Source organism: Sphaerisporangium sp. NPDC051017 (assembly GCF_040683095.1).
GTDB lineage: Bacteria > Actinomycetota > Actinomycetes > Streptosporangiales > Streptosporangiaceae > Sphaerisporangium.
Genome location: NZ_JBFBCI010000023.1, coordinates 1 through 115,343, shown reverse-complemented (window position 1 = coordinate 115,343; position 115,343 = coordinate 1). Strand labels below are relative to the sequence as shown.

The following is a 115,343-nucleotide window of genomic DNA, read 5'->3' as shown; positions in this document are numbered from 1 at the left end:
GGTGGAACTACTATCCCCAGCAGCTTTACGCGACATAGAACCTCATGTGGAGGGTATGGCCGCACTCCACTCGCCGACCACCTCGATCATCGACTATGCCGCGGTCACAGAGGCCCTCGCGCGCGAGGTGGTCCTCGCCGGCGGGACCATCGAACTTGGCACACGGGTCACGCGCCTCGCATTTCAAGGAGGGTTGGTGCGGGTCACCTCGTGCCCGACAAGCGACCCGGCAAGCGCCGAGTCCGCGACGTACGACCTTGTGGTCACATGTGCGGGGCTGCATTCTGACCGTCTGGCCCCGAGGACCGGCGACCAACCTCGAATCATCCCCTTCTTTGGGACCTACCTGGAGGTGAGCGAGCCGCGGGCACATCTCGTGCGCGGACTTGTCTATCCGGTTCCAGATCCCCGCTACCCGTTCCTCGGCGTTCACCTCACGCCGACTGTGGACGGCCGGCTGCTGCTCGGACCTAATGCCTTCTTGGCACTGGACCGCGAGGGCTATGCTGCTCGGGCTTTCAATCCCCGCGATGTGGTCGACATCCTCGGCTTCCGGGGATTCTGGAGATTTGCGGCATCCAACACTCGCGCGGCGGCTCGGGAGCTGGCCGGGGTGCTCACGCCACGGTTCCTGGTCCGCGACGCCCAGACGATGTTTCCGGACCTCCGGCCTGCCGATGTGGCGCCGGCCGGTCGGGGCGTGCGTGCCCAAGCGGTGACGCCGGCCGGGCGGTTGCTCGATGATTTCGCGATTCGCTCGAGTGGCCCACTCGTAGAAGTGCTCAACACGCCCTCCCCGGGTGCCACGGCTTCGCTCGCCATCGCGGAGCACATCGTCAATGAGGCGTTGACAGTGTCCGCGTAGGTCATTCGGCTGGATCCCCGGTACGGAGATCAGGCCGGGACGGGGCGCGTCGCGCGGCGTGGGAAGCGGTACGCCGCCACGGCGGACGTGAACGCCGTCAGGAAGCCCTCCATGTCCGATTCGGAGGTCACGATCACCCCGCGCGTGGGATCGGGCGCGACCCGGGCGAGGTCGAGCAGGTCGGCGCCCTCGCCGATCGACCCGACCGGCTTGCCGTGCTTGTACGCCTCGGCCACGAAGTGCACCGCGTCGCCGTCCTCGGCCAGGGCGCGCACGCTCTGCGCGCCGCCGGGCACGACGACCGCGTCGTACAGAACCGACGCCGTGGTCGGCATGGGCCTGGTGACCATGAGCTCTTCGCCCGCAGTGCCCCGTACGGATCCGCCGCGCGCGGCGAGGACCTCGCAGATGGCGCCGCGCATGGTCAGCTCGGTCATGAGGCATCGCACGTGCGAGGCGTCGACGCCGTCCGCGACCAGGAACGCGATCTTCCTGGTGGCGATGGTGTCGGCGCGCTCGTGGTCCATGCTGAGCGCCGGGGAGCTGCGGCCGTGGTTGGGACGCAGCGGCGTGCCCGGCGGGTCCACGCCGATGCCCTCGGCGACGGTCACGGCGAGGTCGTGGTCGACCTCGTTGAGGTTGCGCACGACGCCTTCCTGCACGTGGCGGGCCGTGACCTTGCCCAGTTCGAACTGGAAGGCGGCGACGATGTGCGCGCGCTCCCAGTCGGACATGCTGTTCCAGAACAGCGTGGCCTGGCTGTAGTGGTCGGAGAAGCTCTCGCTCCGCTTGCGGATCTTGTACCCTTCGACCCGCTCCTGGTAGTGGTGGTACGCGCGCCCGTCGGCGGGCACCGGCCAGCCGCCGTCCAGCGAGTTCGGGTGGTAGGCCGCCTTGCCCTTGTCGATCCGCATCTGGTGGTAGCCCTCGCGATGATGGTTGTGGACGTCCACGACCGGGCAGTTGACCGGGATCTGCGGGAAGTTCGGCCCGCCGAGCCTGATGAGCTGGGTGTCGAGGTACGAGAACAGGCGGCCCTGCAGCAGCGGGTCGTTGGTGAAGTCGATCCCCGGGACGACGTTGCCGAGGTGGAAGGCGACCTGCTCGGTCTCGGCGAAGAAGTTGTCCGGGTTACGGTCGAGCACCAGCCTCCCCACCGGTCGCACCGGTACCAGTTCCTCGGGAATGATCTTCGTCGCGTCGAGGAGGTCGAAGTCGAACGCGTGCTCGTCCTCCTCGGCGACGAGCTGGACCCCCAGCTCGTACTCGGGGAAGGCGCCCTGCTCGATCGACTCCCACAGGTCGCGGCGGTTGAAGTCGGGATCCTTGCCCGCGATCTTCTGCGTCTCGTCCCAGACCAGGGACCGCTTGCCGAGCTTGGGCGTCCAGTGGAACTTCACGAAAGTCCCCAGGCCGTCCGCGTTGACGAGGCGGAAGGTGTGCACGCCGAAGCCCTGCATCATGCGGAAGCTGCGCGGCAGCGCCCGGTCGGACATCAGCCACATGATCATGTGGGTGGTCTCCGGCTGGAGCTGGACGAAGTCCCACAGCGTGTCGTGCGCCGACGACGCCTGCGGGATCTCGTTGTCCGGCTCCGGCTTCACCGCGTGGACGAAGTCGGGGAACTTCACGGCGTCCTGGATGAAGAACACCGGGAAGTTGTTGCCGACCAGGTCGAAGTTGCCCTGCCGCGTGTAGAACTTGGTGGCGAACCCCCGTACGTCCCGCACCGTGTCGGCGGAGCCGCGCGACCCGGCGACGGTCGAGAAGCGAACGAACACCGGCGTCCGCAGGCCGGGCGTGGTGAGGAACTCCGCGCGGGTGAACACGGACAGGGAGTCGTCGTAGGGCTCGAAGTAGCCGTACGCCCCCGAGCCGCGGGCGTGCACGACGCGTTCGGGGATCCGCTCGTGGTCGAAGTGGGTGATCTTCTCCCGGAAGTGGAAGTCCTCCATCAGCGTGGGACCGCGCTCGCTCGCCTTCAGCGAGTTGTCGGTGTCGTCGATGGGGATGCCCTGGTCGGTCGTGAGAACCGTGTCCCGCTTCTCGACCCGGGAGGGATCGAGCCGCCTGTCCTTCTCCGTGCGGTGGTGGTCGCCGCGGTGTTCGTCGCTGGTCATCGTCGTAACCCCCGATCAAACGTCGATCGATGGACCTCGGGCCCGTTCATCGTGGCCCGCAGGCCACGGGCTTCGCGCGGGGGCGGCACTGCAGGCCTCCTCGCGACGCCTTTCCGGGGGCGTAACCGGGGGAGTACGCCCGTCCGGGCGGTATGTTCTCGTGGCGCGAGCCCGTTCGCGGCGGCGCAGGCGATTGTGCGTGAGCACGAGCGACGCGCCGTAGACGACGTGCGCCGCGATCATGGTCACCTGCCGCCCGGGGCGGTCGCGGTGGGCGGGCGACAAGGTTACAGTGCCCCCGGCCGAGGAGCGCAAACCCGCGTCATCGCAGGTCAGAGGGCTCGTGTAGGTATAGCGGAGGTCAGGGGAAGGACGCGTCGGCGTCATGGCCGGCGACGGCGAGCACCCCGTCGATCTCGCTGAGCGTCGCGATGAGCTGGGGGATCGAGCCCGCGCCGTGCAGGCTGACCCACACGGTGATCGCCCGGGGGTCCCGCGAGGTGCTCTGCTGGTCGATCGACAGCTCGCTCAGGCTGAACCCCCGCCTCGTGCACTCCTCCATCACCTGCCGGAGCACGCCCCGGCCCTCGGTGTACCGCAGGTGGAGCCGCGAGGGCGTCAACTTGGAGACCGGCAGCAGGCGGGCCAGCGGCGCGAGGAGGTACATCGTCGCGAAATGCCCCGCCGTGACGACGAGGGCCAGCAGCCACAGACCGGCCCCGGCCGCCATCCCTACACCCGCCGTCAGCCAGATCGTCGCGGCGGTGGTCAGCCCGCGCACCGCGTCCCGCCGGATGAAGATCAGGCCCGCGCCGATGAAGCCGATGCCCGAGACGATCTGCGCGGCCACCCGGGACGGGTCCAGGGCGACGTGGGTGCCGAGCACGTCGAAGAAGCCGTACTTCGACACGATCATGATCAGGGCCGCCGCGAACCCGACGGACGTGTGGGTGCGCAGCCCGGCGCTCTTCTGCCGGACCTCCCGCTCGGCGCCGATCGCGGCGGAGAGCACGAACGCGAGGACGAGCTCTCCGATCTGCCGCCAGCCCTGCCCGGAGAGCTCCAGGTATGGCAGCCCCATCGACCCAGATTAGTGCAGGTCAGGGCGCTGGAGCGGCAAGGCGCAGCGCCTCGGCGAGTACGCCCGGCGCCTCGGCCAGCGACGGCCCGTACCAGGTGAGGTGGCGGCCGCTCACGAGCGCCGCAGGGACGCCGGGGAAGAACCCCGGGCCGTCGTCGGCGGTGAACCGGTACGGCTCGTCCGGCAGTACGACCAGGTCGGGGGCGGTCGCGAGCAACTCGGGCAGCGGGATCTTCGGGTACCGCTCCGGATGGCCGGCGTAGATGTTCTCGACGCCCAGGCGCAGGAGCACGTCGCCGAGGAAGGTGTCCCGCCCGGCGACCATCCACGGCTTGCGCCACACCGGGATCACGGCCCGCCGCGTGCGCGTGAGGTCTCCGGCCTCCTGCTGGGTGCGGGTGACGTCCCCGCGCGTGGCGTCCCAGCCCTCCTGCGGCGTGCGCGCGACGTCGCCGGCCTCCTGCCAGGCGCGTTCGGCGGCGGTCAGCCATGGCGGCTCCGGCAGACCCAGCGCACCGGTCAGCATGCGCCGCAGCGAGGACAGCGCGTCGTCGAGCGTCCGCACGTCGGTGACCCAGACCGGCACGCCCGCCGCGCGCAGCGCGTCGAGGTCGGGGACCCGGTTCTCCTCCTCGTTGGCCACGACCAGGTCGGGGGCGAGCGCGATCACGGCCGCGACGTCGGGGTTCTTGGTGCCGCGCACGCGGGCGACGTCGAGGTCCTCCGGGTGCGAGCACCAGTCGGTGGCGCCGACGAGCAGGCCGGGCGCCGTGGCCGCGATCGACTCGGTCAGCGAGGGCACCAGGGAGACGACCCGGCGCACCCGCGCGGGCAGGGGGACGGGCAGACCGAGATCGTCCTCGGCGAGCCGTGCATGCGCGTTCACGACGGACCTCCTGGCCCTAGGCGGTGGTCGGCACGGGGACGTTCCGAAGGGCGGCGGTGGTTCACGTGGAGACGTTCCGCGCGCCGGTGGTGGTTCAGGCGGGGACGTTCCCCGGGCCGGTGGCGGTGTGGGCGGGGAGTTATCGCCCGCAAGTGGCGGGTCACAGGGGGCCTCCTGTCAGGCGTGCCCACTGGGCCGCCCGGTCGGCGGTGGGGATCAGGGCGCAGTCGTCGCAGTAGCCGCCGGGCTGGACGCGGTAGTACAGGCAGCAGCTCGACCGGACGAACAGGTGTGTACCGGGCGCGGGCTCCGCGAGCCGGCCGGTCCCCGCGAGGACGCCGAGCCGCAGCACGTCGCCCACCAGGCGTGCCGCGCGCGGCGCGAGGTCGGGCCGGGCTTGCGGCAGCGTGCGCAGGATGCCGGCCAGCGCGGAGCCGGCATTGCCCCACAGCAGCCCGCTCGCGATCTTGCTCACACTGCGGAAGGCTTCGGCCAGGGGTTCCAGCATTTCGGTCACGACGGTCCGGTAGACCAGCTCGGCCACCTGACCGTTTCCCGTGCCGGGTCCTCCGATGATTCCGGCCGCACCGGCGGGCGCGGCGCCGGTTCCGGGGGCCAGGGTCAGGCCGATTCCAGGGCCGAAGGCCGGACTGGCTTCAGAGGCGGGGGCCGGGCCTGTCCCGGGGGCGGGGGCCGGGCTGGTTTCGGGGGCTGCACCGGTCGCGAGGGATGGGAGGACGAGCCAGCGCATGGTGGAGGGCGGCGCCCACAGAGGCAGCGGTCCGGTCGGGACCGGGCGCCACAGCAGGTGTTCGGACACGGTGGCCGGGAGCAGGCCGTACGCGCTGACCGTGCCGACCACTGGGGACCACATGCGGGCCGCGAGCCCCTGGAACAGGATGGACGCCGCGACCCGGTCCTCCCGGACGCCCAGCCGCCGCCTGTAGTCGGTGATCCGGGCGCGCAGGGCCTCGGTGTCGCGGGACAGCTCGCGCAGAGGCCGCCAGAGCGGCTCGTCCTCACGCCCGGCGTCGGACGAGATCTCGAAATACGGCCCGATGGCGGACACTTCGGCCAGGGCTTTCGTGACCAGAGCGGGTTCGGCGGTCACCATGCCGGAGGGGAAGCCCTCCGGGAGGTCACCCGGAGACGGAGTCGGAGACGGCGATGTCGTCACACCTCGCATTCTTCGTCACCCGCCCCGCCCGGCCGTGCCCGGCCCCGGGTGTCACTCGTCCCGCGTCCCCGGCCGGCCCCTCGACCTCGTCCCCGTCCCTGGCTGGCCCTCGGCCTCGCCCCCCGTCCTCGGTCGGCCCCTCGGCCTCGTCGTCGGCCGCGGCCCGGCTTCGTCGCGTCCCCGGAGCTTGTCCCCGGGCCTTGTCCTCGGGCCTCGTCCCCGGGGCCCGAGCGCTGTCTCGGGTCAGACGGCTTCCATGATTTCGTGCATGAGGTCGCTGTTCGCCATCTCCGACGCGACCGGGGTGGGGACGGCGGCCATGCCGTCGATCTGGACGGTCAGCTCAGGGGTGCTGAGGCCGGCGAGCACGGCGATCGAGTTGGCGGGGTAGCCGCCGTCGGGGTACCACCGGTCGAACGTTCGCTGCCGGTGACCGCGCTGACGTTCGAGTCGATCCTCTTCGCGGGACGCCCGGCCGTTTTGGGTCTTGCTCAAGGGTTGGCCCGGAGTTATGTTGCACGCAACTCTTAGGAAACTTTCCTAAAGGAAAGAGCTCCCACATGCGCCGATTCTCCGTTGTACTGCTGCTCGCGCTCGTGGCGACCGCCCTTGCGATCCCCGCGAACGCGGCGGCGGCCCGCCTCACCGCGGCGTTCACCCTGACCGGCACCCAGGGCAAGTTCGTCGTGAGCAACCCGGGCACCACCGCCGTGACCGGCTGGTCGATCCAGTTCGACCTTCCCGCCGGAGTGACCGTCTCCAACCCGCAGAACGCCACCGCCACCCAGAGCGGGACCCGCGTGACGCTCAACCCGGCGTACTACATCGCCACAGTCCAGCCGGGCGGGAACACCGAGCCGTACAGCCCGGCGTTCACGTTGAGCGCGGCGGCCCAGCCGGCGAACTGCACGATCGGTGGCGCCAACTGTGACGGCAGCGGAGAAGACCCGCCGCCCCCGGCGCCGCTGACCGCGATCTACTCCGCCTCGGGGACGACCGGCACGTACGTCGTCAACAACAACACCGCCACCGCGCTGAACGGCTGGACGATCACGTTCGACCTGCCCTCGGGCGTCACCGCGAGCGGCGCGCAGAACGCGACGATCAGCCAGAGCGGCACCCACGTCACGCTCACCCCCGTCTACTACAACACGACGGTCGCCGCGAACCGGAGCACCGAGCCGTACAGCCCGTCGTTCACGCTGAGCAGCGCGTCGGCCTCGCCCTCGAACTGCCGGGTCAACGACGTGCGCTGCGACGGCGCCGCCGACACCCCGCCCGGCGCGCCCGGAAACCTGCGCTCGCCGGTCAAGACGACCAGGACCGTCTCGCTGGCGTGGGACGCCTCCACCGGCGGCAGCCTGCCGGTCACGGGCTACCAGGTCTTCCGGGGCACCGCCCTCGCCGCCGAGGTGACCGGCACCAGCACCACCGTGACCGGCCTCACCCCGAACACCGCGTACTCGTTCACGGTGAAGGCCAAGGACCGCAAGGGCAACCTGTCCCCGGCGAGCGCCGCCCTGTCGGTGACGACGAGCAACCCGGCCGACGACACCCAGGCGCCGACCGTCCCCACCGGCCTGCGCAGCACGTCCACCGGCCCCGCCGAGATCGCGCTCGCGTGGACCGCCTCCACCGACAACAAGGGCGTGGCCGGGTACGACGTCTACAACGGGTCGGCCCTGGCCGCCAGCGTCATCGGCACCTCGGCGACGGTCACCGGCCTGTCGCCGTCCACCGAGTACACCTTCACCGTGCGGGCGCGTGACCTGTACGACAACCTGTCCGCGCCGAGCGCCGCGCTCAAGGTCAGCACGACCGACATCATCGGCAGCGGCTACGCGCGGGTCGGCTACTTCGTGCAGTGGGGCATCTACGGCCGCCAGTACTTCGTCAAGAACCTGGACACGACGGGCGCCGCCGCCAAGCTGACCCATCTGAACTACGCGTTCGCCAACATCGACCCGCAGAACCTGACCTGCCTGCAGGGCGTGACCCGGGGCACCACGACCAACCCGCAGGACCCGAACCAGGGCGACGGCGCGGGCGACGCCGACGCCGACTACGGGCGGCCGATGAGCGCCGCGCAGTCGGTGGACGGCCAGGGCGACACCGGCTGGGAGAGCCTGCGCGGCAACTACAACCAGCTCAAGAAGCTCAAGGCCAAGTACCCCAACATCAAGATCCTCATCTCGATCGGCGGCTGGACGTACTCGAAGTACTTCTCGGACGTGGCGGCCACCGACGCCGCGCGCAAGAAGTTCGTGGCCTCCTGCATCGACACCTACATCAAGGGCAACCTGCCCGTCTACAACGGCGCAGGCGGCCCCGGCAGCGCCGCGGGCATCTTCGACGGCATCGACCTCGACTGGGAGTGGCCGGGCGCCGAGGGCCACCCGGGCAACCACGTCAGCCCGAACGACAAGGCCGGCAACACGCTGCTGATCGCCGAGTTCCGCCGTCAGCTCGACGCGCTGACGCTGGAGACCGGCAAGCGGTACCAGCTCACCGCGTTCACCCCGGCCGACCCGGCGAAGATCGCCGCCGGCTGGGACCTGCCGGAGGTCGCCAAGTCCCTGGACATCTTCAACGTGCAGGGCTACGACTTCCACGGCTCGGGCAGCGACAACTCCTGGGAGCCGAACCGGACCGGTCACCAGGGCAACCTGTACGCCGACGCCGACGACCCGTACAGCTTCCACTTCAGCGTGGAGAACGCGATCAACGTGTACCTCCAGGCCGGGGTGAACCCCCGCAAGCTGACCATCGGCCTCGCCTACTACGGGCGCGGCTGGCAGGGCGTGGCGGACGGCGGCAAGTTCGGCGAGTGGCAGTCGGCGACCGGCGCGGCGCCTGGCCAGTTCCAGGAGGAGGCGGGCACGCGCGGCTACGCCAACCTCGTGGCGAGCGTGCCGGGCTGCACCGTGCGGCACGACGAGGTCGCGGTGGCCACGTACTGCTACACCGGCAACGGCGGGCAGTGGTGGAGCTTCGACGACACGTGGTCGATCCAGAAGAAGGCCGCGTGGCTGCGGTCGAAGAACCTGCTCGGGGCGATGATCTGGGAGATGTCCGGTGACCCGGGCACGCTCACCGGCGCCCTGGACGCCGCGCTGAGGTAAGGGGCGAGGAGTCAGGAGCCGCTCGGCCGGTCGTCCTCACGGGCGGCCGGTCGTTCGGTTTCCGGGATGCTCCCGTGCTGGTCGCGGGTGTTTCGCCCGGTCTTCGGGGTCTCGGCACGGGCGCCCGTGCCGAGACCCGACCTATGTTACCTACGAGTCAGTAATTTGTAATGTGAGCTTGTAAATCAGGCAAAGCGGGCTGACATTCTGATCAACCGTTGCCACGGGGGACCAGCCCCAGGAGGCCCGCTTGCCCACCCCACCCCCCACCCTCAGCCTTCGCGTCCTCGCCGTCCTCACCACACTCGTCAGCCTGCTGGCCGTCGTCGCCGTGGTCGCCGCTCCCGCGCCCGCCGTCGCCGCCGCGCCGCCCGTCCCCACGTCCATCGCCTCGATGGGCGACTCGATCACCCGCGGCTTCAACGCGTGCGGGTTCTACGTCGACTGCCCGTCACGGTCGTGGTCCACCGGGTCCACCACGTCCGTCAACAGCCACTACCTGCGCGTCCGCAACGTCTCCCCGTCCCTCGTCGCCTACAACGACGGCAAGACGGGCGCCGTGGTCGCCGACATGACCGCCCAGGCCCAGCAGGCCGTCTCCCAGCGCGTCGGTTATGTCACGATCCTCATCGGCGCCAACGACGCGTGCACCTCCTCGGAGTCCACGATGACCTCGGTCGCCGACTTCGAGGCCCGGTTCCGCTCGGCGATGAGCACGCTCACCACCGGCCTTCCCGGCGCGTCGATCTTCGTCGCCAGCGTCCCCGACGTGAAGCGGCTGTGGGAGGTCGGCAAGGACAACACCGCCGCCCGCACGGCCTGGGCGGCGTTCGGCATCTGCCAGTCGCTGCTCGCCAACCCCCGCTCCACCAGCGCCGCCGACGTCGAGCGGCGCGACCGCGTGCACCAGCGCGTCGCCGACTACAACGCCGTGCTCGCCCGCGTGTGCGGCGAGGTGGCGACCTGCAAGTACGACGGCGGCGCGGTGTTCAGCTACCCGTTCGCCCTCTCCCAGATCAGCACCTGGGACTACTTCCACCCCAACACCACCGGCCAGCAGGTGCTCGCCTCGGTGACCTACGCCGCCGGCTTCGGCTGGTAGCGGACCTCAGGAGCCACTGGGAGCCGCCGGGATTCGTCGGGATTCGCCGGGAATCACGGCACGACGTACGTCGCGTCCCGGGCATCGGTGATCGCCATGTGCCCGGGCGCGTGCCCGATCGCGAAGGGCGGCCGTGACGCGGTCACGGCCGCCTGCGGCGTCACCCCGCAGGCCCAGAACCGTTCCGGCCGGAAACGCCCTTCTAGTCCGCGCTCAGCCGGAACCGGACCCGCTGCCCCGGGCGGACCTGCGCCGCGCGGTCCACGTCCCGCGTGCGCACCACCGCGATCACCGGATAGCCGCCGGTCACCGGGTGGTCGGCCAGGAAGAGCGTCGGCTGCCCTGACGGCGGCACCTGGAGGGCCCCCGGCACCATGCCCTCCGGGGGGAGCTCCCCGTCCCGCACGCGTTCGAGGACCGGCCCGCGCAGCCGCATGCCGACCCGGTTGCTGTCCGCCGTCACCTCGTACGGCTCCGCGCACAGCGCCCGCAGCGCGCCCGAGGCGAACCAGTCGTCCCGCGGCCCCGGCAGGACGGCGAGGACGGGCACGTCGTCGCGCGGCTCGGCGACCGCCGCCAGGTCCACGCCGGGGAAGCGGCCCGGCGGCGGGCCCACCGGCAGCAGCGCGCCGGCCCGGAGCAGGTCCGGGCCGAGCCCCGCCATGACGTCCGTGGCCCGAGACCCGAGCACCTCGGGCACGTCCAGCCCACCCCGGACCGCGACGTACGTGCGCAGGCCGTACCTCGGCACCCCGAGCCGCAGCGTCGCCCCGTCCGGCAGGCGCTCGACGGCGTGATGGCCGATGCCGCGCGCCCGCCCGGACGCCTCGATCACGGTCCCCGGGCACGGCGCGCCGCTCAGCGCGACCAGCAGGTCGCCATGCGCGCGTACGGCCAGGCCGCCCAGCGTCACCTCCAGCGCCGCCGCGCCCTCGGGGTTGGCCAGCAGCCGGTTGGCCAGCCGCAGCGAGCCCCGGTCGGCCGCGCCGGAGCGTCCCACCCCGAGATCGCCCCGCCCGGGACGCCCGAGATCCTGCACGCTCGCCAGCGGCCCGGTCGCGACCACCTCCAGCAGGCGGAACGTCTCACCCACGGCCGGCCTCCACGAACCGGACGCGCGCGCCGGGTCGCAGCAGCGCGGGCGGGTCGGCGGCGACGTCCCAGACCGTCAGCTCCGTGCGGCCGATGAGCCGCCAGCCGCCGGGGGACTCGCGCGGGTACACCGCGCTGAACCCCGCCGCCAGCGCCACCGCCCCGGCCGGCACCCGCACGCGCGACTCGGTCCTGCGGGGGACGCGCAGCCGGGGGTTGCCGCCGACCAGGTAGGCGAACCCGGGGGCGAAGCCGGAGAACGCCACCGTCCACAGCGTGCCGGTGTGCGCCTCGACCACCTCGCGCTCGGACATGCCGGTCAGCCCGGCGACGTCGGTGAGGTCGGCGCCGTCGTACACGACGGGGACCGTCACCTCGCCCGCCGCCGCGCGCCGTCCCGGGGCCGGGCGGGCGTTCAGGACCGCCGACTCGACCGACCCCCGGTCGGCGGGGGGCTCGAACCGGACGAGCAGGGTGCGCGCGGCGGGCAGGATGTCGGTGACCCCGGGCGGGGGGTCGGCGGCGAGCGTGTCGTACAGGGCGAGCACCTCCGCCGCGCCGCCCACCTCCACCAGGACGGCGCCGTCGCCGCAGCGCCGGAACCGCGGGCTCACCGGGGCCTCGCCTCGCCGGCGAAGGACACGATCTCGAACCCGGACGCGGCGAGTGCCTCACGGACCTTGCGGGCCATGGGCACCGGGTCCGGGCTGTCGCCGTGGACGCAGATCGACGCCGCCCGCAGCGACAACGGCGTGCCGTCCACGGCCTCCACTGGATCGCCCTGGGCCACGCGCAGGCAGCGCCGCGCCACCTCCTCCGCATCGTGCAGCACCGCGCCGGGACGGCCGCGCGGGACGAGCGTCCCCTCCGGCGTGTAGGCGCGGTCGGCGAAGAACTCGCCGATCGGGGTCAGCCCGGCGGCCTCGGCCATGCGCAGCCACGCGGAGCCGGGCAGGCCGAGGACCGGCAGGCTCGGATCGTAGGCGCGGACCGCCGCCACGACGGCGGCGGCCTGCACCTCGTGGTGGACGATCGCGTTGTACAGCGCGCCGTGCGGCTTCACGTAGGAGACCCGGCCGCCCGCCAGGCGCGCGAAGGCGTCCAGGGCGCCGATCTGGTAGACGATCTCGTCCGCCAGGTCGCCGGGCGGCACCTCGATGAAGCGGCGCCCGAAGCCCGCCAGGTCCCGGTACCCGACCTGCGCGCCGATGGCGACGCCGCGCGCGACCGCCGTCTCGCACGTGCGCCGCATGATCGTCGGGTCTCCCGCGTGGAAGCCGCACGCGACGTTGGCGCTGGTCACGATGGCCAGCAGCGCCTCGTCGTCGCCGAGCTCCCAACGGCCGAACCCCTCGCCGAGGTCGGAGTTGAGGTCGATCGTTCTGATCAGGCGGGACATGTGGTGCTCCGGGGTCGCTGTTCCTGGTTCCAGTGTGGTCCGTCGCTCGCGCGGCGGTCGGGCCGGGCTCAGATGAGCCGGCGGGCCCGTGTCTCCGGCAGCCCGAGCGGCGCCACGACCGCGAGGCCGTACGCCAGGGTGGTGATGGATTCAACATAAGGATCGTCCTACGATTTGACAATAGCCTAGTGCTAAGATTCTTTCCGTCCACGTCACGGAGAGGGTTGAACGGTCGTGATCGATAGTGCGGAGGCCGCGGCCGCGCGGCTGGCCATGGACCGCGACCTGCTCGGGCGCACCAGCACCGCCGAGCGCGTGGCGGCCATCCTGCGCGAGCGCATCACCGAGGGCGTCTTCGAGCCCGGCGTCCGGCTGCCGGAGGAGACGATCGGCACGGCCCTCGGCGTCTCCCGCAACACGCTGAGAGAGGCGTTCCGCCTGCTCTCGCACGAGCGGCTGCTCGTCCACCAGCTCAACCGCGGGGTGTTCGTCCGCCACCTCACCGCCGAGGACGTCGTCGACCTGTACCGCGTCCGCAGGCTCGTCGAGTGCGCCGCGATCCGGGACGCCGCCCCGCCCTCGCCCGAGGCGCTGGCCGCCCTGCGCGAGGCGCTCGTCGCGGCCGAGGGCGCGGCGGCCGAGGAGCGCTGGCAGGACGTCGGCACCGGCAACATGCGCTTCCACCAGGCCGTCGTCGCGCTCGCGGGCAGCGGCCGGCTCGACGAGATGATGCGCCAGGTGCTCGCCGAGTTGCGGCTGACCTTCCTCGCGATGAAGAACCCGCGCGCCTTCCACGAGCCCTACATCGCGCGCAACCACGAGATCCTCAAGCTGATCGAGGCGGGCGACGCCCCGGGAGCCGAGCGCCTGCTGGACGACTACCTCGCCGACGCCGAGGCGCAGCTCCTCCGCGCCCACTCCTGAGCGGGCCGCGGCCGTGCTGGTAGGGGCCGATTGGGATCGTCATGAGAGTGGTGGCGCCGCCGGGCCGCCCGGCTTCGGTCACCGGTTCGCCGCCGATCCGCCGGGAAGGGACGCGGGAGGACGGTGAGGCGTGACGCGCCGCCCGTGGCGGCCGTGGCCGTCCGCGCGCGTAAATTCGGGGGCGTGAATTCTCGCGCATTCCTATCGTTTGACGCGACGATCACGGCGGTGGGTTGATCGCGCGTTACGGGCGGGCGTTCAGGGCGGGGATTTTCGGCGAAGGCCCGGTGTGCCCGCCGGACGGCCAATAGGGGGCCCAAAAAACAAAAACGGCCGGAGCCTCCGCTCCAGCCGCCATGTTCCCGGGCCCGATGAAGTGATCATCCCCAGGGGGTGTTGCCGTTCTGGGTCGGCGTCGGAGTCGGGGTCGCGGTGGTGCCGTCGGCGAGGTTGGCCACCGCGGTGGGCTGCGCTGTCGCCACGAAGGCCGTCGTCGCGAGGGCGGCGGTGCCGCCGGTGGCGATGACCGCGAGAACGATGATCCGGGTGGCGGTGGTCTTGATGTGGTTGCTCATCGGGCTGACCCCTCGTCTGTGGCCGGTGGCTCACGTCCGTGCCGTTTTCCTGCTCGCAATGACGAAGTTATTAGGGGTCGCTATCCAGGCTCTATCGGCACGCTTCTGCGCCGCCACCCCCCATAGGGGGTTCTTCGATAGCGGTATTTCGCGTGTGCTGGTGGGGGTGCTGGGAATCGGCCGGACGCTTGTGACGCCAGAGGCGCCCCGCCCGCGGGGACCCGGCGCCGCCTCCCCCGGGCGGTGGCGGGAGCGCGTGTGCGGCGGGGGAGGGGCGACGATAGTGATCAAGGGGTGGGTGCGGCCCCGCCGGGGTCAGAGCGCGGTGCCTCCGCCGGACCTGAAGGGGCCGAGCCATGCCAGGACGACACTTCCGAAATTCACGAAAATGACGCGCGGCGGACTGTTCGCCGTCTCGCTGACCAGGAGCCTGACGACGGTCCCGTCCTGCATCCAGGCGGCGAGGTCGTCCTCGCTGGGCTGGTCACCGTGCAGGCGGAGCATCTGGTCGTGAGCCTGCCCGGTCATGCGGATGTGTAGCTCGCACGTTGGGTCGGTGTGCGCCATGGAGGGCCGTCCGGGGTGTTATTGACCGCGCCGAAATCGCCGCCGCTCGCATCCAGCGTACTCCCCGGGGAATCGGTACCCACATGACACCCCTATCGATGAGTGGCGAAAAAGCTCTAAATCACCCGATCTAGCGTGCGGACCCCTATAGGGGGATATTTCCTTGACCGTGCCCTCCGCCGATCGCAAAGTCGCAGTGGAACTGATCGCCCGCCGGTATTCAGCCTCCCCGACTCCCATGACCTTCGACGTCTGTGAGGGTGTGCCATGACGTTGACCGAAGCCGCCGACAGCCACCGTTCCTCCGACTCCACCGTCGCCGCCCGGAACCGGGCCCGTCTCGTCCTCCTCAGCGTCCTCGCGGGCGCGGTCGCCGCCTCCCTGTGGTCCTTCCACTTCGTCGACAGCGTCATCGGGGACAACGTCGCCAACACGCTGCTCGGCTACGACGCCAAGGGCACCGCCATCACCGGCGTCGTCGCCGGGGCGATCTTCGCGTTCGTGTCCGGGCTCGCCGGCACCTTCACCGCCTGCAACGTGGCCGCGTTCGGCGCGGTGCTCCCCTTGGTCCGCCAGGGCGCGTCCTGGCGGGACCGCCTGCGCGAGACGCTGCGCCCGCTCAGCCGCCTGGCGCTCGGCATGATCGTCGTCAGTGGTGTGTACGGCGCCGTCGGGGCGCTCCTCGGCGAGCGTCTGCCGCAGCTCTCGAAGGCGACGATCGGCGACGGGCTGCCCGTGCGGCTGCTCCAGGCGTCCGTGGTGTTCGGGCTGGTCGGGCTGGCCTTCCTCTGGCTCGGCCTGGCCTCGCTGAAGATCCTCCCCGACCCGCTGGCGCGCCTGGAGCGCCGCTACCCGAACGTGCGCATGGTCGTGCTGGGCGCGCTGGTCGGCGGCTTCCTGATCGGCCGCCCCTTCCCGCTGTTCCACAAGCTGTTCGAGTACGCCGCCGAGATCCACAACCCGCTGTACGGGGCCGCGGTGTTCATCCTGCAGTCTCTCGGCAACATCGTGGTGATGGCGGTGCTGTTCGCCGTCCTCATGCTCGCCGCGCGCGGGCGCTTCCCCCGGTGGCTGGCGGCCAAGCCCGGACGCCTGGCCACGGTGGCGGCGGTCGCCTTCCTCGTCGCGGGCTCGTTCACCCTGATCTACTGGGACATCCGCCTGCCGTCGATGTTCGGCTACGGCTGGTATCCCGTCGTCCCCTGGTAGGTCCGCGCCGGATCGAAGTGCAGGCGCACGCTGGTGCCCGACGGGCGGTGGTGGACCCGCACCAGGTCGGCCAGCTCGTTGACGATGACCAGGCCGCGGCCCCGCCTGGTGTGGTCCGGCGGGGGGATCCGCCCCGCGAGGGGGTCGGTGATCTGCCCCGAGTCGTCGAGCTGGCACACCAGCGTGCCGTCTTCGAGCCAGACCGTCACCGTTCCGGGTCCGCAGGTGTACTCGGCGGTGTTGGTCGCCAGCTCGTTCATCGCGATGAGGACGTCGCCGACGCGCCGCTCGTCCAGCCCCGCCGACGCGCCGCAGTCGGCGAGGAAGGCGCGCACGCCCGGGAGCCCGCCCGTGCCGTTGAACGTGTGGGACGCGGCGTGCGGCGGGGGCGCGGGCAGCGGCTCGTCGAACAGGGCGGCGGCCTGCGCCGGGCCGGTGTAGGCAGGGCTCGGCCGCGAGCCCGCCGCGTCCTGGAGCAGGGGGTGCGTGCGCTCGGCGTCGGCGAGCGCGCGCGCCTCCAGCCCCGTGGTGTCGTAGGGGCAGAGGATGGTGGCCTCCCGGCCGGCGAACGCGGCGTTGATCAGGGCCTCGTGCGTGGCGCAGGCCGGGTACTCCAGCTCGGTGCGGCCCTTCCAGATCGGCTCCCCGATGATCCACACGCGGCGCCCGGGGTGCGCGTGGGCGAAGGCCAGCAGCACCGAGGGGATGATGCGGCCGGGGTTGCGGCCCGCGACCGCCATGTCCGCGAACTTCACCCGGCCGGCGTCGTCGCCGAGCCCCGCGCGGATCGCCTCGCCGCCGCCGGGCACGGCCACCATGGCCGGGTCGCCGAGCGCCAGCGCCTCCCGCAGGAACGCCGTGCACCGCGACGTGTACTCGATCTCGTCGCGGTAGAACAGGCCGACGTGCCGGAACGGTTCGACGGCCTGGGCAGGTGTTGCCGGTGATGTCTGCTTCATAGCTGGTTGCCCGAAGTGGAGGGGGCGCGGGCCGTCCGCGCCTCGGTATTTCGCCGGCGCTCCTCGCCGGGAAACGCCTTGTTCGTCCAGCTCATATCGCCTACCGCCCTGTAGTCCCGCATATGCACTTCCCCGTGCCGCGGCGATCTCACGCGGCGGCCTCTCGATCACGCGGGCGGGTCGGCGATGTGTGGTTGACCTGCCTTTCCTTCAAATTGAACCTCATTTGCCCCAGTCCAGGCAAAACGTGGTGCAACGGCCCTTGTGACCACATGCTCCGACGCCAATGGCGCCGACCAGCCCCATGGCCGGGTGCGGCGCCGGTCGCGGTGGAGGTGCAGGCGGCGGCAGACCGCCGGGGCCACCCCTAGGACCCGGATCGCACACCCCGTGACCTGGCAGACGCGCATCGTGATTGCCGAGGGGCCGGATCTCCACTTATGCTGCGCCCCATGGGAATCCCTACCGAACCGATCGGCAGCATCCCCCGACCCCCCGCCCTGCTCGCCGCCCTGTCCGACCACGCCGAGGGGAAGAGCAGCCTCCCTCACCGCCCACCGCGGACGAGGGAGGCTTTCGGCGTTCCCGGCGGGCAACCTTCCGCGCGGCCGGGGCGTACTTGAGGGCATGAGACGGGACCAGCGCCCACGGGGGCCGGGCTGGGGTCAGCGCAGGGCCGAGCGCAGCTCCCACAGTTCGGGGTAGAAGCGGTCGCCGAGGCGGGCGGTGAGGTGGGCGGCGCCGGTGGTCCCGGCGGTGCCCGCCCGGCGGCCGATCTGGCGTTCGACCATGAGCACGTGCCGGAAACGGAAGGCCGACCACGCCTGGTCGTGCTCGACGAGGGCCTCGGCGAGCTCCCAGAGCGCCGCGTGGTCGGCCCGGTTCGCGGCGATCTCCAGGTAGGTGGCGAACCTGTCCCCTTTGGTGCCCACGCGGAAGCCCGCCTTGACCAGGACGGCGAGGAAACCGTCCCACAGCGTCGGCGTGGACGCGCCGGGACGCGGCTCGCCGGACAGCAGTTCGATCGCGCGGAACTGCGCCGACTGCGCGCCGCTCGCCGAGCCGAGCGCGTCACGGAACCGCAGGAAGTCCGGCGGCGACATCGTGTCGAGGATGTCGAACTGGTCCACCAGCATGCGCGCGATGACGTGGCACCGCCGCAGCCGCAGCCGCGGAAGGTAGCCGTCGCCCGCCATCATGTGGTCGCGGGCGTCGGACAGCTCAGTCAGCATCTGCCGGAACCACAGCTCGCATACCTGGTGCACCGTGATGAACAGCAGTTCGTCGTGCTCGACCGGGACGGACCTCGGGCGCCGCAGGTCGAGCAGGGCGGGCAGGCGCAGGTACTCCTCGTAGGTCAGTGACGTGAGTGACGTTGGTGACGAGACCGACGTGGGTGACGTGGGTGACATGGTGCCGACCCTTCATGGCCGCGGTGACGATGGGTGGCGCGTCGTTGGGTGCTGTGCCGGAGGGTCCTGCGGAGAGGGAAGACGTCCAGATGTGTCCTGCGGAGACGGAGGATGTCCCGATGCGTCCTGCGGAGACGGGGGGCGTCCCGGCGGGTCCTGCGGGGACGGCAGGAGGCGGTGCGCGGCGAACGCCTCGGCGGCGCCGGGGACGTCCAGCACGCCCGCCGACTGGAAGGTCCGCACGGTGGCCTGGCAGGTGTCGGCGAGCTGCCCGGCCGCGGCCTCGCCGAGATAGCAGTCCGCGACGACCTGGTCCGCGGTGGCGGCGTCCAGGCCCGCCAGCAGGAGCGAGGCGCGAACCGGCTCGACGTCCCAGGTCAGGCACGCGTGGACGAGCGCGGGCAGCGTCCGGGCCACCGGCGCGCGCAGGCCGGGGTCGATGCCGGTCCACAGCTCGGCGAAGAAGCCCGAGAAGAAGCGGTGGTGGCGGCCCTCGTCCTTGGCGTGGTCGCGGGTCAGGTCGCGGACGACGCCGACCACGGACGGGTCGTTCGGGATCTCGTTGAGCACGGCGGTGATGAGCGTCTCGAACACGACGGTCTGCAGCAGCGGCACCAGCGCGGGCGCGTCCGGCAGCAACGCGCGTCCGGTCAGCTCCAGCCGGTCCACGAAGCCGCCGTAGTCCCACGGCGGGATCGCGATGCCGGTCGCGTCCGCGATCTGGCCGGCGAGGTCGAGGCTGTACAGCGCGTGGTAGCCCTCGTCGCAGTAGACCTTGAAGGCGTCCAGCCGCGCGGACACCGGCAGGTCGAGCCCGGCGCGGTTGTTGGCGATCAGTTCGGCGGTGGTGTTGACGACCCGCGTCTCCAGGTGCGTGGTGGAGAGCAGGAACTGGTAGAGGTGCCGGACGGTGAGCTCGCGCCGCCGCTCGGGCGGCAGGCCCGCCAGCGCCTCGTGGTCCAGATAGGGAACAAGGCGCTCGGGGTAGAAGACCTTGCCGGCCTCGGTCTCCTGCGCGAACATGCGGCGAGCCCCGGTCCGGACGCCCGCCGTCTCGTACCACTGGCCGAAGGGACTCCTCACGGCGTATCTCCCATGCGTGCGAGCCGGGCGACGCCGGCGGCGACCGTGCCGGCGTCCGTGGAGTGGCAGAGCCGGAACCAGCCCGGCCGGGGGCAGCCGAACACCGTGCCGGGCAGGATGTTCACCCGCGCGGAGTGGAAGATCCGCCGCCACAGCTCGTGCTCGCCCTCGGCCGTCTTGTCGGGCAGGCGCTCGCTCAGGTCGATCCAGATCGAGAAGCCGCCGTCGGCCTCGACGTGCGGGATGCCGCCGTCCGCCAGCAGGGCCGCGGCGGACGAGTACGAGCGGCCGAGCCGGCGCCGCGACTCGTCGAGGAAGTCCCGCACCCACGGCGTGTCGTCGAGCAGCCGCGTCAGCGTGGCCTGGGTCTGGGTGGAGACGGGCGCGAAGTACGCCAGAGCGCGGGCGGCGGCGCGCACGTCCGGGTCGCGGGTGTGCAGCACGCCCACCTTGAGGCCCGGCAGGCCGAAGTCCTTGGCGAACCCCCAGATGCCGTGCACCCGGTGGGCATGGTCGCCCGAGAGGGCGGGGTCGAGCATGCTGACGAACGGCTCCGCGCCGAACACCGAGTGGGCGTAGATCTCGTCGGCGATCACGTCCACGTCGTGCGCCCGCGCCACCCGCAGCACCTCCCGCAGCACGGGCTCGGGGTGGACGTGCCCGACCGGGTTGGACGGCGAGGTGATCGCCACGGCGCGCACCGTCACGCCGTCGCGGTGCGCCGTCTCCAGCACACGGTCGACGACCTCCGGATCCAGGGCGTACCCGGTGGCCTCGTCCATCGGGGCGGGGATCAGCCGGGCGCCGGAGCGGCCCGCCAGGTCGGTGTCGAACGCCGCGTAGTACGGCGCGGGCACCACGATGGCCTCGCCCGGGTCGCACAGCGCGGTGGCGAGCACGTCCAGCGCGGCGGTCGCGCCGCTGACCACCACCACGTCGTCCGGGTCGATCATGGTATTCCAGCGGGGCCCGAGCAGCGCGGCGACCGCGGCCCGCAGCTCCGGGGTGCCGTGCAGCGGCCCGTACTGGCAGTCGGGCGCGCGCGGCGGGCCCGCCTCCGCCAGGCGGGGGGCGAGCAGGTCCCACACGAGGCGGTTGTCGGCGGTGCCCAGGTTGACATGGCCACCCGGGTTGTCGGTGGCGTGGTACGGGTCGGCCTCGGCCTCGAAGTGGGCCGCCGCGATCGCCGGGACGTCGGCGACGAGCCGCCGGGCGGTCCGCGACAGCATCAGTGCACGCCTTCCGGTTGCGATTCCACGGGCGCGGCGGCCGGCATGCCGGTCAGCAGGCCCGGGTGCACGCCGAGGCCCATGGACGCGTCGATCACCGCTCCGTGCAGCGGCACGGCGTGGTCGCCGGTCAGCCACCACACGACCTCGGCGATCTCCTCGGGCTGCAGCAGCCGTCCCCGGGGCAGGCGCGACTCCAGCGCCGCCCGCTCGCCGGTCGTCAGCCCGGACAGCGTGCTCGCCTCCAGCATGGCCGTCTCCACCGCGCCCGGGCTGACCGCGAAGACCTCGACCGGCCGGTGCGCCAGCTCCGCGGCCAGTTGCCGGGTGAGGTAGGCGAGCGCGGCCTTGCTCATGCCGTCGGCGATGTGGAAGCCGGGGAACACGGAGATGCCGCCGCCGACGCTCGCGACGTTCACCACCTTGCCGTAGCCGCGTTCGAGCATGCCCGGCAGCAGCCGCTGGATCAGCCACAGGGGGCCGACGCTGTTGACGCGCAGGAAGGCGGCCACGCGCTCGTGGTCGGGGCCGGGGACGTAGTCCTCCACCGTCTTGGAGCCGACGGCCGCGTTGTTGACCAGCACGTCCACGGGGCCGGGCAGCGCGTCCAGAAGCTGTTCGTGACTGGCCCAGTCGCCCTGGTCGAACTCGAACGCCCCCGACTGCGCGTCCGCGTCGGCCAGTTCGGCCACGAGTTCCTCGGCCCTGGACCTGCCGGAGCGGTAGGTGAACCACACCCGGTCACCTCCGGCGGCGAACCGCCGTACGCACGCCCGTCCGATTCCGGCCGAACCGCCGGTCACCAGCACCGTCCGCGATCTCGCCGGCATCGCACGCCTCCTGTCCGCCGGTCGGCCCGGGCCGACCGCTCGTGCCTCTCATATGCCAGGTCGTGCGATGTGCGGGCTCATACGCCGAGCAGGGCCAGCACCGCCCGGCCCAGCGGGTCGGCGGGGTCGGCGAGCCCCATCGGCAGGTCGAAGTGGTGACGGCCGGGCACCACCATGTCGGTGACGTCCAGGCCGTTCGCGCGCGCCGCGGCCACCAGGTGGTCCTGCTGGTCGGCGAATCCGATCGGCTCGTCGGCGCCCCGCACGGCCAGCAGCGGCGGCATGCCCGGGCGCAGCGCCCGTACCGGGCTGTTGCGCTCCGCCTCGTCCGCCGTGAGCCGGATCGCGGGGCCGATCGAGGCGTGCAGCAGGGGTTCCAGCTCGTAGAGGCCGCTGAGCAGCACGGCGGCGCTCACCGGCTCGGCGTCCAGGCACATCGCGACGAGCTGGGCGCCGGCCGAGTGCCCGGCGAGGACGATGCGCCGTTCGTCCACGCCGAGCGCCGTGGCGTTGCGGCGCAGCCACCGGACTCCGCGCCGCGCCATCTCCACGATCTCGTCCAGCCGGTATCGCGGCGCGAGGCCGTACCCGAGGGCGGCGTACGCGGCCCCGCGCGCGACGAGAGCGGGGGCGGGGAACGTGGAATCGGCCTCGCTCAGCTCCTGCCAATATCCGCCGTGCACGAAGACCAGCAGGGGTGCTCCGGACGATTTCGCGGGGAAGAATTGCAGCCGCTCCGCCTCGCCGGGCCCGTACGCCAGGTCGCGCCACAGGGACATGTGGCGGGCCTCCTCGGAAAGGTGGGCGTATTCCTTGAGGAACGGGTCCGGGGAAACGCTCAGGCCCGGCAGATATGCCTCGTCCCAGCGGTGCCGGTCGGTGCCCCAGCCGCGGTCCGGCAGGGGCCGGGTGTCCGCTCTCGCGATCATTGGGGTACTCCGGTAATCGTTGTCACGGCAAATATGCCTTTGGGCCTGGATGAACGCACTTGTCCAAGATCCCATCGGGACCAGGCGCGCAGGCACCTTTCCCGGGAAGACCACCGGCGCACCGTTAAGTCAGCTTCTCGGTCTTGAAGGGACTGAGCTTGCAGCTCCTCACCGTGCATGGGGTACACGGTTCAGGCCGCACGGCGCCGGAAGGTGCACGGATCCCTTCACAAGTCCCCCAGGGTTCACGGATCCCTTCACAAGTCCCCCAGGGTTCACGGATCCCTTCACAGGTCCCTCAAGACGGTCAGTGGCGGGCGGCGGGCCGCGCGCAGGGCGAGTGCTCCGGCGGCGGGTAGGACGATCAGTCCCACGGCCGCCATGGCGGCCACCTGGCCCCAGGGGACGGCGAGCTGATCGGGCGCCGGATCGAACACGCCGGTGAGGACGACCACGAGCATCTGCGCCAGCGCCCACCCCGCCGCCGCGCCGAGCACGGTCGCGCCGAGCGCGACCAGGCCGACCTCCGTCCAGATGAAGGCGCCGAGCTGGCGCGGCCGGGCGCCCAGCACCCGGGCCAGGGCGAACGTGCGGCGCCGCTCGGTGAAGCCGAGGATCAGCAGCAGCCCGGTCGCCGCGGCGGCGAGCGCCAGGCCGTACCCCAGCTCGATGGCGCTGAGCCCGGACAGATCGACGGCCGTGAGGCTGGAGCCGACGACCTTGCGCGTGGTGTCCAGGTCGGTGATCCCGGCGTCCGGGCCGAGCCGGTCCCGCACCCGGTCGGCGACCAAATGCGGCGCGGTCCCGTCGGTGGAGATCAGGAAGGTCGTCGAGCCGCACCCGCCGGGGCACGCGGAGGCCAGGTAGGAGGCGTTGGCGACCAGGAAGCTGTCGCGGGGGGCGGTGGGGAACTCGGTGACGATGCCGGCGTAGTGGAACGGGACGATCCGCCCGTCCTGCGTCCGCAGCCTGAGGAGGTCTCCGGGGCGCAGTTGGAAGTCGTTGACCGTCTCCTGGCTGACCAGCAGGGCGTCGGGGCGAGCGGCCAGCTTCTTGACGGCCCCGGCGGCGGTGTCCCCGGGGAAGTACGTGTCCTGTAGGTGGGTGGCGGCCAGGACGGTCCCGGGCCGGACGCCGTAAAGGTCCTGCAGGTCCGATCCGACGTAGGCGAAGCCGTGCTGGAGCGGTTCGACGCCCGACACGCCGGGGACGGCGGAGAGCTGGGCCTCGGTGGCGGTGGACCGGGTCACGGTGACGTCCGCGCCGTTGGTCAGCACGGCGTCCACGAGCGCCTGCCGGCGGTAGGTGGCGTTGAACGTGGCCGTGGACAGGACGAAGGCGACGGCCAGGGCGGCCATGGTCACGCCGCGGCTCAGCGGCCCGGCCTGCCGGGCCAGGGACACCGCGACGGTCCCGGCGAGCCGGCCGGCCAGGGGTGAGGACAGCCGGGCGACGATGGCCCGCCCGGGGCCGAGGAGCAGGCGTGTGAGCCGCCACATGAGCAGGCCCGCGCCCGCCCACAGCAACGCCGGCCCGGCGAAGGCCCAGTAGTCGACGGAGATCTGGGTCAGCCCCTCGGGCACGAGGACGAGCTGGTGGCCGGTGCCGCTGGTCAGCTTGAAGACGACCAGGGAGGCGGCGATGAGGACGAGGTCGAGCCCGTAGCGCAGCGGGACCGGCATCCGTCCGCCGATGGTGATCGGCGCGCGCCCGGCGACCACGCCCGCGGGACGCAGCGCCGCGGGCAATACGGTGCCGCAGGCGACCAGCAGCCCGACCACGGCGCTGGCGATCGTCCATCCGGCCGCGCCGCCGAGGCCCGCCGTGCTGTGCGACAGCCACCCGGTGAGGGCGGCCAGGCCGAGGCCCACGACGGCGCCGGCGACGCCCACGGCCAGCGTCTCGGCCAGCGCGAGCCGCAGGAAGGTCGCGGGCGAGGCGCCCCGCGTGCGCAGCAGGGCCTGGTCGGCGGCCCGCCGTACGGCGCCGACGCGGGTGATCGACGCCGTGAGCAGGATCGCGAGCACCACCCCCGGGACGCCGAGGAAGACGAACAGGAGCTGGGAGTAGAGGGCGTCCTCGCGGGCCGCGCCGAGGGCGGCACCGAGGTTGTCGCCGGCCAGGCCGGTGCCCGCCATGCGCACCTCCAGGTTGCGGGCGGCGCCGGTGACCTTGATGTAGGCGTCGGCGGGGTCGGGCGGCAGGCGGTGGTCCAGCCGCACGTGGAACTGCGTGCGCACCCGGTCGCGGGGGATCGCGTCGAACAGCGCGTGCCATTCGCTCGACGGCAGGATCAGTACGTTGTCCGGCGGGGCCGTGGGCTGGGCGCCGGGCGGGGCGCCGACCCGCTGGAAGAGGGAGTCGGCCTCGGGCAGTTCGACCACGCCGGCGATCTTCACCTGGGCGTCCGGGAGTCCGGGCCGGTGGACGATGATCGTCGAGCCGGGGACGGCGCGCAGGTTGGCGGCGGTCTGCTGGGCGAGGAGGGCGCCGGAGGCGGTGCCCGTGAGCAGCCTCATCTGGCCGGGGAAGACGGTCGCGTAGTCGCCGGGCAGGCCGAGGGCCCGTCCCGGCCCCGTGGGGACGGTCCGCCCGGACTGCCGGTTCTCCAGGCCGTCGAACTGGGCGAAGTCCACCTGCCGCGAGGTGCCGGGCATCGGTACGGAGATCTTGGCGCCCGGCTGGGCCTCGACCTGCCAGTCGACGGCCACACGCGCGACCGAGCGGGTGGTCATGGTGGCCTTGGCGGACGCGAGGAACACGCCGAGCGCGGCCGGGAGGGCCACGGCGAGCGCGATCCCGGCGGCGGCGCCGGCGAGCCGTCCGCCGCGGCGGGTCAGCAGGCCGCGCAGCCAGAGGATGGTCAGCATTCCAGCGCCCCGTCTCGCATTCGCCAGTGGATGGGCAGGAGGCCGGCGATCATCTGGTCGTGCGTGGCGATGACCAGCGCGGCCGTCAGCCGCCGGGCGACGGTGATGAGCAACTCCACCACGCGGGCCGCGAGCGCGGAGTCCAGCTGCGCGGTCGGCTCGTCGGCGATGATCAGCCGCGGGGACCCCGCCAGGACGCGAGCGACGGCGACCCGCTGCGCCTGCCCGCCGGACAGCTCCTGCGGCAGCTTGCCCGCCAGGTCGCCGATGCCCACCGAGTCCAGCGCGCGCAGCGCCATGGCCCGGGCGTCGACGTCGGGGAGCCCGGCGATGAGCAGGGGCAGGGCGACGTTCTCGGCGGCGTCCAGCGGAGGGAGCAGGCTGGGCCCCTGGAAGACGACGCCGACGCGGCCCCGGGGCCGGTCGTCCAGCTCGGGCCACGCGACGGTCCCGGTCGTCGGCCGGTCCAGGCCCGCGAGCAGATGGAGCAGCGTGGTCTTGCCCGACCCGGACGGGCCCATCAGAGCGACCTGGTCGCCGGGGGCCAGGGTGCAGCTCACGCCGTGGACGGCGACCACGGCCTTGCTTCCCCTGCCGTAGGTGCGGGCGACGTCCTGGCAGGTCACGACGGCCCTGCCCATCACGCCCGTCACGCCCGTCACGCCCATCACGCCACCCGCCCGTCGGCGATGCGGACGACGCGGTCGGCGACACGGTGGACGGCCGCGCTGTGCGAGGCGATCACGACGGCGACCCCGTAGCACGCCTGGTCCTTGATCAGGCTCAGGACGGACGCCTCGTTGCCCGCGTCCAGTTCCCCCGTGGGCTCGTCGGCCACCAGCAGGACGGGCTTGCAGGCCATCGCGACGGCCAGCGCCGCGCGGGCCGCCTCGCCTCCCGAGAGGCGGCTGGGCCAGGCGTCCGCCAGCGTGGCGATGCCCAGCCGGTCGAGCGTCTCGGCCATATGGGCGGGGTCGGGCCGTGCGGCCAGGCTCTGCGCGAGCCGCGCGTTCTGCGCGACCGTGAGGTGCTCGATGAGGTTGCCGCTCTGGAACACCACGCCCACCAGCCGCGCCCGCAGCCGCGCCTTGTCGGCCTCGCTCCGGTGGCTCACCCGCTCGCCGGAGATCCGCACCGTGCCGCCGTCCGGGTCGTCCAGGCCCGCGACGCAGTTCAGCAGCGTCGACTTGCCAGAGCCGGACGGGCCGCTGATCGCGACGACCTCCCCCTCGTCGACGTTCAGCGAGACCCCGCGCAGCGCGCGCGTCTCCTCGTCGCCGGAGCGGTAGAAGCGGTAGAGCTCGTCCGCCTGGAGGATCATGATGTCCACCGGAACGAGTCGGAGACCGTCCGCCAGGGGTCGACGTTGTCGGCGCCGACCGGCCCGGTCAGCGTGAGCACCGCCCGGCGCCCGCCCTTGGTGAAGACGTACCGCTCGACCTCGTCCCTGATGACCTTGTTCGTCACCGGGTCCGGCGCGCTGTCGACGCGGTAACGGGTCAGCTCGGCCTCGCCGCCCTTGCGGCTGACCTTCTTCTGGTCCACCCGCTCGATCCCGGGCGGGTCGGACGGCGGGCCGATCTCGATCCGGACGCTGTTCAGCTTGTCGGAGAAGCTCGCGCCGGTGGGCAGGTCGGTGCGCTCCCACCCCTCCGGGATCTTCACCTCGTACCCCTGGCCCTGTGGCCGGAACGGGAGGAAGACGGTGTCGTCCGGGATGTCGCCCGGGGGACTGGACTCGGTCGGGTGCGCGGCGGGCTGAGTGGCGGCCTGAGTAGCGGGCTGAGTGGCCTGATCGGTGGCCTGGGTGGCGGTCGGGCCCACTGGCGCCGTGGCCGCCGTCGGGGCCGGGTCGGCGGCGTTCCCGCCGCACGCCGTGGCTGCCATGGCCACGACCAGCGCAAGGACGGTGTGTCGCGCGTTCATGGCGCCAACGTAGGATCGGGCGGGTCAGCGTCGGCTGAGCGGTAGGTTAACGCGACGTTCACGTTCGATTCGCGTTCGCGACGCGGGCGTCCGTGCGCGACCTGCGTCCGTCCGCGGCCGGCGTCCGTGCGCGACCTGCTACGGTCCGCGGCCTGCGACGCCGGGCCGGGCGCACGGGCCATGCCGCCCACGGTCAGGCCGACGGCCGTGCCGGAGAAAGTTATCCGAATGCTTACCTGCGAACCGCCACGATGCGCGCATGAGCGCTGAAGGCACGCCGCTGCGGAGGCGGGCGCTGGCGGCGATCGTCGCCGTCACCGCCCTGGCCGTGCTGCTGTTCGCCGCGCCGCTGGCGGTCTCGGTGGGCCGGCTCTACCACGACGAGACCGCCGCCGCGCTCCAGCGCGACGCCGCCTGGATCGCCGCAGCCGTGCCGGACGACGTGGGCAAGGACCCTCGCCTGCCGGCGGCGTTGCCCCGCGACATCGCCGCCGACCTCACCGTCGGCGTCTACACGGTCAACGGGGCCCGCCGCCTGTTCGGCGCGGGACCGGAGACCTCCGCCCTCGCCGCGAGCAGCCACGACGGGCGCACGCACCAGCGCATCGAGGACGGCTACCTCGCCGTGACGGCCCCGATCCCCTCGGACGAAGGGATCAGGCTGGTCGTCCGGGTCGCCGTCCACCACGACCTGATCGAGGACCGGATCCACCGGGCGTGGCTGTTGATGGCCGCGCTCGGGCTGGTCGCGCTCGGCCTTGCCGCCGGCATGGCCATCTACCTGTCCCGCCGGCTCGCCACGCCGCTGGAACGCCTGACCGGCGCGGCCCTGGCGCTCGGCGACGGCGACTTCACCGTACGGGCCCCGCGATCGGGGCTGCGCGAGGCCGACCAGGCGGGGGAGGCGCTGGAGGCCACGGCCCGGCGGCTGGGCGACGTGCTGGCCCGCGAGCAGGCGTTCAGCGCCGACGTCTCCCACCAGTTACGCACCGGCCTGACCGGCCTGCTGCTGGGCCTGGAGTCGGCGCTCGCCCGCCCGGCCGCCGACCAGGCCGACGCCATCAGGAACGCCCTGGCCCGGGGCGAACGGCTGCGGACGGTGATCGAGGACCTGGTCACCCTGGCCCGCCACACCCACGCCGGGGGCCGCCCGCTCGACCTGCGGGCCCTGGCGGAGGAGGTGCGCCGGCACTGGCACGGCCTCCTGGCGGAGCGCGGCCGGCGCCTGACCATCCGGATCGAGCCCGACCTGCCCCCGGTGACCGCCGCCCCGGCGGCCGTGCGGCAGATCCTCCTCGTGCTGCTCGACAACGCCCTGACGCACGGGGCCGGCGAGGTCGTGATCACGGTCGCGGACGTCGGCCCGGGCGTGGCGGTGAACGTCGGCGACCAGGGGGAGGGCGTCCCGGAGGGGAAGGACGTGTTCGCCCGGCCGGCCTCGGCCCACGACGGCCACGGGATCGGGCTGCCGCTCGCCAGGTCTCTCGCGGAGGCCGAGGGCGGCCGCCTGGTGCTGCACCGTAACGCCCCGCCGGTCTTCAGCCTGCTGCTGCCCGCCTCCCCGGCGTGATCAGGCCACCCGGTACGGCCGCGCGATGCCCGCGAGGCGGCGCGCGCGCCGATCAGTGCTCGTAGCGGTACCCGCGGCCCCGGACGGTGGTGATCCGCGGGACGCCCTTGTCCGACCGCGCGCCGGACTCCTCCAGCTTGCGGCGCAGCGCGAACACGTGCACGTCCAGGGTCTTGGTCGAGCCGAACCAGTTCTCGTCCCACACCCGGTCCATCAGCTCCTCGCGGGTGACGACCTCTCCCGCCTTGCTGACCAGCACCGCGAGCAGGTCGAACTCCTTGGGACGCAAGGTCAGCTCGGCTCCGTCCAGGAAGGCGCGCCGGGCCGGAAGGTCCAGCCGCAGGGGGCCCGCCGCCAGCGTGCGCTCCTGCGGGAGGACGGCCTGCCGCCGCAGGTGCGCGCGCAGGCGGGCCATCAGCTCGGCCAGGCGGAATGGCTTGGTCAGGTAGTCGTCGGCCCCGGCGTCGAGCGCGACGACCACGTCCAGCTCCTCGGTGCGGGCGGTGAGCACGACGATCACGGCGTCGGGGACGGCCAGGCGGAGCTTGCGGCAGACGGCCACCCCGTCCATGTCGGGCAGCCCCAGATCGAGCAGGACGAGGGCGGGCGGGTCCGCCTGGGCGATGTCCAGCGCCGCCCGCCCGTCGGCGGCCAGTGTGGAGGCGTACCCGTTGACCTCCAGCGCCTCGGTCAACTCGGCGCCGATCACCAGGTCGTCCTCGACCACGAGAACGCTCGCACCCGCCATGACTCGATCGTAGACGCCGCTCCGTCCGGCCCGGCCGCGTCACCGCCGCCGGGCCGCCGCGACGTATCAAGGGGGCGGCGCGGTCAGAGGATGCGCCAGTCGTGGTCGGCGGTGCCGTTGTCGGCGAACTGCACGACCTGCGCGGAGTCCGCGGTGGACATGCCGGAGACGCCGAGGACCTTGCCGCTGTTGCGGTTCCGCAGCCGCAGATACCCGTTGCCGCCGTCGACGAGCTGCCACTGGTGGTCCAGGGTGCCGGTGTCGGAGTACTGCTGGACGCGGGCGGAGTCGGCCGTGGACATGTTCTCCACCGCCAGCACCTTGCCGGACAGGACGTTGCGCAGCTTCACGTAGCCGCCGCCCGCGTCCTCGATCCGCCACAGGTGGTCGGCGGTGCCGTTGTCGGCGAACTGCACGACGTTGGCCGAGTCGGCCGTGGACATGCCGTCCACGCCGAGGACCTTGCCGGAGTTGCGGTTCTGGAGGCGGAAGGCGGCGCCGGGCGGCAGCCAGGGGCGGGTGCCGCCGGTCTGCGGGAAGGACGTGATGCGCAGCCGTGCCGCGCCCATCGGGATCAGCGTGACCTGCTCGACGGGTGTGGACGCGGCGACCGGGCCGTCCTGCAGCGGGGTGACCACGTGCTGCGCGTCGGCCTGCCAGGCGTCGATGCGCTGGGCGCCGGTGCGCAGCCGGACCGGCGCGCCGGCGGAGGTGAACGGGTCGTCGGCGTTCCCGCCGGCGACGACGGTGAACGTGCCGCCCTGGACGAGGCCGTAGTTCCACGGGGTGGTGGCGTGCACGTCGTATTCGGGGAACTGGGCGGATCCACCGGTTTGCACCCAGTTCTCGCCGATCTGCAGGGAGAAGGTCAGCGGGCCGTAGTTCACGGAGGCGGCGTTGTGCTGGGCCGGCCAGATCTTCACGGCCGGCTGCATGGGCAGCCGGAGGGTGACGGTGTCGCCGTTGGACCAGGTGCGGGCGACGGTCGCGTATCGGGGGCCGGGGCCCGCCGTCACCGGGGCGCCGTTCACGCGCAGGTCGGGCGCGGAGCACCAGCCCGGGATCCGCAGGACGAGCGGGAAAGCCACCGGCGCGCCGAGGGCGAGCGTGAAGGTGACGGTGCCGGAGAAGGGGTAGTCGGTGCTCTCGGTGACGGTCACGCTCGCCCCGCCGGCGACCTTGGCGGTGACGGTGCACGGGCCGTAGAGGGCGGCGCAGAGCCCGCCGTCGCCCGTGGCCAGCCACATCTCTTCGAGGTAGTACGGCCAGCCCATGCCGTAGTTGTGCGGGCAGCACCGGTACTGGTCGACGCCGGGCCGGTAGGACTGCATGGCGAACCCGTTCTCGAACTGGCCCATGGTCTTGGGGCTGTTGTCCAGGTCGACGCAGTTGGCGCTGGTGATGTAGTGGACGGCCCTGCCCTGCGGGTCGAGCGCGGCGGGCAGCGAGTTGAAGGCCAGTTCCTCGGTGCGGTCGGCCCAGACCGGGTCGCCGGTGACGCGGGTGAGGATCTCGTGGCTGAGCATGTACTCGACGATCCCGCAGGTCTCGAACCCCTGCCGGGGGTCGCCGAAGCCGGGGCGGGCGTTCTCGTCCCCGGCGAAGCCGCCGCCGGGGAACTGGCCGTAGGCGTTCTGGACGGCGGCGTAGTCGTTGTACGTGGCCGTGCGGTGGCTCGGGTCGCCGGACAGGACCCAGTACTGGGCGGGCTCGCGGAAGCCCTGGGTGATGTTGACGTTGTGCGGGCTCGGGAGGTTGTTCACCCAGTTCGCGGAGTTGGCGTGGATCTTCCGGACGAGGTCGAGCAGGAAGCCTTCGCCGGTCCGGTTGTAGAGCCAGTAGACGACGTCGATGGTGTCGGCCCACCGGTAGGTGCCCCAGCCGTCCCGGAAGACGCCCGCGGGCTGGGCGTTCATGTACGCGAAGAAGCGGCCGAGGAAGGGGTTCACGCGCGCGTCGCCGGTGTACTCGGCGTGCGAGCGCAGGGCGTGCAGCATCGGCATGTGCGGCCAGAGGTCGGCGTGGCCGTTCAGCGAGGTGCGCAGCGGCTGCGGGCCGAAGAACCCGTCCGCGCTCTGGGTGCCGAGCACCCCGTTGATCCAGCGGTCGGCGGTGGCCAGCGCGGCGGCGTCGCCGGTGACGTACGCCAGGTCCACGTATCCGCGCAGCCAGTACGGCACCTCTTCCCAGCCGCCGAGGTTCCCGCGTGTCCATCCGGTGTTGTCGTACTGCAGGAAGTGGGAAATTTCGGGATAGCGACCGCAGAGCCCGGTGAGCTGGCGGTTCAGCTGGGTGGCCAGCCAGCCGCGGGCGCGGGTGGCGCCGGGCGGCAGACGCAGGAAGGCGGCGGGCTGGAGCGGGGCCCGGTTGCCGGGGTAGGCGGGCGCGGCGGCCGACGCCGGGGCGGCGGGCAGGCCGGCCGCGGCGATGCCCACCGCGGCGACGCCGCCCGCCAGGAAGGTGCGACGTGCGAGGGTCATGGTTCGGGTCCGTTCGGCCAGGGCGTCCCGCCCGGAGGGCGGTCCGGGCGGGACGAGTGTGGCGGGCCCTGGGTCAGGGAGCCCAGGGGGCGGCGAGGTGCCAGGTCACGTCGGCGTCGTAGGAGGTCGGCGAGTCGTAGGGGTGCGAGCCGCCGTTGGAGGCGATCCACACCTCGGCCGCGTAGTGCCGGATGTTGTTGTCGCCGAAGTTGAAGGAGTTGAGGGTGACGTCGCCCGAGCCGTAGCGGCCGGGCTGCGCGCAGAACGTGGCGTCCCGGTCGAACAGGACCGTGCCGTCACGAGCGTCGTTGCGGATGCGGAAGGCAGAGTGGCGCAGGTAGTTCCCGGGGAAGTTGCGCGACTCGAAGGAGTAGCAGCTCGGCTCGGCCAGGCCCGGCCTGACGATGAAGGTGGCGTCGGCCTTGAGCGTGGCGTCGCTCGCGCCGGTGACCACCTCGGTGGTGCCGAGGCCGTTGATGTGGCGCAGGTAGCGGTCGGTGAACCCGGGCGTCACGACCTGCAGGGACCGCGCCTGCCCGGTGGGCAGGTCCGCGCCGCTGACCCACCAGGGCGAGGTGACCGCCCAGGTCGCGTCCTCCGCGAAGCTCGCCGGATTGTCCCACGGGTTGGCGCCGCTCTTGTCGGAGAGGTACACCTCGGCGTTGATGTGGCGCAGGTACCGGCCAGGGAGGTTGTAGGACTCCAGCGAGCTGCCGCCGCCGGCGAGCCCCGCGCGGACGCAGAACGTCGCGTCGGCCTTGAACAGCGCCGAGCCGTCGTTCGCGTCGCGGCGCACCCGGTGGTTGTAGTGCCGCAGGAACTGCCCGGGGGCGCTACGCGACTCGAACGACACGCAGCCGGCGTCGGCCAGGCCCGGCCGCGTCCAGAAGGTGCTGTCGCGCTTGAGCGCGTCGGAGGACGCGGCGTCCACGACCGAGGTCACGCCGAGCCCGCCGGAGAGGCTGAGCGACCTGTCGGTGTACCCGCTGGTGGTGACCTTGAGCGACACGAGCCGGTTCACGGGGACGTAGGTGCCCTGCGCGGCGTTCACGACCGAGGTGTTCACGGCCCGCACCTGGGCGAAGTCCATCTTCTCGATCCGCCGGTCGTAGGTGTAGAAGCCGTTGACCTCGTTCTCGACGTCGGTCGGCTCGGTGTACACCGACGCGGACAGGCCGTGCGTGAAGATCAGGTCGCGCAACCGGCCGGTGATGTCGACGTACCGCTGGGTGAGCGCGGCGGAGGTGGGCAGCAACTCGTAGCCGAACCCGTTGCCGGGCGACCACTCGTGGCCGGACACCCGCAGGCCGAGGCCGCCGTACTCGCCGAGCACCGCGACGCGGGTCGCGGTGGGCAGCTGCGGGCTGCCCGGCCCCACATAGATGTGGTCGTCGATCGTGTCGCCGTTGCCGCCGTCGAACCCGCAGCAGTTGGAGCCGGAGTTGTTGGTGACCAGCCGGGTGGGGTCCCAGCTCTTCACCAGGTCGGCGATCCGCGCCGGGTCGTACTCGCCCCAGCCCTCGTTGAACGGCACCCACAGCACGATCGAGGTGATGCCTTTGAGCTGGTCGACCATACGGCGCAGCTCGGACTCGAAGTTCGCGCGGTCGGCGGTGGACGGGTCGACGCCGGTCCGCATCGACGGCATGTCCTGCCACACCATCAGCCCGAGCCGGTCGGCCCAGTAGAACCAGCGGGCGGGCTCGACCTTGATGTGCTTGCGCACCATGTTGAAGCCCAGGGACTTCTGCTTCTCCAGGTCGAAGCGCAGGGCCTCGTCGGTGGGCGCGGTGTAGATGCCGTCCGGCCAGAAGCCCTGGTCGAGGGTGCCGAGCTGGAACACGAACTTGCCGTTCAGGACCGGCCGCAGCACGCCGCCCACCATGGCCTTGCCGATGGAGCGCATGCCGAAGTAGCCGCCGACCACGTCGCCGCCCCCGTCGCCCGTAAGGGTGACGCGCAGGTCGTACAGGAACGGGTCGTCCGGGGTCCACAGGCGCGGGTTGGGGATCGGCACGCGCAGAAGCCGCCCGGGAGTCCCGGTGGCCGAGGCCACCACGGCGCCGTTCTTGAGCACCTCGGCCCGCACGCCCTGCGCGGTGCCGCTGACCTGCGGGACGAGGTCCAGGGCGCCGGCGGCGAGGTTGGGGGTGGTGTCGAGGCGGGTGACGCGGGCGGCCTTGGTCGGCTCGATCCACACGGTCTGCCAGATGCCGCTGGAGGCGGTGTAGAAGATGCCGCTCGGGTTCAGCCGCTGCTTGCCCAGCGGGTACCCGGCGGCGTCGACCGGCGCGTACACGCCGACGACGATCTCGTTGGTGCCGTACCCGCGGTTGAGCGCGCCGGTGATGTCGAAGGTGAAGGCGTCGTAGCCGCCGCTGTGCGTGCCGACCTGGACGCCGTTCACCCATACCGACGCCCGGTACATCACGGCGCCGAAGTTGAGCTGGACGCGCTGCCCGTTCCACCCGGGCGGGACGGTGAACGTGCGGCGGTACCACATGTTGTTCTCGTGCCGCTTGATGCCCGACAGCGCCGACTCGATCGGGTACGGGACCAGGACGGTCTCGGCGAGGTTCCGGCCGATCGGCGGGCTGTTGAGGTCGGCGGCGCCGGCGAACTGCCACTGGCCGTTGAGGCTCTGCCAGTCCGGGCGGGTGAGCTGCGGGCGGGGGTACTCGGGCAGCGGGTTGGTGAGCGACACCTGGCTCGTCCACGGCGTGGTCAGCGGCGGCGTCTTGGGGATGTAGTCGGCGTGCGCGGGCGCGGCGGTGACCAGCGTCCCGGCGAGCAGCGCCACGACGGCGGTGAGAACCTTGATCAGTCTCATCGGCTGGGCTCCTGCGGTCGGCGGGATCCGGTGCTCGGCTTCGGGGGTGGCTTCGACATGTCTCGTCCTCGGATCGGGGGGATGGATGGAGTACGAGTGAGCGGGTGGGGTGCGGGCCGTCGGCCTGGGAGCGTGCCGGGACTCGCGCGGACATGTGTTTTGCGGGGTCAGCGGCGGCCGTGGGACAGGGCCCGCTGGACGACCACGACGACCAGCAGGAACGCGCCGCTGACCACCGACTGGAAGTTGCCGTCCAGCGTGCCGATCTGGTTGATGATGTTCTGGATGACGTTGCGCAGAAGTACGCCGAACAGGGTGCCGATCAGGGTTCCCGCGCCGCCGGTCAGCAGGGTGCCGCCGATCACCACGGCGGCGATCGCGTCCAGTTCGGTGCCGACGCCGATGACGGTTACCCCGGACTGCAGGTAGGCGGCGGTCATCGCGCCGGAGAACCCGGCCAGCAGGCCGCTGAGCACGTACACGATGATCTTGGTGCGGGCGACGGGGAGCCCCATCAGCACGGCCGAGCTCTCCGAGCCGCCGGTCGCGAACAGGGCGTGCCCGAACCCGGTCCGCCGCAGCAGGAGGCCTCCGGCGACGAACAGGGCCAGCGTTATGTAGACGGGGTAGCCGATGCCGAACAGGACGCCCCGGCCGATCTCCAGGAACACCTGGTCACTGTCGATCTTGTAGGTGGTGGCGCCCTCGCCGGTGATGGCCAGCAGCAGTCCCCGGGCGAACAGCAGGGTGGCGAGGGTGGCGATGAACGGCGCCATCGCGGCGCGGGCGACGAGCAGCCCATTGATCAGGCCGATCAGCCCGCACACCGCCAGCGGCAGCAACAGCGCGCCGAAGAAGCCCCAGCGTGAGCCGTAGGCCGCCAGCACCCCGCCGAGCGCGTAGACCGAGCCGACGGACAGGTCGATACCGCCGGAGATGATCACCAGGGTCATGCCGAGCGCGATCACGGCGAGGAACGAGCTCTGCAGCGCGAGCGTCCGCAGGTTGCCCGCCGTGCCGAAGCCGGGGAAGGTGATCCACGCCACGGCCATCACCGCGGCGAAGACCAGTGCGGCGCCCTGCCGCTGGAGCAGACCGGCGACGAGCTCACGGCGGGCCGCCCCCCGCGTGGCGCGGCCGGGCGCCGGGGCGCTCTCGTGGAATCCGGTGGGGGTGGTCGAGGTGCTCATCGGCCGCTCCGTTCGCGCGCCACGTACACCGCGACGACGATGATCGCCGCCTGGACCATCTGCGCGCTGGAGTCCGGCAGGTTGTGTTTGATCATGGTCGCGTACAGCAGTTGCATGAGCAGCGCCCCGGCGACCGTGCCGGCGACCCGCACCCGGCCGCCGGACAGGGGAGTGCCGCCGACCACGACGGCGGTGATGGCCGACAGCTCCATCAGCATGCCGGTGTCGGCGGGGTCGCCCGCGCCGAGACGGGCGGTGGCCAGCACGCCCGCGAGCGCGGCGAGCAGCCCGCAGATCGCGTACACCGTGACCAGCACCCGCCGCACCGGCAGCCCGGCGAGGGCGCTGGCCGAGCGGTTGCCGCCGATCGCGACGATCCGCCGGCCGAGGGCGGTACGGCGGATCAGCAGCCCGGTCAGCACCGCGAGGACGGCCGCGACGACGACGCTGATCGGGATGCCGAGCAGGTCTCCGGAGCCGAGGTTCAGGAAGGCGGGGTTGTGGATGTCCACGAGCCGCCCCTGGGCCATGACCAGGGCCAGGCCCCGGCCGCCGACCAGCAGCGCGAGCGTCGCGATGATGGGCTGGATCCCGACATAGGCGACCAGGACGCCGTTCAACACGCCCGCGACCAGGCCCGCGATCAGGGCCATGGCCAGCGCGGGCACCAGGCCGTAGCCCAGGTAGAGCGGGATCAGCGCGGCGGCCAGCGCCATGACCGCGCCGACCGACAGGTCGATGCCCTCCGTGCCGATCACGAGGGCCATGCCGAGGGCCACGATGACGATCGGGGCCACCTGCACGAGCTGGGTCCGGAAGTTGCCGAGCGACAGGAAGTTGGAGGTGAAGGCCACGTTGAACAGCAGCACGGCCGCGACGGCGACGTACACCCCGTACTCCTGCAGCCGGTTCGCGTGGGCGCGCCGGGCGCGCGGTCGTGAGGACAGGGCCGCGTCACTCATCGGGGTCCCCTTCGGTTTCGGAGGGGTGCGCGAGCGCCGCCAGGACGCCGCCCTCGGTGACCTGGTCGCCCCGGAGGTCGCCGACGACGGCGCCGTCGCGCAGGACCACCAGCCGGTCGGCGCCGTCGATCAGCTCCTCCATGTCGGAGGAGATCAGCAGGACGCCCATGCCCTCGGCGGCGAGTTCGTCGATCAGCTTCTGCACCTCGGCCTTGGCGCCGACGTCGATGCCTCGGGTGGGTTCGTCCAGCAGCATCACCGCGGGCTGTGTGCACAGCCAGCGGGCGAGCAGCACCTTCTGCTGGTTGCCGCCGGACAGCTCGGAGACCTTCTGCTCGGGGCTGGAGATCTTGATGCGGAGTCGCTTGACGAAGATGTCCACGATCTTGTCCTGCTTGGCCCGGCTGACCAGGCCGTACCTGGATAATCGGGGCAGCGCGGCCAGGACGATGTTCTCGCGGACGGACAGGTTGGGGATGATCCCGTCGGCCTTGCGGTCCTCGGGCAGCATCGCCATGCCCGCGGAGATCGCCGCGGACGTGCTCCCGGGCCTGACCGCCTTCCCGGCGAGCACCACCGAGCCGGCGTCCAGGGGCAGCGCGCCGAAGAGCGCCCGGGCCGTCTCGCTGCGTCCCGAGCCGAGCAGCCCGGCCAGGCCGACGATCTCCCCGGCCCGGATGGTCACCGAGACGCCCGCGAGCCGGTGACGGCTGGAAAGGCCCTCGGCGCGCAGCAGCGTCTCGGCCGCCGCGTGACGGTCCTCGCCGAAGCTCGTCACGCCATGGGCCCGCACCTCGCCGATCTCGCGGTCGAGCATCATCGAGACCAGGGAGAGCCGGTCGACCTCGGCCAGCGGGCCGGTGTGCACGAGCTTGCCGTCCCGCAGCACGGTCACCTGGTCGCAGATCCGGTACAGCTCGTCCATGCGATGGCTGACGTAGAGGATCGCGATGCCCTGCCGGTGCAACCGGCCGATCACCTCGAACAGCGTCTCCACCTCGCGGGGCTCCAGCGACGAGGTCGGCTCGTCCATGATGACCACCCGCGCGTCCACCGACACGGCCCTGGCCAGCGCGACCATCTGCTGGGCGCCGACGCCCAGACTGCCGAGCGGCCGCCGCACGTCCTCGGTGATGCCGTACCCGGCGAGCAGGTCGGCGGCCATCGCGTGCATCCGGGACCGGGAGATCAGCCCCAGGGAGTCCCGGGGTTCGCGGCCGAGGAAGACGTTCTGCGCGATGCTCATCAGCGGGACCAGGTTGACCTCCTGGTAGATCGTCGAGATCCCCGCCCGCTGCGCCTGGATCGGCGTGCCGAACACCACCGGCCGCCCATCGCGCAACAGTTGCCCGCCGTCCGGCTGGTAGACGCCGGTGAGCACCTTGATCAGGGTGGACTTGCCGGCTCCGTTCTCCCCGACCAGGGCATGGACCTCACCGGAGCGCAGCCGGAACGACACCCGGTCGAGCGCCCGCACTCCGGGGAACTCCTTGCTCACCTCGACGACCTCAAGCACTGGTACGTCCATTTCGTCCACACGACCCTCCGTTCTCAGGACGAGCCGGACGCACCCCCTACCGGGATCCGGCCGGCGGACAAGGTCAGTAGGAGTTCGCCAGCTTGGACGCCGCGTTGGTCTCGTCGTACTCGTCGTCGGCGATGATCACGTTCGGCGGGATCGGCGTGCCGTCCACGAACTGCTGGAGGGTCTGGAAGGCGAGCTGCCCGAACCGCGGGTTCGACTCCACGACGGCGTTGTAGGAGCCCTCGGTGATGAGCTTGACCGCGTTGCGCGTGCCGTCGATCGAGACGATCTTGATGTCCTTGCCCGGCTGCTTCCCCGCCGCCTTGATGGCGTTGACCGCGCCGACGCCCATCTCGTCGTTCTCGGCGTACACGGCGGTGAGGTCGGGGTGGCTCTGGAGCAGCTGCTCCGTCACCGCCTGCCCCTTCGAGCGGTCGAACTCGCCGGTCTGCTCGGCGACGATCGAGATGCCGGGGGTGCCGGCCACCTTGTCCTTGAAGCCCTTGGTCCGGTCGGTGGTCACGTTGTTCCCGGACGAGCCGAGCAGGATCGCCACCTTGGCCGTGCCGCCGGTGACGCGGATCATCTGGTCGGCCGCCCGCTCGCCCTGCTTGACGAAGTCGGAGCCGATGAAGGTCAGGTAGTCGGTGCAGGGCTGCGAGGTGACCTTGCGGTCGATCGTGATGACCGGGACCTTCTTGGCCTTGGCCGCGTCCAGCGCGGGCTGCAGGCCGTCGGAGTTGAGCGGGGCGACGATCAACGCCTGGGCGCCCTGGTCGAGCATGGACTTGATGTCGCTGACCTGCTTGTTCAGGTCGCTCTGGGCGTTGGTGACCAGCAGGTTGCCCGTGGGGACGCCCAGCTTGGCGGCCTCGTCCTTGATCGACTGGGTCTCGGCGATCCGGAACGGGTTGGCCTCCTTCTCGGACTGCGAGAAGCCGATCTTCGCGGTCTTCAGGTCGATCTTGGGGTAGCCGGTCCCCGCGAGCGTGCAGCCGGTCCCGGTCGGCTGCGCAGAGGCGGCCGTGGCGGCGGGCCCGGTGTTCGCGGCGGCGGACGTGCCCTCCTCGCTCTTCGCGCAGGCGGTGAGCGTGAGAGCGATCACCGCGGTGACGGCGACGCCGGCCGGGATCCGTTGTCTGATGGCTGTCATATGAGCTCCTCTGGTCGTTCCCCTCGGGGCTGTTCGAGACGCGGGCGTAGTACGCCGTCCCGGCCGGTCGTGACGCGTCACCAAATTTTTACGACGTTGTAGCAACGTTGTAAATAGGGAAAAAACGTCTAGGCTTGCGTTGACATAACAGATCCGTGAAGGGATCCGCGTGAGGGCCGCCACACTCAAAGACGTCGCGGAGCTGGCCGGCGTCTCGGTGAAGACCGTGTCGAACGTGGTCAACGGCTATGCGTTCGTCAAGCCGGAGAACCGCCGCAAAGTGGAAGCGGCGCTGATCGCCACCGGCTATCGGCCCAACATCGGCGCCCGCAACCTGCGCCGCGGCAAGACCGGCTTCATCGCCCTCGTCCTCCCCGAGCTGAGCATCCCGTACTTCGGGGAACTCGCCGGGCTCATCATCACCGCCGCCCAGGCCCACGGGTGGAACGTGCTCATCGAGCAGACCCAGGGCACCCGGGACCGCGAGCGCACCGCCCTCACCTCGATGGGCCCGCACATGATCGACGGCGCGATCCTCAGCCCCGAGGCCCTCTCGGCGGAGGACTTCGCCGACCTCGACTCCAGGGTGCCGCTGGTCATGGTCGGCGAGCACGCCGTGGACGTGCCGATCGACCACGTCGCCATCGACAACGTCCTCGCCGCGCGGACGGCGGTCGGCCACCTGGCCACGATCGGCAGGCGCCGGATCGCGGCGATCGGCCGCAATCCGACCCGCGGCACCGCGGCCCTGCGCCTGGAGGGGTACCGTGCGGCCCTCGGCGAGGCCGGGCTCCCGCAGGACGACGAACTCGACGTCCCCGTGCGCGAATACCACCGCGGGGAGGGCGCGCGGGCCATGAGCCACCTGCTCGACCTCCCCGAACGACCCGATGCGGTCTTCTGCTTCAACGACCTGCTCGCCATCGGGGCCCTGCGGGCGGCGGCCGACCGCGGCGTCCGCGTCCCGGAGGACCTGGCGATCGTCGGCTTCGACAACACCGAGGAGAGCGCCTACAGTGTTCCGTCGCTGACCACGATCGCCCCCGACAAGAGGGCGATCGCCGAGGCCGCCGTCTCGCTCATCCACGCCAGGAGCGCCGAGGCCGCCGAGAACGCCACACCCTTCGACGTCGAGGACGTCCAGACCCCGTTCGCCCTGGAGATCCGCGAGAGCACCATCGGCCGGACGTGAGCCGCCGCCTCCTTCCGGAGTGACCTTCACGTGACCGGCGCCGGGGCGACGCCGGCCACGTGACGGCGGGTCACTGCACGGCGAAGCGCTGTGCGGCGGTGCCGTTGCAGTCGTAGATCTGCAGGCGGGTGCCGTTTCCGGTCGCGCCGTTGGGGGAGTCGATACACCGGCCGGACTGCGGGTTCTGCATCGACCCGTTGGACAGTTGCACCCAGTTCTGCGCGCCGGTGTTGTTGCAGTCGTAGAGCTGCAGCAACGTGCCGTTCGCGGTGCCGCCGCCCTGCACGTCCAGGCAGCGGCCGAGGGTGCGCAGCGTCTGCCCGCTCCAGGTCCAGAACTGGTCCTTCGCGTTGGAGTTGCAGTCCCAGAGCTGGACGACGGCGTTGTTGCCGCCGGTGTCGTCGCCCGAGACGTCCACGCACTTGCCGCCGGGGCCGGCGATGTTCGCCCCGCCCGCGAAGGACCAGCGTTGCGCGGCGGTGCCGTTGCAGTCGTAGATCTGCAGCCGTGTGCCGTTGCCGGTCGCGCCGTTGGGGGAGTCGAGGCACCGGCCGGACCCGGCGTTCCTGATGGACCCGTCGGATTGCAGCAGCCACTGCTGGTTGCCGGCGCCGGAGCAGTCCCAGATCTGGACCTTCGACCCGTTCGCGGTGGCGTTGTCCACGACGTCGAGGCACTTGCCGCCGTTGAACGTGCGCAGGGTGTTGCCGACCATCGTGTAGTGCTGGTCCACGGCGTAGGACTGGCAGTCCCAGAGCTGCACCGGCGCGCCGTTGCCGCCGTTGTCGTCGCCCGAGACGTCCACGCACTTGCCGCCCGGACCCGTGATCGGCTCCCCGGCGACCGTGCCGCCGCCTCCGCCGCCCGTGCCGAAGCTTCCGATCGTCATACCGGCCGACGCCGGGTTCGGCTGGTCGATCACCGGGGCGAACCCGCCCACGTCGTCGTAGGAGAAGCCGTACGCCAGGCGGTTCAACGAGAAGTCGTGGATCGTCTTGCTGAAGAGGTTCGACGCGGACTGCCCGTAGAACCTCGCCGGGTCCGTCGTCGGCTGCGTGTCGAACATGACCCGGCCCGCCGTCGACAGCGTCGCCCGGTTCAGCGCCGCGCACACGCGTGCGCCGACCGCGAGGATCGCCGCCTGGTCCGGCTGGTTCGGCGGCTGCATGCCCCCGGCGCACGCGAAGACGTCACTCGTCGCGGGCCTGGTGAGCGTGCCGATGACGTTGCCGGACGTGCCCCTGAACGTCCAGTTCGCTCCGCTGGTCGTGCCGGTGAAGTCGCCCAGCGACGTCTGCACGTTCAACGTGTGCGTGGCGTAGTACGACCACACGGCGTTGACGTAGGAGTCGAGGTACCCCGAGGGGAACGACCCCCTGGGGATGGCGTGCACGGGCGAGAGCACGCGCAGCGGGAGGCCGTCGGAGGTGCGCGTCGTGGTCAGGCTCGACCACGGCGACCCGAGCGCGCCGAACGCGTTCAGGATGCCGGTGCGGTTCCCGGTGATGCCCTGCGTCTGCGTCCTGTTGGCGGTGTCGGTGACGCTGACGGTCAGCGGGATGCTGAACATGTCGACGGTCGTGGAGTTGATGAAGATGCCCGTGCCGCCGCTGCTCGCCCGCGCGAACTCCGTCCAGTCGTACAGGATGTTGGCGTTCGGGTCGCTCGGGACCCAGGGCGCGGGCTCGACCAGGCCGTTCGTCGTCAGGAGGAACTGCAGCTTGTTCCCCATCGACAGGTAGACGCGGCCGCCGGACAGGCTCGGCGGCAGCATGACCGTCCTGCTGGCGCCGTTGCCCGGCCCGGGGATGGAGATGTCGGGGGCCGGCACGGGCCCGTTGGGCGTGGACGGGGGGAAGCTGTACGCGCGCCAGGTTCCCGACCCGTCCACGTATCCCTGCTGGCCGGCGGAGTTGCGGGCGATGACGTAGATGTACGTCGCGTCGCCGCGGCCGGAGTTGTTGGTGACGGTGAAGGGCAACTGCGTGACGGCGGCGTCGGCCGCCCGCTGGCCCGAGGCGATGAGAACCGCCTGGGCCAGCATCATGACGGCGGCCAGAAGGCGCCACCGCCGGGACGATACGTGCATACCTCGGCTCCTCTGGGACCTGCGCACCCGGCCGCCGTCCTCGCCGCGCGAGGCGGCGGGACAACGGCGGGGGCATCGGGGTGGGGGGTGAAGGGAGCGGGTGCGGCACGGCCGGCCGACTTCACCGGCCGTGCCGTCGAGCTGTCAGCCTCGGCGCCACTTCTGGTTGGCGCCGCCGTGGCACTCCCACTGGATCAGGGGGGCGCGGTCGTTCGGGTTCCAGCCGCCGATGTCGACGCACTTGTTGGACTGAGGATTGACCAGGTCACCAGCGCCCGACAGGACGAACTGCTGCGCGCCCGTGCCGTTGCACGTCGCGATCTGGATCGCGGCGCCGTTGTCGCGGGATCCCCAGGCCACATCCATGCACAGGTTGTTCTGCGAGCGGAGCGTGCCGCCGGTGAACGTCCACTTCTGCGCGATGGTGCCGTTGCAGGTGTACATCTGCAACTGCTTGCCGTCGCTGAAGTTCGCGTCGGGCACGTCGATGCACTTGTTGTTGAGGCTGCTGATCAGCGAACTGGTGCTCCCGCCGGTGGTCGTCAGGGTGAGGCCGTACGCGCCGAGGATCTCGTTGACCGGCTGGTAGACGGTGATGCCGCCGCTGGAGCAGTTGCCGGCGACGCCGGAGGTGACGCCCTGGGCCTGGTCCCCGGATATGAACGCGCCGCCCGAGTCGCCGGGTTCGGCGCAGGCCGAGGTCTGGGTGAGCTCGTAGACGAGCTGCCCGGAGTAGTTGACGGTCACGTTCTTGGACTGGACCACGCCGCAGCGCCAGCCCGTGGTGCGCCCGGACCGGCAGATCGACGCCCCGACCGGCGCCTCCTGCGAGCCGGCCACCGAGACGACGCCGCCGCCGTAGTTGTTGACCCAGGGGCGCGGCGTCCAGTTGCTGTTGGTCCGCACCCAGGCGTAGTCGTTGCCGGGGAAGGAAGAACCGGCGAAGGTGCCCTGGCTGACATTGTTGTTGCCCAGGGTGGGGCTCCCGGTCTGGCCGCAGTGGCCGGCGGTGACGAAGCCGCCGTTGTCCACCGAGAACCCGACCGAGCACAGGGTGTTGCCGTTGATGACGTACTGGTCGCCGCCGCGGAGGTCGTACACGGGACGGGGCGCCTCCCCGATGGAGATCCGCACCGCGCTGCGGTCGAGGTTCCCGGCCTTGACCAGGCGCTCGGCGGCGGCGGTGTCGGCCGCCGACACCACGATGGCGTTGGCCGCCGGGTCGGCGTACCAGCCGTAGACGTCCGTGCCGGCCGCGCCGTCCGCGCCGGCGGCCCGGTCGAGCGCGGCCTTCGCCTCCGTCAGTTGCTTCTCGGTGCGTTGCACCGTCACGGGCAGCGCGCCGGCCGCGCTGACGAGGGCGGCGTCGCGAGTGTCGAGCACGCCCACCTTGAGTCGCTGCTGGGCCGCGTCGTACCAGGCGCCGGCGAACCGGTCGGCCAGGCGCGTGCGCAGCCCCTTCTCGACGATGGCCGCGGCCGCCTCGTGGGCCTGGCGGACGTCCGCCTGCACGGGGGTGAGGTTGAGGTCGCGTTGGAGGGCCTGCTGCTGGGTCACCGCCGAGGCGGCCGGGTCGGGGGAGGGGGCGGCGTAGGCGGTTACGGAGGGGAGGAGCGCGACGGCGAACACCGCCGCGCCGGTCAGCACGGTGAGTCTCACGACGATCCTTACGGGGGGTGGGATTGGCGTGAGAGCGCTCTCAATAAAGAAACTTTACAGTTCTACGAACGTCCGTCAACCCCTGAAAATCATCGAGATGCCGCCATGACCTGCCGGTTCGCCCGGCCGTCCAAGAATCACCAGGTAGGAGACGGCGAGACTCTTACCGAAAACCGCGGCCCGCCCACGCGCAAATCGATTGCACCCCCGACAGCGCCTCCCGATCCGGGCGCGCGGCGCGCGTCCGCCCCCGGCGGATGAGCCCGAGAGAGCCGCGTGGCCGAGCTCGGGGCCCGGTTGGGCGTCGTCCCCGGGCGCCTGTACAAGCTCCTGGACTGCCTGGAGAGCCTCGGCATGGTCCGCGGCGAGGCCACCGGTGACGACTTCGCCCTGACCCGCTACCGGGCCGTGCCGGGCCTGCGTGAGGCGGCGGGCGTCACCGGCCCGGGTTCGCTGGAACTCGACCGCGACCGCTACCCGTGGCGGCTGTTGCACGGCAGGCTCACGGACGTGCTCCGCGGGGAGACCTCGATTCCCGAGGAGGACTTCGCCTGGCGGCCCGCTGCCGCACGAGGGTCGACGCCGCGGCGGCTCCGGCGCGTCACACCGTCACGGCCGGCCTTCAGCGGGGCCTTGGCCAGTGGGCCCGTCACCCGGCCGGACGACCGGGTGACGGGCCCACCGTCTCACTATGTCAGGCCGGTCAGTTCGCCATGTCCGGGAGGATATCTCCGCTGTTGGCGGCGATCCCCTCGGCGGACGCCTCGCCGCCGAGGCGGACGATCAGCGCGTCCGCGTCCCGGACCAGCACCGCCCGGGCCGCCGGGTCGGCCACGCCGGTCGCCCTGCTCCGGAACTTGCCCAGGTGGTGGAGCGCCTGGTCGGTGTGGCCCTTCTCGGCGCTCTTACGTGCCGACTCCAGGAAGTTGCGGAGCTGGCTCCCGAGCGGGCCCTGGACGTCGAACCTGTCGAACAGGGTCGTGAGATCGCCGAACGACGTGGTCACCGTCAGGCTCCGGGTCTGCTCGGTCGTGTTGCCCGCCTTGTCCTTGGCGGTCACCTTGAGGGTGTGCGTGCCGAGCGCGACGGACGTGAGGTCGAGCGCCGTGCCGAGCCGCAGTTGCCCGCCGTCGAGCGTGGCGGTCACGGTGTCGATCCCCGAGCCCGTGTCCTTGCCGTCGGCGTTGACGGTGATCTGGGCGCTGTCGCCGTACTTCCCGTCGGCGTTCAGCCCGCCGATGGTCAGCACGGGCTTGGTGGCGTCCAGCTTCAGCGTGACGTTCTTGGCGTCCTCCTGGTTGCCCGCCTTGTCCTTGGACCGGAAGGACACCGTTTGGGTGCCGTCGCCGCCGACCGTGAACGGCCGGGTGTAGGCGGTCCACTGGCCGGCGTCGACCTTGTACTCCGTCGAGTCGACCCCGGACTCCTCGTCGGTGGCCGAGAGGGTGACCGTCACCGGCGCCGTGTACCAGCCGGTGGGCCGCTCCGCCGGGTCCAGGGCGGCCTTGGTCACCGGCGCCTTGGTGTCCTTCGGGACGCGGACGAGCGTGAAGTCGTCCACGTCGAAGTCCGACCCGGTGAACACCAGGTAGAGCTTGGCGCTCCCGGAGGGCACGTTGGTCAGCGGCGTGTAGACGTCGGCGTAGGTCTCCCATCCGCCGGTGTTCGGAACGGTGATGGTGCCGAGCACGGGCCCGGACGGGGAGCCGGTGCGGATCTCGAAGCCGCCGGACGGGGTGGGTGAGGCCACCCGCGCCGTGAAGCCGATGACGCCGGTGAGGTCCACGTCGTCGTAGGCCGCCCAGTCGCCGGGGTTGACGAAGCCGAGAACCGTGCCGCCGTGCGCCGGGGTGTGCCAGTAAGGCTGCACCCCGTTGGCGTCGGTCCAGGCCTCGGCCTGGACGGTGACGTCACCGGTCGTGGCGCCGAGTTCCTTGATCCGGATGTTCCGGAACGCCACCTCGTCGCCGTCGCCGTGGTTCTGGATGCCGATGTACCCCTGCTGCAGGGACCGGACGGGGTCGGTGTTGGTGAAGTCGTTGATCTTCACGCCGTTGAGGATGACCTGCAGGCGCTCGCCCTCCACCCGGATCTCGTAGGTGTTCCACTGCCCCGGCGGGTTGAGCGCGGCGTCGCGGGCCGCGAGATCCGCGGACTTGAAGCCGTAGACCGCGCCCGTGGTCTTCTCGGGCGCGTCCGTGGCGTCGATCTGGATCTCGTAGCCGTTGTTCACCGCCGACCACGGGTCGTCGGAGGCGGGGAAGCCGACGAAGACACCGGAGTTGTCGTCGCCGCGCATCTTCCAGTCCATCTTCAGCGAGTAGGAGTTGTACTCCTTCGCCTTGTACCACAGCATGCCGAGGCCGCCCTGCGAGGTGAGGGTGCCGTCGGCGTTGGTGAAGCCGCCGGGCCCGGCCTGCGACCAGCCCGTGGTGGAGCCGTTGTAGATCGTGGTGTAGCCGGTCTCGGGACGGCAGTCCGCCTTGACGTCGCCCACCGCGTAGCTGATGCCGCCGAGCAGGTGCCTGCGGAACTCCGGTTCGGCGAAGGAGGCCGCGGTGTGCCCGCCGCCGGTGTAGAACGACCGCCCGCCCTGGTAGGTCTTGCACCAGGCGATGGGGTGGTCCTTACCCATGCCGCCGCCGGAGTAGGACGACTCGTCGAGAGTGGCGAGCACGTGGGCGGTGGTGCGGGCGTTGGTGCGGAAGTCGTACCACTCGTCGGAGCGGTTCCAGGTGGGCCCGAGGTGGGCGGTGGCCGCGTGGGCCCGGTCCTCGACCTTGACGGTGGCCGGCTGGATCGCCGGGTGGGAGGCGAACCACGCCCCGACCAGGCCGCCGTAGAACGGCCAGTCGTACTCGGTGTCCGCCGCGGCGTGCACGCCGGCGTAGCCGCCGCCGGCCTTGATGTAGGACTCGAACGCGGCCTGCTGGGCGTCGTTGAGCACGTCGCCGGTGGTGCTGAGGAAGACCACCGCCTTGTACTTGGCGAGGTTGGCGGCGGTGAAGGCGCCCGGGTCCTCGGTCGCGGTGACCTTGAAGCCGAGGTCCTTGATCGCCTGGATGCCGGCCGGGATCGAGTCGTGCCGGAAACCGGCCGTACGCGAGAAGACCAGGACCTCGGCGCCGCCGGTGCCGCTGGACGGCATCGTCCACTTCTGCGCGGCGCTGCCGTCACAGGTCTTGATGACCATCTGCCCGGCGTTCGAGCCGTCGAGGCACTTGCCCGACTGCGGGTTCTTCAGCGTGCCGTCCTCGCCGATGGTCCACACCTGCGCGCCGACGCCGGCGACGCAGTCCCAGATCTGCACCCGGGTGTTGTCGGCGGTGCGGCCGCCGTCGACGTCCAGGCACTTGTTGAGCGACCGGATCGTGGATCCGTTGACGCTCCAGACCTGGGCTCCGGTGTCGTTGCAGGTGTAGAGCTGCACGTTGGTGCCGTTGGCCGGGTTGGCGTTCGAGATGTCGAGGCACTGCCCGCCGGTGCTGGTGATGGGGCCGATGACGGGGCCCCCGCTCGGCGGCGCGGCCGTCAGCGTGAAGTCGTCCACGTCGAAGAGCGCGCCGTCGTTGCCCTTGAAGTACAGGTAGAGCTGCGTCATCCCGGCCGGAGCGATCGACAGCGGCGCGGAGACGTCGACGAACGTCTCCCAGCTGGCGGTCACCGGCACGCTCAGCTTGCCCAGCACGGGGCCGGTCGCGGAGTCCGCGCGTACCAGGATGGTGCCGCCCTTCCCGCCGGAGGAGACGCGGGCGGTGATCCCCCTGGCGCCGGTCAGGTCGTACGGCTTGAACGCGATCCAGTCGCCGTTGTTGATGTCCCCGACGGTCCTGCCGCCGTGCGCGGCCGCCTTGCCGATGGGGTTGACCCCGAACGAGGTCGAGTAGTGCTCGGCCTGCCGGTGCCGCGGCTGGAGGATGTGCTGGGCGTGCGTGGTCAGGCCGCCCTTGTCGGTGTACTCGGCGTCGAACACCGCGAAGATGTTCGCGGCCTCGTCGTGCTCGCCGTCGAGCGGGATGGTCAGCGCGCCCGAGCAGCCGTTCTTGGAGGTGATCTGGTGGCCGTGGCTGTCGTGGCCGAGCACGTAGGTCAACGTGACCTTCGCGCAGTCGATGGCGCCGTCCTCCGCGTCGGTCACCTTGATCGTGAAGGGGACGGTGTCACCCCACTGGAACAACTCACCGTTGCCGGGCGTCTCCAGGGCCACGGTGGGCGCCGTGTTGCCCGCGTTGATCACTACGCTCGCGGTGCCGGTGTTGCCGGCGGGGTCGCTCACGGTGAGCTTCGCGCTGTACCGGCCCTGGGTCGTGTACGTCTTGACCGGGTTCGGCTCGGTGGAGGTGGTGCCGTCCCCGAAGTCCCAGGCGTAGGTCAGCGCGGCCCCCTCCGGGTCGGCGGAGCCGGCCGAGGAGAACGTCACGGTCAGCGGGATCTTGCCCGAGGTCTTGTCGGCCTTGGCGGCGGCGATCGGTGAACGGTCGCGGCCCTTGATGTACTCGTAGCGGTACAACGCGGAGTTCGCGTCGCCACCGAAGTAGCCCGAGCCGTAGTCGAGGACGTACAGCGCGCCGTCGGGGCCGAACGCCAGGTCCATGATCTGGGTGCCGGTCCACGGGAAGTTGCCGATGGCGCCGGGTGTCCCGTCGGAGTTGACGGCGATCGGCTTGATCCACTTCCGGCCGAACTCAGCGGCGAAGAACTGGCCGTCCAGGTCCTGGGGGAACTTGACCGCGGACTTCAGGGCGGCGTCGTAGTGGTAGACCGGCCCGGCCATCGGGGACTCCGAGCCGCCGCCGAACTCCGGCGGCGAGCCGGCGTCACCGCCGTACCTGATCCAGGCGGGCTGGGCGGGCGGCAACCGGCGCAGGCCGGTGTTGCGGAACGAGTCGTTGGTCGGCCCGCCGGCGCAGTCGTACTTCGGCCCCGAGGGGCCGGAGGGGAAGGTGAAGCGGTTGTAGGTCTCGGCGGGCGTGTTCGTCCCCGTGCAGTACGGCCAGCCGTAGTTGCCGGGGCCGGTGACCCGGTTGAACTCGACCTGGCCGCTCGGCCCGCGGTTCGGGTCGCTGCTGTTCGAGTCGGGGCCGTAGTCGCCCACGTAGACGATGCCGGTCGGCTTGTCGACGGTCAGCCGGAACGGGTTGCGGAAGCCCATGGCGTAGATCTCGGGCCTGGTGTTCGCGGTGCCCGGCGGGAACAGGTTGCCCTGCGGAATGTCGTAGGTCCCGTCCGGCTTGACCTTGATCCGCAGGAGCTTGCCGCGCAGGTCGTTGGTGTTCGCCGAGGAGCGCTGGGCGTCGTAGGAGGGGTTGCGGTCGGTCCGCTCGTCGAGCGGCGAGTAACCCGCCGAGTCGAACGGGTTGCTGTCGTCGCCGGTGCTCAGGTAGAGGTTGCCCGCGGCGTCGAAGTCCATGTCGCCGCCCACGTGACAGCAGATGCCCCGGTCGGCCGCCACGTCGAGCACCTTGACCTCGCTGCTCATGTCGAGCGTCCAGTCGGGCTTGACCGTGAACCTGGAGAGCCGGTTCACCCCCTTCCACGCGGAGAAGTCCGTGGCGGTGAGCGGGGCGTCGCCGCTGGGGGTGTTGAGGCGAGGCGCGTAGTAGAGGTAGATGAACCGGTTGGTGGCGAAGCCGGGGTCGGCGGCGACTCCCTGGAGCCCCTCCTCGTCGTGGGAGTAGACGTTCAGGACGCCCACCATGGTGGTGTCGCCGCGCGCGTCGGTGCGCCGCAGCGTCCCGTCGCGTGAGGTGTGCAGCACCGACAGGTCGGGCAGCACGGACAAGGACATCGGCTCGCCCATGTCGGCGGCCCCCTTGGCCATCTCCACGCGCTGGTAGTCGGCGGGGTCGACGGCCGCCGCCTGGGCGGGGGCGGCCAGCACGGTCAGGCCTGAGAGGGGAATGAGTAAGGCGCAGATCTGCGCGATCCATCTGCTGGTGCGAGCGGTCAGCCGCCTGGGGGGCATGGCGGACCTTCCTTTCCTGTGGTGCCTTACGGCCCGGCGTTGGATCGGCCGGGCCGAGTGCGACGAGCCTCGGGTCCGCACGGGGCGGCCCAGGCGGGTCACGGCCGGGCGGCGGTATCGTGCCGCCCGCGCGGAGGCCGGTCTGATCCGGCCTCCGCCCGCCGTCCGTGACGTGGGTCGTCTCCGCTCATCCGGAAGTCGCTGGTGGGATGGGCTTTCGCTTCACAGCTCCTCCATAGAGGCGGTGATTGCCCAGAACATAAGGCACTTTTGGTGAGATGTGAAGATGTTCAGCCGCATTTCACCCGAACTTGTGTCGCTAACGACGAAAGTCCTGTCATCGTGTCGGCCGCTGTCACGGGATGACGGGTGAGGGGGCGCCTGAAGGTGGGCTCGCGGAGGCATGGGGGGCGCCCCCATGTGGGGGTGCGCGAAGGTCACCATACTTAACGCCAGTGACCCCAACGAGCCCCTCCGCCGTCGCGCCACCCCGAGCCCGGGACGCGACGCGTCCCTCCGCCCGCGCGGCCGTGCACGGGGGCGTCCACAGCCGCTTGAGCGCCCACCGTGAATGGACGTCGACTGTGAGCGTCTACGAGGTGAACATATCGGTGCGGGCGGCGTCCGGTTCGCCGGCGGCCACCAGGCATGGTCACCGAGACCAACCGCTGGTGAAATACCGGCGAATTACCCGGCCACCCCTTTCGCCTGTTTGCCTGATTCTTTAATGTCCTGGCCAGATGCGCCCGGCGTTAATGGCATATGGGGGATTTAGGCATTCCTGCCGGAGAAAGGCCTGGCTTCGTCATGTTTCCTGCCGTTGTTACCAATCAACGTGTGCAATGTTCCGGCCGGTTGGACCGTTCCTGGCCGGTGCGGCTGGAGGATCACCACGTGACAACCGGTCAGCGCGGCGCTCCGCCGGGACGGCGTCCACCTGTGCCATCCGCCGACTAAGCCCGTCAACTCCTTCAGGAGATCTTGTGAAGTTACGAAAGAGGGCGCTGGCGCTTGCCGCCACGCTGACGACCGTTACAGCCATCCACGCGCTGCCGGCCTCGGCCGACGACGAAGCGCCGGACATCGACACCGTCCGCAGCCTGCCCCTTCCGATCGCGACGCTCTACCAGATCCCCGACACGCCGGTCGACGTGCCGTCGGACGACACCCCGCCGGAGTCCCCGTCCCCCACCGAACCCCCCGCCGAACCCCCCGCCGCATCCCCTGACAAGGCCACGGCCGCGGTGACCGGCAGCGCCACCACCGGCGCCACCGGCTCTGCCACGATCAGCGCGGCGATCAGCGCCGACATCAGCGCCGACGACCACGTGGTCGGCTACACCCTGACCTACCAGGTCGGCGGTCTCACCGGGTACGCGTCGTACGCGGTCAACCGGAAGACCGGCAAGACCCGGTTCGTGCCGGGAATCCTGGTCGGCCTCAACGAGACCGGCACGCAGGCCGTGTACCGCACCCCCTGCAAAGACGGTCGTGGCTGCAACGTCACCGCGCTGAACCTCACCACCGGGGCCCGCACCCGGCTGGACGTGAGCGGCACGGGCCGGCCACCCGGCGCCAACGACCACAACCAGATCGACGGTGCCACCTTCGACGGGGGGCGGACCGTGGTATTCCACTCGACCGCCCCGAATCTGGTTCCCGGCGTGACCACGACGGGGAACCGCCTCTACTACCACGACCTCGGCAACGGGGTCACCCGGCTGCTCAAGGATCCCCAGGCCCCGGATGACGCGTACGTCAGCCCCCGGGCGGCGGTGAGCCCGGGCGGCCGGTACATCGCCTATCGCTGGAAGGACACCGACGGGTCGACCCGGCTGTCGGTTCTCGACCAGGTGAACGGGCAGTACACCCGGCTCGCCGGCAGCGCTCCGGACAGCTCGCCGATCTGGACGCCGCCGACCATCAGCAACCGCGACACCATGGTGTTCACGACGAAGGACCAGTTGGTGCCGCAGGACACCAACAACCTGCCGGACGTCTACCTGCGCAACCTGCAGACCGGCACCACCACCCTGGTCAGCGCCGACAGCACGGGAGCCGCCACCGGCACGATCGCCGGCGAGACGCCGCGCATCACCGCCGACGGCCATTACGCCCTCTACGCGGGTCCGGCGTCCCAGATGATGTGGCGGGACGTCACCACCGGCACCCAGCGGGCGCTGACGGGTGCGGACAACCTCCCGCAGAAGTTCTCCGGCGCCGTCCTGTCCCGCAGCGGCCGCTTCCTCGCCGCCGGAGGCAGCACCGAGAACGGGTTGCCGGGCGTGCTCCTGCGCGACCAGGCGCAGGACTGCGCGGGCGAGTTCGCCACGACCACAGGCTCCGGCACCGTGCTCGGCACTCCCGGTGACGACGTCATCTACGGTTCGAACGGCAACGACACCATCTACGGCTACGGGGGCGACGACGTCATCTGCGGCCTCGGCGGCGACGACTTCATCGACGCCGGCGCGGGTGACGACGCCGTCTACGGCGGCGACGGCGATGACCGGATCGAAGGCAACCTGGGCAACGACGTGATCGACGGTGGCCTCGGCTCGGACTCCATGAACGGCGGCCTTGGCACCGACGCCCTGCTGTACCGCTCCGCCACCGCCGGAGTCGACGTCAACCTCAACCGCTCGTCCGGCAACGGGATGCCCGGCGAGAACGACGAGGTCCTGAACGACTTCGAGATCCTTTTCGGTTCGGCCTACAACGACACGCTGACCGGCCGGGAACATTCCGAGACGATGTTCGGCATGGGCGGCGATGACCTGCTCCTTGGCAACGACGGCAACGACCTGCTCTTTGGCGGTGACGGCAAGGACGTCCTCATCGGCATGAAGGGCAACGACCTCCTCGACGGCGGCGCCGGCGCCAACTCGTGTGTGGGCGGCCCCGGCATCAACATTCTCCTCAACTGCGCGTACATCGGTTAATCCAGAACCTGCACGCGAGGGCCTCTCCCCAGGCGGTCACCGGGGAGAGGCCCTTCGCGCACGTCCCGGACCTTCTTCCCGACGCGGTCATCGATGCCGTCCCCGCACGTCTGTTCATCGGGCCGAATCGGCGTTACGGTCAAAGCGGCATAGTGACGCTCGCCGACGCATGGGTTCTCGAGGAACCGATGAGTTCATATGACGACCAGGACAGGGCCTGGTTCCACAGCCAATTCATGTCTCTGTCGATCAGAAAAACCGGCTTCGAATGGCAGGCGTTCGTCAATGACCTCATGCATGCGGTTCATCCCGGCGAGTTCATGGCCGTCGATCCGGCCGGGCGAGGTGACAAGGGCTGCGACGGGTGGGTAGGCGGCCTCATGCTGGCTTGCTATGGTGCGAGCAACCCGAATCAGCGGTACGTGACGAAGAAGGTCGAAAGCGATTTCACCACGGCCTTGAAGTACTGGGGCGACAGCATGGACCGATGGGCGTTCGTGCACAACAACGCGAACGGGCTGCCCGAGATGGCGGCACGCGCCGTCATCGAGTTGCGGCGGCAGCATCGCGGCTCCGTGCGGATCGAGGTGTGGCCTCCCCAGGTCCTGTGGAACCACTGCGGGTTCCTGTCGCGTGGACACCTGGCGACGATCATCGGCTCGCCGCCGTCCGATCACCCGGCAGGGATGACGTACATCGCGCGCTGCGTGGAGTCACTCGCCCGGACGCGCCTTCGCCCTGGTCTGGATCCGGTCGAGGAGGTCGCCTACGGCAAGATCGAGCACAACGCCTTCGGCGCCACGGTGACCGACCTGATCAAGCGATTTCAGATTCACACCGGACACGTGCGCTATTACTTCAGATTCGCCTCCCCAGGCGAGCAGGCCCAGGTGTCGGAGAACCTGCGGGCCCGTTTCGCGGGCCATCGCGCCCGCCTCGACTCTTCCGACGCGGTCTTCCACGCCCTCTGTGACGACCTGGTCGCGGAGGCGTTCGGCATGAACGGCTTCCCGGACAAGACCCAGCAGCGCAGCGCGGCGCTCATGGTCGTCACCCACTTCTTCGAGCAGTGCGAGATCTTCGAGGCGCCTCAGGAGCACCGCCGTGCTGCTTCCTGACAAGGCCATACCGACCGACCAGGCTCTGCTGGCGATCGGCGCCCAGATACTGATCCAGCTCGAACGGCCCGGCAGCGTCAGCGCGGTCTGGGATCGGTTGCTGGAGTGGCGGTCGATGCGCGGCATGAGATCCGCGCTGCCGTTCTGGTGGTTCTCGCTGGCCCTCGATGTCCTCTACGCGATCGGCGTCGTCGATGAGCACAACGGAGAGCTGGTGAGGAAAAGCCGTGCTGTATGAGCTCAAAAGTAACCTGCCCGGGTTCAAAACCGCGCGTTTCCGAGACGGCCTGAACATCGCGATCGCCCGAAGGAGCCCGACGCCCACCGCGGAGGACGGCGGCGACCGGCTCGGCAAGACGAGCTTCGTGCGACTCCTGGACTTCCTGCTGGGGTCCGATGTCCGGCTCGGCCATCCGCTTCGCCGTACGGAGTTCGCGCACGCGGAGTTCGGCCTCACCCTCGATCTCTTCGGCCAGCCGAGAACGATCGGCCGAAGCGTGGAGAATCTCGCGTATGCCCAGGTGAACGGGGCGGGAATGCGGATCTCGAAGTTTCGCGCCTACCTCGGCAAAGGGTTGTTCGGGCTCACCGAAGGCGGCAACGAACCGTCGTTCCGGTCCTTGATGGCCTACTACCTCAGAGACGTCACGGCGGGTGGATTCGTTTCTCCGACGGAGACCTACCGGAAACAGCGGGCAGCCGACGCGCAACCCGCCCTCGCGTATCTGTTCGCCCTGGACGTGGATCTGGTGGCGAAGGTGCGTGAGGTGGGCGAGACCGACAAGAACCTGCGCGAGCTGAGGAGGGCCGCCAAGGATTCGATCGTGGGCATGACGCTGGGCAGGGCCAATGACCTCGACGCCCAGATCCGGACCCTGCAGATCCAGCGTGACGATCTCGCCCGGGAGATCACGGAGTTCCACGTGGCGGACCGCTACGCCCGGCACCGTGCGCAGGTCGACGAGCTCAGCAGGCGAATCCGCGACATCAACGATCGGCTCGTGCTCCTCGAGGGCGGCGCCAAGGACATCGAGAAGGCGCTTTCGCAGGACGAGGAGAGCCTGCCCGACCGGGATTACCTTCGCGATGTCTTCGAACAAGTGGGCATCGTGCTCCCAGACCTGGTGACCCGCCGTTTCGACGAGGTCGAGGCGTTCCACCACTCGATCGTCGCCAACCGGCGTCGCTACCTGGAGGCGGAGCATGCCCGGCGGCTGCGGGAGATCTCGCAGGAACGCGAGGACCTGGGCGGGCTCGACCGGGAACGGGCCGAGCTGATGCGCCTGCTGGAGGCCGGCGGGGCGTTCGAAACCTACAGCGAACTGCAGCGCCAGATCTCCGTCGTCGACGGCCGGCTCAGCGAACTCATGGAGCGCCGGGCCATCGTCGACCGCTGGGGGAACGCCAACCGCCACGTCCAACTTCGTTCGGCGGAACTCGCCCTGCAGATCAGCTCGGATCTGCACGACCGGCGCGACCACATCGCGGACATCTCACGCCTGTACGCGTCGTTCGCGTACCGGCTCTACGGCGACAGGCGGCCCGCGGCGCTGACCATCGAGGCCAAACGGTCCGGCTACAAATTCGTCCCCACCATCGGCGGCGGCGCCACAAAGGACGTACAGGGCATGGCCTTGTTCTGTTTCGACCTGTGCATGGCGGTGACGGCGAAGCGAGCCGGACATGGCCCGGACTTCCTCGTGCACGACAGTCATCTCTTCGAGCACGTGGACGCCCGCCAGGTCGCCGGCGCCCTCGACCTCGTCGCCGACACGTGCCGGAAGGAAGGCCTCCAGTACATCACGACGATCGACTCGGACCGGCTCGCGGACGCGCTGCGGGAGCGTCCCGATCTCGACTACCAACTCTGCGCCGAGATGACCGAGGAGCGGGAGGACGGGAGCCTCTTCGGGATTCGTTACTGACCGCTCAGCCGGGTCGTCACGATCGGGGGCCCGGCTGTGGCACGCGTCTCGCCGTCACCTGCTCCCGGACGTCGATGCCGTAGGTCTGGATCTTGCGGTAGATCGTCGCTCGCGAGATGCCCAGGAGGGTCGCCGCCCTGGCTTTGTCGCCGGCTGCTTCGATCAGCGCGCGGGCGATGGCGTCACGCTCGACCGCTTCCAATGAAGTCAGGATCCGGCGCGTGATCGCGTGGCACCGCTCGGGCAGGTCACCGACCTGGATTAGCCCTGCACGGCGTCTGAGCAGGGCGGCCCCGAGCACGCGGTCGAGTTCGGCGACGTTCCCCGGCCATGCCATGCGCAGCAGCACTTGCATCGCCTCTCCTGAGCAGGTCACACGCCGTTCGCGTTGCCGTCGCTGGAGTAGTGCGGGAACGAGCTCGCGAAGGTCGTCGATGTGGTGACGCAGGGGCGGCACGGCGACGGTGACCGGGAAGAAGTCCTGAAGCTCCAGCACCGCGGCACTGGTCTCGTCCGTCGCGGTCGCGGTCACCCATGCCCCGGATCCCGCGACCCCGGCCTCCTCTTCCAGCGTCAGGGTGAGCAGCCGTGTGCTGGCGTGATCCAAGCGATCGACATGGCGCAGGATGACGGTCGCACAAGGCTCGCGCAGGTGGGAGCGGAGCAGGTCCAGCCAAGCGGGAACGTCCGGCTCGCAGTCGGCGGCGTCCAGCACCGCTACGTGAGACGAGGGGAAGCAGCGGCGGTGGGCGGCTTCCGCGATCGCCAGCTTTCCCACTCCGGGCTCACCGAGAAGCAGCGTCCAGGTACGCGCGCGGCATCGGGTCTCGACCTGCTGGCAGACGTTGAGCCAGGAGGGATGCCGGCCGGCCAGGCCGCCCCAGGGAGCCTCAGGCCGTGGCGGAACACGGATGCTCTGGCCCGGTTCGTCGTTGAGATTGATCTCGATCACCGCCCCCGCGGCGACCGTGCCCACCTCGATCGGCCGGTAGCGTACCCGCGCCACCTGCCCGCTGGACAGGACGATGCTGTCCACCGTATCTCGTCGCGAATCCAGGAGCTCGAGCGCGCGGTCGCGGAGCGTTACCTGGTCATTCGGCTGAAGAAGGCGTGCGGCGGCTGGGTTGGTGATGACGAGCTGGTCGCTTACGGTCACGACGGGTCTGCCGGCCCTTCTCGTCGCTGAGAGGAACTCGGCCAGCAGCGCCCGCTCCCGCTCGGTGCTGTCCTCCAGTAAGCGGTGTGCGATATCGGCCGCGGCCTCCTGGACGAGTGCGGTCATCAGCGGGCTGGCGTGAGCGGAGCGGCAGGTGAGGTCGATGACCCCTTCGACGCGGCCGCTGAGCGGATGCCGGATGGGCGCCGCCGCGCACGACATCCCCTGCAGACGGGCGGAGTAGTGCTCGGCGCCGAAAACGTGGGAGGCCCGCTTGTCCTCCAGTGCCGTGCCGATGCCGTTGGTCCCCACATATTCCTCGGCGTAACTGAATCCGACGGCCAGACGGATGCGGTCGAGGAGCTTGTTGAGCGACTCTTCTCCCGCTCTGCGCGCGATCACGCGTCCACGCGCGTCGGTGAGGATCACGGTCATCGGTGTTCCGGTCAGTGCCGACTCGAGCCGGTCCAGGGCAGGCCGCGCCGCCAGGCTGAGGGCTGTGCCGGGATCCACGTCCGGCCGGTACGGGGGATCCAGCTTGTCCACATCCACGCCGAAGAACTGGGAACGGCGCCAAGAGACCTCGATTGGTTCGCGTATGCGCCCACCAGTGAAGTCGCCTGCTTCGATGAAGCGTTCTCGTGCTTGGGCGATCAGCCTCGAGGCACCCATTACCGACATCGCCTCCCTGGAGCGCCGGACCAAGGATTCAAAATGTGACACCGAAGTTACGCCGAGGCTACGCCCTGGTTGACCCCAACGGTAGAGGGAGTGCCGTCACCCTGCCCGTCTCAAGATGAGACGCCGCGTCGTCTCCGTCTCCGCTGTCATGGCCGTGTCGTGATTCCGACCGGAAAGCAGGGAGACGACGTGAGCCGACAGAGTCTCACCAAGGCGCACCAGAAGATCACCGAGCTCTCCTGGGAGCCGACCTTCGCGACGCCAGCCACGCGTTTCGCCACCGACTACAGGTTCGACAAGTCCCCCAAGAAGGACCCGCTCAAGCAGGTCCTGCGGTCCTACTTCCCGATGGAGGAGGAGAAGGACAACCGCGTGTTCGGGGCGATGGACGGGGCCATACGCGGCAACATGTTCCGCCAGGTCCAGCAGCGGTGGATGGAGTGGCAGAAGCTGTTCCTGTCCATCATCCCGTTCCCGGAGATCTCGGCGGCGCGGGCCATGCCCATGGCCATCGGGGCGGTGCCGAACCCCGAGATCCACAACGGCCTGGCCGTACAGATGATCGACGAGGTCCGGCACTCGACGATCCAGATGAACCTCAAGCGGCTGTACATGAACCACTACATCGACCCGGCCGGCTTCGATATCAGCGAGAAGGCCTTCGCCAACTGCTACGCGGGCACCATCGGGCGGCAGTTCGGTGAGGGGTTCATCACCGGAGACGCGATCACCGCGGCCAATGTCTATCTGACCCTGGTCGCCGAGACCGCGTTCACCAACACGCTGTTCGTCGCGATGCCGTCGGAGGCGTCGGCCAACGGCGACTACCTGCTGCCCACGGTGTTCCACTCGGTCCAGTCGGACGAGTCGCGGCACATCAGCAACGGCTACTCGATCCTGCTGATGGCACTGGCCGACGAGGAGAACCGGCAGCTTCTGGAGCGCGACCTGCGCTACGCCTGGTGGAACAACCACTGCGTGGTCGACGCGGCCATCGGCACCTTCATCGAGTACGGCACGAAGGACCGCCGCAAGGACCGCGACAGCTATGCCGAGATGTGGCGGCGGTGGATCTACGACGACTACTACCGCAGCTACCTCATCCCGCTGGAGAAGTACGGCCTGAAGATCCCGCACGAACTGGTCGAGGAGGCCTGGAACCGGATCTACAACAAGGGCTACGTCCACAAGGTCGCGCAGTTCTTCGCCACGGGGTGGCCGGTGAACTTCTGGCGGATCGACGGGATGACCGACGATGACTTCGAGTGGTTCGAGCACAAGTACCCCGGTTGGTACAACCAGTACGGCCGTTGGTGGGAGGCCTACAACCGGCTGCGCCACCCGGGGCGGAACAAGCCGATCGCCTTCGAGGAGGTCGGATACCAGTACCCGCACCGCTGCTGGACCTGCATGGTGCCCTGCCTCATCCGCGAAGACATGATCGCCGACGAGGTCGACGGCCAGTGGCGCACCTACTGTTCGGAGACCTGCCACTGGACCGACAGCGTGGCCTTCCGGCCCACCTACGAGGGCCGGGACACGCCGTCCATGGGCCGGCTGACCGGCAAGCGCGAGTGGGAGACCCTCTACCACGGCTGGGACCTCGCCGACATCATCAAGGACCTCGGCTACGTCCGCGACGACGGGAAGACGCTCGTCCCGCAGCCGCATGTGGATCTCGATGACCCGAAGAAGCTCTGGACCCTCGACGACGTCCGCGGCCTGCCGTTCCCGAGCCCGAACGTCACGCTCAACGAGATGACCTCCGAGCAGCGCGCGGCGCATCTCGCCGAGTATCGCGCGAACCCCAACGTAACGCGGGTCTGACCCGGAGGCGGGGGCGCGGAACCGTCGCGGGATCTGCCGCGCCCCCGGTCAGGAAGCCCACGAGGGAGAAGACCACATGGGAGACAAGCACCGGGTCCGGTTCGAGCCGGTCGATGTGGAGATCGAGGTCGAGGAGGAGGAGACCATCCTCGACGCGGCCTTCCGCCAGGGCGTCATGCTGATGCACGGCTGCAAGGAGGGTCAGTGCTCGTCGTGCAAGTCCTTCCTGCTCGACGGCGACCTGCAGATGGACCGCTACTCCACGTTCGCGCTCGCGGACTACGAAAGCGAGGAGGGCTATGTCCTGCTGTGCAAGGCGCACGCCTACAGCGACCTCCAGATCGAGCTGATCAACTACGACGAAGAGATGATCCACGCCGGGGTGCCCCCCAGGCTGGTGGACACCGAGGTCGCTGAAATCACCCCCCTCACCCACGACATCACCGCTCTGCGGCTGGTGCCGGCGGAAGAGGTGCCGTTCACCCCGGGGCAGTACGTCGACGTCCGGATCCCCGGCGCCGACGAGTGGCGTTCGTTCTCCATGGCGAATGTCGGGAGAGACCACCTCGACTTCATCATCAAGTGCTATCCCGGCGGGAGGTTCTCCGGACTGCTGCGGGAAGGCCTTCACCCCGGTGACACGCTCCAGGTGAAGGGCCCGTACGGCACGTTCACCCTGCGGGAGAAGTCGGCCAGGGACATCGTCTTCGTCGGCGGCGGCGCCGGCATGGCGCCGATCCTCTCCCTGCTCACCCAGATGCGCGAACAGGGCATCCGGCGTGGAGCGCGGTACTACTACGGGGCCCGTACGGCGCGCGACCTGTTCCACCTGGACCTCATGGCGGGATTCGAGAGCGACCTGCCGGGCTTCAGGTTCGTGCCCGTGTTGTCGGAGGAGGGCGGCGGACTGGTCACCGAGGCGCTGGACCGGGCCGAAGACGACCTGTCCGAGGTCGACGCCTACCTGTGCGGACCTCCACCCATGATCGACGCGGCGATCCCCCTGCTGGAAAGCAAGGGCGTGCCACGCGAGCGCATCTACTTCGACAAGTTCACCACCACCGCGGGATCGCAGTGACGGCCCGCGGCCGTACCGAGCAGAACAGGAGCACAGCCGTGGCGACTCCTACCGAGCAAAAGGCGCAGAGGAGCTTCCCCAAGCCGGAGCTCACCGACGCCGAGGCCGGGGCGTTGACCTTCCCCAGTTCCACCAGCCGGGCGTTCAACTACTTCAAGCCGAAGAAGCTGCGCGCGTCGATGTACGAGGATGTCACCTTCGACGTGCAGCCCGACCCTGACAGGCACCTCACCCAGGGCTGGATCTACTCCTTCGCCAACGGCGACGCCGGCTACCCCCAGGACTGGACGGCGCTGCGGTCCGGCAACTGGCACGCCTTCCTCGACCCGAACGAGGAATGGGAGCAGACGATCTACCGCAACAACTCGAGCATCGTGCGGCAGACCCAGCTCAACCTCGACAACGCGCGCCGGGCCGGTGCCTACCGTGCGTGGACGCGGAGCTGGACCACGTTCGTCGAACGGCACGTGGGCGCCTGGATGCACGCCGAGAACGGGCTCGGCATGCACGTGTTCGTGTCGACCCAGCGGTCTGCCCCCACCAACATGATCAACACCGCGCTCGCCGTCAACGGCACGCACAAGCTGCGCTTCGCGCAGGACCTCGCCCTCTACAACCTCGAGCTGAGCGAGAACCTCCCGGACTTCGACGGGACGGCGCACCGCGACGTCTGGCACACCGACCCGATCTGGCAGGGGGTGCGGGAGAACGTCGAGCGGTTGACGGCGATCGAGGACTGGGCCGAGGCCGTCTTCGCCACCAATTTCGTCTTCGAGCCCCTCGTGGGCGAGTTGTTCCGCAGCCATCTGGTGATGCAGATCTCCGCCAGGAACGGCGACTACGCCACGCCGACCGTCATGGGGACGGGCGAGCATGACTACGACCGCGACCTGCGCGCGTCCCGCACGCTCTTCTCGCTGCTGCTGCGCGACGAGCGGTACGGCGCGGCCAACGCCGAGGTGGTCGCCGGCTGGCTGACCCGGTGGGTGCCCGTGAGCCTCGACGCGACGCGGCGGCTCCAGCCGCTCTGGTCGCAGCCGGCGGAGAAGGTGCTGCGCTTCGAAGAGTCCCTTGACCGGGCCAAGGACCGTCTCCGCGGCCTGCTGTCCGACCTTGGTCTGAACGAGCCGAAGGAGCTGAACCAGTGAGTGCGTTCGGTGCGGCGAACCCGACGTCGTCCAACAGGTGCGGCGTCACGCTGATGAACAACCAGAACGGCCACGTCGTGGCGGACGTGATGCGCGGCAAGCCCGGCGTCACGGTCAGCGAGTACCCCTCCATGATCCGGGTGGACGGCGAGGGGAAGATCGAGTTCGACTTCGACGAGATCTCCGACGCCATCGGATTCGAGTTCGGCCCCGCCGACTTCGAGGAGATCATGTCCACCCACTACGGCCGCATGGTGCACCTCGACGACCGCACCTTCCTGTTCGCCAACCCCGAGGACGCGGCGGAGTACATCGACTTCGACCTGCGCCCGGTCCAGTGAGGAGCCCGGCATGTACCACAAGGACGGCGTGAGCTACTACGTGGTGGACGGCCACGTCCACTACTGGAACGCCAGCCCGGAGAACCGCAACCGGTACGGCGAGGGCTTCATCGAGTGCTTCTACAACTACCAGACGAGCCTCAGTCCGGCCGAGTGGGTCTGGCCGTTAGAGAAGTTCTGCAAGTACACCGAGGAGGACCTGATCCACGACCTGTTCGAAACGGGCTACGTGGACATGGCCATCTTCCAGCCGACCTACCTGCGCGACTTCTACCCGGGCGAGGGCTTCAACACGACCGAGCGCAACGCCGTAGTGAAGGAGCGGCACCCGGACCGGTTCGTGCTGAACGGTTCCTTCGACCCGCGCGACGGCGACGAGGGCCTGCGGGTGCTGGAGCAGAAGGCCGAGCGCTACGGGCTCAAGGGCGTCAAGCTCTACACGGCCGAGTGGAAGGGGGACTCCAAGGGGTACAAGCTCTCCGATCCCGAGGCGTACCGCTACCTGGAGAAGTGCCGGGAGCTCGGCATCGTCAACATCCACGTGCACAAGGGCCCGACGATCTGGCCGCTGAACCGCGACGCCTTCGACGTCGCCGACATCGACGATGTGGCCACCGCCTTCCCTGACCTGAACTTCATCGTCGAGCATGTGGGGCTGCCCCGCCTGGAGGACTTCTGCTGGATCGCCAAGCAGGAGCCCAACGTGTACGGCGGGCTCGCGGTGGCCATGCCGTTCCTCCACAGCCGGCCCCGCTATTTCGCCCAGATCATCGGCGAACTGCTCTACTGGCTCGGCGAGGACAGGCTCGTGTTCGGCAGCGACTACGCGATCTGGAGCCCGCGCTGGCTGGTGGAGCAGTTCGTCGACTTCCAGATCCCGGAGGACATACAGGGCGAGTACGGCACGCTCAGCGTCGAGGCCAAGAAGCGGATCCTCGGCCTCAACGCCGCCCGCCTGTACGACCTCAAGGTTCCCGCCGAAGCCCAGCTCGACTCCGTGCCGGCGGGTGCCGCGCCCGGGGGCCGATCGTGATCAGCCGCCAGGCTGCCTGGGCGGCGCTCGGCCAGGTCCGCGACCCGGAACTGGACGAGCCCATCACCGACCTGGGGTTTGTGCGGATGCTCCGCGTGGACGGCGGCGCCGTCCACGCGGAGCTTCGGCTCCCGACGTACTTCTGCGCGCCCAACTTCGTCTTCATGATGGTCGGCGACGCGGACGCCGCGCTTCGGGCACTGCCCGGAGTCACCGAAGTGCGGGTCGATCTCGCCGACCACTTCACCGCGGGCGAGATCAGAGAGGGGGTGGGCCACGGGTTCGAGGCGACGTTCCCCGGCCTGACCGACGGGGACCTGACCGAACTGCGGAGCGTCTTCCGGCGCAAGGCCTTCGTCGCGGCGCAGGGCCGCCTCTGCCGTGATCTGCTCACCCAGGGGTGGACCACGGCCGACCTGACCGGCCTCAGGCTCGGCGACCTGCCTCCTTCCGCCCTCGTGGCCGCGTACGAGCGGGCCCGCGCCGCGATCGGCCTGCCGGCCGGTCCCGACGCGTGGATGCTCACCGATCCGGACGGGGGCAGGGTCCCCGCCGAGCGCGTCGATCAATACCTGCGCTTCGCCAACGCCCTTCGGGTGAGTGTCGAGGGCAACGCCGAACATTGCCGGGCGCTGCTGGCCGCCCGCTACTCAGATGATCTAGGAGGTGCCGCTTGAAGGCCGTAAGACTGCATGGTTACCACCGAATCCCCCAGGTGGAGGAGGTGCCGGAACCGGCGATCACCGGCCCGCTCGACGTCGTCGTACGTATCGGGGGCGCGGGCCTGTGCCGTACGGACCTGCACATCGTCGAGGGGCAGTGGCGCGAGAAGTCCGGCGTCGCCCTGCCGTACACGCTGGGGCACGAAAACGCCGGATGGGTGCACGCGGTCGGGCCCGCCGTCGACAACCTGGCGGTGGGCGACCCGGTCATCCTGCACCCCCTGATCACCTGCGGCCTCTGCCCCGCCTGCCGGGCGGGCGACGACGTGCACTGCGCGGCCTCGGCCTTCCCCGGCATCGATACGGACGGCGGGTTCGCCGAGCTGCTGAAGACCAATGCCCGGGCGGTGGTCAAACTGGCACCGTCCCTGGAACCGGCGGCGGTCGCGGCGCTGGCCGACGCCGGGCTCACGGCCTACCACGCCGCCCGCAAGGCGGCACGGTTGCTGTCGCCGGGACAGCGGGTGGTGGTCATCGGCGCCGGCGGGCTCGGGCACATCGGCGTCCAGGTTCTGAAAGCGCTCAGCCCGGCACAGATCATCGTGGTCGACCGGTCCGCCGAGGCACTCAAACTCGCCGCCGGCCTCGGCGCCGACCACGTGGTGCAGGCCGACGGAGAGCAGGTCCAGGCCGTCAGGGATCTGACCGGCGGCCTGGGCGCCGAGGTGGTCCTGGACTTCGTCGGCGAAGGCGGCGCGATCGCGGACGGCGTCGCGATGCTCCGGCGGGCGGGCAGCTACCTGGTGATCGGGTACGGGGGTGTGCTGTCCGTGCCGACGATCGACATCATCTCCACCGAGATCAACTTCGTCGGCAACCTGGTCGGCTCGTACACCGACCTGGCCGAGCTCATGGCGCTGGCGGCCGAGGGCAAGGTCGCGCTGCACACCACCACCTATCGGCTGGAGGAGTTCGGCGAGGCGCTGAACGACCTGGAGCACGGCCGCATCCGTGGCCGCGCGATCCTCGTTCCCTGATCCGGAGGAGTGAGATGGCGAAGCTACTGCGATTCGACACCGAGGCGCGACACCTGCTGGAGACAGGGGTCAACGCTCTCGCCGACGCGGTCAAGGTGACGCTCGGCCCGAAGGGCCGCAATGCCGTACTGGAGAAGCTGACCGGCCCGCCCACCATAACCAACGACGGCGTGACCATCGCCAGGGAGATCCAGCTCGGCGACCCGTTCGCGAACATGGGCGCCCAGCTCGTCAAGGAGGTGGCGAGCAAGACCAACCTCGACGTCGGCGACGGCACCACCACCGCCACCGTCCTGGCCCAGGCCATCGTGCGCGAAGGGCTGCGCAAGGTGGAGAAGGGCGGCAACCCGATGCAGCTCAAGGCCGGAATCGAGCAGGCCGTCGACAGGGCGATCGCCGTGCTCCGGCATTGGGCACGCCCGGTGACCAGACCGGAGGACCTGCTGCACGTGGCCTCCCTGTCGGCCAACAACGACGTCGTGATCGGTGAGATCATCGCCGACGCCATCGCCCGCGTCGGGCCCGCCGGCGTCGTGACCGTGGAGGACTCGCCGTCGCTCGGCATGGACGTCGAGTTCGTCGAGGGACTGGAGTTCGACAACGGCTACATCTCGCCGTACATGGTCACCGACCAGATCCGCATGGAGACGGTCTTCGAGAACCCCTACATCCTGCTGACCAACGAGAAGATCTCCAAGGTCCAGGAACTCATGCCGGTGCTCGAGCAGGTCATGCGCAGCGGCTCCCCATTGGTGATCATCGCGGAGACCGTCGACGGGCCGGCCCTCGGCATGCTCGTGGCCAACTCCGTGCACGACACCTTCAGATCGGTGGCCATCAAGGCCCCCGGCTTCGGCCACCGCCGGCTGGCCCAGCTCGACGACCTCGCCGTGCTCGTCAACGGCGAGGTCGTCACCGCCGACCGCGGAACCGGCCTCGCCACCGTACGGCTTGAGCAGCTCGGCCGGGCGGCGAAGGTGACGGTCACCGAGCGGAGCACGACGATCGTGGGCGGCGCGGGATCCGGCGAGGACGTCACTGCTCGGATCGAGCAGCTCAAGGCCGAACTGGCCCGCGCTCAGAACGAGCACGACGTGGACAAGCTCCAGGAGCGGATCGCCCGGCTCTCCGGCTGCGTGGCCGTCATCAGGGTCGGCGCCGCCACCGGCGTCGAACTGAAGGAGAAACAGCACCGGGTCGAGGATTCTCTGGCGGCCACGCGGGCCGCGGTGGAGGAAGGCGTCGTCCCCGGCGGCGGCACCGCGCTTCTGCAGGCCAGGGCGGAGCTGTTCGAACTCGACCTCGAGGGCGACGCCTCCGTCGGGCGCGACATCGTCGTCATGGCGCTGGCCGAGCCGCTGCGCTGGATCGCCATCAACGGGGGATACTCCGGGGACGACGTCGTGGGCAAGGTCGAAGAACTGGAGCCCGGGCAGGGCTTCGACGTGCTGCGCGGTGAATACGGTGACATGTTCGCCCGCGGCATCATCGATCCGCTCAAGGTCACACGCTGCGCCCTGCAGAGCGCGGCCTCGATCGCCGCGCTCATCCTCACCACCGAGACCCTCATCGTGGAGGAGGTGATGCGGAATCCGGGTGCGATCGTCGCTCCGGGATTCGGCGACCTCGCCGAAGGCCTGCCGAGACCATCGAACATCGCGTGAGTATCGCGTGAGTTCAGCCCACGGGGACGGGTCAGGCCCGTCCCCGTGCTCCCCTTGAAGGCGGTGACGTGAAGCCCTCGCTCGAAGTCTCGTCCGACACCATCCCCGTCCCTCCGCCCGGCGGCATGAAGCAGCGCATGGTCGCCCTGATGGGTCCCGCCTTCGTGGCCGCCGTCGCTTACGTCGATCCGGGGAACTTCGCCACCAACGTGGAGAGCGGCGCCCGCTTCGGCTTCCTGCTGCTCTGGGTCGTCCTGGTGGCCAACGCCGTCGCCATGCTGCTGCAGTACCTGTCGGCCAAGCTGGGCCTCGCCACCGGCCGGAGCCTGCCCGAACTCTGCCGTGACCACTATCCGCGGCCGGTCGTGCTGGGTCTGTGGCTCCAGGCGGAGGTCGTGGTCATCATGACCGACCTGGCGGAGTTCATCGGCGGCGCCGTCGCACTGAACCTGCTCTTCGGCCTGTCGATGCTGCAGGGCGGAACCATCATCGCGGTCGCCTCCTTCCTCGTCCTGGCCGCCCGTACGGCAAGGCAACGAAGGTTCGAGGCGCTGATCAGCGGCCTGCTGGCCGTGGTGGCGGGCGGATTCCTCTACCAGACGCTCCAGGTCACGGTGCCGCTGAGCGATGCGGCAGCCGGTCTCGTCCCACGTTTCGACGGTGCCGCCAGCATGCTGCTCGCGGCGGGCGTGGTCGGCGCCACCGTCATGCCCCACGCGGTCTACCTGCACTCGGCTCTCACCCGGGAGCGCTTCGATCCAAGCCATGGGCTCCCGCGCCGCACACTGATCCGCGCCCAGCGGGTGGACATCGTCCTCGCCATGGGCGTGGCCGGACTGGTCAACGTGGCGATGCTGGTGGTCGCCGCCGCCATGCTGCACGGAACGGCCGCCGAGCCGACGCTCGCCGGTGCGCACGCCCAATTCGCGCAGAGTGCCGGCTCGCTGACCGCTCTGCTGTTCGCCATCGCGCTGCTCGCCTCGGGGGTGGCCTCCTCCAGCGTGGGCGTCTACGCGGGACAGGTGGTGATGCAGGGCTTCCTCCGGCGCCGAATTCCGCTTTATGTGCGAAGGTGCTTTGCCGTGGTACCCGCCCTGGCCGTCCTCGCCTTCGGCGTGGAACCCACCCAGGCGCTCGTGTTCAGCCAGGTGGTGCTGTCCTTCGGCATCCCCTTCGCCCTGGTCCCGCTGGTCCTGCTGACCAGACGCCCGGACGTGATGGGCGACTGGGCGAACCGAAAGGTCACCACCCTCGCCGCCACCTCCGCAAGCCTAGTGATCACCCTCCTCAACGCAGCGCTGGTCATCATGACCTTGGCACCGTAAGGACGACGCCCTCGTCGGCGGTATATGAGAAGTTCGCGGAGACCTGCTCTGCTCGCGAGGTCGGCATCGCCCGATGGCTGGAGGTGTCGTACAGGTGGTGCCGGATGTCGTCCAGCCCATCAAGACGAGCTGATCGATTCGGCCTACACCGGCGGAGCGCTCTTGGTCTTATGGGGTCGATGCCCACGGAGGGTGCACCGCATCGTGGCCTGCGGCCGGCCCTTCCTGTTGCGATGTCCGGTTGATAGCGAGACGAAGCCGCCGGAACAGTGAGCCGAAGGCGCGGGGATAGCCGGCCGCGACAGCCTTGGCAGGGGGCCCGGGTGGCGCGAGCAGGCGGCGGGTCACTCGGGTGGCCAATCCCTGCGGCGGGGCGGGCCCGGCAACAGCGGTCTCAGAAGTCGGGATGAGATCGCCATGAATGCAGATGGAATTCTGGACAGGTGGCGATAGGTGGGCATTGATGTGCAGGCGTTGGACAGCGTCTACGGCCGGCCGGCCGCCAGCGTGGACGTGCGTCTGGACCGTGCCGACAATGGCCAGTGGGTGATCGATGCCCGAGCGGTGACGGATCACGAGGGACGCGTCAAAGAGTGGCGCGGGCACAAGCTCGACCGCGGCCTGTACCGCATTGTGTTCGGAAGTGATCGCTACTTCGTCGGCCTAGGTCTCAGCGCCGCTTATCCGGAGATCGTCGTCGTGTTCCGCATGATCGACGAAGCCTCTATGTACCAAATTCAGGTTCTGCTTTCGCCGCACTCCTATTCGGCCTATTTCGGGTCGTTCAACTGAGTATCGCGCGCGAGTAGTGAGGGATCCGCCATGAAGATCAATCGCTATGCCGCATTTCCGACGCTCTCGCTCGACGACCGCTCGTGGCCCTCGGCCACGATCACCGCCGCGCCGCGCTGGCTCTCGACCGACCTGCGCGACGGCAACCAGGCGCTGGCCAGGCCGATGGACCCGGAGCGCAAGCTGGCCATGTTCGAGCTCCTGGTCAGCATGGGCTACAAGGAGATCGAGGTCGGTTTCCCGTCGGCCAGCCAGGACGACTACGACTTCGTCCGCCTCCTCATCGAGGAAGACCGCATCCCCGACGGCGTGCGCATCACGGCGTTCGTGCCGGCGCGCGACGAGCTGGTCGAGCGCACCATGGAGAGCCTGCGCGGAGCGGCCACGGCGACCCTGCACCTCTACAACGCCACCTCGCCGGCGATCCGGCGGCTGGTGTTCAGGATGGACCGCGAGCAGTGCCGGGAGCTCGCCGTCCACGGGGCCCGCACGGTCATAGCGTACGCGGACAAACTCATCCCCGGCTGTGACCTGGCCTTCCAGTATTCCCCCGAGCACTTCAACGACACCGAGCCGGACTTCTCGCTGGAAGTCTGCGAGGCGGTCATGGACGTGTGGGAGCCGGGACCGGACCGGCCGATCATCCTCAACTTCCCCACGACGGTGGAGCGCTCGACGCCGAACGTCTTCGCCGACCAGATCGAGTGGATGCACCGCAACCTGTCCAGGCGCGAGCACATCTGCCTGTCGGTGCACCCGCACAACGACCGCGGCACCGGAGTGGCGTCGGCGGAGCTGGCCCTGCTGGCCGGGGCCGAGCGGATCGAGGGCTGCCTGTTCGGCAACGGGGAGCGGGCCGGCAACGTGTGCCTGGTCACGCTCGGGATGAACCTCTACACGCAGGGCGTCGACCCGGGCATCGACTTCTCCGACCTGGACCGGGTCCGCCGGATCGTCGAGAGCTGCACCGGCCTCCCGGTGCCGCCGCGCCACCCGTACGGCGGAGACGTGGTGTACACCGCGTTCTCCGGCGCCAGGGCGTGGCCGGCGCCCCAGCCTGCCCGCGTGCGCCCGCCTGCCGACGCCGAATGCCGACGTCAGCGGCAGGTTCCCGCCTGAACGCGGCGGATGATAGCCGGACGATAAGGAAGCGATGGTCTCCCGGACTAACGTTCCAAGCAAGCCGACGACGGACTGATACCCGCGGTGAGAATCATGAGGCGCAGGTGAGGAAGCCGAAGCCGCGCGTCCGCGGCGGCGGTTTCCGGTACCGGCCCGACCTTCGGACACCGTCGGGCCGGGTCCTGCCGATCTGACAGCGGCGGCAGCGCGAGAGGAGGCGGCCATGGATCTGATCGAACGACAGGAGGAGCTGGCTGCTCTGGAGTCGCTCCTCGCCAACGCGGTGCTGAGCAGGGGCAGGATCGCCCTGGTCAGCGGGGCTGTCGCGACGGGCAAGAGCACGCTGCTGCGTTTCCTGGCCGAGCAGGCCATCGAGCTGGGCGCGCTGGCCGTCTCGGCGACCGCCTCGGTCATGGAGCGGGACCTGCCGCTGGGCGTGCTGCGTCAGCTCATCCAGGACGCGCCGCTCGTGGAGGCCGACAGGGAACGGGCGATGGCGCTGCTCGAGGAGGGCACGCAGGCCGCGACCGTGGCCGGCGCGGACGCCGACCACCTCATCGACGCGCAGGTCGTCCACTCGCTGTGCACGGTCCTGCTGGACCTGTCCGAGCGGTGCCCGCTGGTGATCGTCGTCGACGATGTGCACCACGCCGACCGTACCTCGCTGCTCTGCCTGGCCTATCTGGCCCGCCGGGCCAGGAACGCCAGGATCGTGGCCGTGTTCGCCCACTCGGACCGGATGCGGGGCGCCGACGCCTACGTTGAGACGGACCTGCTGCGGCAACCTCACTGCCGTCGCCTGCTGCTGTCACCGCTGTCGCGCGAGGGCGTCGAGGAGCTGATGGCCGAGCGGCTGGGCGCGGAGGCGGCCGGGCGATTCGCCAAGGAGTGGTACGCGCTCAGCGGCGGCAACCCCTTGCTGGCCGACGCCCTGGCGGAGGACTACAGGGAGTACCTGCGCGCCGTGGGCGAGCCGCCACCAGAGCCGGTCGCCGGCGACCGGTTCGGCCAGGCCGTGCTGTCGTGCCTGCGGCGCGGCCACTCGCAGACCATGCGGGTGGCGCGCGGGCTGGCAGTGCTCGGCGAGAGCGACGGGCTCGACCGGCTGCTCGACATCTCGCCGATCGACATCAGCAGGGAGCTGCTCTCGCTCGGCGCCGCCGGACTGGTCGTCGGCCGCGAGTTCCGCCACCGGTCCGTCTGCCGCGCCGTCCTGGCGGGGACGGACCCGCAGGAGCGGATGGACCTGCACCGCAAGGCGGCCCAGGTCACCCACGACGCGGGCATGACGCCCTGCGTGGTCGCCGACCACCTTCTGCAGGCCTCCAAGCTGGAGGCCCCCTGGGTGCTGCCCACCCTGGAGGAGGCGGCCATGAACGCGTTGCGCGGCGGCCAGGTCGAGTCCGCGGTCGCCTACCTGCGGCTGGCCTGGCGCGAGTGCACCGACGAGCCCCACCGCTTGAAGATCATGACGATGCTCGTAAGGGCGGAATGGCGCATCAACCCCGCCGCGCCCGCAGAGCACCTGGCCGAGCTCGCCGAGGCGGTGAACCGGGGCAGCCTGCGCGGCGGGGACATCATCGTCCTGGCGCGCGCCCTGCTGTGGCACGGCCGGTTCGACGACGCCCGCGACGTGCTGGAGCAGCTCAGCGACGAGACCGAGGGCGTCGACCACGAGACGCTGGCCGAGATCGTCGTCGCCCAGCTCTGGCTGCGCGTCACCTACCCGCCCCTGCTGACCGGCGTGCCACGCCCGACCGGCCAGCGCGCTCTGGCGGGCATGGTGTCCGTGGCCGTCAACCGGCGGGTGGAGGCCACGCTCGCCCTGGCCGAGGTCCTCACCTGCGGCCCGTGGGAGGAGAGCCTGAACGCCGTGGAACGCATCCTGGAAGACTCCCATCTCGACGAGATGTCGATGGACACCGTGGAGAACGCCCTGCTCGCCCTCACCTACGCGGGCCGCTTCGACTGCGCGGTCCCATGGTGCGACAAGTTCAGCGCCGAGGCGATGTCCAGGCAGGCCCCCAGCAGGCAGGCCAGGCTCGCGGCGATCCGCGCCGAGATCGCGTTCCGGCAGGGCGACATGCCCGCCGCCGCCCACCACGCCCACATCGCGCTCGACACCATCCCGATGAGCAGCTGGGGCGTCGCCATCGGTGGGCCGCTGAGCAGCCTCATCATCGCGCTGACGGCGATGGGCAAGTACGACGCCGTGCGCGAATACCTGGACCGGCCGGTGCCCGAGACCATGTTCCAGACCCGGTACGGCCTGCACTACCTGTACGCCCGCGGGCGCTACAGCATGGCCAACGAGTACTTCGCGCTGGCGCTGCGCGACTTCCAGCGCTGCGGCGAGCTGATGGTCACCTGGAACCTCGACACGCCCGGCCTGATCCCGTGGCGCGCCGACGCGGGCGAGGCCTGCCTGCGCATGGGGCACGTCGAGGAGGCCAGGGAGCTCATCGAGGCCCAGCTCGGCCTCTGCGGCGCCGACGCCCGCAGGGGAAGGGGCATCGCCCTGCGGCTGCAGGCCGCCGTCTCCGAGCCCGCGCGCCGCCCGGCGCTGCTCCGGCAGTCGACCGAGTACCTGCAGATGGCCGGTGACAGGTACGAGCTGGCGAGGGCGCTGTTCGACCTGGTCGAGGCGTACGACGCGCTCGGCGAGTACCGCCGCGCCCGCACGATCGCGAGCCGCGCCCAGGCCGCGGCGCGCGAGTGCCGGGCGGAGCCGATGATCAGCGCGCTGAGCCGGGCCGACGACCCGAGCGTCGTGCCGGCTCCGCTGCCGAGCGAGCTGATCGGCGTGCTGAGCGACGCCGAGCGGCGGGTGGCCGCCCTGGCGGCGGCCGGCTACGCCAACCGGGAGATCGCGGCCCGGCTCTACATCACGATCAGCACGGTCGAGCAGCACCTCACCCGCACCTACCGGAAGCTGAACATCAGCCGGCGCGTCGACCTGCCCCTGGTCGTGGAGTTCGACAACCAGGTCGAGCACTGAGGCGGCCTGCCGGCAGGCAGGGCATCCACGGAGTTGCGTGCGCTCGCCCGCCGGATCCACGGTCGGAAGCGGGAGGTGCGCACCTGCTGGTGGCCGAGATCGCGGATCGTCGTGTACGCGATCAGCTCCCGTGGCCGTTCGCCGACGACAGCAGGTCGCGCAGGGCGAGCAGGACCGGCGGGTCGAACGGGCTCATGGGCTTGAGCCGGATGTCCGCGTGCTGCACCCCGCCGTCGGAGCCGACCACGATCGGCCCGGACCGCGCGATGCACAGCGCGTCGTCGCCGGGCGGCGGATGGTGGATGGCGTCCTCGCGGCCGGCGGCCACGGACTGCGCGATCAGGTGCCAGCGGCCCTCGGGAACGTTCTCCAGCAGGTAGGGTCCCGGGCGGCTGATCACGGTGTAGCTGACCGGCCGCCCTTCGAGGATCTGGTCGGGGAACAGGCCGGTGAAGACCGGCTGGTCCTCCAGCGGAGAGGTGACGGTGCCGCTGAGGGTCATCGTCGTGGTGGCCGGCGGCGCGTCCCGCCCGGCCTGGAGTGCCTGCGCCGTGATGCTCATGTGCTGGCGGTACTTGCTGGGCGGCAGGCCCACGCTGTGCGTGAAGCGCGAGCTGAATGTGCCGACGCTGGAGTAGCCCACCTGGTGGCTGATGTTCGTGATGCTCAGCGACGTCGTGGCGAGCAACCGCTTGGCCTCGCGTAGCCGCACCGCCGACAGGAACCGGCCCGGCGACAGCCCCGTGACCCGCTGGAAGACGCGGGAGAAGTGGAACTTGCTGAACATGGCCGTGCGGGCCATGTCGTCGATCGTGAGCTGCTCGCCGAGGTTCTCCTGCATGCTCTCGATCACCCGCATGACCGCTCGCTCGATGACGTCGTCCATTTGTCCTCCCGGGTTGAGGAGGGGGTCGGGCAATCCCGGATAAGATCGCCCCCTTTTGGCGGCCGAATTCTTCTCCTAGATTGTGACGATTCCTCGATCACCCCTGGTGCGCATTCTGGGCATTCGCAATCGAATGGATTTCGGCTGCCTACTGCTACACGCGGCGGAGGTGGTGGAATGCTGCATGGGGACGTCGATTAATTCGAAAGAAATTTTGGGTGACCATATGGTCGCTGTGGGTGAGTTCCCTGGCGGTCATTGAGCTGTTCACTGCGCGAGTTTACGTTCGCGCCGTCCGGCCAGACCGTCGTACGCAGGGGAAATAGGGGTACGGCCCCGCGCAATAGGGGTGCCGTTGTGAAGTGGCCGTCGGAATGCGAAGCCGTGCACGTCGCAGGAGCGCCGGCCGCGGCTCTCGAGGCCGGGGCGCGAGAGCCGAACTTGTCGCCGCCGACCGTGATGCCCTGCAACCACGTTCGCCGACAAGTGGACACGGTACCACCGGGACTTGCCCGATCGCCATCGCCTGATTATGGAATCTCTATTGCTCCGGGCGAGGAAAGAGGGGTCGCAGGAAGGCGAGTATGGGTTGGCTGGTGAATAAGGGCACAGGGGCCGGTAAGGGGTTGTGACGCGCGTATGCGGAGGCCGATTTTGGGGAGGCTGGCAAACATTTCGAATGCGGCAATGCCGAGGCGCCCGCGGGACGGGCCGGATCGGCGTCCTTGGAGTGTGGACAATGGCTGAAGCGCGAGAGGACGGGGATTTCGCGCGTTTCGTCCGAAGAACCAGACCGGCGCTGCGGCGCACCGCCTTCCAGCTGTCACACGACTGGTACGAGGCCGACGACCTGGTCCAGCGCACGCTGATCGCGCTCCACAGGCACTGGGGCACCCTCGAAGGGCACGACAGGATCGGCGCCTACGCGCGGCGGGTCATGCGGCGGCTGTTCATCAGCGACCGCAGAACGTTGCGCTGGTCGCGCGAGGTCCTCAGCGGAGCGGTGCCCGAGACCGCCTCCACCGCCGACCCGTACTTCCTGGTGAGCGAGCGCATGGCGCTGATAGACGCGCTCGCCGGGCTCGGCCCGCGGCAGCGGGCCACCCTCGTCCTCCGCTTCTGGGAGGACCGCAGCGTCGAGGACGTCGCCCGCGAGATGGGCAACGAGTCCTCCACGGTCCGCAGCCAGACCGCCCGCGCGCTGAACGCTCTGCGCCAGGCGCTCGACGCTCCGGAGGCGGACGCCGCGGGCGTGGACGGCGCGGCGGCGACCTCCGATCACGATTCGAGCCGCAGCTAGGCACACAGGACCGTCACTCGTTCGCGCTGGGTTTCTTCAGCGTCGTAGTGGATGGCATGTGCTGTGGCGGATGGGGTCCGCCTGTCTGAGGCGGGGCGTCCGTGTGCAGAGCCGGGCTGTCTCATGCGTGGCGTGCGCTGCGCCTGTGCGTGCCATGGGCCCGCCCGTGTGCTTGCCATGCGCCGCTGTCTCGGTGGCGCCGCGAACACTGGCAGTGGGCTGCTTCTTGGGGATTGCTGGATGGCGGGCCGAGCGTTGACGCCCCGGCCGACCTGCGACTGTACTGGGCATGGGTCAGCATCCGGAGGATCGCCCCGATGCTGGCCGGTGGGGAAGCTCGGCCCGCGGTCCGCTCAGCACCGGACCCCCTCCGTATCCGCCGGCGCGAGGCGGCCGCGGTGCCGATCACCCCCACGCCGGGCCTGCCCCGGCCGGGGACGAGCGCGGAGGAGACGCGATGGGATCCACGCCTGCGGGCTCGAGGCCGGCCACAGCGGTGCCGGGGGTGGTGGCGGAGCTGGCCGACTGCCTCGGGGGCACCGTTCACCTGGCGTACGCGCAGGCTTCCGGATTGGAAGCCGTCGTCGCCGGTTTCTCCCGTTACGAGGCGCAGACCAGGGCCAGGGCTCTCGCCCGGGCGACCGCACTCGACCCGTTGCACCGGCTGCCGTACGACTCGCCCGCCCGTCCGGACGCCCCGCGCGGCAGGGAGCTGCGGCTGGCCGACTTCGTGCCCGACCCCCCGGAGGCGGTGGGGCTCCTCGTTCCCGGCACCGGCCTGGTGAGCGGGAACCGCTACCGGCTCCCTGCGGAGGTCGTTTGGCTGGGTGAACGTGAGACCCAGGTGGAGCCCGTCATGACCGGCGTCGTGGACCTCGGGGTCGCCGAGGCCATCGCCGAGATCATCGCCCACGACGTGGTCTCGCGCTGGTGGGCGAGTCCGCGCCGGCAGCCGCTCCTGAGGGTCTCGGCCCAGCTCGACCGCCTGCTCCCCGCCGGTGTGATGGCCGCGGCCTCCGGGCTGGGGCTGCGGGTGTCGGCGTTCGCGCTCACCGGGCCCGACGTCAGGATCGCCATGGTGATGGTCGGCGGCGAGGGCGACACGCTGGGGGTCGCGGCCGGCCGGACGGTCAGGAGCGCGGTCGGTGAGGCGTTCCTGCGGGCGATGGCGGCGAAGGCGCAGCCATGGACGGCGCTCGCGCTGACCGACGCCCTGCGCCGCTTCGCGGTCTGGCACCGTGAGGGCGACTACGCCGCGCACCTGGAGCGCCTGGGCGTGGACGCCGAGCCGTCGCTCATCGGTGAGCCGGGTGACCCGCGGCCGTCGAGCTGGCCGGAGATCGCCGCCCGCCGGTTCGGTCACGAGCCCGTGGCGGTCGAGTCCGGCGGCACCGGCGTGATCGTCAAGGTCGTGTGCCCGGGAGCCGCGTGCTACCGCGCCGTCCCCGCCAGGCTGCCGTGCCCCATTCCCTAGTGGCGGCAACCGCGTTATTGCTCAGTTGGGCCGCGGACGCCACAGCGCACGACACAAGAGGTTCCGCGCCCACCGAATGCAGATAATTGCCAATATGCGGGCTGAAGTCGGACAAAAGATCTAGCTTCCGCGGGAACGACATGCCGACTGCCGGGAGGTGGGCCATGGACCTTACAGTCATCGGTATCACTCCCGAACTGGAGGAGATCTACCGCTACTTCCTCCGGCACCGGGGTGAAGGCGTCGGCTCGCTGCCCGAAAGCCTGTCCATGGACCCCGACACCGTCGAAGCAGCCGTGGAGACGCTGGGCAAGCTCTCCATGCTCGACCTCACCGACGGGCACCGCGTCGTGGCCACCGAGCCGCGAGTCGCCATCGAGCGGCTCGTGGAGAAGCGCCTCGACGAGCTCAACGCCGAGATCCGCCGGGTCTTCGCCGCACGGGACGCCATCGCCGGCTTCCTCGAGGACATGCAGGAGGGCGAGCGCACCGGTGCGGCGCTGGACATCGAGCGCGTGGAGAACGGCGCGCGGGTCCGCCAGCGCCTGGACGACCTCGCCTTCTTCTCGTACAAGGAGACGCTCTGCCTGCACCCCGGCGGCCCGTTCAACAAGGTGATGATCGAGTCGGCGCTGCCGCTCGACACCCGCTCGCTGCGCCGGGGGCTCGCGATGAAGGAGGTCTTCCACCCCTCGGCGCTCGATGACCCGCACATGCTCTCCTACCTCCGCGAGCTGATCAGCCTTGGAGCGGAGATTCGCATCACCGAGCAGCCGATGGACCGCATGCTGATGTACGACCGCAGCGTCGCCGTCGTCCCGATCGACCCCAAGCAGAACTCCAAGGGCGCCCTGCTCGTACGGGAGCCCGGCCTGGTCTCCCAGCTCTACAGCTACTTCGAGGGCCTGTGGAACTCGGCCGTGGACGTGCGCACCTACATCGACCCGCCGGACGAGCAGCCGGTGCTGACGGAGATGGAGCAGCGCGTCCTGGAAGCGATGGCCACGGCGGACAAGGACGAGATCGCCGCCCGCGAACTCGACATCTCGGTGCGCACCTACCGGCGCTACGTCGCCGACCTCATGGCCCGGCTGGGAGCCGTCAACCGCTTCCAGGCCGCGCTGCGCGCCAAGGAGGAGAACTGGATCTGATCGCTTTCTTCGCTGTCCGCGCACAGCGTGAACCCCGCGACCGGTGGTCGCGGGTTTTTGATTTCGGTCCTCGTCTCTGTTGCTCATTTCCTGGGTGGTGTTCGATTGATTGAGATGTCGGTTGCGGTCACCTCCTTTTCTGTATTCAATTTCCGCAAATCGGGGAGGCGAGCGGCGTCAGGCGCTCGCGGGCTTCGGCCAGGTGTTGCCGTCGGGGTCCACAACCGGCCAGGTGTTGCCGTCGGCCACCGGCGCGGGCCAGGTGTTGCCGTCAGCGACCGGCGCGGGCCAGGTGTTGCCATCGGCCGCAGCGGCAGGCCAGGTGTTGCCGTCGGCCACCGCCCCGTTCCCGGTCAAGTTGCCCACTGCCTGGACGGCGGCGGCGCCCGAGGTGAGCACCGCGGCGACGGCGACAATTGCGACGGCCCACTCGGCAACGTTGTTGAAAGTCGTCTGGATAATCGTCTTGTTCGCCATCACACTGCCTCTTTCTTCAGGAGCGAGTGTTTGTTTTGCGTTTTCCTTCGCACCTCCAATTTTGCTAGGCGGCAAGGGCTCGAACCAGGCTTTTCGCAGGCAGCAAGCTGCACGCCGGTTTCCGCTTCCTGCCACGGCCCCGTGTCCCCGCACAGCAGGAGGTGACAGGAAACGGCCACTGACCATTGACTGGAGGAACTGAAGAGGGATCCGAGGGAGGGAAATCATGAGCATCTCGGAACTCGACACCGCCGCGATGCCGTCCGTGGAAGCCCTTGACGAGGCGGTCCAGTCGCCGCCTCCGTCCATGAACCGGCTGCGTGAGGAGCGCGAGCGCCTGCGCGAGGCGGTCGCGCAGGGACGCCCGCAGGCCGTGGCCCGGCAGCGCTCGCTCGGCAAGCGCACCGCGCGCGAGCGGCTGGAGCTGCTGCTCGACGAGGGGTCTTTCTTCGAGCTCGACATGCTCCGCCGGCACCGGGCGCAGGGGCTCGGCATGGAACGGCAGCGTCCCCACACGGACGGCGTGATCGCCGGATCGGGCACGATCGACGGCCGCCGGGTGTTCGTCTACGCGCAGGACTTCACCGTCTTCGGTGGCTCGCTCGGCGAGGCGCACGCGTTGAAGATCCAGAAGGTGATGGATCTGGCGCTGTCCACCGGTTCCCCGTTCATCGGGCTGAACGACAGCGGCGGCGCCAGGATCCAGGAAGGGGTGATGTCGCTCAACGGGTATGGGGGCATCTTCCAGCGCCACGTGGCGGCATCCGGAGTGATCCCCCAGATCAGCGTCGTGCTCGGCCCGTGCGCCGGAGGGGCGGCCTATTCGGCGGCCCTGGCCGACTTCACGTTCATGGTGCGGGACACCGCGCAGCTCTACCTGACGGGGCCGGACGTGGTGGAGGCGGTCACCGGCGAACAGGTCTCCCATGCCCAGCTCGGCGGCGCTCAGGTGCACGGCACCCGTTCCGGGCTGGCCGCGTTCGTGCACGACGACGAGGAGAGCTGCCTGGCCGACGTCCGCTACCTCGTCTCGATGCTGCCGAGCAACAACATGAGCCGCCCGCCGGCCCTGCCGTCGCGCGGCGCCGTCGACGACCTGCGGCCCAGGCTGGCGGAGATCGTCCCCGTCGAGCCGAACAAGCCCTACGACATGCGCCAGGTGCTGGCCGAGCTCGTGGACGACGGCGACTACCTGGAGGTGCACAGCGCCTGGGCGCCGAACGTGATCTGCGCGTTCGCCAGAATCGACGGCGAGGTCGTCGGCGTCGTCGGTAACCAGCCCATGGTGCTCGCGGGCGTGCTGGACGTGGCCGCCTCGCAAAAGGCCGCGCGCTTCGTCAGGACGTGCGATGCCTTCGGCATCCTGTTGGTGACGCTCGTGGACGTGCCCGGCTTCCTGCCCGGCACCGACCAGGAGCACGCCGGGGCCATCAGGCACGGGGCCAAGTTGCTGTACGCCTACTGCGAGGCGACGGTCCCGCGCATCCAGATCATCGTCAGGAAGGCGTACGGGGGGGCGTACATCGTGATGGACTCCCGCTCCATCGGCGCGGACCTGTCATTGGCGTGGCCCACCAACGAGATCGCCGTGATGGGCGCGGAGGGCGCGGTGAACGTCATCTACCGCAGGGAACTGGCCGCCGCGAGCGATCCCGACATGCTCCGCGCGGACCTCGTGGCCCGTTACACCAGCGAACTGGTCAACCCCACGTACGCGGCCGAGCGCGGGCTGGTCGACGACGTGATCGACCCCGTGGAGACGCGCTCGGTCGTCGCCCGCGGGGTGGCCATGCTACGCGACAAGCGCAAGCACGCGACCCCGCGCAAGCACGGGAATGTGCCCTTGTAGAACACCGGCGACGCCACTCGGAGAGCCCCGCGGGCCGCACCCGCGGGGCTTTCGCATGGTGTGCATCAGGCGATGCGGGTCGCGCGGCGGGCGATTGATGACGGTCTGAGGTGGTCGTGGATGTTGATCTTGACCGGTTCTTCGACAGGGTCGACTTCGACATCTTGATGGCGCGGGTGGCGCGCAAGGTCGCCGATCGCAAGGTCCTCAAGCTTGTCCGGGCGTGGGATGACCTGGGTTTGCTGGGGTTACAGAATACCTGGCGCAGGCTCAGAACCACGGCTTGACGAACCGCCGGATGCGAGCCCGCATGTCCGGTGGTGTGAGAGGAGGGTGAGGTGACCTCACCCTCCATGCTCGATTCCGGGCGGCGTTGACAGCATGCGGCCGTCGGGGCGGCGTTGACAGCATGCGGCTGTCCACGTGCAGCTTCCTGACTCGCCGAGCTCTGGTTCGCCTGCCGCGCGGGTCGCACAGTGGGAAGTGCGACAAACGGAGACCATGGCTAGGAGGTGGGACACGAACAGCATGGTCGACAACGCGGAACCCGCGCTTCCCGGCACGTTCGCCAAGGGGAGCGCGGGGGAGCCCGCGAGGACGGAGACCCCCGAATCATGCTGATCCAGCTGACGATGCGCAAGGCCCACGGCCTCCCCATGCCCGGCTCGCCGGTCGACGGGATCCGCATCATGGCACTACTGCCGAGCCGCTGGCACAAGGACCTCACCCAGGCCACCGGAGACATCGTCATCCGGGTGCGCACGGACGAGCCCACGACGACCGCACAGGTGCGCGCCGTGGTCACGGAGATCCTCACCAACCCCGAGGTCGACAACTGGGAGCTGGTGACCTGCCGCACGCTGCTCGCGAGAAATCACGAAGAGGAAGCCGCTGAAGGAGGAAATCAATGATTGCTTCCCTGCTGGCCCCCGGAGAATGCCGTGTCTGGTGGGCCACACCCGGGGACCGGACCGTGGAGACGCTGTCCGCGGTGCTCAGCGACCCGGAGCTCGAGCGGGCCGCCAGGTTCCGGCGCGACCCCGACCGCCGCCGCTTCCTCACCGGAGCCTGGCTGCTGCGCACTGCGGCCGCCACCCAGCTAGGGGTGCGGCCGGAGGACGTGGTGGTCGATCGGAGCTGCTCGGACTGCAACCGGCATCACGGCAAGCCGTACATCAGGACGTCCGGCCGCCGGCTGCACGTCTCGGTCTCCCACTCGGGGGACCGGGTCGCGGTCGCCATGACGAGCGTGGGAGCGCTGGGCGTGGACGTCGAGGCCGTTCCCTCGACGCCCGTGGATGATCTGGCCAGGTGTGCCCTGACACCGGGTGAGTTGCGGGCCATGGACGCGCTGCCGCCGATGGAGAGAAATGAGGCGTTCGCCAGGGTTTGGACGCGCAAGGAGGCGGCGCTCAAGGCCACCGGGCACGGCTTGCGCATCTCGCCGGACAAGCTGGAGGTCAGCCGCCCGGAGGAGGCTCCCAGGCTGCTCAGCTGGCCGCTGGAGATCCCGCCGGGTAACCTCCGTTTCGTCGACCTGGACCCCGGCGAGGGGTACGTGGCCGTGGTGGCGCTGATCGCCGGCGCCCAGCGCGTCAATGTTGTGGAATCCCAGGTGACCGGCTGGCAGCCGGCCCCCTTCTTGACGCAGCCCGCGCGCTCGCGCGTGCTGCGGGCCGTCTGAACATGTGGACCTGAACCTGTGGACACCGTGGAAGAGCCTCGATCAGATGAGAGGGAAGGGAGGTGACCGTCGGTGAAGAGAGGGCTCGTCCTGATCCCGGGCCCCTGGATGGGGGCCTGGGTCTGGGAGCCGGTCGTGCGGCGGCTGCGAGCGCACGGGCACGACGCCCGCGCGGTCACCCTGCGGGGCCTGGCCGCCGGCGAGGACGACGTGTCGGACGTCGGCCTGGAGACGCATGTCAACGACGTGCTGGCGCTGCTGGAAGCGGACGACCTGCGCGACGTCGTGCTCGTCGGGCACAGCTACTCCGGTCTCGTGGCCGGGCAGGTGGCCGACCGGGCGCGCGACCGGGTCGCGCACACAGTGTTCGTCGAGGGGTTCCTGCCGCACCACGGCAGGTCGATGTTGCACGCGTTCCCCGAGCGCCAGCGGACCCAGGAGTTGCGGCTCATCGCCGACAACGAGGGCCGCTGGCCCGCCCCCGACCCGACGGTCGTGGGCGAGGGACAGGGGCTGACCCGCACGCAGGCGCGGTGGCTCGCCCAGCGCCTCATAGGGCACCCTGGACGCACCATCGCCGAGCCGGCCACGCTGACCCGGCCGCTCGAGCGGCAGCGGGCCAGCTACGTCGTCTGCACCATGGACCACTTCGCCGGGCGGCTGGCGGCCGACGTGTCCGCCATGCGGGCCGTGCCGACCTGGGACTTCCACACGCTGGAGACGGGGCACTGGCCGATGGTCTCCGCCCCGGGCCCGCTCGCCGCCCTCCTGGCCCGTATCGCGGGCCAGGACTCCTGAACCGGGGATCAGGACCTCGGGATGAGCTCCCGCCGGCCGGTAGCGCGGCGCAGCGCACCGCCGTACTGCCAGAGGAGGATCCCCAGCCCGCTCGCGAGTATGAGAGCCGTGAGCACCCACTCGTTCGACCCGCCGGGCCCGTAGACCCGGCCGGCGAGGCCGATGTCCACCGCCCGCGTACGCTCCCCGGCCCGGTACGATTGCCGGTCGCTGCCGTACATCTCGACGCCGGACCTGCCGATCGAGCCGTCGTCGGACCGGAACTCGCCGACCCAGACGCACGACTCGTGACCGGGATGCAGCACGCACGTCAGCTCCCGCGCGATGAACACTCCAGGCGCGCCGTCGGCCCGTGCCGCGCGAACGGCCGTGCCGATGTTCGGCACGGCCAGATAGAGCAGGAACGCCGCGATGAGGGTCAGTACGGCGGTGAAGGCGGGAGAACGCCGGGCCATCACTACGCGGGGGCCACGGCACAGGCGCACCGCATGGCGGCGCGCTCGCCGGGCCGTGGGTGGCGGTGCAGGAGCATCGCGACCACCATGGGGGCGAAGACGATCGCGTTGTAGAACAGGTGCAACTCCACGCGCGGCACGAGGAGCTGGATGAGGCTGGTCGGCACCGGGCGGCCGAGCAGGTTGTTCCCGGTGATCGCCTGCAGGAGCAGAAGCAGATGCTCCAGGTGGTGCCAGACCTGGATCCCCAGCGAGATGTTCCACCACACGCGGGACCGGCCGGTGAAGCCGCTCCGCAGCATGAGCAGCCCGGCCAGCATGAGCAGCGCGTAGCCGTAGTGCATCCATTCGGAGGTGACCAGCCAGGGGAAGGGCACGCCGAGCACGCCGCGCGCCTCCTTCAGCGGCCAGCCCAGCACGTAGACCTGGACGGCCTGGGCCACGTGCTCTGCCCAGTGGGCCAGGACCACGACGAGATAGGCGGTCAGAGCCGCCTTGTGATGCCGGGTGTTCAGCCGGTGCAGTGGCCCGGCGGGTACGGCTTGCGTGACCATGAGCGGGACCTCGATTCTCCAACCGTTCGGCTCGTTTCGCGGTATCGAGCTTCGATCGGGAGACCGGCGCGGTGCACCTCCGGGATTGCGGACTTCCCCACGAGTGCAATCCAGGAGATGCGGGCAGCCGCCGCACACGGTGAGTATGGGGCCGTGAAAGCACGCTGACCCACTGGTCGCCGGGGCCTCCGCGCTCGTAGCGCGATGTGATTCGCCTTGCTGGAAAGCAGGAACGCGACGGCCTTCGCGATATCGGCGGGCCTGGCGACCTTCCCGAGCAGGATGCCGGTGCGATACACGCCGGGGCTGCCCTCGATCGACGCCTGGAGCGCCCGCTCGTGGTCGCTCCACAGCGCCGAGAGCATCGGGGTGTCGGTCGACCCCGGGGTCACCCGCCCGCCGCGCCGGTGACCAGTGCCACCATCAAGCGCTCCCGGCGGAGAACCGCGCCGTGGTGATGAGCGTCATGAATTCAACTGCCTTTCTCCGCGCGCCCAGCCGTATTCCCGGTGCGCCGGATTGCCGATTCCAGTGATTTCTTCTTATTGCCAAGAGTGCGGTCGCCGATTGCTCGGAACAAGGCGGGAAGGTGGCGGCAAGTTGTCCCCGGCCCGCTGTTTCCTGCCGGCTCGAGGCAACGCAGCACGTCAAGAGATGCCGCGCGCGGCGGCCCGACCTGACGATGTCGTGGTGAGGAAGTCCGGTGTTAAGAGAGCGGCGACCTCGTGGCTGCAGGACCAGGCGTGGTTTCTGCAGAAACTGGTCCCGGATTCACCCGCGTACACAATGTTTCGCGCCTACCGAACGACCGGCGAGCTCGACGTGGCCGCGCTGCGGGCCGCGTGGCGGAGTGTCGTGCTCCGCCACGAGATCCTGCGGACCACCCTCGTGGAGGTCGGCGGGCTGCCCGTGCAGGAGATCGCCGCAGACTGCCATCCGAACGCCTTCACGGAGGCCCGCGCCACCGGCTCATCGGCCGAGCAGCTCTGCGCCGACCTCGCGCGTACCCCGCTCGATCTGGAAGAGGGGCCGCTCGCCCGCCTCACCGTGGCGCGGCTGGGCGCCGGCGACCACCTGCTCGTGCTGCGGCTGCACGAGGCCGTCGCGGACGAGTGGACCGTCGCGACCTTGCTGGACGAGCTCTCCGACCGCTACGCCGCCCAGGAGGCCGAGGAGGCGCCGCCGCCGAACGGGATCCAGTACACCTCCTACGCCCGCTGGCAGCGCGACCAGGCGCACACCCCCGAGTTCCACCGCCTGCTCGGCTATTGGACCAGGACGCTGAGCCCGCCGCCCGCGTCACCGGCGCCACCCGCCGACCGGCCCCGGCCCCAAGGGCCGTCGTTCCACGGTGGGGTCGTCCGGTTCGAGTGGGAGTCCGCGCTGGCACACGCGCTCGCCGGGCTGGCACGCGAGGAGCGGGTCACCCGCTCGGCGGTCATGCTGGCCGCGTTCCTCTGCTTGCTGCGCAGGCACAGCGGGGAGGACCGGGTCGCGGTCGGCACTCCGGTGAACGCGCGGCCCAGTGTCCGGGGCGGCGCTCTCGTCGGCCCGTACCGCAACCACCTGGTGCTCTGCGCCGACCTCTCCGGCGGGATCACCTTCAGACAGGCCGTCCGCCGGGTGGCGCGGGTGGCGAACGAGGCGTACCGGCACCGCGGCCTGCCCTTCGAGCGCCTGGTGCAGGCGCTGCGGCTGGACCGGGATCCGCGCCAGATCCCGCTGTGCGACGTGATGTTCGACTACCGCGACGAGGCCGAGCCCGTGCCCCTGCTGGGCGCGGCCGAGGTCCGGCCCGAGCGGCCGCGCTCCGTCGCGGTCAGGACCGACCTCTCCCTCGCGGTGGAGCACGTCGGGTCCACGCTGGCCGGTTCGCTCACCTACCGCCACAGCCTGTACGAGGAGGAGTCGGCCGAGTTCCTCCTCGACCAGCTCCGCACGTTCCTGACCATCGCCCTGCGCGCACCGGACCTGCCCGCCGACCAGATCCCGCTGGAGGACCACGCGCGCACGCGCAGGAGGGTGCGCGAGGCGGACCAGACGGCGGTGCTGGACCCCCTCCTGCCCTCCGCGCCCGAGCTGGTGCGCGCCTGGGTCGGGCGGGCGCCGGACGCGGTGGCGCTGGACTGGCAGGGCGGCAGCCTGACCTACCGCGAGCTGGACGGGCGCGCCGCCGCGGTCACCGCCGCCCTGCGCGCGATCGGCCGGGTCGAGGGCGCCTCCGTGGTCGTCCGGATGCCGGCGGGACCGGCCCAGGTCACCGCCGCGCTGGGCGTGCTCGGCGCCGGGGCGCGGCTGACCTGCCTCGGCACCGGCGACGTGGGCGAGCGCGGCAAGGCCGTGCTGGCCGAGCTGCGGCCCGCCTGCCTGCTGGTGGAAGGCCCCGCGGACGGGGACGGCCTGGTCAGGTGGTACGAGGAGGAGCTGGCCGGCACGGTCATCGACGTCGCCGCCCTGGACCCGCCGGGCCAGGCGGTCGCCCCCGTCTGCCCGACGACCACCGCGCCCGCCTACATCGCCTACACCTCGGGCTCGACCGGCAAGCCCAAGGGAATCATCCAGTCGCACGGCAGCCTGGCGCAGTTCGCCACCTGGCTGGCCGCCGAGTTCCGGATGCGGCCCGGCGCCAGAGTGGCCCAGTGGGCCGCGCCCGGCTACGACGCCGCGCTGTGCGAGACGTTCGCCGCGCTGGTCGGCGGCGCGACGCTGTGCCCGGTGCCCGAGCGGATCAGGGCCAACCCGGAGAAGATGGTCCGCTGGCTCGCGGACGAACGGATCACCCTGCTCCAGACCGTCCCGAGCTTCGCGCGCAAGCTCCTCGACGCGGTCAGGGCCGACGGCGCCACGGAGCGGCTCGCGCTCAACTGCCTGCTGCTCGCGGGGGAGCCGCTGTCCGGCGAGCTGGCCAACGACCTGCGCGCGTACCTGCCCGCCGTGCGGCTGGCGAACCTGTACGGCGCCACGGAGACGATCCTGGCGACCTGGTACGAGGTCTCCGGCCCGGTGCACGGCATGACCCCCATCGGCCGGTCCATCCCCGGCCGGCAGGTCGTGGTGCTGGACGACTGGGGCCGGCCCTGCCCGCCGGGCGTCACCGGGCACATCGTGGTCAGGAGCCCGTACGTCGCGCTGGGGTACACCGGCGACGGCGAGGACACGCGGGCCTTTGAACCGGTGGACCACCTCCAGGCGTCCGGGACCGGCTACGGCCGCTTCTACCGCACGGGCGACATGGGCCGCATGCGGTGGGACGGCCTGCTGGAGTTCCGCGGCCGCGGCGACTCCCAGATCAAGTTCCACGGCACCCGCGTCGAGCTGGCCGAGGTCGAGGCCGCGCTGAGCCGGCACGAGGCGGTCGCCGAGTGCGCGCTCGTCCCGGTGAACGGCCCCGACGGCTGGGTCACCCGCCTGGTGGCCTACGTCGTGCCGCGGCGCACGCAGGCGGGCGAGGCGGAGGTGCGGGCCGCCGACCTGCGGGCCGCACTGCGCGCCCGGTTCGGGAAGAGCGAGCTGCCGCTGTCGGTCAGGACGGTGAGCGCCTTGCCGCGGAACGTGGGCGGCAAGATCGACCGGCGCGGGCTGCCGGCGCTCGTGACCGACGGGCCGCGCGGCGCCGCCAGCACCCCGGTGGAGCTGGAAGTGGCCGCCATCTGGTCAGACGTTCTGGGGACCGAGCTGGACAGCGACAGCGACCCCTTCTTCGAAGCCGGCGGGCACTCGCTGATGGTGCCCCGTCTGCTCGACCGCGTCCGCGAGAGGTTCGGCGTCGAAGTGCCGCTCTGGGAGTTCTTCGCCGACCCGACTCCTGGCGGCCTGGCCGCCCAGGTCAACGCGCACGCGCTTTCCACCGATGCAGTCAACCAATCTATGGCGGGTGAGTGATATGACACTGGTTGAGACCTCAACGTCAGTCGACTTCGATGGGGAGAGCCTGGATGTCCCGACAGTGCGGCTGATCGCCGAGAACGAGATCACCTGTGGCGTCGCCCCCTCCGCCCTGGCCAAGGTGGCGGCGAACAGGCGGCTGTTCGAGGACATCATCGCGCGCGGCATCCCCGTCTACGGCGTGACCACGGGCTACGGCGAGATGATCTACATGCTCGTCGACACCTCCAACGAGGTGCGGCTCCAGACCAACCTGGTCCGCAGCCACAGCGCCGGCGTCGGCCCGATCTTCGCCGAGGACGAGGCGCGGGCGGTTCTCGCCGCCCGGCTCAACGCCCTGTCCAAGGGCTACTCGGCGGTGCGGCCGGAACTGCTCGAACGCCTGGCGCTCTACCTCAACCTGGGCATCACGCCCGCCATCCCCGAGATCGGGTCGCTGGGCGCCAGCGGCGACCTGGCGCCGCTGGCGCACGTCGCGTCGACGCTGATCGGCGAAGGGTACGTGTTGCGGGACGGCAAGCGGGTGGAGACCGGGCGGGTGCTGCGCGAGTACGGCATCGAGCCGCTGCAACTGCGGTTCAAAGAGGGGCTCGCGCTGATCAACGGCACCTCGGCGATGACCGGCCTCGGCTGCCTGCTCGTCACGCGGGCCCTGGACCAGGTGCGGCAGGCCGAGATCGTGACCGCGCTGATCTGCGAGGTGCTGCAGGGCTCGACCAGCCCGTTCGTGGCCGACGGGCACGACATCGCCCGCCCGCACCAGGGGCAGATCGACGTCGCCGCCAACATGCGGGCCCTGCTGAACGGCAGTGGCCTGGCCGTTGAACACAGCGAGCTGCGCCAGGCGCTCAGCGCCGACCCGTTGCGCCAGTCGGCACTGAAGGACAGGGAGCCGCCGCGCCGCCGGCGCAACGACGAGGACGAATCCGCGGAGCACGGCGTCCACCGGACCGAGGTCTACCTGCAGAAGGCGTACACGCTGCGCGCCATCCCGCAGGTCGTCGGCGCCGTCAGGGACACCGTCTACCACGCCGCGACCACGCTGCACATCGAGCTCAACTCCTCCAACGACAATCCCCTCGTCTTCGAGGGCAAGGAGGTCTTCCACGGCGCGAACTTCCACGGCCAGCCGGTCGCCTTCGTCATGGACTACCTCACCATCGCGCTCACCCAGCTCGGCGTCTTCTCCGAGCGGCGGACCAACCGGCTGCTGAACCGCCATCTCAGCAACGGCCTGCCCGAGTTTCTCGTCGCCGGCGATCCCGGGCTGAACAGCGGGTTCGCCGGAGCGCAATACCCCGCCACCGCCCTGGTCGCGGAGAACAGGACGATCGGGCCCGCCAGCACGCAGAGCGTCCCGTCCAACGGCGACAACCAGGACGTCGTCAGCATGGGCCTGATCGCCGCCCGCAACGCGCGCAGGGTGCTGCAGAACAACACCAGGATCCTCGCGGTGGAGTTCCTCGCCGCGGCCCAGGCCGTGGACCTGTCGGGCCGCCAGGACCGGCTCAGCCCGGCCGGGCTGGCCACGTACGAGAGGGTGCGCTCCCTCGTGCCGGCCGTGGACGAGGACCGTTTCATGTCCGACGACATCGAGCTGGTGGCCGCCGCGATCTCCCGCGGGGAGTTCCTGGCCGCCGTCGAGCAGGCCGACGTCGCCCTCCGCTGATTCTCCGGCCATACCAGAGCGCCCCCGGGAACACGACCCCGGGGGCGCTCTCGTATGAAGGGAAGGCCAGGGCACGCGCCTTCCTGCGACGGGAAAGCCGGGTGCCTTCCTGCGGCGGCAAGGCCGGGGTGGCCCGCTACGACAGAAAAGGCGCTGGGAGGGCGAGCCTCCCAGCGCCTTCCCGCGGCGGCGGGTCAGAAGTCGTGCAGCCCTGCCCTGGCCTGCCGCAGCTGCTCGAACGAGGACAGGTCGGGGACCGTCCAGCCGTCGAGGTCGTACTCGCTCAGGCACTTGTCGACGAACGCCTTGTACCCGTCCACCTGGCCGCTCGCCGTCTGCGCCGACAGCAGCTCCACGCGCGTGTTCTCGTGGTTGCCCGCGTAGTTGCGCTCGTACAGCTCGTGCCGCCCGCCGAACTCGGTGCCCACGGCGTCCCACAGCAGCTTCATCACCTTGATCCGCTCGACCGAGTCGATGCCGCCGGAGCCCCGCAGGTACTTGTCCAGGTACGGCCGCACATCGGGGTTCTTGAAGTCCTCGGCGCTGGAGTTGATGTAGATCAGGCCGCTGGCGATGTCCTGCTCGATGATCTCCTTGACCCGCGGGTAGCCGATCTGCATGAACCAGCGGTAGGCCAGGCCGTATTCGGGGTTGGGCAGCACCGCGCCGTTCGTCCACGGCACAGGGTTGCGCGCGGCCGCGTCCGACAGCCCCCAGAACAGGTTCCGCCAGGCCAGCACCTCGCCGATGCGGCTCTGCACGCCGCGGAAGTCCTTGGTGCCGGTGATCTCCACCGCCTTGGCCAGCAGGCCGGCGATGAACTCCAGCTTCACGGCCAGGCGTGTGCACCCGTGGAAGGTGAAGCGCTCGGGGAAGCCGGAGCGGCCGGTGAAGAGCTGGACCTTGCCGAGGTGGCCGTAGATGAAGACGTTCTCCCAGGGGATGAGCACCTTGTCCAGGACGAGGATGGTGTCGTTCTCGTCCAGCCGGGAGGACAGCGGGTAGTCGAACGGGCTGCCCATGACGGTCGCCGCGGCCGAGTAGGACGGGCGGCAGATCAGCTTCAGCCCGGGGGCGTGCATCGGCACGGTCGCCACCAGGGCGAACTTCCTGTCCTTGATCGGCAGGCCGTAGTGGGCGATGAAGTTGTAGTGGGTCAGCGCCGAGCCCGTCGCCACCACCTTCGCGCCGCTCACCACCAGGCCCGCGTCGGTCTCCTTCTCCACGTGCACGAAGACGTCGGCGACCTCGTCCGGCGACCGGCCGCGGTCCACGGGCGGGTGCACGATCGCGTGGTTCCAGAACAGGACCTTCTCCTGCGACTCCCGGTACCAGCGCCGCGCGTTGTCGGCGAACGGCTCGTAGAACTCGGCGTTGGCGCCGAGCGTGCCGAGGAAGGCCCCCTTGTAGTCGGGGCTGCGGCCCATCCAGCCGTAGCTCATCCGCGCCCATGCGGCGATGGCCCGCTGGTTGGCCACCAGGTCCTCGGCGCTGCGGGGCGTGGTGAAGAAGCTGTGCGTGTAGCCGTCGCTGCCGGTGTCGGTGGGCGCGACGATCGCGTCCCGCCGGTCCGGGTCGTGCAGCGAGTCGTAGAGCCTGGCGGTCATCCTGATCGGGTTGTGGAACGCCGGGTGCGCGGTCACGTCCTTGACGCGGTCGCCGTACAGGTAGATGGCCCGGTCGTCGCGCAGGCTCTCGATGTACTCCGCGCCGGTCATCGGGCGGGTCTTCGGCCGGGCGTGCTCGACGGGTGGCGCGTCCTGAAGGTCGGTCATTGGATTCCTTCCGCTATTCGAGCCCGAACCGGGCCTTGGCCAGATCGCGCTTGGCGATCTTCGCGAGGTAGGTGGACACCCCGGCGTGCGTGACGAACATCGACATGTCCCGCCACACCCGCTCGATGCGCTCGCCGCCGCGCACGGCGCTCGAACCCGCAGTGGGGAACAGGTACGACTCGACCGCCCGCCAGCACAGCGCGACCGCCTCGCTGCAGATCCCGGCCAGGCCGAGCTCGTGCTCCTTGGTGACGGCTGACGCGCCGTGGGCGCTCGCCTCGCGCCACTGCCGGGCCACGTCCATGGTCGCCGCCTCCGCCGTGGCGATCAGACCGGCGGCCTTGCCGTACGTGAGCTGGAAATCCGGGTCCTCGCTACGTGTCACGATGGGCGGGAAAGGCGTCGTCCGCGTGCGCATGAGGTCCTCGTACGCGTCGAGCGCGCCCTTGGCCATGCCGACGGCGAGCAGCGCGTCCTCCATGACCATGAAGCTGAGCTGCCCGCCCCCGTACTCGGGGCCGTGGAGCGAGCGCCCCGGGGTCCCCCCGGTGACGTCGATCTGGCTCATGTGGCCCTTGATGGTGTAGCGGTCGGGGACGCGGCCGTTCACGATGCGGATGCTGTGCGACCCGCTGCCCTTCAGCCCCAGAGCCTGCCCCCAGTCGTCCAGGCGGGTCCACTGGCTGCGCGGGGCGATGAACAGCATGGGCTCGGGCGGCCCCCCGTCCTCGGGGGAGACCATCGCGTGTCCCATGAAGTGCGAGGCGTACGGCGAGCCGGAGCAGTAGCCCCAGGTGCCGTTGATCAGCCAGTCCCCGTCGGCCGTGCGCTCGGCCGTCCCGCCGGGCACGACGGTCGCGGGGCAGATGAACTCGCCGGAGGCGAAGATCTCCTCCTGCGTGAGCTCGTCGAAGATCGTGGCGGCCGCCAGCGCGTGCGAGGCCCCCAGGCAGAACATCCACCCCGCCGACGGGCAGCCCCTGGTGAGGTTGATCGCCACGCGGACGAAGGTGTCGATCCCGAACTCGTAGCCGCCGTACCGGCGGGGCACCAGGATCCGGTAGAAGCCGGCCTCGGAGAAGCGTTCGTGGACGTCCTCGCCGTAGTACGTGCGCTGCTCGGTCTCGCCCTGGCGCTCGACCAGTTCGGGGATCATCGCCTCGGCCCTGGCGACCACGTCCTCGGGGGTGAGGCCAGGCTCCGGCGGGCCGGCGAGATGGTGCTCGAAAATAGTGGTGTCGACACCCATCGCTATGCGAGTCCTCACGGTTTCGTGGGCCAATTGGGCATGTCGTCAGCGTCACATCCACGAATTTCCGGCGCACCTTTAGGTGTGCTGTTTTCCCGAGGGGTTCGCGCTGGAAGGAAGCGGAAAACGGCCTGCAGTCCACTGCCTGTCAAAAGCCTGGTCCGCGCCCTTGCCGCGGCGCAGAGTTTTGGGTGTCAGGAAAACCGAGGCCGCCGACCCTGACAAGGGTGACACCATCCTCGCTTACGATGACCTCGATCGGCTCGTCTCGAGCACCGATGCGCGAGGTAAGACGACTTTCACGACTACGACGGGCCCGGCCGCAAGACCGGGACACGTGAAGGCTCCGTCACCGGGCGCCTGCCGACCTCGTGGACCTACGACACCGCCACCCGGGGCAAAGGCCTGCTCGCCGTCTCCACCCGGCACGGCACGAACGGTGATCACACCAATCAGATTTCCCGCCATGACATGCTCGGGTGGCCCGGGAATCGCGCGGGCAAATGGTCGCGCGCTCGCCGCTCTCAGTCAAATGTACGTCGAATTCAAGGCCCGATGAATGCTTTGTGACAACACTCGCTGAGTGCGCACGCAAAGAGAAGGGAATTACCAGCCGGATTTGATCGTGTCCGCTATATGCGCGCGATCGGCCTCGGAAAGCCACCAGCCGACGGGGATGTGGACTATGCGGTCGTGCACGGCGTCCAGGCCGGGCAGCGCCGGATCCGCGACGTCCCGCACGGCGCCGTGCGTGTCGTTGCGCCGGACCAGCATGCTCACCATGATCCCCGCGTCGTTCATCTTCCGCATGAACGAGGGCCGGTCCTCGGCCTTGACCGGGTACAGCCAGCAGGACGACTCCCGGTCCGGCTCCCGCGCGGTCAGTTCCAGTCCCGGTACGCCGGCCAGCTCCGCGTCGTAGAACGCGGCGTTCCGGCGGTGCTGTTCCACCCGCTCGTCGACGGTCTCCAGGTTCGCCAGCCCGATGGAGGCGCTGATCTGGTCCAGGTAGAAGTTGTAGCCCCACTCGGGCACGTCGTAGTTGCCGTTGACCCGGTCGGCCCGCCGGTCGATGCCGAAGAAGCGGAGCCTGCGGGCGCGCTCGTACGACCGCTCGTCGGGCAGGGTGAGCATGCCCCCGCAGCCGGTGCCGAGGTGCTTGGTCGCGTGGAAGCTGAACACGCAGATGTTCTCGCCGTCACCGCCCACCGGACGGCCGCGAAGGGTGCTCCCCCAGGCGTGCGCGCAGTCCTCGACGACCACCGGCCGGTAGCCGTGCGCGGCCTCGGCCGCGTCGAGGATCTCCCGCAGCCGGTCCAGGTCCACCGGATACCCGGCCCAGTGGACGATGACGATGGCGCGGGTGGCCGGTGAGATCTTCTTCGCGAGATCGTCGAGGTCGAGGTTGAGCGTGGCCGGGTCCACGTCGACCCAGCGCAGGCGCAGCCCGTTGGCCAGCACGGCCCAGTTGGTGGCCTCGAAGGTCAGCGGCGTGCTCAGCACCTCGTCCCGGGCGGCGTCCGGTCCGGCCTCCCGTCCGTCGCCGGTGCCGGACGCGCCCGCCAGCCGCAGCGCGAGATGCAGGCCCGAGGTGCCGTTGTTGACCGTGGCCACATACGGGTTCCCGAGACGCGCGCCCAGCGCCGCCTCGAACTCCTCGACCACCGGCCCGTGCCCGATCATGCCGGTGCGCAGCACGTCGGCGATCCGGTCCAGGGTGCCCGGTCCGATCGCGGCCTTGAGCAGCGGGATCATCGGCGCGCTCCGTCCGGTCCGTTCAGTGCCGGACGCCGACGAAGAGCCCACGGCCGTCCCCGATGTCCCCGCTGTCGATGTACTCGGCGTCGCAGCCCGCGCGCCGGAACGCGGCCGTGTAGTCGGCGGGCTCGAACAGGGTGAAGATCTGGACCTGGTCGAAGTGGCGTACGCCTGTCGCGTCCGCCACGGACCAGTGCGACTCCTGCCGGACGGTGGAGCCCGTGGTCCGCGCCATCCGCCCCACCCGCGCCACCGTACGGTCCGCGCCGCGTACGAAGTCGCCGGCGATGTGGCCGTCGATGAACCTGGCGGGGAAGTACCACGGCTCGACGATCAGCACCCCCCCGGTCGGCAGATGAGCGGCCATGCGGCCCACCGCCGCCTCCAGCTCCGCCGTGTCGGTCATGTAGCCGACCGTGCCGAAGAGGCTGCACACCGCGTCATAGGTCCGGCCGGTGTCGAACCGCCGGATGTCCCCGTCGTGGACCGCCACGCCGGGCACCTTCCCCCTGGCCGCCGCGCGCATCGTCGGGGACAGTTCGACGCCCTCGACCTCGTCGAACATGAGCCGGAACGTCCGCAGGTGCTCCCCCGTCCCGCAGGCCACGTCCAGCAGCGAGGCCGCCCCGGGGCGGCGGGCGCGCACCAGCTCGGTGACGACGGCGGACTCGTGCGCGTAGTTCTTGCCCCGCCCCAGGTAGACGAGGTCGTAGACCTCGCTCACCTCGGCGCTGTAGACGTTGGCCTTCCGGGTGCCCTCGGCGTCCCGGGTGGCCATGGCCGACATGTCCGTGGTCATCAGCCCTCCGCAGTGAATTCGATCACCCGGCAAGTCTCACATCCGCCGCGTTCGCCGGGCATCTTCCCGATTGCGCAGCGGCGCCGCCGGCGCCGCGAACTGGGCAATCTTCGAGATGTTCCCCGCGAGGGCCCGCGGCTAGCCTCGGCTCATGTCGAATGGTAGCTGTAGGATTTGCGGCGGTACGGTGAAGGAAATCGTCGACCTGGGGCGGCAGCCGTCGGGCAATGGATTTCCGTTGCCTCATGAGATCGAGCACGAGAGGTCTTTCCCGCTCAGCGCGGGGACCTGCGACTCCTGCACGATGTTCCAGCTGCTCGATGATGTTCCCTCAGAGGCGAAATACCGCGACGAATACCCGTATCACGCGTCGGGTTCTGCGGTGCACCGCGCGCATTTCGAGGGGAACGCCCGCCGTTTCCTGGAGACCGAGCTGACCGGACCGGACGCGTTCATCGTCGAGATCGGCAGCAATGACGGCGTCATGCTCGCCACCATCGCGCAGGCCGGCGTCCGGCACCTGGGCGTCGAGCCGTGCCGGGAGGTCGCCGACGTCGCGCGGGGGCGGGGGATCCGGGTGCTCGGGGAGTTCTTCGACGAGAACACCGCGGCCGCCATCCGCGCGGAGCACGGCCCCGCGGACATGGTGTTCGGGGCCAACTGCATCGCCCACATCGTCCATCTCCGGCGGCTGCTCCAGGGCATCGACACGCTCCTGACGCCCGACGGGGTGTTCGTCTTCGAGGAGCCCTACCTCGGGTCGGTCATCGCGCAGAACGCCTTCGACATGATCTACGACGAGCACGTCTTCGTCTTCTCGGTGCGGTCGATCAAGGCCATGGCGGAACTCGCCGGGTTCGAGCTCGTCAACGCCGAGCCCGTGCCGCTGCACGGCGGCACGATGCGCTACACGATCGCGCGGCCGTCCCGGCGCGCCCTGGCTCCCGCGGTGGCGGAGTTCCTGGCCCGGGAACGAGAGCAGGGGCTGGCGGAGCACGGCACGATCGAGAAGTTCGCCGCCGCGGTCCGGAAGATCCGGGAGGACCTCACCGGGCTGCTGGGCGACCTCCACGCGCAGGGCAAGCGGGTGGTCGGCTACGGCGCGCCCGCCAAGGTCACGACGGTGACGAACTACTGCGGCATCGGGACCGAACTGATCCCGTTCGTGGTCGACTCGACCCCGTCCAAGCAGGGACGGCTGGTCGCGGGCTCGCACATTCCGGTGCTGGAGCCCGGGGCGTTCTCCGCGGACCACCCCGACTACGCGGTGCTGTTCGCGTGGAACCACGCCGAGGAGATCATGGCGAAGGAGCAGGCGTTCCGCGAACGGGGCGGACGCTGGATCCTCTACGTGCCCGACGTGCACATCGTGTGAGACGTCCCGGCCCGCCGCCGGGCCGCCACGCCGTGCCACCGTGCCGCCGCATGCAAGTCGTGCGGCGGCACGTCGCGTCGCGTGGTCAACATCCCGGTGGGCTGGTGGCTGTCGGACGACGAGCGCGCGCACATCGCGCGGACCATCAGATCCGGCTGGTAGAGCCGCCTCCTGCGGGGACCGCCCCGGCCGTCACCCGCCGCGCGGGATCGGGCCGGAGCCGCGTGCGCACCAGGTCAGGCGGTGACCTTCGAGACCGTCACGGGGACCGCGTTGAAGACGGCGTTGCCCGACACCGGGTCGATGACCGTCTCGTCGGTCAGGGCGTTGGCGTTGACCCCGGCGTGCCGCACCGCCACCGGCTGCTTCCCGCCCGCGTGACCCCACCCGTGCGGCAGGCTGACCACGCCCGGCATGATCGATTCGGTGGGCTCGACGGGCACGACGACCTCCCCGGCCGCCGAGCGGACGAGCGCGGTCTCACCCAGCCCGAGCCCGGCCACGTCGTCGGGGTGCACGTGCAGCGTGCACCGGTTGGAGCCGCCGACCAGCACGGGCACGTTGTGCAGCCAGCTGTTGTTGGAGCGCAGCTGACGCCGCCCGATCAGCAGGAGCTGCGAGGCGGGCGCGGCGGGCCGCGCGCGCAGCCGGCGCACTTCCTCGACCATCGCCTCCGGCGCCAGCGCCACCCGCCCTGAGGGCGTGCACACCAGCTCGCCGAGCCGCGGCTCCAGCGGGCCTAGGTCGACGCCGTGAGGCTGGGCGATCAGCTCCTTCAGCGACAGCTCGTACGCGCCGAGCCGCAGCAGGGCGTCGAGCATCAGCTCCGGCCCGCTGTCGCCGGACAGCTCGGCCCGCAGGCCGCTCGCCTCGCCGAGCACCTGCCCGACGATCATCTCGTCGAGCGCCGCCGGGTCGGCCTGCGCGCCCTGGCCCGCGGCGATGAGCGTGAGCCTGGCCAGGATCTCCGCCTCCGACCGCTGGTCGGGGCCGAGCGGGAGGATGGCGGGCGAGAACCTGGCGTAGTTCCGCACGGTCACGGTGGACAGCAGGAAGTCGTAGTGCGGCATCTGCAACATCCGCGGCGGCGGCAGGATCACGTCGGCGTGCCTGGTCGTCTCGTTGAGGTACGGGTCCACGCACACCATGAAGTCCACGCCGGCCAGCGCCCGGTCCAGGCGCGGCCCGTTCGGCGCCGACAGCACGAGGTTGCCCGCCACCGTCACCATGGCCCTGACCTGGCCCTCGCCCGGCGTCTCCAGCTCGTCGGCGAGCGTGGCGACCGGCAGCTCGCCCATCACCTCCGGCAGGTCCCGCACCCGGCTGCGCCAGTTGCCCGTGGTGAACGGCTCGCGCGGCCGGAAGATCTCCGCGATGGCGGGCCGGGTGAACATGACGCCGCCGGGCCGGTCGAAGTTGCCGGTCAGCACGTTCACCACGTCCACGAGCCACTGCGTGAGCGTGCCGAACTCCGAGGTGCAGGTGCCGACCCTGGTGTAGACGGCCGCCGAGGGCGCCGCCGCCAGGTCGCGGGCCAGCGCGGTGATGCGGCCGGCCGGAACGCGGCAGATCCGCGCGGCGGCCTCCGGCGTGTGCGGGGCGACCGCCTCGCGCAGCTCGTCCAGCCCGTCGACCTCGATGTCGATCGAGGTCAGCTCCTCGGCCAGCAGCGTGTGCACGATGGCCAACAGCAGGTGGGGGTCGGTGCCCGGGCGGACGAACAGGTGCTCGTCGGCCAGGGCGGCGGTCCTGGTGCGCCGCGGGTCGGCCACGACGAGCCTGCCGCCGCGCCGGCGCAGCGCCTTGAGCCTGCCGGGGAAGTCGGGGGCCGCGCACAGCGAGCCGTGCGACTCGGCCGGGTTGGCCCCGATGACCAGCAGGAAGTCGGTGCGGTCGAGGTCGGGCACGGCGATCGCGAAGGGGTCGCCGAGCATCAGCCCGCACGCCACCTGCTTGGGGGCCTGGTCGATGGTGCTGGCGGAGTAGACGTTGCGGGTGCCGAGCGACTGCGTGAGCGGCATCCGGTACATGAACCCGGCCATGGTGTGGAAGGTCGGGTTGCCGAAGTAGACGGCGACCGCGTCCCGTCCGTGCTCGGAGATCACCCGTCCCAGGCCGCGCTCGACCGCCTCGAAGGCCTCCTCCCACGACGACTCGCGCAGCTCGCCGTCCACGCGGACGAGAGGGTGACGCAGGCGGAAGGGGTCCTCGTCGAGCGCGCCGAGGCTGGCGCCCTTGGGGCAGATGTAGCCCCGCGAGAACGGGTCGTCGGCGTCCCCCTTGACCGAGAGGACGTGACCCGTGTCGTCCAGTTGGAGGCGCAGGCCGCAGACGGCGTCGCAAATGGGACAGGTTCTGTGCGCGATGGTCATGGAAACTCCCCGATGTCGAAAGATCAGAGCACGTCGAAGTCGATACGCACCCGGGCGGTCAGCGGCACCGCCTGGCACGTCAGGATGTCGCCCGCGGCCCTGTCCTCCTCGCTGAGCGCCCAGGTCCGCGCCATGCGCACCTCGCCCTCGACGACGCGGGCGCGGCAGGTGCCGCACACGCCGGTCTGGCAGGAGTACGGCACGTCGGGGCGGTCGGCCATGACCGCGTCGAGCACCGTGCGCCCCGGCTCCAGGGGCACGCTCGTGACCCGGCCGTCCATGACGACGCTCACCTCGGCCGCCCCGGGGACCGTGCCCGTGGGGGACGCCGGACGGCTCTCGCCGGCGGGCACGCCCAGGTGGAACAGCTCCGTGTGGATCGCGGCGGGGTCCACCTCGTGCCCGGCCAGGGCCGCGAGCGTCTCGTCCACCATGCCGGCGGGCCCGCACACGAACCACTCGTCCACCTCGGCGGGCCGCAGCAGCCGGGCGAAGAGCGCGTCGAGCGTGGCACGGTCCAGCCGCCCACGGGGCAGGCCGACGCGCGGCTGCTCGCGGGAGAACAGGTGCACCAGGTGCAGCCGGCCGGGGTGGCGGTCCTTCAGGTCGCCGAGCTCGTCGGCGAACATCGTCGAGCCGGCCGCGCGGTTGCCGTACAGGACCGTGAAGCGGCTGCCCGGCTCGGTGTCCAGCGCCGTGGCGACGAGCGACAGCACGGGCGTGATGCCCGAGCCGGCGGCCACGGCGGCGTAGCGGCGGCGGCGGGCGGGGTCGAACCGCACGCCGAACGTCCCGACGGGCGACAGCAGTTCGAGCTGGTCGCCCGGCGCGAGCTCCCTGGCCGCGTACGTGGAGAAGGCCCCGCCGGGCACCACCCGCACGCCCAGGCGGAGCCTGCCCCGGCCGGCCAGCTCGCGCGGGGTGGAGCAGAGCGAGTAAGACCGGCGGACCTGGCGCCCGTCCACCGGCAGCCGCACCGTGACGTGCTGGCCGGCGGTGAAGGAGAAGGCGCCGGTCAGCTCGTCCGGGACCAGGCAGGTCACCTCGACCGCGCTGCCGTCCGCGGCGACCGGCGTGACCGACTCGACGCGGACGCGGTGGAAGCGCGGTCTGGCCATCAGTGCGCCTTCAGATGCTCGAAGGGCTCGCCGCAGCCCGGGCAGAGCCGCAGCGCCATGCAGGCGGCGGCGCCGGCGCTGGCCAGCTCCGTGGTGTCGGGGAACGCGCAGCGGGGGCAGCCGGGCTGCAGCAGCGGCAGCGACAGCCGTCCCGGCGGCGCGATGCCCGCGTCGGCGAGCTTGGCGCGCGCGGTCTCGCTCAGCCAGTCGGTCGTCCACGGCGGCGACATGGAGACCACCACCTCCACGTCGGCCGCGCCCGCCGCCCGCGCCGCCGCGGCGACGTCCGCCTTGATCAGCTCCAGAGCGGGGCAGCCCAGGTAGGTGGGGGTGACCGTGACGACGGCGTTGCCGTCGTCGTCCACGCTCACCTCGCGCAGCATGCCCAGCTCACCGATGGACAGCACCTGCAGCTCGGGGTCGGGCACCGCCCGCACCGCCGCCTCCACTTCGGCCTTCACCATCGTGCCCCCACATGCGCTCGGTGGACGTACTGCATCTCCGCCAGCAGCGGGCCGAACCACTCCGTGTGCCGGCCCTCCCGGCCGCCCGTCGCCGCCCAGCCGTCCCGCGGCCTGGCCAGCGTCGCCTCGCCGAGGACGCGGTCGACGACCTCCAGCCACGGCCCGCGCAACGCCGCCGGGTCGAGGCCCGCCTCGGGCGCCGCCCACGGCTCGAACAGCTCGTGCGTGTACGGCCACACCTCCTCGACCGCGTCGCGCATCCGCCGGTGCGACAGCGGCGTCCCGTCGCCCAGCCGGACCGTCCAGACGGACGCGTAGCTCACGTGGAACGCGCTCTCCTTGGCCGCCTTGGCGGCGATGCCGGCCAGCCGGGGCTCGGCCGCGCGCGACAGCCGGGTGTAGAGCAGGTTCTGGTACGTGGCCAGGAGCAACGTCTTGGCCACGGTCGTCGCGAAGTCCCCGTTGGGCAGCTCGACGAGCTGGACGTTGCGGAACTCGTGCTCGTCGCGCAGGAACGCCAGCGCGTCCTCGTCCCTGCCGGCCCCTTCGAGGTCGCCGGCGTAGGTCAGGAACGCGCGGGCCTGCCCGAGCTGGTCCAGCGCGACGTTGGCCAGCGCGACCTCCTCCTCCAGTTGCGGCGCCCGCGCGCACCACTCGGCGGTGCGCTGCGCGGCCACGAGCGCGTCGTCGCCGAGGCCGAGCAGGTAGTCGAACAGGGCGGTCACAGGCCCTCAACCCCTTCGGGCGGCGGGAAGGAGGAGGCGTGGCGGTACTGCTTGTCCGCGGCGGGGGCGAAGTAGGCGTCCTTGTGCTCGGGGTCCGAGGAGGTCATCGACCGCGACGGCACCACCCACAGGGACACGCCCTCCTCCCTGCGCGTGTAGAGGTCGCGGGCGCTGTGCAGCGCGAGGGCGGCGTCGGGGGCGCGCAGGCTGCCCGCGTGGGTGTGGCCGAAGCCGCGGCGCGGGCGCACGAACACCTCCCACAGCGGCCACTCCTCCTCGACCGCGTCGACCTCCTGAGCGATGGCCTCCTGCGCGTCGATCTCCCGCGCGGCGGCCTGCTTCGCCGCCTCCTTCGCGGCGTGGGCGGCGGCGGCCTCGCGCACCCAGGCGCCCTCCTCGTGCGCGCGCCTGCGGTGTGCCAGCCGCTGCTTGTTGCGCGGCCCGTGCCCGGCCACCACCCGCATCAGCTCGTCGTAGTCGGGCGGGGTGAAGTCGTGGTGCCCACGCTCGGGGTTCCAGCGCAGCGCCGGATCGGGCAGCCGGACGCCCAGGGCCTCGGCCTGGGGCACGCACAGGTCCACGAACCGCTGCCGCAGCTCGTCGTTGCTCGCCCGCTTGATCCGCCACGTCATGGAGGAGGCGGAGTGGGTCGAGAGCGAGTCCGGCGGCCCGAACATCGCCAGCGACGGCTGCCACCAGCGCTCCACCGCCTCCTGCAGCGACCGCCGCTGCGCGGGCGTGCCGCGCGACAGCGTGTACAGCAGGTCGAAGCCCTGCCGGTGGTGGAAGGATTCCTCCCGGCAGATGCGCACCAGCGCCCTGGCGTACGGCCCGTACGAGGTACGGCAGAGCGAGACCTGGTTGACCACCGCGGCCCCGTCGGTCAGCCACGCCAGCGCGCCGACGTCGGCCCAGGTGAGCGTCGGGTAGTTGATGAACGACAGGTACTTCTGCCGGCCCTCGTGGAGCGCGTCGAGCAGCTCCTCCCTGCGCGCGCCCAGCGTCTCGGCGACCGCGTACAAGTACAGCCCGTGCCCGGCCTCGTCCTGCACCTTGGCGATGAGGACGGCCTTGCGCGCCAGGCTCGGCGCGCGGCTGATCCAGGCGGCCTCGGGCTGCATGCCCATGATCTCCGAGTGCGCGTGCTGCGCGATCTGCCTGATCAGGCTCTCGCGGTAGCCGTCAGGCATCCAGTCCTTGTACTCGATCTTCTGATCCCCCGCGATCAGGGCATCGAACGCGCTGATGCTCACGACCCACCTCCTCCGCAGATCGTCTTCAGCGTCGTTCGCGGGCCCCGCGCCGCGCATCTTCATGCTTGCGGCGATCTGCCCTGCTTGCGGAAATCTGCCATAATTTCGGCAATCTGCGAGATGCACGCCGGGGCGGGCCCCCCGACCATGGGCGGCATGACCATACGCGCGAGGGACCTGCCGAGGACGTTCAACATCGCCACCCACTTCCTGGACGGCAATGACCCCGGCAGGATCGCGCTGCTCACCTCGGCGGGCCCGGTGACCTACGGCCGGATCCAGGCGCTGGCCGGTCAGGTGGGGCACGTGCTGCGCGGGCTGGGCGTGCGCCGCGGCGACCGGGTGCTGCTGGCGCTCGGCGACGGCGTGGAGTCGGTCGCCACCTGGTACGGCGTGCAGAAGATCGGCGCGGTCACCGCCGAGGTCTACACCTACCTGCAGCCGGACGAGTACCGCTTCTTCGCCGAGTACGCCCGCCCCGCCGTGGTCGTCGCCGACGCGTTCACCCTCGACCGGCTCCGCGCCGCCGGCATCCGGGACCTGCTGGTGGTCGGCGTGCCCGAGGAGGAGTTACGCGCGGGTGAGCACCACTTCGCCTCGCTCACCGCCGCCGCGCCCACGGAGCTGGAGGCCGCGCCCACCACGCCCGACGACGTCGCCATGTGGCGCTTCACCACGGGCAGCACGGGCAAGCCGAAGGCCTGTGTGCTGGCCGCCCGCAGCGCCGCGCTGAGCATGGAGTGGTTCGCCAGGGGAGTGCTCGACCTCGGGCCCGACGACATCGTGCTGCCCGTGCCCAAGCTCTTCTTCGGCTACGCCAACAACATCACCGCGCTGTTCCCCTTCCGCGTGGGCGCGAAGGGCATCGTCTTCCCCGAGCGCAGCACGCCCGAGCGCATCTTCGAGCTGATCGCCGAGCACCGCCCGACGATCCTGGTCAACGTGCCGACCATGATGGCCGCCATGCTCGCCCACCCCGACGCCGCCCGCCAGGACCTCAGCAGCCTGCGCGTGTGCATCTCGGCCGGCGAGGCGCTCCCGCTCGAACTGCACCGCCGGTGGCTGGCGACGTTCGGGGTCGAGGTGATGGACGGCATCGGCTCGTCCGAGATGTTTCACGGGTACGTGTGCAACCGGCTGGGCCGGGCCAGGATGGGCACGCTCGGCCAGGCCGTCCCCGGCTACGACGTGCGGGTGGTGGACGAGGACGGCGTGCCGCTGCCCGACGGCGAGGTGGGCCGGCTGGAGATCACGGGGGAGACGGCGGCGCTGGAGTACTGGCAGGACCCGGCGAAGACGGCCGCCACCTTCGTGGCCCCGGACACGGTGCGCTCGGCCGACCTGTTCTCCCGTGACGAGGACGGCTACTTCACTTTCAGCGGCAGGGCGGACGACCTGCTCAAGGTGGGCGGGAAATGGATCGCGCCCAGCGAGATCGAGAACTGCCTGATCGCTCACCCCGCCGTGGTGGCGTGCGCGGTCGTCGGGTTCGAGCGCGACGGGCTCACGCTGCTGCGCGCGTACGTGGTGACGAGCGGCGCGGCGACCGCGCAGGAGCTGCGCGACCACGTGCGCTCGCTGCTGTCGCCGCACAAGTGCCCCAAGGACGTGCGCCTGGTGGACGCGCTGCCCGAGACCGCGTCCGGCAAGATCAACCGCCGCGCCCTCACCAGCACGACCTGACGGCGGGCGCGCGGTGAGGGCCGGCACGCGCCGGCGGGCACGCGCTAACGGGTGACGGGCGGCAGGTCCGACAGCTCGACGCCGAAGCGGGAGCGGTAGGTCTCCCGCAGCTCGTCCTCGTCCTCGATCACCACGGTGCTCTTGCCGCCGTTCTCCCTGACGGTCAGCGTCGTCCCGCTGAGGGTGACCCGCCCGCCGTCCCGCGTCGGGATCGTGCAGTACAGGTGCCGCAGATGCGGGGACTCGGGCGCGTGCTGGTACCACCACCACATGGCCTCGAAGTCGGCCACCAGCCGCGGCCGGTCCTCCAGCCGGTACTGCAGCCGGCCGTCACGCAGCAGGTCCGTGTCGCCGTGCGGCGCGCGGGCCAGCTCGAAGGCTCCGTGCGGGTCCTGCTGCGGCAGGCCGGGCACCCAGCGCAGCGCATGGCGCGTGCCCCGGCCGAACCCGACGTCCACGAGCCACGGGTCGGGGGAGTCCGTCGTGTGCACGCGCAGCGCCATGTGGCCGATGATCGGGCCGAGCGCGCCGTCGTCGGCCACCCGGCCCGCCAGCACCTCCGCCCGGAATCCGAGCGCGCGCAGCAGCTCGAAGAACGCGCCGTTCAGCTCGTAGCAGGTGCCACCGCGCCGCCTGGCGATGATCTTGTCGAGGGCGGCCGCGCCGATGCCCATCGGCTCGCGCAGGTGGAAGTCCACGTTCTCGAACGGCACCGTCATGACGTGACGGTCGTGCAGGTCGCGCAGCGCGGCCGAGGTCGGCTCGCCGGGCCGCTCCGCGCCGATGCGCCGCAAATAGGCGGCCACCGTCCGGTCGTCGAGTAAAGGCCCGTGGGTCAGCGTCATAGTGCGGCTCCGCATTCTCACAGAAATGGCGGTACAAGGACCATGCCATTCTGCGGCCGCCCGGACACCTTTTCCATTGCGCAGATCTGTGGGCAATTCATGAGATGCGAAAAGCGCGTGCGCCCGGACACCATGAGGCGAGTAAACGTAGCCCCGGGAGGCAGAATTGACCGGCTCGAGCTCCGCGACGGCGACTCGCCCGTTCGCCGTCGTTTCCGCGGGAGTGCGATGGTGGGCGCAGGTGCAGCCGGACCAGCCTGCCGTGGTCAGCGGTGGCGAGGTGCTGACCTATTCCGATCTCTACGGACGTTCCTCTCGGCTGGCAGGTGTGCTGCGGGCGCGCGGTGTGGGCAAGGGTGACCTGGTGGTCCTGGCGCTCGAACGCTCGCCCGACCTGGTCGTGGCGGCGCTGGCCGTGCTGCTGGCGGGCGGCGCGTACGTGGGCGTGGACGTCGAGGACCCCGACGCGCGGCTGTCGGCCGTCATCGCCGACTCCGGCGCCCGCCTGGTGATCGCGCGGGAGGCCGACGCCCCGCGCTTCGCGGCCGGCGGGACGTGGGACGGCGACGCCCTGCCCGCCGAGCGGGCGTGGCGCGGCGACGTGCTGCCCATCGAGCGGGCCTGGGAGAGCGGCGCGCCCGCCCTGCGCGAGGGCCCCGAGATCACGCCGGACGACCTGTGCTACGTCGTGTACACCTCCGGCTCGACGGGCGTGCCGAAGGGCGTGCTCGTGCCGCACGAGGGCATCGCCAACCTGGCCGCCTGGCACCAGGACACCTTCGACGTGCGGCCCGGCGACCGCGTCAGCCAGATCGCCCGGCCCTCCTTCGACGCCTGGGCGCTGGAGGTCTGGCCGTGCCTGGCGGCCGGCGCCACGCTGCACCTGATGGAGGGCCGGCTGCCCGGCTCGTCCGACGCGCTGGCCCGCTGGATCTCCACGCAGGGCATCACGGTCTGCTTCCTGACCACCGTGCTCGCCGTCGACCTGCTCGACCAGCCGGTGGGCGGGTCGCTGCGGGTGCTGCTGACCGGTGGGGAGAAACTGCACAGGAGGCCGCCGTCCGGGCTGTCGTACCGGCTGTACAACCTGTACGGGCCGACCGAGACCAGCGTGGTCGCCACCTACGCCGAGGTGGGGCCCGAGGGCGGGACGCCGCCCATCGGGCACCCGCTGCCCGGCATGCGGGCGTACCTGCTGGACGAGGAGCGCCGCCCGGTGCCGCGCGGCTCCGTCGGCGAGCTGTACATCGGCGGTACCGGCGTGGCCCACGGCTACCTCAACCGGCCCGAGCTGACCGCGCAGCGGTTCATGCCCGACCCGGTCGATCTCGGCGCCCGCATGTACGCCACCGGCGACCGGGCGCGCGAGCTGCCCGAGGGCGGGCTGGCCTTCGCCGGCCGGGCGGACGACCAGGTCAAGGTGCGCGGCTTCCGCGTCGAGCCCGGCGAGGTCGAGTCGGCGCTGCTGCGGCTCGACGGGGTGCGCGAGGCCGTGGTGGTCAAGAGCGAGCAGGCCGACCAGCTCGTCGCGGCCGTGGTGCCCGACGACCCGGCGGACCTGCCCGACCCCGTGGGCCTGCGCCGCGCGCTGGCCCGCGACCTGCCCGACTACATGGTCCCCGCCGTGGTCACGCTGCTCGACGCGCTGCCGCTGACCTCGCACGGCAAGGTCGACAGGAAGGCCCTGGCCAAGCCCCAGGAGCCGGCCGTGCGGGAGGAGGAGAGCGGCGGCTTGCGGACCGACACCGAGCGCGTGCTGGCCGAGCTGTGGTGCGAGGTGCTCCAGGTCGGCTCCGTCGGCAGGGAGGACAGCTTCTTCGAGAGCGGCGGCGACTCGCTGCTCGCCATCCGCCTGGCCTCGCGGGCCAGGCAGCGCGGGCTGCAGATGGTCGCCGACGACCTGTTCGAGTACGACGTGCTGCACGAGCTGGCGGCCTTCGTCAGCGCAGCGAGCCCGGGAACGTGAGGGTGATGAAGACCTGCCTGGTCGAGCTGACGGTCTATCCCAACACACTGCCGCTGGCCTCGGGCTACCTGCAGGCCTACGCGCAGCAGGACCCCGACGTGGCCCGCGACTTCGACTTCGCCATTCACGCGGTCGAGGTGAACACGCCGCTGGAGACGCTCGTGTCCGACCTGCTCGCGCAGGAGGCCGACGTCTACGGGCTGAGCTGCTACCTGTGGAATATGCGCCGCATGAAGGAGCTGTGCGACGAACTCGTCAGGCTGCGGCCCGACGCCTACGTCATCCTCGGCGGGCCGCAGGTCATGCACCACGCCGCGGAGTACGTGCCGCCGTCGGCCCGCAACGTGCTGGTGTGCAACAGCGAGGGGGAGAAGCCGTTCACCGCGTTCCTGCGCGAGGTGGCGGGCGAGCGCAACTTCCACGAGGTGCCGGGCGTCAGCTTCTGGGACGACGACGGCGAGCTCGTCACCACCCCGCAGCCCGACCGCATCAAGGACCTGGACGAGATCCCCTCGCCGTTCGCGGCCGGCGTCTTCGACGGGGGCGAGTACACCTTCGCCGTCGTCGAGACCAACCGGGGCTGCCCGTACCGGTGCTCGTACTGCTACTGGGGCGCGGCCACCAACGACAAGGTGCACCGGTGGGAGCTGGACCGCGTCAAGTCCGACCTGTCGTGGATCAGCGAGCACGGCGTGGAGAGCATCTTCGTCGCCGACGCCAACTGGGGCGCGCTGCCGCGCGACGTCGAGCTGACCCGCCACCTGGTGGAGTGCAAGCAGCGCAACGGCTACCCGTCGATGGTGGCGATCCAGGCGGCCAAGAACCGTCCCGACCGCGTCACGGAGATCACCGAGATCCTGGTCGAGGGCGGCATGCTCACGAGCCAGCCCGTCTCCCTGCAGACCACCAGCCCGCAGGCGCTGGAGCTGGTGCAGCGCGCCAACATCAAGGAGTCCACGTACGTCGAGCTGCAGGTCAAGCTCCGCGAGAAGAAGATCAGCTCCTATACCGAGCTGATCTGGCCGCTGCCGGGCGAGACCCTGGCCTCCTACCAGGAGGGCATCGGCAAGCTCTGTGCGTCCGGCGCCGACGCCGTCGTCTCCTATCCGCAGCTCCTGCTGCGCAACACGCCCATGTACCGGCAGCAGGAGGAGCTCGGCATCGTCACCGTGCGGGTGGACGACCCCGTCGCCGAGGCCGACGTGGTGGTCGGCACGAAGTGGGTGACCCGCGAGGACTTCCAGGAGGGCGCCTGGTTCTACTACGCGGTCATCAGCATCTACAACGCGCGGGCGGGCTTCTACGTCGCGCGCCTGCTCGACCGCCAGGGCGTGTGCTCCTACACCGACTTCCTGCGGGCGGCCGCCTCCTACTTCAAGACCAGGACCGATACCGAGACCTGCCGGTTCTTCGCCGACTCCGTGGCCACGCTCGGCAACTACGACATCAACAACATCGGCAAGGTGCTGCACTACGTCCTGCACTCCCACCGGGGCGAGATGGACGTGCTGCTGGAGGGGTTCCTGCGCGAGCGCGGCTGGCTGGACCTGCCCGGCGTGCGGCCGGCCTTCGAGCTGGACCTGCTGGCCAGGCCGTACGTCTACCGGGAGTCGGTGGTCGCGCCGAGCGTGCCGCTCACGCACATCCGGCTGGCCGAGCAGGACCGCTACACCTTCGTCGCCGAGCTGCCCCCGGAGGCCGCCGCGCTGCTGGAGCTGCCCGACCTGCCCGAGGGCGCGGACCTGGGCGTGGTGCGGCTGCGCGTCGACCACGTCGGCCGGCGCAAGATGCCCTATCCGAAGCACCGCAGCCTCGACTACAACGCGGGCTACTGCCAGGTCATGATGAACCGGATGCGGGACATCGTCCCCTCGTGGACGGTGCTGCCGGCGGTGCACCATGCGGCGTGAGCTGTTCACCGCCGACCACGACGCCTTCCGCGAGCTGGTGCGCACGTTCGTCGCCAAGGAGATCGAGCCGAACCACCGCGCGTGGGAGGAGCGGGGCGCGGCCGGCAGGGACGTCTGGCGCAAGGCGGGCGAGCTCGGCCTGCTCGGCATGGACGTGCCCGCCGAGTACGGCGGGGGCGGCGACCCCGACTACCTGCACCACGTGATCGTCTCCGAGGAGCTGGGCCGGGCCGGCGTGCACGCGCCCGCGCTGTCCCTGCACAACGAGATCGCCGGGCTGTACCTGCGCACGCTCACCACGCCCGAGCAGCGCGCGCGCTGGCTGCCCGGCTTCTGCAGCGGAGAGCTGGTCACCGCCGTGGCCATCACCGAGCCCGACGCCGGCAGCGACGTGGCGCGGCTGCGGTGCCGCGCCGTCCGGCGCGGTGAGGGCTACGTGATCAACGGGCAGAAGACGTTCGTCACCAACGGGGCCGTGGCCGACCTGCTGCTCGTGGCCGTCCGCACGGGTGAAGGCGCGGGTGGCGGGCTCAGCGTGATCGCCGTCGAGTCCGACCGGCCAGGGCTGTCGCGCGGGCAGGCGCTCGACAAGATCGGCATGCGCGCCATGGACACCGTCGAGCTCTTCTTCGACGACGTCGAGGTGCCCGTCGCCAACCTGCTGGGCCGCGAGGGCAAGGGCGTGGCCTACCTCATGCGCACGCTGCGCAGGGAACGCATGATGATCGCGGTCTCCGCGCTGGCCACCGCCGAACGGGTGCTGGAGTACACGATCGAGCACTGCCGCACCCGCCAGGTGTTCGGCCTGCCCGTCGGCGCGCACCAGCACAACCGCTTCGTCCTGGCCGAGCTGGCCACCGCCGTGGCCGTGGCCCGCTCCTTCACCGACCGGTGCGTGGCCGAGGAGGCGGCGGGCCGGCTGGAGCCGGAGGAGGCGGCGATGGCCAAGTGGTGGAACACCGAGCTGTGCCAGAAGGTCGTGGATCGCTGCCTGCAACTGCACGGCGGCTACGGCGTGGTGCGCGACTTCCCGGTGGCGCGGGCGTACGTCGACACCAGGGCGCAGACCATCTACGGCGGCACCACCGAGATCATGAAAGAGCTGATCGGGCACGCGCTGATATGAGAACACCTCCGTGGTACCTGGCTTTCGAGCCGAGGCCGTCGGCCAGGCTGCACCTCTATGCCCTGCCCTGCGCGGGCGGCGGCCCCTCGGCCTTCCGCCCCTGGACGCGGCACCTGCCGTCCTGGATCGAGCTGCGCGCCGTCACCCTGCCGGGCCGCCCCGGGCGGCACCGTGAGCCTGCGCACACCGACTGCGACACCGCCGCCCGCGCCCTGGCCGCCGAGCTGGCCGCCGAGCTGGAGGGCCAGAGCGTGCCGTACGCGCTGTTCGGCCACAGCATGGGCGCCATGCTCGGCTACCGCATGGTGCGTGAGCTGCAGTCGGCCGGCGGGCGCCTGCCCGAGCTGCTGGCGGTCGCGGCCTGGCCGGTGCGCGGCGCGCTCGCGCAACCCGACCCGCGTGACGGGGACGAGCGGTTCATCGCCTCGCTGCGCGCCCTCGGCGGGCTGCCCGACGAGCTGGCCGGCGACCCCGCCGTGCTGGCGCGGATGTTGCCCGTGGCCAGGGCCGACTTCACGCTGTGCGCGTCGTACGCCTACCGGGCCGAGCCGCCGCTGCCCGTGCCCGTCGCCGCCTTCTGCGGCACCCGCGACCCGGTCGCGCCGGAGCGCGGCATGGCCGAGTGGCGCGCGCAGACCACCGATTTCCGCGGGCTGCGAATTTTCGACGGCGACCATTTCTTCGTGCGCGACCGCGCCGCCGAGCTGGTCAGCGCGATAACAGCAATTCTGAAGATGCGCGGCCCCGCCGCGCGGCATGAAGCTGGGAGGGCTGTTCAACTCCGAGGAGCGTCCCTATGACAGACACCATTGGCGGCGATTCCCGGCCATCACGTGAAACCAGAGGACAGTATTTTCCTGAGCTGCAGGGAATACGCGCACTCGCGGTGCTGGCCGTCATCACCGTTCACTCCGCCTTCGCCGCCGGGCAGCTCGGCTACGCCGACCAGCCCGGCAACGGCTGGGTCGCCGTCGTGATCGAGCGGTTCACCCGCGAGTCACTGCCGATCCTCTTCGCCCTGTCCGGTTTCCTGCTCTACCTGCCCTTCGCGCGCAAGACCATCGAGGGCATCCCGCAGAGGTACAACCTGGGCTCCTACGCGTGGCGGCGCGCGCTGCGCATCTTTCCCGCGTTCTGGCTGCTGGCCCTGGTGGCGCTGTTCACGCCGCTGTTCCTGATGGCGGGCCAGGAGCAGGCCAGCTACGGCTTCTGGTACATCGTGCGGGTGCTGACCATGCAGCACGTCTACGTGGCCGGCGGCATCCCGTCCGGCATGGAGTCGACGTGGAGCATGGCGACGGAGATCGCGTTCTACATCCTGTTGCCCGTGTTCGCCTGGCTGTTCCACCGGCTCGCCGCCGGCGCGGCGACGCCGCAGGCCAAGGCGCGCCGCATGATGGTGCCGATCTTCGCCATCGTGCTCATCGGCTACGCCTTCAGCGCCTGGAGCCACCACCCCTCGCTCGGCCAGCCCCCGGTGCAGGGCAACTGGCCCATCGGCTGGTTCGGCTACCTGGCCATCGGCATGGCCCTGGCCACGCTCTCGGCCGCGGCCCAGAGCGGCGGCTGGCTGGCGCCGTACCGGCTGATCGCCCGGCACCCCGGCCGCACCTGGCTGGTCGCGCTCGGCGTCATCATCCTGTACTGCTTCTCGCCCATGGGCGACCAGGGCACCTCCAACTTCCCGTACACCGAGATCGTGCTGTTCGATCAACCGATCGACCTGCTGATCGTGTTCCTGCTGCTGGCGCCGCTGACCGTGCCCGACCTGCGCTCGCGCTTCCTCACCGGCGTGCTGACCGTCAGGCCGTTGCAGTACATCGGGCGGGTGTCGTACGCGATGTTCCTGTGGCACATCCCCGCCATCTACATCTGGAACCTGTGGGAGCCCACGAACTTCGGGCTCACGCTCCTGCTCGTGCACGGCACCGCGTTCGTCGCGGCCTTGATCAGCTACTACGCGGTCGAGAAGCCGGCGCTGCGGCTGCGCAACAAGCTCGGCAAGGGCTCCGCCGAGCCCAGCACGCCGGTGCTCGTGCGCTGACCCCCCGACGGACGACCTCCGCGCGCGCTCCGTCGAAAGCCGATCCGAAGAAAGGTGATGATCGTGGCGAGTCTGGCCCGAGTCAGATCTGACGCCGATCTCGGCGACGTGGTGGCCGTCCTGGAGAGGGACGGGGCCGTGATCGTCGAAGACTTCCTGGACAGCGAGACGCTCGCGGGGCTGCGGGCGGACCTGGAGCCGACGCTGCAGGACCAGTCCTACAGCGACAACTGGTACGACGGGCTGCGCACGCGGCGGGTGTCGTCGCTGTTCGCCCGCACCACGAGGCTGACCCCCGTGGTCACGCACCGCCTGTTCCTGGGCGCGGCCCGGGCCATCATGCAGAAGCCCATCCCCATGTGGATCGGCAAGTCGCGCCAGGACATGGTGCCGAGCATCCAGATCAGCGCCACCCAGCTCGTGCAGATCCACAAGGGGCAGGGCAAGCAGCCGCTGCACCGCGACGACGCCCTGCACCTGCGCCCGCACCCGGGCCCCACCACCAGGGTCATGGTCATGCTGGCGATGAGCGAGTTCACCGCCGCCAACGGCGGCACCCTGGTGATCCCCGGGAGCCACCACTGGGACGACGAGCGGGCGCCGGCCACCGAGGAGGCCATCCCCACCGAGATGCCGCCGGGCGGCGGGCTGATCTGGCTCGGCGGCGTCTACCACGGCGGCGGGCGCAACGTCACCGACTCGCCCCGCACCGGCATGACCATCGCCTACGACCTGGGCAACCTCCGCCAGGAGGAGAACCAGTACCTCGCGGTGCCGCGCGAGCGGGTGCTGGAGTACCCCGAGGAGGTGCGCAGGCTCCTCGGCTACGACCGGTGCCCGCCCGGCGTGGGCTGGCTGGAGATGAACGACCCCTACATCTGGCTGGAGTCGGAGGAGGCCAGGCACGCCGCTCTCGGTCACCTGGTCTCCTGACTCCCCAAGTGAGCATTCCTGAATAAGATCGGGACAGCCCGATCGGACACAATGACGATCCGGCTTACACGAAAGGACGACGCGATGAGCAAGATCGATATCACCCGCGTGCTCGACGCCCCGCGGGACTTGGTTTACGCTGCCTGGACCCAGCCGGAGCACTTCACCCACTGGTGGGGCGCGCCCCTGGACACCATCTCCATGGACGTCCGCCCCGGCGGCGAGTGGAAGGCCACGATCGTGGTCGACGAGCAGACCCAGGTCCCCTTCGCCGGCGTCTACCAGGAGGTCGTCCCGAACGAGCGCCTGGCCTACACGCTGGTCGACCTCAGCGGCAGGGAGCCCGCTCCGGAGCAGGCCGCCGGCCCCGAGACCGTGACCATCACGTTCTCCGACGCCGGCAACGGCACCAAGCTGGTCTTCGTGCAGGAGGGCAACCTCCCCGAGGAAGAGCTCCCCCGCGCCACGGAGGGGTGGGGCTTCTTCTTCGACGCCCTCGACCAGTACGTCACGAAGATCAAGTAATGTGACGACGGGGGAGATCCCCGGTGACCGCCGGCAACGGACGACGTTGGGACCGCCGGCCCGGTCCGATCTCCTCCACCTGCGGGATGTCCGGCCGCGCCGAGGGGCGGAGCCGTAACCGGCGACGATGGCGAGGTGCCGAGCGCGACCTACCTAGAGTGGCCGGACATCCGACGGCCGCCGGTGGCGGGGGAGCACACCGCGCGATCGGGGAGGGGCGTGGCCGATGCCGCGCCCCCGTCGCATGCCCGGACTCGTTCGCGCGCGCGGGAATCCCGCAAACGGCGATAAGCGAATTAACGCCCCGCGATGTTAGCGTCAATTCATGGAGACTTCCTGCCGCATCTGCTCTGGGCCGGTGAAAGGCTCGATAGACCTCGGTGTCCAGCCACGCGGAAACGCCTTCCCCAAGCCTGACCAATTGGCTGGGGAATTCTTTTACCCGCTGATCGTCGGAATGTGTGACTCGTGCGCGATGGTGCAATTGATGGCCGAGATCCCGCAGGAAGTCAGATATCACGACCAGTACCCGTACCGGGCCTCCAACTCCACCGTGCACAGCGAGCACTTCGCCGGCGTCGCGCGCCGGCTGCTGCGCACCGAGCTGACCGGCCACGACCCGTTCATCGTCGAGATCGGCTGCAACGACGGCGTCATGCTCGCCACGGTCGCCGACGCCGGTGTCCGGCACCTGGGCGTCGAGCCCTCCCAGGAGGTGGCCGCCCTGGCCCGGTCGAGAGGCGTGCGGGTGCTGCCGCGCTTCTTCGACGAGGAGACCGCGGGGGAGATCCGCGCCGAGCACGGCCCCGCCGACGTCATCTTCGGCGCCAACGTCATCGCGCACATCTCCCACCTCGACTCCGTGCTCAAGGGCGCCGTGACGCTGCTCGGCCCCGACGGGGTGTTCGTCTTCGAGGAGCCCTACCTCGGCGCCGTCGTCGAGCAGACCGCCTTCGACCTGTTCTACGACGAGCACTCCTTCGTCTTCTCCGTCAGCTCCATCCGCGCCGCCGCCCGCCTCTTCGGGCTCGACCTGGTGGACGCCGAGCCGCTGGCCATCCACGGCGGCTCCATGCGCTACACGCTCGCCAAGCGCGGCGCCCGCCGCCCCACCGCGGCCGTCGACGAGCTGCTGGCCTCTGAGCGGGCGCGGCGCCTCGACCGGCCCGCCACGCTCGAGGAGCTCAACCGCAGGGCCGAGCGCGTCCGCGACGAGCTGCCCGCGCTGCTCACCTCGCTGCGGGCGGACGGCAAGCGGGTGGTCGGCTACGGGGCGCCCGCCAAGATCACCACGGTCACCAACTACTGCGGGATCGGGACCGAGCTGATCCCGTACGTGTGCGACTCGACGCCGTCCAAGCAGGACCGGGTGGTCGCCGGATCCCACATCCCGGTGGTGGCGCCGTCGGTGTTCCGAGAGGACCGGCCGGACTACGCGGTGCTGTTCGCGTGGAACCACGCCAAGGAGATCATGGCGAAGGAGAGCGACTTCGCCGGCCGCTGGATCCTCTACATCCCCGAGGTCCACATTCTCTGACCCGTCACGGCCGTCCCATCACGCGAGCGGCCCGCCACGACGTCGTGGTACCTTCCCCGTCACCCGTCGGTGCTCAAGCGCACCGACGGGGCGGTCGTACCGGTAGGCGGGATCTTGCGGGTCTTCAACGCGAAC

At 70.7% G+C, this 115,343-nt stretch carries 88 protein-coding genes and 3 pseudogenes (1 of these 91 running past the window's edge); 44 read left to right on the top strand and 47 right to left on the bottom strand.

Features of this window, described 5'->3' with window-relative positions:
- A protein-coding gene (lhgO, locus tag AB0M95_RS20085) for an L-2-hydroxyglutarate oxidase (RefSeq protein ID WP_363766524.1) crosses the window boundary here: on the top strand, positions 1-865 show its 3' portion. 350 nt of this gene lie to the left of the window's left edge; 865 of the gene's 1,215 nt are visible here — the last part of the coding sequence; its start codon lies beyond the left edge, outside the window; the stop codon is at positions 863-865.
- Positions 866-894: 29 nt separating this feature from the next.
- On the opposite strand, the gene AB0M95_RS20080 is transcribed toward lhgO, so the two are convergent.
- The 5 genes from AB0M95_RS20080 to AB0M95_RS20060 form a co-directional block, all read right to left on the bottom strand.
- On the bottom strand, positions 895-2,985 hold the full coding sequence (locus AB0M95_RS20080; RefSeq protein WP_363766521.1) for a catalase: 2,091 nt from the start codon (positions 2,983-2,985) through the stop codon (positions 895-897).
- 361 nt (positions 2,986-3,346) lie between these two features.
- Positions 3,347-4,066, bottom strand: coding sequence for an MgtC/SapB family protein (locus AB0M95_RS20075; protein ID WP_363766518.1), 720 nt, complete (start codon positions 4,064-4,066; stop codon positions 3,347-3,349).
- 19 nt (positions 4,067-4,085) lie between these two features.
- Entirely contained in the window at positions 4,086-4,952 is an 867-nt protein-coding gene (locus AB0M95_RS20070) for a helical backbone metal receptor (protein WP_363766515.1), read from the bottom strand.
- A gap of 160 nt (positions 4,953-5,112) precedes the next feature.
- Entirely contained in the window at positions 5,113-6,129 is a 1,017-nt protein-coding gene (locus tag AB0M95_RS20065) for a (2Fe-2S)-binding protein (RefSeq protein ID WP_363766512.1), read from the bottom strand.
- Positions 6,130-6,372: 243 nt separating this feature from the next.
- On the bottom strand, positions 6,373-6,624 hold the full coding sequence (locus AB0M95_RS20060) for a hypothetical protein (RefSeq protein ID WP_363766509.1): 252 nt from the start codon (positions 6,622-6,624) through the stop codon (positions 6,373-6,375).
- A 65-nt stretch (positions 6,625-6,689) separates the two neighbouring features.
- Between AB0M95_RS20060 and AB0M95_RS20055 the strand changes: the two genes are divergently transcribed.
- Together AB0M95_RS20055 and AB0M95_RS20050 are read left to right on the top strand one after the other, a co-directional pair.
- Positions 6,690-9,251 (top strand): glycosyl hydrolase family 18 protein, encoded by a 2,562-nt coding sequence (locus tag AB0M95_RS20055; RefSeq protein ID WP_363766506.1) that lies wholly within the window; start codon positions 6,690-6,692, stop codon positions 9,249-9,251.
- A 250-nt stretch (positions 9,252-9,501) separates the two neighbouring features.
- Positions 9,502-10,353 carry an SGNH/GDSL hydrolase family protein gene (locus AB0M95_RS20050; RefSeq protein ID WP_363766503.1) on the top strand — a complete coding sequence of 284 codons (852 nt, stop codon included), beginning with the start codon at positions 9,502-9,504 and terminating at the stop codon, positions 10,351-10,353.
- A 53-nt stretch (positions 10,354-10,406) separates the two neighbouring features.
- Here the strand turns inward: AB0M95_RS20050 and AB0M95_RS20045 are convergent.
- The 4 genes and pseudogenes from AB0M95_RS20045 to AB0M95_RS20030 all read right to left on the bottom strand — a co-directional run.
- Positions 10,407-10,532: pseudogene (locus AB0M95_RS20045) on the bottom strand (DUF1445 domain-containing protein); the annotation flags it as partial.
- Positions 10,533-10,555: 23 nt separating this feature from the next.
- Positions 10,556-11,446 (bottom strand): biotin-dependent carboxyltransferase family protein, encoded by an 891-nt coding sequence (locus AB0M95_RS20040; protein ID WP_363766500.1) that lies wholly within the window; start codon positions 11,444-11,446, stop codon positions 10,556-10,558.
- On the bottom strand, positions 11,439-12,059 hold the full coding sequence (locus AB0M95_RS20035; protein WP_363766497.1) for an allophanate hydrolase subunit 1: 621 nt from the start codon (positions 12,057-12,059) through the stop codon (positions 11,439-11,441). Before AB0M95_RS20035 ends, AB0M95_RS20040 begins: the two co-directional genes overlap by 8 nt.
- Complete coding sequence (locus AB0M95_RS20030) at positions 12,056-12,844, bottom strand: 5-oxoprolinase subunit PxpA (RefSeq protein WP_363766494.1); 789 nt, start codon at positions 12,842-12,844, stop codon at positions 12,056-12,058. Before AB0M95_RS20030 ends, AB0M95_RS20035 begins: the two co-directional genes overlap by 4 nt.
- Before the next feature lie 234 nt (positions 12,845-13,078).
- On the opposite strand from AB0M95_RS20030, the gene AB0M95_RS20025 reads away from it, so the two are divergent.
- Positions 13,079-13,768, top strand: coding sequence for a GntR family transcriptional regulator (locus AB0M95_RS20025; protein WP_363766491.1), 690 nt, complete (start codon positions 13,079-13,081; stop codon positions 13,766-13,768).
- A 380-nt stretch (positions 13,769-14,148) separates the two neighbouring features.
- Here the strand turns inward: AB0M95_RS20025 and AB0M95_RS20020 are convergent, their stop codons facing one another.
- Both AB0M95_RS20020 and AB0M95_RS20015 read right to left on the bottom strand, forming a co-directional pair.
- Complete coding sequence (locus tag AB0M95_RS20020; RefSeq protein WP_363766488.1) at positions 14,149-14,343, bottom strand: hypothetical protein; 195 nt, start codon at positions 14,341-14,343, stop codon at positions 14,149-14,151.
- 315 nt (positions 14,344-14,658) lie between these two features.
- Positions 14,659-14,871 carry a hypothetical protein gene (locus AB0M95_RS20015; RefSeq protein WP_358522893.1) on the bottom strand — a complete coding sequence of 71 codons (213 nt, stop codon included), beginning with the start codon at positions 14,869-14,871 and terminating at the stop codon, positions 14,659-14,661.
- Between the two features lie 306 nt (positions 14,872-15,177).
- Between AB0M95_RS20015 and AB0M95_RS20010 the strand changes: the two genes are divergently transcribed.
- Positions 15,178-16,119: a hypothetical protein gene (locus tag AB0M95_RS20010; RefSeq protein WP_363766485.1), complete on the top strand. Its 942-nt coding sequence runs from the start codon at positions 15,178-15,180 to the stop codon at positions 16,117-16,119.
- Here AB0M95_RS20010 and AB0M95_RS20005 read toward each other — a convergent pair.
- The 10 genes from AB0M95_RS20005 to AB0M95_RS19960 all read right to left on the bottom strand — a co-directional run bounded on the left by AB0M95_RS20005 (position 16,089) and on the right by AB0M95_RS19960 (position 27,357).
- Complete coding sequence (locus AB0M95_RS20005; protein ID WP_363766482.1) at positions 16,089-17,078, bottom strand: sensor histidine kinase; 990 nt, start codon at positions 17,076-17,078, stop codon at positions 16,089-16,091. The genes AB0M95_RS20010 and AB0M95_RS20005 overlap by 31 nt on opposite strands.
- Positions 17,079-17,743: 665 nt before the next feature.
- Positions 17,744-18,490, bottom strand: coding sequence for a tryptophan 2,3-dioxygenase family protein (locus AB0M95_RS20000; protein ID WP_363766479.1), 747 nt, complete (start codon positions 18,488-18,490; stop codon positions 17,744-17,746).
- A 12-nt stretch (positions 18,491-18,502) separates the two neighbouring features.
- A complete protein-coding gene (locus AB0M95_RS19995) occupies positions 18,503-19,573 on the bottom strand; it encodes a diiron oxygenase (RefSeq protein WP_363766477.1) in 1,071 nt (356 codons plus the stop codon).
- A complete protein-coding gene (locus AB0M95_RS19990; RefSeq protein ID WP_363766475.1) occupies positions 19,570-20,802 on the bottom strand; it encodes an aminotransferase class I/II-fold pyridoxal phosphate-dependent enzyme in 1,233 nt (410 codons plus the stop codon). Before AB0M95_RS19990 ends, AB0M95_RS19995 begins: the two co-directional genes overlap by 4 nt.
- The gene (locus AB0M95_RS19985) at positions 20,802-21,632 is read right to left on the bottom strand and encodes an SDR family oxidoreductase (protein ID WP_363766472.1); all 831 of its coding nucleotides are present in this window, start codon (positions 21,630-21,632) and stop codon (positions 20,802-20,804) included. The genes AB0M95_RS19990 and AB0M95_RS19985 overlap by 1 nt, the downstream gene beginning before the upstream one ends.
- Positions 21,633-21,709: 77 nt before the next feature.
- A complete protein-coding gene (locus tag AB0M95_RS19980; protein ID WP_363766469.1) occupies positions 21,710-22,561 on the bottom strand; it encodes an alpha/beta hydrolase in 852 nt (283 codons plus the stop codon).
- 287 nt (positions 22,562-22,848) lie between these two features.
- Positions 22,849-25,431 carry an FtsX-like permease family protein gene (locus AB0M95_RS19975; protein WP_363766466.1) on the bottom strand — a complete coding sequence of 861 codons (2,583 nt, stop codon included), beginning with the start codon at positions 25,429-25,431 and terminating at the stop codon, positions 22,849-22,851.
- The gene (locus AB0M95_RS19970) at positions 25,425-26,093 is read right to left on the bottom strand and encodes an ABC transporter ATP-binding protein (RefSeq protein ID WP_363766463.1); all 669 of its coding nucleotides are present in this window, start codon (positions 26,091-26,093) and stop codon (positions 25,425-25,427) included. The genes AB0M95_RS19975 and AB0M95_RS19970 overlap by 7 nt, the downstream gene beginning before the upstream one ends.
- Positions 26,094-26,098: 5 nt before the next feature.
- Entirely contained in the window at positions 26,099-26,752 is a 654-nt protein-coding gene (locus AB0M95_RS19965) for an ATP-binding cassette domain-containing protein (RefSeq protein WP_358523156.1), read from the bottom strand.
- Positions 26,749-27,357: a hypothetical protein gene (locus tag AB0M95_RS19960; RefSeq protein ID WP_363766461.1), complete on the bottom strand. Its 609-nt coding sequence runs from the start codon at positions 27,355-27,357 to the stop codon at positions 26,749-26,751. Before AB0M95_RS19960 ends, AB0M95_RS19965 begins: the two co-directional genes overlap by 4 nt.
- A 259-nt stretch (positions 27,358-27,616) precedes the next feature.
- Here AB0M95_RS19960 and AB0M95_RS19955 point away from each other — a divergent pair, with 259 nt between their 5' ends.
- Entirely contained in the window at positions 27,617-28,927 is a 1,311-nt protein-coding gene (locus AB0M95_RS19955) for a HAMP domain-containing sensor histidine kinase (RefSeq protein ID WP_363766459.1), read from the top strand.
- A 52-nt stretch (positions 28,928-28,979) separates the two neighbouring features.
- On the opposite strand, the gene AB0M95_RS19950 is transcribed toward AB0M95_RS19955, so the two are convergent.
- The 7 genes from AB0M95_RS19950 to AB0M95_RS19920 all read right to left on the bottom strand — a co-directional run bounded on the left by AB0M95_RS19950 (position 28,980) and on the right by AB0M95_RS19920 (position 39,815).
- Positions 28,980-29,675, bottom strand: a complete 696-nt coding sequence (locus AB0M95_RS19950; protein WP_358522853.1) for a response regulator transcription factor — start codon at positions 29,673-29,675, stop codon at positions 28,980-28,982.
- Between the two features lie 83 nt (positions 29,676-29,758).
- A complete protein-coding gene (locus tag AB0M95_RS19945; RefSeq protein ID WP_363766456.1) occupies positions 29,759-32,155 on the bottom strand; it encodes a beta-L-arabinofuranosidase domain-containing protein in 2,397 nt (798 codons plus the stop codon).
- 73 nt (positions 32,156-32,228) lie between these two features.
- The gene (locus tag AB0M95_RS19940) at positions 32,229-34,985 is read right to left on the bottom strand and encodes an AbfB domain-containing protein (protein ID WP_363766453.1); all 2,757 of its coding nucleotides are present in this window, start codon (positions 34,983-34,985) and stop codon (positions 32,229-32,231) included.
- Positions 34,986-35,152: 167 nt separating this feature from the next.
- A complete protein-coding gene (locus AB0M95_RS19935; RefSeq protein ID WP_363766450.1) occupies positions 35,153-36,175 on the bottom strand; it encodes an ABC transporter permease in 1,023 nt (340 codons plus the stop codon).
- Entirely contained in the window at positions 36,172-37,137 is a 966-nt protein-coding gene (locus tag AB0M95_RS19930) for an ABC transporter permease (protein WP_363766447.1), read from the bottom strand. Before AB0M95_RS19930 ends, AB0M95_RS19935 begins: the two co-directional genes overlap by 4 nt.
- Positions 37,130-38,665, bottom strand: a complete 1,536-nt coding sequence (locus AB0M95_RS19925) for a sugar ABC transporter ATP-binding protein (RefSeq protein WP_363766536.1) — start codon at positions 38,663-38,665, stop codon at positions 37,130-37,132. Before AB0M95_RS19925 ends, AB0M95_RS19930 begins: the two co-directional genes overlap by 8 nt.
- Before the next feature lie 73 nt (positions 38,666-38,738).
- Entirely contained in the window at positions 38,739-39,815 is a 1,077-nt protein-coding gene (locus AB0M95_RS19920) for a substrate-binding domain-containing protein (protein WP_363766444.1), read from the bottom strand.
- A gap of 169 nt (positions 39,816-39,984) precedes the next feature.
- Between AB0M95_RS19920 and AB0M95_RS19915 the strand changes: the two genes are divergently transcribed.
- A complete protein-coding gene (locus AB0M95_RS19915) occupies positions 39,985-41,007 on the top strand; it encodes a LacI family DNA-binding transcriptional regulator (protein ID WP_363766441.1) in 1,023 nt (340 codons plus the stop codon).
- A 70-nt stretch (positions 41,008-41,077) separates the two neighbouring features.
- On the opposite strand, the gene AB0M95_RS19910 is transcribed toward AB0M95_RS19915, so the two are convergent.
- The 3 genes from AB0M95_RS19910 to AB0M95_RS19900 all read right to left on the bottom strand — a co-directional run bounded on the left by AB0M95_RS19910 (position 41,078) and on the right by AB0M95_RS19900 (position 50,720).
- A complete protein-coding gene (locus AB0M95_RS19910) occupies positions 41,078-43,096 on the bottom strand; it encodes a beta-1,3-glucanase family protein (RefSeq protein ID WP_363766438.1) in 2,019 nt (672 codons plus the stop codon).
- A gap of 144 nt (positions 43,097-43,240) precedes the next feature.
- Positions 43,241-44,755 (bottom strand): ricin-type beta-trefoil lectin domain protein, encoded by a 1,515-nt coding sequence (locus AB0M95_RS19905; RefSeq protein ID WP_363766435.1) that lies wholly within the window; start codon positions 44,753-44,755, stop codon positions 43,241-43,243.
- Between the two features lie 703 nt (positions 44,756-45,458).
- On the bottom strand, positions 45,459-50,720 hold the full coding sequence (locus AB0M95_RS19900; protein ID WP_363766432.1) for a ThuA domain-containing protein: 5,262 nt from the start codon (positions 50,718-50,720) through the stop codon (positions 45,459-45,461).
- Between the two features lie 983 nt (positions 50,721-51,703).
- Here AB0M95_RS19900 and AB0M95_RS19895 point away from each other — a divergent pair.
- The 4 genes from AB0M95_RS19895 to AB0M95_RS19880 are packed head-to-tail and all read left to right on the top strand — an operon-like array spanning position 51,704 to position 56,705.
- On the top strand, positions 51,704-53,662 hold the full coding sequence (locus AB0M95_RS19895; protein WP_363766429.1) for a calcium-binding protein: 1,959 nt from the start codon (positions 51,704-51,706) through the stop codon (positions 53,660-53,662).
- Complete coding sequence (locus AB0M95_RS19890) at positions 53,608-54,780, top strand: ABC-three component system protein (protein ID WP_363766426.1); 1,173 nt, start codon at positions 53,608-53,610, stop codon at positions 54,778-54,780. The genes AB0M95_RS19895 and AB0M95_RS19890 overlap by 55 nt, the downstream gene beginning before the upstream one ends.
- Positions 54,767-55,018: an ABC-three component system middle component 6 gene (locus AB0M95_RS19885; RefSeq protein WP_363766423.1), complete on the top strand. Its 252-nt coding sequence runs from the start codon at positions 54,767-54,769 to the stop codon at positions 55,016-55,018. The genes AB0M95_RS19890 and AB0M95_RS19885 overlap by 14 nt, the downstream gene beginning before the upstream one ends.
- A complete protein-coding gene (locus AB0M95_RS19880; protein ID WP_363766420.1) occupies positions 55,008-56,705 on the top strand; it encodes an ABC-three component system protein in 1,698 nt (565 codons plus the stop codon). Before AB0M95_RS19885 ends, AB0M95_RS19880 begins: the two co-directional genes overlap by 11 nt.
- 16 nt (positions 56,706-56,721) lie before the next feature.
- Here AB0M95_RS19880 and AB0M95_RS19875 read toward each other — a convergent pair whose 3' ends face one another.
- Positions 56,722-58,533: a helix-turn-helix domain-containing protein gene (locus tag AB0M95_RS19875; RefSeq protein ID WP_363766417.1), complete on the bottom strand. Its 1,812-nt coding sequence runs from the start codon at positions 58,531-58,533 to the stop codon at positions 56,722-56,724.
- A gap of 198 nt (positions 58,534-58,731) precedes the next feature.
- On the opposite strand from AB0M95_RS19875, the gene AB0M95_RS19870 reads away from it, so the two are divergent.
- The 12 genes and pseudogenes from AB0M95_RS19870 to AB0M95_RS19815 all read left to right on the top strand — a co-directional run bounded on the left by AB0M95_RS19870 (position 58,732) and on the right by AB0M95_RS19815 (position 73,569).
- Positions 58,732-60,369 (top strand): hypothetical protein, encoded by a 1,638-nt coding sequence (locus tag AB0M95_RS19870; RefSeq protein WP_363766415.1) that lies wholly within the window; start codon positions 58,732-58,734, stop codon positions 60,367-60,369.
- A gap of 76 nt (positions 60,370-60,445) precedes the next feature.
- Positions 60,446-61,447, top strand: a complete 1,002-nt coding sequence (locus tag AB0M95_RS19865) for a 2Fe-2S iron-sulfur cluster binding domain-containing protein (RefSeq protein ID WP_363766412.1) — start codon at positions 60,446-60,448, stop codon at positions 61,445-61,447.
- A gap of 38 nt (positions 61,448-61,485) precedes the next feature.
- Positions 61,486-62,595, top strand: coding sequence for an aromatic/alkene monooxygenase hydroxylase subunit beta (locus tag AB0M95_RS19860; RefSeq protein WP_363766409.1), 1,110 nt, complete (start codon positions 61,486-61,488; stop codon positions 62,593-62,595).
- The gene (gene mimD, locus AB0M95_RS19855) at positions 62,592-62,936 is read left to right on the top strand and encodes a propane 2-monooxygenase effector subunit MimD (RefSeq protein WP_358522781.1); all 345 of its coding nucleotides are present in this window, start codon (positions 62,592-62,594) and stop codon (positions 62,934-62,936) included. The genes AB0M95_RS19860 and mimD overlap by 4 nt, the downstream gene beginning before the upstream one ends.
- 10 nt (positions 62,937-62,946) lie before the next feature.
- Positions 62,947-63,969 (top strand): amidohydrolase family protein, encoded by a 1,023-nt coding sequence (locus AB0M95_RS19850; protein WP_363766406.1) that lies wholly within the window; start codon positions 62,947-62,949, stop codon positions 63,967-63,969.
- A complete protein-coding gene (locus AB0M95_RS19845) occupies positions 63,966-64,646 on the top strand; it encodes an iron-sulfur cluster assembly protein (protein WP_363766403.1) in 681 nt (226 codons plus the stop codon). Before AB0M95_RS19850 ends, AB0M95_RS19845 begins: the two co-directional genes overlap by 4 nt.
- Positions 64,643-65,668, top strand: coding sequence for an NAD(P)-dependent alcohol dehydrogenase (locus AB0M95_RS19840; RefSeq protein WP_363766400.1), 1,026 nt, complete (start codon positions 64,643-64,645; stop codon positions 65,666-65,668). The genes AB0M95_RS19845 and AB0M95_RS19840 overlap by 4 nt, the downstream gene beginning before the upstream one ends.
- A gap of 14 nt (positions 65,669-65,682) precedes the next feature.
- Positions 65,683-67,332 carry a chaperonin GroEL gene (groL, locus tag AB0M95_RS19835; RefSeq protein ID WP_358522772.1) on the top strand — a complete coding sequence of 550 codons (1,650 nt, stop codon included), beginning with the start codon at positions 65,683-65,685 and terminating at the stop codon, positions 67,330-67,332.
- 68 nt (positions 67,333-67,400) lie between these two features.
- The gene (locus AB0M95_RS19830; protein ID WP_363766397.1) at positions 67,401-68,657 is read left to right on the top strand and encodes an Nramp family divalent metal transporter; all 1,257 of its coding nucleotides are present in this window, start codon (positions 67,401-67,403) and stop codon (positions 68,655-68,657) included.
- 453 nt (positions 68,658-69,110) lie between these two features.
- A complete protein-coding gene (locus AB0M95_RS19825; RefSeq protein WP_363766394.1) occupies positions 69,111-69,449 on the top strand; it encodes a hydroxyisourate hydrolase in 339 nt (112 codons plus the stop codon).
- A 30-nt stretch (positions 69,450-69,479) separates the two neighbouring features.
- Positions 69,480-70,484, top strand: a pseudogene (locus AB0M95_RS19820) (2-isopropylmalate synthase); the annotation flags it as partial.
- 310 nt (positions 70,485-70,794) lie between these two features.
- Positions 70,795-73,569, top strand: a complete 2,775-nt coding sequence (locus AB0M95_RS19815; RefSeq protein WP_363766391.1) for an AAA family ATPase — start codon at positions 70,795-70,797, stop codon at positions 73,567-73,569.
- A 121-nt stretch (positions 73,570-73,690) separates the two neighbouring features.
- On the opposite strand, the gene AB0M95_RS19810 is transcribed toward AB0M95_RS19815, so the two are convergent.
- On the bottom strand, positions 73,691-74,455 hold the full coding sequence (locus tag AB0M95_RS19810; protein WP_363766388.1) for an AraC family transcriptional regulator: 765 nt from the start codon (positions 74,453-74,455) through the stop codon (positions 73,691-73,693).
- A gap of 739 nt (positions 74,456-75,194) precedes the next feature.
- Between AB0M95_RS19810 and AB0M95_RS19805 the strand changes: the two genes are divergently transcribed.
- From AB0M95_RS19805 to AB0M95_RS19795, 3 genes are all read left to right on the top strand, one after another.
- Positions 75,195-75,755: a SigE family RNA polymerase sigma factor gene (locus AB0M95_RS19805; protein WP_363766385.1), complete on the top strand. Its 561-nt coding sequence runs from the start codon at positions 75,195-75,197 to the stop codon at positions 75,753-75,755.
- Between the two features lie 457 nt (positions 75,756-76,212).
- Complete coding sequence (locus tag AB0M95_RS19800; RefSeq protein WP_363766382.1) at positions 76,213-77,229, top strand: hypothetical protein; 1,017 nt, start codon at positions 76,213-76,215, stop codon at positions 77,227-77,229.
- 164 nt (positions 77,230-77,393) lie between these two features.
- On the top strand, positions 77,394-78,380 hold the full coding sequence (locus AB0M95_RS19795; protein WP_363766379.1) for a helix-turn-helix transcriptional regulator: 987 nt from the start codon (positions 77,394-77,396) through the stop codon (positions 78,378-78,380).
- 177 nt (positions 78,381-78,557) lie between these two features.
- Here the strand turns inward: AB0M95_RS19795 and AB0M95_RS19790 are convergent, their stop codons facing one another.
- Positions 78,558-78,857, bottom strand: a complete 300-nt coding sequence (locus AB0M95_RS19790) for a hypothetical protein (RefSeq protein ID WP_363766376.1) — start codon at positions 78,855-78,857, stop codon at positions 78,558-78,560.
- 307 nt (positions 78,858-79,164) lie between these two features.
- Between AB0M95_RS19790 and AB0M95_RS19785 the strand changes: the two genes are divergently transcribed.
- The 5 genes from AB0M95_RS19785 (at position 79,165) to AB0M95_RS19765 (ending at position 83,188) form a co-directional block, all read left to right on the top strand.
- Positions 79,165-80,706: an acyl-CoA carboxylase subunit beta gene (locus AB0M95_RS19785; protein WP_363766533.1), complete on the top strand. Its 1,542-nt coding sequence runs from the start codon at positions 79,165-79,167 to the stop codon at positions 80,704-80,706.
- Between the two features lie 116 nt (positions 80,707-80,822).
- Positions 80,823-80,993 (top strand): hypothetical protein, encoded by a 171-nt coding sequence (locus AB0M95_RS19780; protein WP_363766373.1) that lies wholly within the window; start codon positions 80,823-80,825, stop codon positions 80,991-80,993.
- 327 nt (positions 80,994-81,320) lie between these two features.
- Complete coding sequence (locus AB0M95_RS19775; RefSeq protein WP_363766370.1) at positions 81,321-81,617, top strand: hypothetical protein; 297 nt, start codon at positions 81,321-81,323, stop codon at positions 81,615-81,617.
- Positions 81,614-82,390, top strand: a complete 777-nt coding sequence (locus AB0M95_RS19770) for a 4'-phosphopantetheinyl transferase superfamily protein (RefSeq protein ID WP_363766367.1) — start codon at positions 81,614-81,616, stop codon at positions 82,388-82,390. The genes AB0M95_RS19775 and AB0M95_RS19770 overlap by 4 nt, the downstream gene beginning before the upstream one ends.
- Positions 82,391-82,462: 72 nt before the next feature.
- Positions 82,463-83,188 (top strand): alpha/beta hydrolase, encoded by a 726-nt coding sequence (locus AB0M95_RS19765; RefSeq protein ID WP_358522736.1) that lies wholly within the window; start codon positions 82,463-82,465, stop codon positions 83,186-83,188.
- 8 nt (positions 83,189-83,196) lie between these two features.
- On the opposite strand, the gene AB0M95_RS19760 is transcribed toward AB0M95_RS19765, so the two are convergent.
- Together AB0M95_RS19760 and AB0M95_RS19755 are read right to left on the bottom strand one after the other, a co-directional pair.
- A complete protein-coding gene (locus tag AB0M95_RS19760) occupies positions 83,197-83,643 on the bottom strand; it encodes a hypothetical protein (protein ID WP_363766364.1) in 447 nt (148 codons plus the stop codon).
- Positions 83,644-83,645: 2 nt separating this feature from the next.
- The gene (locus AB0M95_RS19755) at positions 83,646-84,197 is read right to left on the bottom strand and encodes a hypothetical protein (RefSeq protein WP_363766361.1); all 552 of its coding nucleotides are present in this window, start codon (positions 84,195-84,197) and stop codon (positions 83,646-83,648) included.
- Positions 84,198-84,413: 216 nt separating this feature from the next.
- Between AB0M95_RS19755 and AB0M95_RS19750 the strand changes: the two genes are divergently transcribed.
- The 3 genes from AB0M95_RS19750 (at position 84,414) to cmdF (ending at position 89,751) form a co-directional block, all read left to right on the top strand.
- Positions 84,414-84,608, top strand: a complete 195-nt coding sequence (locus AB0M95_RS19750) for a hypothetical protein (protein WP_363766358.1) — start codon at positions 84,414-84,416, stop codon at positions 84,606-84,608.
- A gap of 279 nt (positions 84,609-84,887) precedes the next feature.
- Entirely contained in the window at positions 84,888-88,079 is a 3,192-nt protein-coding gene (locus AB0M95_RS19745) for an AMP-binding protein (RefSeq protein ID WP_363766355.1), read from the top strand.
- A 1-nt stretch (position 88,080) separates the two neighbouring features.
- A complete protein-coding gene (cmdF, locus tag AB0M95_RS19740) occupies positions 88,081-89,751 on the top strand; it encodes a tyrosine 2,3-aminomutase (protein ID WP_363766352.1) in 1,671 nt (556 codons plus the stop codon).
- Positions 89,752-89,945: 194 nt separating this feature from the next.
- Here cmdF and AB0M95_RS19735 read toward each other — a convergent pair whose 3' ends face one another.
- The 4 genes from AB0M95_RS19735 to AB0M95_RS19720 form a co-directional block, all read right to left on the bottom strand.
- Complete coding sequence (locus AB0M95_RS19735; protein WP_363766349.1) at positions 89,946-91,526, bottom strand: 4-hydroxyphenylacetate 3-hydroxylase N-terminal domain-containing protein; 1,581 nt, start codon at positions 91,524-91,526, stop codon at positions 89,946-89,948.
- A gap of 13 nt (positions 91,527-91,539) precedes the next feature.
- Complete coding sequence (locus tag AB0M95_RS19730; protein ID WP_363766347.1) at positions 91,540-92,775, bottom strand: acyl-CoA dehydrogenase family protein; 1,236 nt, start codon at positions 92,773-92,775, stop codon at positions 91,540-91,542.
- A gap of 606 nt (positions 92,776-93,381) precedes the next feature.
- Positions 93,382-94,530, bottom strand: coding sequence for a DegT/DnrJ/EryC1/StrS family aminotransferase (locus AB0M95_RS19725; protein ID WP_363766344.1), 1,149 nt, complete (start codon positions 94,528-94,530; stop codon positions 93,382-93,384).
- A gap of 22 nt (positions 94,531-94,552) precedes the next feature.
- On the bottom strand, positions 94,553-95,332 hold the full coding sequence (locus tag AB0M95_RS19720) for a class I SAM-dependent methyltransferase (protein ID WP_363766341.1): 780 nt from the start codon (positions 95,330-95,332) through the stop codon (positions 94,553-94,555).
- A gap of 151 nt (positions 95,333-95,483) precedes the next feature.
- Here AB0M95_RS19720 and AB0M95_RS19715 point away from each other — a divergent pair, with 151 nt between their 5' ends.
- Positions 95,484-96,707: a class I SAM-dependent methyltransferase gene (locus AB0M95_RS19715; RefSeq protein ID WP_363766338.1), complete on the top strand. Its 1,224-nt coding sequence runs from the start codon at positions 95,484-95,486 to the stop codon at positions 96,705-96,707.
- Positions 96,708-96,943: 236 nt separating this feature from the next.
- On the opposite strand, the gene AB0M95_RS19710 is transcribed toward AB0M95_RS19715, so the two are convergent.
- From AB0M95_RS19710 to paaA, 6 genes and pseudogenes are all read right to left on the bottom strand, one after another.
- The gene (locus AB0M95_RS19710) at positions 96,944-99,079 is read right to left on the bottom strand and encodes a molybdopterin-dependent oxidoreductase (protein ID WP_363766335.1); all 2,136 of its coding nucleotides are present in this window, start codon (positions 99,077-99,079) and stop codon (positions 96,944-96,946) included.
- A 23-nt stretch (positions 99,080-99,102) separates the two neighbouring features.
- Entirely contained in the window at positions 99,103-100,197 is a 1,095-nt protein-coding gene (locus AB0M95_RS19705) for a 2Fe-2S iron-sulfur cluster-binding protein (RefSeq protein WP_363766332.1), read from the bottom strand.
- On the bottom strand, positions 100,197-100,661 hold the full coding sequence (gene paaD, locus AB0M95_RS19700; RefSeq protein ID WP_363766329.1) for a 1,2-phenylacetyl-CoA epoxidase subunit PaaD: 465 nt from the start codon (positions 100,659-100,661) through the stop codon (positions 100,197-100,199). The genes AB0M95_RS19705 and paaD overlap by 1 nt, the downstream gene beginning before the upstream one ends.
- A complete protein-coding gene (gene paaC, locus AB0M95_RS19695; protein WP_363766326.1) occupies positions 100,655-101,386 on the bottom strand; it encodes a 1,2-phenylacetyl-CoA epoxidase subunit PaaC in 732 nt (243 codons plus the stop codon). The genes paaD and paaC overlap by 7 nt, the downstream gene beginning before the upstream one ends.
- Positions 101,383-101,688 carry a 1,2-phenylacetyl-CoA epoxidase subunit PaaB gene (gene paaB / locus AB0M95_RS19690; RefSeq protein ID WP_363766530.1) on the bottom strand — a complete coding sequence of 102 codons (306 nt, stop codon included), beginning with the start codon at positions 101,686-101,688 and terminating at the stop codon, positions 101,383-101,385. Before paaB ends, paaC begins: the two co-directional genes overlap by 4 nt.
- Positions 101,689-101,724: 36 nt before the next feature.
- Positions 101,725-102,657 (bottom strand): annotated as a pseudogene (paaA, locus tag AB0M95_RS19685) (1,2-phenylacetyl-CoA epoxidase subunit PaaA); the annotation flags it as partial.
- Positions 102,658-102,795: 138 nt separating this feature from the next.
- Between paaA and AB0M95_RS19680 the strand changes: the two are divergent.
- Positions 102,796-104,322 (top strand): benzoate-CoA ligase family protein, encoded by a 1,527-nt coding sequence (locus AB0M95_RS19680; RefSeq protein WP_363766323.1) that lies wholly within the window; start codon positions 102,796-102,798, stop codon positions 104,320-104,322.
- Positions 104,323-104,366: 44 nt separating this feature from the next.
- Here the strand turns inward: AB0M95_RS19680 and AB0M95_RS19675 are convergent, their stop codons facing one another.
- Positions 104,367-105,167 carry an arylamine N-acetyltransferase gene (locus AB0M95_RS19675; protein WP_363766320.1) on the bottom strand — a complete coding sequence of 267 codons (801 nt, stop codon included), beginning with the start codon at positions 105,165-105,167 and terminating at the stop codon, positions 104,367-104,369.
- Between the two features lie 166 nt (positions 105,168-105,333).
- Here AB0M95_RS19675 and AB0M95_RS19670 point away from each other — a divergent pair, with 166 nt between their 5' ends.
- The 8 genes from AB0M95_RS19670 to AB0M95_RS19635 all read left to right on the top strand — a co-directional run bounded on the left by AB0M95_RS19670 (position 105,334) and on the right by AB0M95_RS19635 (position 115,208).
- On the top strand, positions 105,334-107,133 hold the full coding sequence (locus tag AB0M95_RS19670; RefSeq protein ID WP_363766317.1) for a non-ribosomal peptide synthetase: 1,800 nt from the start codon (positions 105,334-105,336) through the stop codon (positions 107,131-107,133).
- 5 nt (positions 107,134-107,138) lie between these two features.
- Entirely contained in the window at positions 107,139-109,043 is a 1,905-nt protein-coding gene (locus AB0M95_RS19665) for a cobalamin-dependent protein (RefSeq protein WP_363766315.1), read from the top strand.
- Positions 109,033-110,169 carry an acyl-CoA dehydrogenase family protein gene (locus AB0M95_RS19660; RefSeq protein WP_363766312.1) on the top strand — a complete coding sequence of 379 codons (1,137 nt, stop codon included), beginning with the start codon at positions 109,033-109,035 and terminating at the stop codon, positions 110,167-110,169. Before AB0M95_RS19665 ends, AB0M95_RS19660 begins: the two co-directional genes overlap by 11 nt.
- Complete coding sequence (locus AB0M95_RS19655) at positions 110,166-110,969, top strand: alpha/beta fold hydrolase (protein WP_363766309.1); 804 nt, start codon at positions 110,166-110,168, stop codon at positions 110,967-110,969. The genes AB0M95_RS19660 and AB0M95_RS19655 overlap by 4 nt, the downstream gene beginning before the upstream one ends.
- Entirely contained in the window at positions 110,966-112,213 is a 1,248-nt protein-coding gene (locus tag AB0M95_RS19650) for an acyltransferase (RefSeq protein ID WP_363766306.1), read from the top strand. The genes AB0M95_RS19655 and AB0M95_RS19650 overlap by 4 nt, the downstream gene beginning before the upstream one ends.
- Positions 112,214-112,276: 63 nt before the next feature.
- Complete coding sequence (locus AB0M95_RS19645) at positions 112,277-113,146, top strand: phytanoyl-CoA dioxygenase family protein (RefSeq protein ID WP_363766303.1); 870 nt, start codon at positions 112,277-112,279, stop codon at positions 113,144-113,146.
- An 84-nt stretch (positions 113,147-113,230) separates the two neighbouring features.
- A complete protein-coding gene (locus AB0M95_RS19640; protein WP_363766300.1) occupies positions 113,231-113,671 on the top strand; it encodes an SRPBCC domain-containing protein in 441 nt (146 codons plus the stop codon).
- 325 nt (positions 113,672-113,996) lie between these two features.
- Positions 113,997-115,208: a class I SAM-dependent methyltransferase gene (locus tag AB0M95_RS19635; protein ID WP_363766297.1), complete on the top strand. Its 1,212-nt coding sequence runs from the start codon at positions 113,997-113,999 to the stop codon at positions 115,206-115,208.
- Positions 115,209-115,343: the final 135 nt, after the last annotated feature.

Coding starts and splice junctions, on each gene's coding strand:
- AB0M95_RS19850 (WP_363766406.1), top strand. CDS start 62,947: ATGTACCACAAGGACGGCGTGAGCTACTACGTGGTGGACGGCCACGTC.
- AB0M95_RS20020 (WP_363766488.1), bottom strand. CDS start 14,343: ATGAGCAACCACATCAAGACCACCGCCACCCGGATCATCGTTCTCGCG.
- AB0M95_RS20015 (WP_358522893.1), bottom strand. CDS start 14,871: ATGACCGGGCAGGCTCACGACCAGATGCTCCGCCTGCACGGTGACCAG.
- AB0M95_RS19665 (WP_363766315.1), top strand. CDS start 107,139: ATGAAGACCTGCCTGGTCGAGCTGACGGTCTATCCCAACACACTGCCG.
- AB0M95_RS19965 (WP_358523156.1), bottom strand. CDS start 26,752: ATGATCCTCCAGGCGGACGAGCTCTACCGCTTCTACCGCTCCGGCGAC.
- AB0M95_RS19875 (WP_363766417.1), bottom strand. CDS start 58,533: ATGGGTGCCTCGAGGCTGATCGCCCAAGCACGAGAACGCTTCATCGAA.
- AB0M95_RS20055 (WP_363766506.1), top strand. CDS start 6,690: ATGCGCCGATTCTCCGTTGTACTGCTGCTCGCGCTCGTGGCGACCGCC.
- AB0M95_RS19680 (WP_363766323.1), top strand. CDS start 102,796: ATGACCATACGCGCGAGGGACCTGCCGAGGACGTTCAACATCGCCACC.
- AB0M95_RS19660 (WP_363766312.1), top strand. CDS start 109,033: ATGCGGCGTGAGCTGTTCACCGCCGACCACGACGCCTTCCGCGAGCTG.
- AB0M95_RS19640 (WP_363766300.1), top strand. CDS start 113,231: ATGAGCAAGATCGATATCACCCGCGTGCTCGACGCCCCGCGGGACTTG.
- AB0M95_RS19940 (WP_363766453.1), bottom strand. CDS start 34,985: ATGAGACTGATCAAGGTTCTCACCGCCGTCGTGGCGCTGCTCGCCGGG.
- AB0M95_RS19675 (WP_363766320.1), bottom strand. CDS start 105,167: ATGACGCTGACCCACGGGCCTTTACTCGACGACCGGACGGTGGCCGCC.
- AB0M95_RS19925 (WP_363766536.1), bottom strand. CDS start 38,665: ATGGACGTACCAGTGCTTGAGGTCGTCGAGGTGAGCAAGGAGTTCCCC.
- AB0M95_RS19710 (WP_363766335.1), bottom strand. CDS start 99,079: ATGACCATCGCGCACAGAACCTGTCCCATTTGCGACGCCGTCTGCGGC.
- AB0M95_RS19810 (WP_363766388.1), bottom strand. CDS start 74,455: ATGGACGACGTCATCGAGCGAGCGGTCATGCGGGTGATCGAGAGCATG.
- AB0M95_RS19770 (WP_363766367.1), top strand. CDS start 81,614: ATGATTGCTTCCCTGCTGGCCCCCGGAGAATGCCGTGTCTGGTGGGCC.
- AB0M95_RS19760 (WP_363766364.1), bottom strand. CDS start 83,643: ATGGCCCGGCGTTCTCCCGCCTTCACCGCCGTACTGACCCTCATCGCG.
- AB0M95_RS19715 (WP_363766338.1), top strand. CDS start 95,484: ATGTCGAATGGTAGCTGTAGGATTTGCGGCGGTACGGTGAAGGAAATC.
- AB0M95_RS19805 (WP_363766385.1), top strand. CDS start 75,195: ATGGCTGAAGCGCGAGAGGACGGGGATTTCGCGCGTTTCGTCCGAAGA.
- AB0M95_RS20080 (WP_363766521.1), bottom strand. CDS start 2,985: ATGACCAGCGACGAACACCGCGGCGACCACCACCGCACGGAGAAGGAC.
- cmdF (WP_363766352.1), top strand. CDS start 88,081: ATGACACTGGTTGAGACCTCAACGTCAGTCGACTTCGATGGGGAGAGC.
- AB0M95_RS19705 (WP_363766332.1), bottom strand. CDS start 100,197: ATGGCCAGACCGCGCTTCCACCGCGTCCGCGTCGAGTCGGTCACGCCG.
- AB0M95_RS19950 (WP_358522853.1), bottom strand. CDS start 29,675: ATGGCGGGTGCGAGCGTTCTCGTGGTCGAGGACGACCTGGTGATCGGC.
- AB0M95_RS19775 (WP_363766370.1), top strand. CDS start 81,321: ATGCTGATCCAGCTGACGATGCGCAAGGCCCACGGCCTCCCCATGCCC.
- AB0M95_RS20010 (WP_363766485.1), top strand. CDS start 15,178: ATGACGTTGACCGAAGCCGCCGACAGCCACCGTTCCTCCGACTCCACC.
- groL (WP_358522772.1), top strand. CDS start 65,683: ATGGCGAAGCTACTGCGATTCGACACCGAGGCGCGACACCTGCTGGAG.
- AB0M95_RS20030 (WP_363766494.1), bottom strand. CDS start 12,844: ATGTCCCGCCTGATCAGAACGATCGACCTCAACTCCGACCTCGGCGAG.
- AB0M95_RS19985 (WP_363766472.1), bottom strand. CDS start 21,632: ATGCCGGCGAGATCGCGGACGGTGCTGGTGACCGGCGGTTCGGCCGGA.
- AB0M95_RS19935 (WP_363766450.1), bottom strand. CDS start 36,175: ATGAGCACCTCGACCACCCCCACCGGATTCCACGAGAGCGCCCCGGCG.
- AB0M95_RS19900 (WP_363766432.1), bottom strand. CDS start 50,720: ATGCCCCCCAGGCGGCTGACCGCTCGCACCAGCAGATGGATCGCGCAG.
- AB0M95_RS20005 (WP_363766482.1), bottom strand. CDS start 17,078: ATGAAGCAGACATCACCGGCAACACCTGCCCAGGCCGTCGAACCGTTC.
- AB0M95_RS19655 (WP_363766309.1), top strand. CDS start 110,166: ATGAGAACACCTCCGTGGTACCTGGCTTTCGAGCCGAGGCCGTCGGCC.
- AB0M95_RS19975 (WP_363766466.1), bottom strand. CDS start 25,431: ATGCTGACCATCCTCTGGCTGCGCGGCCTGCTGACCCGCCGCGGCGGA.
- AB0M95_RS19910 (WP_363766438.1), bottom strand. CDS start 43,096: ATGCACGTATCGTCCCGGCGGTGGCGCCTTCTGGCCGCCGTCATGATG.
- AB0M95_RS19945 (WP_363766456.1), bottom strand. CDS start 32,155: ATGACCCTCGCACGTCGCACCTTCCTGGCGGGCGGCGTCGCCGCGGTG.
- AB0M95_RS20075 (WP_363766518.1), bottom strand. CDS start 4,066: ATGGGGCTGCCATACCTGGAGCTCTCCGGGCAGGGCTGGCGGCAGATC.
- AB0M95_RS19650 (WP_363766306.1), top strand. CDS start 110,966: ATGACAGACACCATTGGCGGCGATTCCCGGCCATCACGTGAAACCAGA.
- AB0M95_RS19800 (WP_363766382.1), top strand. CDS start 76,213: ATGGGATCCACGCCTGCGGGCTCGAGGCCGGCCACAGCGGTGCCGGGG.
- paaD (WP_363766329.1), bottom strand. CDS start 100,661: ATGGTGAAGGCCGAAGTGGAGGCGGCGGTGCGGGCGGTGCCCGACCCC.
- AB0M95_RS19920 (WP_363766444.1), bottom strand. CDS start 39,815: ATGACAGCCATCAGACAACGGATCCCGGCCGGCGTCGCCGTCACCGCG.
- AB0M95_RS19960 (WP_363766461.1), bottom strand. CDS start 27,357: ATGAACGCGCGACACACCGTCCTTGCGCTGGTCGTGGCCATGGCAGCC.
- AB0M95_RS19730 (WP_363766347.1), bottom strand. CDS start 92,775: ATGGGTGTCGACACCACTATTTTCGAGCACCATCTCGCCGGCCCGCCG.
- AB0M95_RS19955 (WP_363766459.1), top strand. CDS start 27,617: ATGAGCGCTGAAGGCACGCCGCTGCGGAGGCGGGCGCTGGCGGCGATC.
- AB0M95_RS19795 (WP_363766379.1), top strand. CDS start 77,394: ATGGACCTTACAGTCATCGGTATCACTCCCGAACTGGAGGAGATCTAC.
- AB0M95_RS19735 (WP_363766349.1), bottom strand. CDS start 91,526: ATGACCGACCTTCAGGACGCGCCACCCGTCGAGCACGCCCGGCCGAAG.
- AB0M95_RS19865 (WP_363766412.1), top strand. CDS start 60,446: ATGGGAGACAAGCACCGGGTCCGGTTCGAGCCGGTCGATGTGGAGATC.
- AB0M95_RS19755 (WP_363766361.1), bottom strand. CDS start 84,197: ATGGTCACGCAAGCCGTACCCGCCGGGCCACTGCACCGGCTGAACACC.
- AB0M95_RS19815 (WP_363766391.1), top strand. CDS start 70,795: ATGGATCTGATCGAACGACAGGAGGAGCTGGCTGCTCTGGAGTCGCTC.
- AB0M95_RS19930 (WP_363766447.1), bottom strand. CDS start 37,137: ATGAGTGACGCGGCCCTGTCCTCACGACCGCGCGCCCGGCGCGCCCAC.
- AB0M95_RS20000 (WP_363766479.1), bottom strand. CDS start 18,490: ATGTCACCCACGTCACCCACGTCGGTCTCGTCACCAACGTCACTCACG.
- AB0M95_RS19725 (WP_363766344.1), bottom strand. CDS start 94,530: ATGATCCCGCTGCTCAAGGCCGCGATCGGACCGGGCACCCTGGACCGG.
- AB0M95_RS19785 (WP_363766533.1), top strand. CDS start 79,165: ATGAACCGGCTGCGTGAGGAGCGCGAGCGCCTGCGCGAGGCGGTCGCG.
- AB0M95_RS19790 (WP_363766376.1), bottom strand. CDS start 78,857: ATGGCGAACAAGACGATTATCCAGACGACTTTCAACAACGTTGCCGAG.
- AB0M95_RS19720 (WP_363766341.1), bottom strand. CDS start 95,332: ATGACCACGGACATGTCGGCCATGGCCACCCGGGACGCCGAGGGCACC.
- AB0M95_RS19980 (WP_363766469.1), bottom strand. CDS start 22,561: ATGATCGCGAGAGCGGACACCCGGCCCCTGCCGGACCGCGGCTGGGGC.
- AB0M95_RS19635 (WP_363766297.1), top strand. CDS start 113,997: ATGGAGACTTCCTGCCGCATCTGCTCTGGGCCGGTGAAAGGCTCGATA.
- AB0M95_RS19990 (WP_363766475.1), bottom strand. CDS start 20,802: ATGCTGTCGCGGACCGCCCGGCGGCTCGTCGCCGACGTCCCGGCGATC.